The organism is Pseudomonas monteilii NBRC 103158 = DSM 14164, assembly GCF_000730605.1.
Classification (GTDB): domain Bacteria; phylum Pseudomonadota; class Gammaproteobacteria; order Pseudomonadales; family Pseudomonadaceae; genus Aquipseudomonas; species Aquipseudomonas monteilii.
Genome location: NZ_BBIS01000024.1, coordinates 1 through 101630 on the forward strand (window position 1 = coordinate 1; position 101630 = coordinate 101630).

Sequence of the window (101630 nt, forward strand, 5' to 3'; positions counted from 1 at the left end):
CCTAGGCGCTGGAGCACTCAAGGCATGCACTTCCATGCCCATCCGCCATCCCCAGACATGTAACTCATTACCTCAATGCCCCCGTAAAAACTCCACCATCCTCCGGTTCACCTCCTCAGCCGCCTCCATCTGCACCATATGCCCAGCCTCTGGCAGCACCAGCACTTCGGCCTCCAGGCCCTCTGCGTGGCTGGCCGGGATAATCGCGTCCTTGCCACCCCACACCACCAGTGCCGGATGCTGCCCCAGCACGCTGCGCAGGTCGTGGCGCTGCCTGTCACCGTCGGCAATGGCTAATGCCAGCTGGCGCAAGGCCTCATCGACACCTTCCAGGCGCTTGAACTTGAGCATGTCTTCCAGCATCTGCCGGGTGACCAGTGCCGGGTCGGCGAACAGCTGCACCATCTGCGGTTTGAGGGCGTTGCGGTTCGCGGCGGCAACAAAGCCTTGCAGGTACTGCCCATTGATTGCCTCACCCAGGCCGGCACTGGCGATCAGGCTCAGGCTGGCCACCCGCTGCGGCGCCAGGCGCGCCACGTTCAGGCTGACCGCGCCACCCATGGAGTGTCCGGCCAGGTGGGCCTTGGCGATGTCCAGGTGGTCGAGCAGGGCCAGCACGGTTTCGCTCAGTTCATCCAGGTCGCCCCGTTGCAGGGCCTTTGCCGACTCGCCGTGCCCCGGCAGGTCAAGGGCGATCACCCGGCGCTCGGCCGCCAGCGCCGGGTGGTTGAACAGCCAGTTGTTGAGGTCGCCGCCAAAGCCGTGTACCAGTACCAGCGGCGTACCGCCTTCGCCCAGTTCGAACCAGCGCAACAGGCGGCCGCCCACTTCAGCCTTCTGCGGGGTCGGCCCTTGTGCTTGGTCGGCGCCCCCTTCGGCGACGAACTCGGCCTGGAAGCGCTGTACCACTGCATCGATCTCGGATTCCTCGGCTTCGCCTTCCACCACCACCGCCAGCAGTGCGCCAACCGGCAGGGTTTCATCCGGTTTGGCCACCTGGCGGCGCAATACACCACTGAACGGGGCTTCGACGCTGCTGCTGATCTTGTCGGTCTCGACGTCCAGCACCTCGTCGCCCTTGTTGATTTCGTCGCCTTCCTGCTTGAGCCAGGCGTCCACCCGGCCCTCGGTCATCGAAAGGCCCCACTTGGGCATGGTCAGGGTATGGATCTGGCTCATGCGGCACTCCTTGCAGCTTCGATCACCTTGCGCACGGCAGCCTCGATCTTCGCCGCGTCAGGGATGTACAGGTCTTCCAGGGCATCGGAGAACGGCACCGGGGTGTGCGGTGCGGTGACCATTTCGATCGGGCCCTTGAGCGCGCCGAAGGCCTTCTGCGCCACCAGCGCGCTGATGTCGGTGGCCATGGAGCAACGCGGGTTGGCTTCGTCGATCACCACCAGTCGGCCGGTTTTTTCCACGCTTTCCAGAATGCTGTCTTCGTCCAGCGGGCTGGTGGTGCGCAGGTCCAGCACTTCGCAGTCGATGCCCTGGCGGGCCAGGTTGTTGGCAGCCTCCAGCGCCACATGCACCATGCGCCCGTAAGTGACCAGGGTCACATCGTCACCATCGCGCAGGAAGTTGGCCTCGCCGAACGGCACGGTGTACACCTCTTCCGGCACCTCGCCCTGCATGCTGTACAGCAGCTTGTGCTCGCAGAAGATCACCGGGTCGTTGTCGCGGATCGCCTGGATCAACAGGCCTTTGGCATCGTAAGGCGAGGACGGGCACACCACTTTCAGGCCTGGGATGTGCGTCCACAGCGAGGTGAGCATTTGCGAGTGCTGGGCCGCCGCACGCAGGCCGGCGCCATACATGGTGCGCATCACCAGCGGGGTGACTGCCTTGCCGCCGAACATGTAGCGGAACTTGGCGGCCTGGTTGAGGATCTGGTCCAGGCAGCAGCCGGCGAAGTCAACGAACATCAGCTCGCACACCGGGCGCAGGCCCTGGGTGGCAGCCCCGACGGCGGCCCCGACGTAGCCGATTTCCGACAGCGGCGCGTCCAGCACGCGGCCGGGAAACTGGTGGTACAGGCCTTTGGTCACGCCCAGCACGCCCCCCCACGCGTCATCCTCGCCGGGGGCACCGGCACCGCCGGCCACGTCTTCTCCAATGATGAACACGGTGTTGTCGCGGCGCATTTCCTGGGCCAGGGCTTCGTTGATGGCCTGCTGGTAGCTGATCTTTCTTGCCATGGTGGTTCTCCTGTTGTTCTTGTAATCCGCGGCTCAGGGGTAGGCGACGTAGACGTCGGTGAGCAGGTCGGCGGGCTGTGGCTTGGGATCGGACTTGGCGCGGCGCACGGCGTCCTCGATCAGGTCTTCGATGCGGGCGTCGATGGCGTCCAGTTGCTCGGCAGTGAGCAGGCCGGCACGGGTGGTCTTGTTGCGGAACTGCATCAGGCAATCGCGGGATTCGCGCAGGTTCTTCACTTCATCCGGGGCGCGGTAGGTTTGTGCATCGCCTTCGAAGTGGCCGTAGTAGCGGCTGAGCTTGACCTCGATCAGCGACGGGCCTTGCCCGGAGCGTGCGCGCTCGATGGCAGCGCCAGCGGCCTCGTACACCGCAAAGAAGTCGAAGCCGTCGATGGTGACACCCGGCATGCCGAAACCGGCGGCGCGGTCGGCAATATGGTCGCAGGCAACGGACCAATTGGAGGCGGTGGCTTCGGCGTAGCCGTTGTTCTCGGCCACGAAGATGCAGGGCAGGTTCATGATTGACGCCATGTTCATGGCCTCGAACACCGCACCTTCGTTGGAGGCGCCATCGCCGAAGAAGGCCACCGATACATCGTCGCGGCCTTTGATCTTGGCGGCCAGCGCTGCCCCGGCTACCAGCGGGGCGCCAGCGCCGACGATGCCGTTGGCGCCGAGCATGCCTTTCTCCAGGTCGGCAATGTGCATCGAGCCGCCCTTGCCGCCACATACGCCGGTCTTCTTGCCGTAGATCTCGGCCATCATGCCGTACACGTCCACGCCCTTGGCGATGCAGTGGCCATGACCACGGTGGGTTGACGCGATGCAGTCGCTGTCGCGCAAGTGGGCCATGACCCCGGCGGCCGAGGCCTCTTCGCCAGCGTACAGGTGGACGAAACCGGGGATCTCGCCCGTGGCGAATTCCACATGCAGGCGTTCTTCGAACGCACGGATGGTGCGCATCACTTCATAGGCATGCAGCAGTTGTTCGGTACTCAGTTGATTGGACATCTTGTTGTTCTCCAGGGTTGTCTCAACGCGGGGATGCAGAATGCAGCCGGTGGCCGCGCGGGACGGCCAGCAGGTGGTGGCGGGCGGCGTGCGCCAGTACGGCCTCGACATCCACGCTTAGCGGGCCTTGGTGGTCGAGGGTGATGGTGGGCGTGTCGTGCTCGGCGAATTCGATCTCGCGTTCGCCGTCCAGGGCCAGGGTGCCGCTGGTCAGGCTCAGGCGATGGGCAACGCCAGGAGTCAGCGGGCCGCTGGCGGTGATGCCGCAGGCTTGCAGCAGGCCGGGTGCCAGCGGCGCGAGCAATGTTTGTTCGGCGCCGGGATTCAGGCGTACCCAGGCACCGTGCAGCTCGTGGCGTGACACTGGGCACCACAGGCCGCACAGGGCCGACAGGCCGATGGCATGGGGTTCGGCAAAGCAGGCGAAGACTTCGCACAGGTCCTCGCTGCGGCTGAGCGCACGGGCGCCTATGAAGCGCTGTGGCGACACGGCCACTTCGACCAAGGCCCATTCGGCCAGCTGTTGCTCGGGCACTCTTACCAGCAGGCGCTTGTTACGGCGCAGGCCGATGCTGGCGGGCACCAGGCCGCTGGCGAACAGGCCACCGGCAAGGCCAGCGCTGGTGGCTTCGCGCAGTTCGGGGAACGCATTGTTGGTGCCGGTGGATAAGGTCAGCAGCGGCACGTCACCGGCCTCGGCAGCGACTGCCTTGTGGGTGCCATCGCCACCGAGCACGGCGATCATCGCCACGCCGCGCTCGACCATGTGCCGGGTGGCCTGGCGGGTGTCGGCAACGGTCTGGGTCAGCGGCAGGTCGAGTATTTCGAGGGCCGGCCAGTGCTGGTCACGGGCGCCCGGGCCCTGGCTGGCCTTGAGCACGGCAGCAGCGATGCCGGTCATGTCGCTGGGCAACAGCACCTGGCCGATACCGGTGGCACCGAAGGCCGCCAGCAGGCGCTGGATGGCCGAGGCCTTGTCGGTGCTGGAATAGAGCCCGGCGTTGGCGGTCAGGCGGCGCAGGTCGCGGCCAGAGGCAGGGTTGGCAATGATCCCGACAATCGGGGCGGGTTGCGGCATGGCGCACCTCGTATTTTTGTTTGCCAAGGCAGGAGCAAGCGCGGTGCCAGCTTTCTTTGATTTGGCCGAAATGGCCGCGCTAGAGGGCTTTGGTTGCGTTTTGGCATGCCCTTGCCACGGTGCTGGCGAGACGCCGGGTGCCAGCGCCAGGCAGGCATTGCCGAGACGCTGAGACGCGGCGTCTCAAGCCAGCCGGTAATCACACAGTGCTTGTCGGGGCATGCCCAGAGGCGCTTAATGGCCAGACAACGATAAAAACAGCAACGAGAACCGGAGGGCCTGAATGCTTGCCGCGAACTCCCGAGCCCATGTCGACTGCGTCAGCAGGGTGTTGAAGAATGCCGACCGCCTGCCACAGGCGCCGGTGCCACCGCTGATCCTCGACTCCTGGCGCCGTTCCATGGAGCTGTACCGCCTCGACCCTGGGTCCCAGCAGGGGCCGCGTATCCTTTCTCAAAGCCTGCTCAACGAGTGCCGCGAACGCGCCGAACTGTTCCTGCGCATCGCCAGCGATGCTGTGGCACGCCTGCACGAGCGGGTACGCGGTGCCGACTACTGCGTACTGCTGACCGATGCCCAGGGGCGCACCATCGATTACCGGGTCGAGTCGGCCATCCGCAACGACTGCCGCAAGGCCGGGCTGTACCTGGGCACCTGCTGGTCGGAAGGCGAGGAGGGTACCTGCGGCGTGGCGGCGGTGTTGACCGCCAAGGCCCCGGTCACCGTGCACAAGCGGGACCACTTCCGCGCTGCGTTCATCGGCCTGACCTGCACGGCGGCACCGGTATTCGACCCGCTGGGCGAGTTGTTGGGCGTGGTGGATGTGTCAGCCTTGAAGTCGCCAGATGACCGCCGTAGCCAGCATCTGATCCGCCAACTGGTGGAGCAGACCGCCCGCGAGATCGAAAACGCCTTTTTCATGCACAGTGCCCAAGGCCACTGGGTGATGCGCGCCCACGGCACGCCGGGTTATGTGGAAAGCCAGCCGGACTACCTGCTGGCTTGGGATGCCGATGGCCGCCTGCAGGCGATCAACAGTCTGGCGCGGCAACGGCTGGTGGAGCGCCTGGGGCGCTTGCCCGAGCATATTGGTGAGCTGTTCGACATTGACCAGCTACGCCGGGTGAGCGCGTCGTCGGCCCAGCGCCTACCGGGTCTGGGGGGGCTGTATGGTCGGGTCAGCGCCCCACGGCAACGCCAGCGCGCGCAGCCGTTGCGCCAGGCCCAGGACGCACGCATCGAACAGCACCTGCGCTTGGCCACGCGGGTCAAGGACTGCAATCTGGCGGTACTGGTGCAAGGGGAGACCGGGGCTGGCAAAGAAGTGTTCGCCCGCCAACTGCACCAGCAAAGCCAGCGCCGGGATGGCCCGTTCGTCACGCTGAACTGTGCGGCCATTCCGGAAAGCCTGATCGAGAGCGAGCTGTTTGGCTACGTGGCTGGAGCCTTTACCGGGGCCTCCAGCAAAGGCATGCAAGGGCTGTTGCAGCAGGCCGATGGCGGCACGCTGTTCCTCGATGAAATCGGCGACATGCCGCTGAACCTGCAAACGCGCCTGCTGCGGGTGCTGGCCGAGGGTGAAGTGGCGCCGTTGGGCGCCGCGCGGCGTGAGCGTGTGGACATCCAGGTGATCTGCGCCACTCATCGCGATCTGGCCGCGATGGTTGAGGACGGGCGCTTTCGTGAAGACCTGTACTTCCGCCTGGCCAATGCCCGCTTCGAGTTGCCGCCGCTGCGGGAACGTGAGGATCGGTTGGGGTTGATTCATCAGCTGCTGGCCGAGGAGGCCGGTGCGTGTGCTGTCGAGGTGGTGTTGGCCGATGATGCGCTGCAAGCATTGCTGGTTTACCGTTGGCCGGGGAACTTGCGTCAGCTGCGGCAGGTGTTGCGCTATGCCTGCGCGGTGAGTGAAGGCGGGCAGGTGCAATTGCAGGACTTGCCGCAAGAGGTGCGCGGTGAAGCGGTTGCTTCGCCTGAGAGCAGCGTGTCTTGCCCGGCCCGGCAGTTGTTGCTGGATGCTCTGATTCGCCATCGCTGGAAACCGGCCGATGCGGCGCGGGCGTTGGGGATATCGCGGGCGACGCTGTATCGGCGGGTGCATGAGCACCGCATCGAAATGCCGCGCATGAAGGGATAGGCCTTCAGGCCCTGGCAGGCAATAAAAAATGTCCGCAGTCAAGCGATTGTTGAAATCAGCCTGATGGCCGGAAGTCTATATGGGGTGCGGGTTTGGCTCTACTTCGGGCCGCCTTGCGGGGCTGTGGCGTTGTGGGCTGGGAGCCACATAGGAGCTTCGCGGTAGAAAGCCCGAGCGTGCTGCATCGGGGGCGGTTGCCTGCAGGCGGTAGCCGCGTTTGGTCTTCATAGCCCAATCGGTCGCCGTCCTCCAGAATGAAGAACGCGCAGCCTTGGGCTGCGCGTTTGAGGGATGGCCGCCAGCGGAAACCGGCATCATCAGCTTGGCTTCGGCGGCGCGGCCTTGCCCGCGCCTCCCTTCCTGAATCCCCGATCTCCGACCATGAAGGCTTCTAGCATGTGCGGAATTAGCACCGTGGCATCGACCGCCTCGCCGTAGGTCTGCGCGTGCAGCGTAGCGTAGCGGTCGAGGTCGGCTTTCAGGCTGGCCGGGCAAGCAAAAGTCAGCTTCGTGGATTCCGTTTTCGGCAGCGGCCCGAGCCGTAGCTTGCGCGTCGTCATCGCGAAGTCCCCCTGTTGAAGAAAAGTGGCTGGTACGGCCGCAGCACCAGATCGCGGTTGACGATGATGCGAACCGGCAAGCCGGGGCGCTCCGTCAAGGTGGGCTGGATGTTGAGGTTGCGCCGGGTCATCTCCTGACCGACCTGATTGATGCTGTCCTGGGCGCTATCGCGGCCGGCGATGATGACGCGATCACCGTCCTGCCGGTTCTCCGGCGCAGCCAGTTCGGCACCGATGCCCAGTAGCGTCGTCAGTGCCGCACCGGCAAAGACGCGATCCCAATGCCAATCCACATCATCTTCCAAGCCGGCGTAGCCGGCCGGATCGGTGCCGGCCAAGTTGTCGAGCTTGAGCGAAGACGTGTCGGGCAGGATGATCCGGTTCCACACCACTTGCACGCGGCTCTGCCCGTAGCTGACCTGGCTGTTGTATTTGCCCAGGATGCGTGACCCCTGCGGGATCAGCAGGAACTTGCCGGTAGCCGTGTCATAGACCGGCTCCGTCACTGTGGCGATCACATCGCCCGGCAAGTCCGACTTGATGCCCGTCACCAGCGCCCCGGCGACCACCGTTCCGGCCATGACCTGATACGGCGACGCCGGCAGCGTCAGGTTGCCGGAATCACGGGCTTCCGTGGTTCCGGCTTTCTGGAATGCCTCTTTCTGGTCTTGCCGGTTCTGCACGGCGGTCGGGTCGGCGGGCTGGGCCGCCGTCGACGCAGGCCCGGCCGCCAGCGGGTCGAAGGCCGCATTGGCGGTGAAGCCCGGCGCAGCGGCTACCTGTGTCTGCGCCACCGGCGCGGCCTTCTGCGAACCAGAGCGGAAGAACACCGCCGATGCCGCTGCTGCTTCGGCTTCCTTGCGCAACGCGTCGTTGGGGTCGTTGCCGGGGGCCGCGTAGGCGGCCGTCACCGGCTGCTGCGACTTCACAATGGCCGGGCCAAGATCGCCTGGCAGCGGCGGCCCCAACTCCGGCACGGATGCCGCCAAGGGGGGCGGCAGCTTCGAGTAGTCCGCCGGCAGCGCGTCCAACCCTTCGGACTTCGAGACGCGATCGACGTTGTAAAGCTCGGTCTGCTCGCCTGCACCGCGCCGCTGCGGTTGCAGCGACCACATCAGCGCGCCGAGCACAGCGACCGAGAGACCGCCGACGAGGATGGCCAGCGTGCGCCGGTTCAGGCGCGTGACCGGGCGCGGTTGGGCGCGCAGCGCAACTGCCTCGGGTGCCACCTTGCCCGCATGCGGCGTGGCGAGGTCGGGAGTGTCGTCCTGGCTCATGGTCAGTTCCTCCGCGCCAAGCCATCCGTGCGTTCGATACGCACCACGTCACCCTTGTCGCCGCCCAGGCGCAGTTCGGCCGCGCCGAACAGCCGATCCACGATGTAGTAAGGCGAGCGAAAACGGTAATTCACCAGTTGTCCGTCGCCCTGCGCGCCGATGACGAACAGCGGTGGCAGCTCGCCTTGGGCGATTCCCGGCGGGAACTGGATATAGACCTTCTCGCCATCGTCGAAGGCGCGCAGCGGCTTCCACGGCGGATTGCTGCCTGAGACGGAATATCGGAAGCGGATCTTCTCCAGCGACAGTCCGGTATCGACCGGTGCGGCGGCGCTAGCCGCCTGCGACTGGCGCTGCAAGGCCAACATCCGGTCTTTTGGGTAGTCCCAGGACACCGACGCCATCCATGCCTTTTCCGTCGAGGTCAGTTCCAGCAGGTATGTTCTGCGACTGGTGGTGATGACCAAATTCGTCTTGAGGCCTGAGCGGATGGGCTTGACCAGCACATTGATGCGCATCGCGTCGCCGCTGCCGCTGGACGTGTCACCGACGATCCAGCGCACGGTATCGCCGGCTGCGACCGTCACTAGTTCCTCGCCCGGCTGCAAGGAAACCACGGTCACGCGTCCCGGCGCGGCATAGACTTGGTAGAGCGCACCATCGGTGAAGGGCCACACCTGAATCGCATTGACGTAGCCCTCGCGCGTGGGCGCGATGCGCGCCTCGGCATTGGCACGGGAAACGCGCACCTTCTCATCGGCCGGCTCCGGCTTAGCCGGGGCCGCGTCCAACTCGTGCAGCGGCTTCAACTGCGCTGGCAGCGCCAGCGGCTCGGGCATGGCGACGACTTCCACTGGAGCAGGCGGCTCCGGCAGCGGCTGTGCCTGCACCGGCTCATCGAGCGAAATGGACGGAGGCGGCTTGCCCTGCGAAGCGCAGCCCGACAGGGCCACCACGGTCAGCGCGAAAGCGTATAAGCGGAAAGACAGGTTCATGGCTTGGCTCCTTCAGAAGAATCCAGTTCGCGGCTCCACGACAGGCCGTTGACGTAGATACCCAGCGGGTTCTTGCGCAGGCGCTGTTCGGTGCGCGGGGTTTGCAGGACGGTGGAAAGCACCGCGTTCCATCGCTCGGTCCCGGCGGGGGCACCGTTGATGAACCGTTGCTCCGTCCAACGGACGTTGAACGAGGCATCGCTGGCGCGTACCACGCTGGTGATCTGCACCGTCACCGACTCGCGGCCAACACGGGCGAAAGGATCGTTCTTGCTGGCGTAGTCGTTGAGCACCGCCGCGCCTTTGTCGGTGGTGTAGTCGTAGGCGTCCAGCCAGTTTTGCCGCACCACGATGGGATCGATAGACAGCGAGCGCACCAGCGTCACGAAGCGCGCCAGGTGGTGCGCGATCTGCGCATCGGCGGGCCGGTACGGCGTGGCGGCTTCGCCGACGGCGCGCACCTGCCCCGACTGATCGACCTCGATGACGTAAGGGGTGACGATGGACTGCGCCGAGCGCCACACCAGGCCACCGGCCATCAGCAGCGCAAGCGTGAGGCAGCCGAAGGCCATAAAACGCCAGTTCTTGGCCTGGACGCGGGCCGAGCCGATGCGCTCGTCCCACACCTGCGCGGCGGATTGGTACGGGGTGGCAGGCTGCGGCGTGTCGGCATAGCGCACCTGCGGGCGTTTGAATCGCATAGGGTTCTCCTTGGTGGTCAGGTATCGGGTCACGCATCGGGGCGCAGGCTTGGGCCTTGCCCTGAGCCGCCGCCGTCGCCACTGCGCAGCGTGTGGGCTGCGGTGGTTGCGGCATGGGTGATCTGCTGGCGGCGGTGCATCCGCTTTGCCCAGGCGGGTTGCTCTTGCTTCGGCGCGCTGGCTGCGCCTTCGCCTGCGGCGGCCTGGCCGGAACCGGCAGCGCCGACATCCGCACCGTTCCATCCTGCCCGGAAGGAGTCGGCCACCTTCTGACCGGCAGCGGAAGCGCCCGATGCAGCTCGGCGGCCTGCCGCTTGCGCGCCGGTCTTGGCGACATTGCCGAGGCCCGCAGCCGCGCCTTTAGCCCCGCCGCCCGCAGCGGCGGAACCGGCCTGGAATGCGGACTTGGCGCTGCTGGCCGCCGACGTGGCGGCGCGTGCGCCGCTCCCGGCCAGCTTTGCGGCGGCCGGGGCCATGCGTGCGCCCGCCATGACGGCACCGCCCACGCCGGTCGCGGCGGCACCGATGGCAACACCCGTGCCTACCGCGCCGACGGCAGCGCCCGCCATCGCACCCGCGCCGAGCTGCGGCGCACCGGACACAAGGCCCGTGGCGATGCCGGGGCCGAAGATGCCCAGCGCCAGCAAGGCAAGCGAAGCCAGCATCACGACAAGCGCATGGTCGATGGAAGGCTCGTCGGGATGAACCTGGAACTCCGCGAACAGGCCCGAGCCGATGCCGACGATTACCGCCAGCACCAAGACCTTGATGCCTGACGAAACCACATTGCCGAGCACCTTTTCCGCGAGGAACGAGGTTTTGTTCCAGAGCGCAAACGGGATCAAGACGAAGCCGGCAAGCGTGGTCAGCTTGAACTCGATCAACGTGATGAAAAGCTGAACCGCGAGCACGAAGAAACAGAGGATCACCACCAGCCAAGCGATGAACAGCACCACGATGGGGTCGAGGTTCACGAACACTTCGGGGAAGCCGGCCATGTCACCGATCTGGTCGAGGATCGGCGCAGCGGCGTCGATGCCGGTCTTGGCAAGCCGACCCGGCTGCAAGAAGTTCTCCATCGTTATGGCCGAGCCAGTGGCGGTGATGCCTAGCCCGGCGAACGAGCGGAACACGATGCTCGACAGCCAATTGAAGTTACCGATGATGTAGGCGAAGGCACCGACGTAAAGCACCTTGCGCAGCAGCTTGGCGATCACGTCCTCGCCCTGGCCGGTCGCATGGCTCATGGCCCAATACAGACCGGCAATGGTCATGTCGATGACAATGAGAGTGGCCGTCAGGAACGCGACTTCGCCTTGCAGCAGACCGAAACCGGAGTCGATGTAGCGCGAGAAGGTATCGAGGAATCTGTCGATGATCGTTACGTCGTTCATGGCGTGTCCTCCGCAGCGGCGAGCGACGCATCACCTTCCGGCGCGTCGTCGGTTGGCGTGTCGAAACTCGCCGGAATCGGCGGCAGTTCTGCCAGCGTCCGGTATTCGTCCGGCCCAGTCTGGCCGGTGAAGAAGCGCCGCCGGAAGGCTTCGGCAGCGGCGCGACAGGTGTCTTCGCCTGCGGTTTGCCGGTCGGCTGCGCATTGGGCGCGCAGCGCCTTGAGCCGCACGGGATCGGCGGCCAAGGTGGCGGTCAGGTCTTCAGCCGGCTGCTGGCCGCATGCGGTCAGCAGCACGGCCAGCAGGACAGGAACGCATCGCATGGCCGCCTCCCGTCAGTTGTTGTAGAAGTTGACGGACTGCGGTGTGTACGGCGTGCCGGTGCCCAGGAAGCGCCGCCGCACTTCGCGGGCGCGCTCGGTGGCCGCTGCCTGCCGCGCCAGCTCCAGCGAGGCCGCCCTGTCTTGTGTGATCTGGAGCTGCTGGGCCTGGATGGACTGCTTGGCCTGCAAGGCGAGAAGCTGGTTCGTTGCCTGCATCGCTTGCAGCGCACCCGTGGCCGATTGGCTTTGGCTCACGAGGTCGGCCAGCGCGCTTTCGTCTTGCGTCAGGTTCTGCGACACCTGCGCCTGCATCCGCATCGCGGTGTGCAGGCCGTCGAGCGTGTTCTTCCAGCGTTCGCGTGCGTCCTGTGCCATGCGGTCGCCGCTGATGGTGGCGGCGTACTGCTCCGGGTACAGGCGCGAGAACGTGGCATCCATGCTCTGCACGTCGTAGGCCAGCCCTTGCGCCTCGGCAATCAGGCGTTCAGTCGTGGCGAGCGTCGAGCGCAGCCGGTTGACGATGTTGAAGTCGAGATTCGCCAGGTTGCGCGCCTGGTTCATCAACATCTGCGCTTCGTTCTGGAGCTGGTTGATCTGGTTGTTGATCTGCTCCAGCGTGCGGATGGCAGTCAGCGTGTTCTGCACCAAGTTGACGGGATCAACGAAAGTGAGCGCCGCCGCTGGCTGAGCGAGCATCAGCGAGCCGGCCAGCGCGGCGGCGAGCGAAACGGAAAGTACACGGGTCTTCATGGCGAAATCTCCAGGGGTTGAGTAGCGAGGAAAGAAGCCGCCGACGGCGAGGACGGCAGCAGGTCGGCGGCCCAATCGAGGCCGCGATGGCGTAGCCACGCACCGGCGAAGCCGGGAGCGCCGGCCTGCGTCAGCACTCGGTCAATGTCGCGTTGGTCTTGCGGTGTGGATGCGCCCGAGAAGGCGAGCGCGGCTGGCCCCAGGTCGAGGTCGAACAGACGATTGCCCAGGCGCGATTGGTAGTAGTAGTCGCGCTTGGGCTGCGCGGTGGCGACGATTTCGATTTGCCGACTGTTGAGGCCAAAGCCCTCGTAGACCGTGCGAATCTGCGGCTCGGTCGCCTGCGGGTTGGGCAAGAAAATCCGGCTCGCGCAGCTTTCGATGATCGCGGGCGCGATGGTCGAATCCTTGATGTCGGCAAGCGACTGCGTGGCGAAGATCACCGACACGTTTTTCTTGCGCAGAGTTTTCAACCATTGCCGGATGCGTGCCGCGAAGGACGGTTCATCAAGGAATAGCCAGGCTTCATCGAGAATCAGCAGCGTGGGAGCACCGTCGAAACGTGCATCGAAGCGGGCGAACAAGTAGCGCAGCACCGCTTGCACGGCGGCGGGGCTGTGCATTAGCTCTTCCATCTCAAAGCCCTGCACGTCGCCGCTGCCGAGCCGGTCGCGGTCGGCATCCAGTAGCTTGCCGTGCGCGCCGCCCAGCACATACGGCGACAATGCCTGCCGCAGCGCGTTCGATTGCAGCAGCACCGAAAGCCCGGTCATCGTGCGCTGCTCCACCGGCGCACCAGCGAGGCTGCCGAGCGCCGACCAAATGGCGGCTTTCTCGTCGGGGCCGACGGTCACGCCTTCATGCAGCAGGCGGCCTTCGATCCACTCGGCGGCCCAGGTGCGATAGCCTTCGCTGTCGATACGGGCCAAGGGCTGAAAGGCAATGGCGCCGTCCGCGCCGAGGTCGTAGTGTTCGCCGCCCAGGCCCAGCACCGTCGCCCGCATGGATCGCCCCATGTCGAAGGCGAAGATGCGCGAGCCGCCATAGCGGCGGAACTGCAAGGCGAGCATCGCCAGCAGGACAGATTTTCCCATGCCCGTCGGCCCCGCGACCAGCGTATGCCCCACGTCGCCGATGTGCGTCACCAGCCGGAACGGCGTCGCGCCATCCGTGCGCGTGACGATCAGCGGCGGGCCGTCGAGATGGGCGTTTTTCTCCGGCCCAGCCCACACGGCGGACACCGGCATCATGTGCGCCAGATTCAGCGTCGAGACGATGGGCTGGCGCACGTTGGCATAGGCATTGCCTGGTATGGACGACAGCCACGCATCGACTGCATTTAAGGTTTCGGGGATGGTGACGAAGCCACGTCCTTGGATGACACGTTCCACCATGCGCAGCTTTTCGTCGGCTACGGCAGGGTCGTCATCGAACACCGTCACCGTGGCGGTGAGGTAGCCGAAGGCGACTTGATCGCTGCCAAGCTCTTGCAAGGCGGCATCCGCGTCGGCCGCCTTGTTGCTGGCATCCGTGTCCACCAGCGGCGATTCCTGCTGGAAGATGGTTTCGCGCAGTAGCGCAATGACATTCTTCCGTTTCGCAAACCACTGGCGACGCAGGCGGCCCAGCTCCTTTTCCGCCTCGGCTTTATCGAGGCAGAGAAACCGGGTACTCCAGCGATAGGCAAAGCCCAGGCGATTGAGGTCGTCCAGCAGGCCCGGCCAGGTCGAGGTCGGAAAGCCCCGCACCGACACCACGCGCAGATGCTGGTCACCCAGCATGGGCGCAAGGCCGCCGACTAGGGCGGAATCGGCCAGCAGTGCGTCGAGGTGGAAAGGCACCTCGGGCACGGCCAGCCGGTAGCGCCGCGTGGACACCGTGGCGTGAAGATAAGTCAGCGTCGCGGCATCGTCCAACCAGACGATTTCTGGCATCACGCCATCGAGCAGGTCGAAAACCCGATCCGTTTCTGCCAGGAAGGCGTCAAGCCGACCGCGCCAGTCCACACCATCGCCCGGCGCGTGCTCGTAGAGCAGCTTGGCTGCACGAGCGCGGGATTCCTCCGGCGGCAGATAGGCTAGCGTCAGGTGATAGCTGCTTTCGTAGTGGTTCCCCGATTCCTCAAAGGCAGCGCGGCGTTCTTCGTCCACCAGCCAGGACAGCGGTTCGGGAAAGTCGGAATGCGGATAGTCCGCGGCCGACTGGCGCTCGGCTTCCACGAACAGCGCCCAGCCCGAACCCAGCCGGCGCAACGCGTTGTTTAGCCGTGCCGTCGTGGCGATCAATTCGCCCTGCGTGGCGCTGTCCAGATCAGGCCCGCGAAAGCGCGCCGTGCGCTGAAACGAGCCATCCTTGTTCAGCACCACGCCCGGCGCGATCAGCCCAGCCCAGGGAAGCCAGTCGGCCAGCAAGGCGGGCCGCTGGCGGTATTCGGCAAGGTTAAGCATGGCGGCGTCTCCTACACGTCCAGCAGCGGCTTGTGCTTGATGTGCCGGGCGAAGACCTGCATGAACTGCGGATCGACCCTCGCGCCCCACACGGCCAGCGAGTGACCGACGATCCAGAGCACTACGCCAGGAATCCAGAGTTGCAGGCCCAGCCCGACGGCAGCGGCTAGCGTGCCGTTGGCAATCGCCACCGTGCGCGGTGCGCCGCCCATCAAGAGCGGCTCGGTCAGCGAGCGATGTAGCGGCACCTCGAAGCCGGCCGCGAAGCTATCCGGGCCACTCATACGACAGCCCCGCCGGAGAAGCTGAAGAACGACAGGAAGAACGAGGACGCGGCGAACGCGATGCTCAAACCGAACACGATCTGGATCAGCTTGCGAAAGCCGCCCGACGTGTCGCCGAAGGCGAGCGCGAGGCCCGTGGCGATGATGATGATGACCGCGACGATGCGTGCCACCGGCCCCTGAATCGACTCCAGAATGGATTGCAGCGGGCCTTCCCATGGCATCGAGGAGCCGGATGCCTTCGCCGTGCCCGCCGTCATCAGCATGACTGCGGCCAGCAGCAGGCCGTGGTGCGCGGGGCCGGCCAGCCGCCGCAGGCGTGCGATGGTTGAAACCGGATTTACGGAATTACGGAAAGCGTGAACGTGCATCTGCGTCATGGCAGTTCTCCAGGTAGGTCAAGGGACGAGGAAGGCGCAGCGGCATCGGCTGCGAGAGGAACCGGCATCAGCTCGGGAAACGGTGTTTCCAGCGCGTCCGCCAGGCGATAGCCGGTGCCGTCGAAACCGACGACACGGGCGATGCTTTCGACGCGGCGCTTGCGGCCACGCCCGGCGATGTGGATCACGACGTTGACCGCCTCGGCGATCAGCGCACGCGGTGGGTTCACCGCCACTTCAAGAATCAACTGTTCGAGGCGCAGCAGCGCGCCCAGCGCGGAACCGGCGTGGATGGTGGCGATGCCGCCGGGGTGGCCGGTGCCCCACACCTTAACCAAGTCCAGGGCTTCGCCGCCGCGTACCTCGCCGACGATCACGCGGTCGGGGCGCAGGCGCATCGTGGCCCGCACCAGCTCGGTCATAGACACGACGCCAGCGCGGGTGCGCAGCGGCACATGGTCGCGGGCTGCGCATTGCAGCTCGATGGTGTCTTCGAGCACAAGCACGCGGTCGCCCGTGGCGGCGATCTCCGCAAGCAAGGCATTGGCGAGTGTGGTTTTGCCGCTGCTCGTCGCCCCGGCGATCAGGATGTTCTGGCGCTCACGCACGGCGCGGCGCAGGAACTCGGCCTGGCCTGTGGTCAAGATGCCGTCGGCCACATAGCGATCCAGCCCGATGATGCTCACGGCGCGCTTGCGCAGCGCGAAGGCTGGGCCGGGCGCTGCGGGCGGCAAGATGCCCTCGAACCGCTCGCCGGTTTCGGGCAGCTCGGCGGTCAGCAGCGGCCGCCCGCGATGCACCTCTGCGCCGACGTGCGCAGCCACCAGCCGGATGATGCGTTCGCCATCGTCTTGGGACAGCTCCACGCCCAGCGGCATGCGGCCCGATGACAACCGATCCACCCATAGGGTGCGGTCGGGGTTGAGCATGATTTCCACCACGTCGGGGTCGGCCAGCGCAGCGGCGATGACTGGCCCCATTGCCGTGCGCAGCATCTGGATACGGCGATCCAGAGAGGTTGCGGCGGATGAGAGTTCGGGCGGGGTTTGCGGAATGGCGCTCATGAGGCACGCTCCTGCGCTTCAGCCAGTGCCTCCGCGTCATCCATTCGCGCCGGGTCTGGGTGCAGTTCTTCCACAACGTCGCGCACCAGGCTGCGGCCACGCAGCAGGTGGCGGCCGAGCCGCTCCACGAATTGCTCGAAACGCGCTTTGCCTTGGGCGCGAGCTGCGTCCTGATGGGCTTCGGGAATCGGGGTGCTGACGGTCAGGAAGTAGCGGATGAACAGCGCCAGTGTTTCGATCTGGATGTTCTGGTCGCGCTCCATGCGCTCGGCCTGCCGCGACAGGCGATCGAGCCGCTTGGCGATGGCCGCCTCGCGCTGGTCGCCAGCATCGGGCGATAGCCACGACGCGAGCGCCGCCGCGACAATGGACGACTTGGACACGCCTTTCTTGGCGGCCAGTTCTTCGAGACGCTTGGCGTGCTCGGGCTGAATGAACAGATTGAGGCGGTATTGGCTCATAAGTCGATTCCGTCGTTGGGGTCGAGGGAAGCCAGCCGGGCCGTGCGCTGCATGGCCGGGTCGAGCTGGCCGGGAAGCGGCAGCGGCAGGTCGTCGTCGTCATCGAGCAGAGTCAGGTCATGGCCGGCGAGCAGCGGTTCGGGGCTGTATTCGCTGACTTCGGATAGCTCCGGCTGTCGGCGTGGGCCGCCGTCATCGGCGGTGCCTGTGCCATCGCCGGACAGGCCCGCAGCCCGGACCGTTGACACGGCTGGGATCGATAGGCCGCTCCAGTCGTCGGGCCGGGCCGGTGGCGCGTCCGCGTATTGCCCGGCCGCGAGCACAGGCGGCGGTAAAACGCGGTTCTTGAAATTCGCGTCGGCGTAGTAGCGCAGCTTCTTGGCCTTGATCGGTGCCACGCTGGACACCATCACCACAGCTTCCTCAGTCGGAAGCTGCATCACTTCACCGGGCGTCAGTAGCGGGCGGGCCGTCTCCTGCCGCGACACCATGAGGTGCCCCAGCCACGGTGCCAATCTGTGCCCGGCATAGTTGCGCTGCGCGCGCAGTTCGGTAGCGGTGCCAAGCGTTTCGGAGATCCGTTTCGCAGTGCGTTCATCGTTGGTGGCGAACGTCACGCGGACATGGCAGTTATCCAGAATCGAATGGTTCTGGCCGTAGGCTTTGTCGATCTGGTTGAGCGATTGGGCGATAAGAAAACTGCGGATTCCGTAGCCCGCCATGAAGGCAAGCGCCGTCTCGAAGAAGTCCAGGCGGCCCAGCGCCGGGAACTCATCGAGCATCAGCAGCAGCTTGTGGCGGCGTTCGATGCCGTCGCTGCCGTCGAGCGATTCGGTGAGCCGTCGGCCGATCTGGTTGAGGATCAGGCGAATGAGCGGTTTCGTCCGCGAAATATCCGAAGGTGGCACTACCAGATAAAGCGACACCGGATGCTCGGACGCGATCAGGTCGGCGATACGCCAGTCGCAGCGCGAGGTGACTTCGGCCACCGTGGGGTCGCGGTAGAGGCCCAGGAACGACATGGCGGTGCTCAACACGCCGGAACGCTCGTTGTCCGACTTGTTGAGCACTTCGCGCGCCGCCGAAGCGACGACTGGATGCGGGCCACCACCTTCCACGTTCACGAGGTGCTGTGTGGTCATCATCCGGTGCAAGGTCAGCTCGAAGGGGCTGGCCGGATCGGAGAGGAAATTGGCGACGCCGCGCAGCGTCTTGTCCTCGCCCGCGTAGAGCACATGCAGGATGGCCCCGACCAGCAGCGCGTGCGAAGTCTTCTCCCAATGGTTGCGCTTCTCAAGCGCGCCTTCTGGATCGACCAGAATGTCGGCTATGTTCTGTACGTCACGCACTTCATGTGCGCCGCGCCGAACTTCTAGCAGCGGGTTGTAGGCCGCCGACTTCGCATCGGTCGGATTGAACAGCAGGCAGTGTGAGTAGCGTGAGCGCCAACCTGCGGTGATCTGCCAATTCTCGCCCTTGATGTCGTGGACTACGGCGGATGCAGGCCAAGAAAGCAGCGTCGGCACCACAAGGCCGACGCCTTTGCCTGAGCGCGTGGGCGCGAAAGTGAGGATGTGTTCCGGGCCTTCATGCCGAAGGTACTTGCCATCGTGCTGACCGAGGAACACGCCGATCGGCTGCGTAAGGCCGGCTTTGCGAATGTCCTCCGTACTTGCCCAGCGTGCCGAGCCATAGGTCGTGACTAGGCGTGATTGACGAGAGCGCCAGATCGACATGCAGACTGCGACCACCACCGCCAGCAAGCCACTGCCACCCGCTATGGCACCGCCCGTGTCGAAAACGCGTGGCGCGTAGGCATCGAAGAAGAACCACCACTCAAACAGCTTCCACGGGAGGTAGATCGGTGTGCCGAGGAAATCAAACCAGGGGGAGCCAAGGCGTACCTGATAGCCAAGGGCTGCTGCCGTCCATTGTGTGGCGCCCCACACACCCGCGATCACGATGCCGAATACCACGGCTATCTGACCGAACAGCACATTCGTACCTTGCATAGCCCCGCCTCCAATCTCTCCTACGCTGATTCCCTTGGGAAACGCGGCTTAGAAATGTGCCGCAGGCGTCAGGATCGGTGCTGGCTTAGTGCCGGTCAAAGACCGTTTGGGGCAGAAAGGTCGATAAGAAAGAATGAATTCGCGCTGTGTCTAGCCAGGGAGTGACTCCGTAAGCGCCGGCGAATATCAGCGTGCCGAACAGAAGATTCAGGCAGACTAGCGAATTGCTGAATTGCTGAATTGCTGAATTGCTGAATTGCTGAATTGCTGAATTTCAGAATTTGGGGGATTCTTTGGGCGGTGTGTATGGCGTTTTTCCGTCACCGTAGAACCGCTTACGTGTTGCCTCCGCTACCCGGTTGCAAAGCAGTTCGCCCAAAGTAGGCCGATCCGTCTTGCATTGCTGGCGCAACTTCTTGAGCTGTTCCGGGTCTGCCACCAGCTCTTCTACTGTCGGGGTTTTCTTTTCTGCACTAGTGGCTTTGTGCGGTTTATCAGATTGACCGCATGCGACTAGCATTGCAGCGACGAGCGTGATGGCGAGTCTCATGGCATCAATTCCTCCGGAAGATCGGGATTTCGGCTTTTTGTTGACCTGAGAAACTCTGGCAATTCGATGGCCTGTACTCGCTGAATGAAGCGCGCAAGCTCGTCAAACGGATCGCCTTCAAGTCTGAGTAGATAGGTCGTCAAAGGTGGTACGCGTGTCGAAAGCGGCCTCGCCACGACTCCTGGCTCTCGGGAGGCTGCAATGTGTGCAGCCCCTGTAAGTCCGAGTGCAAAACCGGCAGATACCAACGCCATCATCAGGTCGAAAGTGGTAACCCGCTCGGCAACTAGAGGCTGCATTTCAGCCCGGCTAAGTACTCGCTCAATGTGCTTGGCGTGGCCCTCGCACACTTGAGGATCAGATAGCACTAGCGGGTAGCGCAGCAGTTCATCCAATGGAATTCGCTTAAGAGCCAGCAACGGATGCCGAGCTGGCAGCGCCACCATAAGCGTGTCAGTCCACGCGGGAAGTGCGACGATTCCATCACCTACGTCGTCGGACTGTGCAAAGCCGACGTCATACAGGTCGTCGTGCAATCCTTTGATTTGTTGGGATAGTGGCACCTCAAAAAAGCGAATCTCAACCTCGGGCTCCTCCTCGCGACACAACGCCAATAGGGCTGGTAAGCACAGTAGTGTTGCGCCGTCTGACAAGGCGACGCGGAGTTGTCCATGAAAGCCATTTTTTGCTGCCTTCACGCAGTCCCGCGCCTGTTGCAAGGATGCGAACACCCGAGGTGCGTGCTCCATGAGCATCAACCCAGCTCGTGTCAAACGCGTGCTTCTCGTGTTCCGAATAAAGAGCTGTGCTCCTAACTCCTCTTCGAGTTCTTTGATCGTGCGAGACAGTGGGGACTGCTCAATATGCAGTTTCGCAGCGGCGCGAGCGAAGTGAAGTTCCTCGGCGAGCGCCATAAAACAACGTAGATGTCGAATTTCCATGCGTCCCCTACTAATCGTCGATCTATTCAGTATTTAAAACTCGCTGCCATGCTGCGTTCTTCCAACTCAAGGACTCAGGGTGAAGATTGCAGATTCACATGCTCTGGCGAACCAGAAAGCGCTTTAGCGAGAACACCCCATTGCACGGCTGCGTCGGCGCGAGCACGGACCAGAGCCGCTCGCTGGGACAAGGTGCCACGCTCCGCTTCTGCAACAACGGTCGCATCCACCTGTCCCGCCTCAAAGAGGCGTCGACTGCGGTCAAGGAGTCGATCAGCGACGACAAGACCATCGACCTGATGCTGCAGAGAAGTCCGCTGGGTCTGCCAGCCCAGATAAGCGTTCTCCACATCCTGAAGCGCAAGCAAAACCGTGCGTTCCAGGTCAGCCTGTGCGCCGCGACTGCGTGCTGAGCCCTCGTCGATTCCCGCTTGTATTGCTCCACCGTCAAAGATCGGAAGCGTCACACCCAAGCCCAGAGAGAAAATGTTCCCTGCCACACGTGTTCCGTTGTTCTCGAAGCGTTGGCGCCCACCACTCAAATCGAGCACAAGTTTGGGGAACCGCTCGCCTTCTGCTGCGTTCCATCGCGCCGTCGCCGCTGCAAGACGCGCCTGCGCGGCTCTGACGTCGGGGCGCTGCTGCAGCAATTCGCCTGGCACGCTTCTGGGAGTCCAATCGGGCATGGTGAGAGAGGCAAGCGCAGGACCGCTGCCAAGCGCCCCCGGAATCCGGCCAACGAGCACATCCAAGGCATGCGTTGCTTCGCCGCGTACGCGTCGCAACTGCTCTTGCTCCACCCGGAGGGCGATGACCTCGGAACGCGTGCGTTCAATGTCAAAGCCCGTAGCTTGACCTGCCTTGAACTTCTGCTCTGTCAGACGCTCAAGGCGCTCGGCGACTTGAAGTCGCTCTTTTGCCAGATCTTCCAGCTCTGCCGCCTGCCGCTGCTGCAGTGCAGCGGACACTGTCTCAAAGGCGATCTGCCAACGTGTCGCGAACCAGTTCTGTTCGACAGCAACTGCGTCCATCCGTGCGCCATCAGCGGCATGCGAGAGGCGGCCCGCTAGATCAACTTCCCATGAAGCCGACAGCGGAAGCCTGGCATCGCTGCTGATGGTCGGTGCCAAAGAAAAGTCGCGCGCGCGCGTTGCTTGGGGCGTGAGCGCCAAGCTAGGGAACATTGAAGCGCGTGTACGTCGGGTGATCGCCACAGCTTCATCAATCCGCGCTCTTGCAATAGCGAGATCGGTGTTGTGCTCCAGCGCGTTGCGCACCAGCGCGTCAATCAGCGGATCACCGTACGCCGTCCACCACTCGGCCGGGAGTGCTTGTGCTGGCACCTGCTGCACAGCCAGACCCGCTTCGTTCATGAATTTGGCCGGAACCTCAACGCGTGATGTCTCCACCCTGTGAGGCGAGTGGCTGCACGCGGCGAGAAGCGTGATCGATAGGAATGCAACAGCAGTAAGGCCGCGGCGGGCGTAGGGATCGGACATGTTGAGCCACTAGGTTGTGAATTGAGGAGGCCGTCTTGACGGGCATAGTTCATGGCGTGTACTATACCGTCCAGACGGTTCAAAAATCAAGCATCTTTGGAGTTTCACCATGGCAACTCGTATGAAATCAAGCCCAGAGGAGTCGCATTCGGCGGACAACGGCGCTGAAGCCCCCTCCATCTCTAAGAAAGCGCAACAAACACGGGAGCGCATCCTTCAAGCTGCGCGTGACGTAGTCATGGAGGGAGGTGCCGGGCACCTAACGCTTGACGCGGTCGTTGCACGGGCAGGAATGAGCAAAGGTGCGTTCCTGTACCACTTCGAGACCAAGCGCGATCTGCTCCTCACGATGATTGATGACCAGGTCTCGGCGTTTGATGGCGGGCAGGAAGAGCGAGAGCTGCCATTCGTCGGCGATCCAGACCCTTGGCTATCCAGCCAGGTCTCGGCTATGCCTGACGGCGGGATGCAAAAGATGAGCGCTGCATTGCTGGCGGCCGTGGCTGAAGACCCCACGCTGCTTGAGCCTGTGCGCGGCTGGTACCGCAGGCAGTACGAGAACGCGAGCAAATCTCCACGCGGCACCGATATCGCCGGAATCGTTCTATTTGCCTTGGACGGAGTCTTCCTCGCCGAAATGATGGGTTTTCCGACGTTTGCTGCCGAAGACCTTTCTCGACTCATGCACACCCTCCAGGCGCTCGCCCGCGGCGAACTGGAACTCACCCCTATTGATAAACGCTGATGAAAGGCCTTCCCGTGTCTTGCACTCCCTTTAAATCCCAGTCCTGGCAAATGCAGAAAGTCGGCCTCGCGTTTGTTCTGCTCGCATCGCTTGCCGGCTGTGGTAGTCAGAAGGAGCCTGCTTCCGATCCACCGCGAGCGGTCAAGCTGCTCACGGTGGGGGATGTAGGTTCTGTGGCCAATCGCATTGAATTGAGTGGTCTAGCTCGCTCCAGTGAGCGGAGTACCTTGGGGTTCGAGACTGGCGGGCGTATCAGCAAGCTTCATGTGGACGTGGGAGATCGCTTCTCTCGCGGACAGCTTCTGGCTGAGTTGGATGTTCAGCCCGAGCAACTCCGCCTAGAACAGGCTCGGGCGACACTCGCTGCTGCGGAAGCCGCATTGGCAGACAGAATCGTGCAGACAACGCAGCAAAGGGGGCTGCTTGAGGGCAACGTAATCTCCCCGGCTGCATTCGAGAGTGTGAAAGCACAGTTGGTTGCAGCTGAAGGCCAGGTGCGCAATGCAAAGGCCGCATTCGGCCTTGCCGAGCGTGCGCGAAGGGGGGCCGCCATTCATGCGCCATTCGACGGCGTCGTCGCGGAGAAACTCGCTCTGCCGTTCACAGATATTGCAGCCGGAGCGCCGGTGCTTCAAGTGGATGGACTACGCAGCGGCGTAGAAGTCCTTGCGACTGCATCGACGACCCAGGCGGCAAATATCAAAATTGGGCAGGTCGCCGAACTGCGCCTGAGCGAGTCAGCAAGTCCCGTTCGTGCTTCGGTACAACGCATCGGCTTGCGTGCTGAAAATGGCTCACTTTTACCTGTCGTGCTCGTTCCTCAAGATGCTACTCTTGCGCGCAGTCTTCGACCCGGGTCTGCCGTTCAAGTATTGCTGAAGGCACCGGAAGCGAAGGATGCCTCACCAGATCGTCTGATGCTTCCCTATTCGGCACTGGTGCTCAGTGAGAAAGCAGGACAAGCCGCAGTGTTTGTATATGACGTGACCGGAAAGAAGGTGCACCGCCGGGAAGTGCAATTCCAGAGCGAGCCAGGCGGCGACAACGTTCGCGTTGTGGGCGGCCTGAAGCGCGGCGAGATGGTAGTCGCGGCTGGCGCGAGTTGGCTGACGAACGAGCAACAAGTCACCCCACTCAAGGCCACGACCCAATTGGCCGGACGCTGACCCGCTACAGGAAGACTTCGCTATGAAGATCACAGAAATGGCGCTGCGCGCCAGCAGACTCACCTACCTTGCCGCGGTCATCATTCTTGTTGCCGGCATTGCCACGTTTCTCAATTTCCCTTCGCAGGAAGAGCCATCGGTCACGATTCGAGATGCGGTTGTTGCCGTTCTGAACCCTGGCATGCCAGCCGAACGTGTTGAGCAGTTGATCGCGCGTCCGATCGAGGAGCGTTTGCGGGAGCTGGCCGAGGTCAAGCGTGTAACCACAACCGTTCGCGCGGGCGGGGCCGTCATACAGGTCACGATCTGGGAGCGGTACACCGACCTAGCCCCCATATGGCAGCGCGTTCGCGCGAAGGTTGCCGATGCTCAGCCTCTGCTTCCACAGGGTACGTTGGGGCCATTTGTCAACGACGACTTCGGCCGTGTTGCCGTGGCCTCCATTGCGGTGACCGCGCCGGGCTACTCCATGGGCGAAATGCGTGTGTCGTTGAAAGAGATGCGCGATCGCCTATACGCGCTTCCCGGCGTTGATCGCATCAGCTTCTACGGCTTGCAGGAAGAGCGCGTCTATCTCGAATTTGATCGACCAAAACTAGCCCAGCTTGGATTGACCCCACAAGGGGTGATCGATCAACTCGTTAAACAAAACGTCGTGCTTTCAGGCGGGCAAATCGCCATCGGTGGCATCAACGCTTCGCTGGCTGTTAGTGGAGAGGTTCGCGACGCCGCCTCGCTGCGCGCGTTGCCGATCATGATGGCGCAAGCTCAGGGTGCGCGCGGTGCTTCGCCTGCTCCTTCAATCTCACTGGGAGAGCTTGCGCGCGTGCAGGTACAACCTGCAGATCCTCCCGAGTCTGCTGCAGTCTATAAGGGCCAGCCTGCCGTAGTGATGGCAGTGTCCATGACCTCGGGCCAGAACGTGGAGCAATTCGGCGTAGCCCTCAAATCCCGTGTGGCCGAGCTTGAGAAACTTCTGCCCGCAGGTTTCGAGCTCTCCTATGTGACATTCCAGGCAGACGTCGTCAAACGTGAAATGGGCAAGATGAACCAGGTGATGATCGAAACGATTGTCATCGTGCTCGGCGTCGTCGTCCTTTTCCTGGGATGGCGCACAGGATTCATCGTCGGGATGATCGTGCCGCTTACCATTCTGGGGGCACTGATCGTGATGCGCGCGCTGAACATCGAGCTGCAAAGTGTTTCGATGGCAGCCATCATCATCGCTTTGGGGCTCTTGGTAGACAACGGCATCGTGATTGCCGAAGACATTGAACGGCGCTTGGCAGCCGGTGAAGACCGCAAACAGGCTTGTCTCGAAGCGGGTCGTACCCTCGCACTGCCGCTGCTGACGTCCTCATTGGTTATCGTCATCGCCTTCTCCCCGTTCTTCTTCGGCCAGAGTGCGACGAGTGAGTATCTGCGCTCTCTCGTCATTGTCCTCGCGCTCACGTTACTCGGATCTTGGCTGTTGTGTCTGACCGTCACTCCACTGCTGTGCTACCACTTCACCAAAGTGCATCATCAACCGGCGAATGACGCGCAAACCTACAACACACGCTTCTATCGCGGCTATCGCAAGTTGCTTGAGTGGGTGCTTGACCACAAGGCGATCTACGTTGGTGTGATGACGGGTGCATTGGCCGTAGCTCTGTACGGATTCACGACACTGCCATACGACTTCTTGCCGAAGTCCGACCGAGTTCAATTCCAAATACCGGTGCAGCTCGCCCCTGGAACGGATTCACGGCTCACTCTTGCCAAAGTGAAGGAAGTGAGCGGCTGGCTCGGTGATCAAGAAATCAACCCCGAAATCACGGATCACATTGGCTACGTCGCTGACGGTGGGCCGCGCTTCATCCTTGGGCTCAATCCCCCATTGCCAGCATCGAACATCGCGTACTTTGTCGTGACGGTCAAGGCAGGCACCAACATTGACGTCGTGATTGCCCGAACTCGGGCTTACTTCGCGCAGCATCATGGAGATGTACGCGCAGAGCCTCAGCGGTTCTCGCTAGGCACTACCGAAGCCGGCACAGCCGTCTACCGGGTCAGTGGGCCGGATCATGAGGTGCTGATGAATGCGGCGGCGAAAATTGAGTCCGCGCTACGGGAGCTGCCAGGTACGGCCAACATCAAGAACAACTGGGATACCCGTGTCGGCCGTCTCGATGTTCGGGTCGATCAAGATCGTGCGCGACGTGCTGGCGTCACCACCGACGACATAGCTGCCTGGCTTGGCACCCGCTACATCGGCCAGTCGATCTCTGTGATCCGAGATGGCGATACCAGCGTGCCAATCGTGATGCGCGGGACGTCCAATGATCGGCGCAGCACTGCGGACGTTGGTTCGACGACCATCTATCCAGCGTCGGGTGGCCAGCCGGTTTCCCTGGCGCAAGTGGCCGATGTCACGCTCGCTAGCGAGCCGTCTGTGATCCAGCGCCGCAATCTCATTCGTACAGTCACAGTTCAGGGGCAGAACACCGCATACACCGCGCAAGAGATCGTGGATCACCTCGCACCTCGGATCGCCGCAATTGAACTACCTGCAGGCTATGCCATAGAGCTTGGTGGAGAAATTGAGGAATCGGCTGAATCGAATGCATCGCTCACGCACTACATGCCGTTCGCTCTTCTGGCGATGTTGCTGCTATTCATCTGGCAGTTCAACTCCTTCCGCAAGCTGATCGTGATTCTCGCAACGATTCCCTTCACGTTGATTGGGGTCGTGATTGCACTGAAGGCAACAGGCACTCCTTTCAGCTTCATGGCGACATTCGGGGTGCTTGCGCTGTTCGGAATCATCGTCAACAACGCCGTTCTTCTGCTCGAACAAATTGAACACGGCCTCTCGGAAGGTCTCGCCCGACATGAAGCCCTGGTGGGAGCTGCGATGCAGCGGCTGCGTCCAATCGTGATGACCAAGGTGACCTGTATCGCGGGTCTCGTGCCCCTGATGTTGTTTGCGGGGCCGCTGTGGAAGGGCATGGCCATCGGCATGATCGGTGGTCTCGCACTTGGCACGCTCGTGACGCTTGGCCTGATTCCGTTGCTCTACGAGGTGCTGTTCGGAATGAAGTGGCCGGGCAGCAAACGGAGTCACGAGGCGGTACAACAACCAGTGCAACCGGTCTGATCCCTCAGCGTAACTGTCCACACGCTTCCCCCGATCTCTCTCGTGGCCGGAGAGATCGGGGAGACAGATTCTCGCCATCAGAGAGTTTAAGAAGAAATCAGAAGCAGAGCGAATTGACCGCCTACTGCCTATTCTTTGATGCTTTGATGCTTTGATAATCAATTTTCACTGAATAGATTTGGAGAAATATATGAACCCGTTGTCATGGAATCCATGGTTGGTTCTACTGATTGCCGGCCTGTTCGAAATCGGTTGGCCACTAGGCCTCAAGATGGGTGCGGCCAATGCAGCGATGCGCTACGTGGGGCCGGCGATTGCAGTTGCCTGTATGGCAGCCAGCGGCTTTTTCCTATGGTTATCTCTTAAACAGATCCCCATAGGAACAGCTTATGCGGTCTGGACCGGCATCGGTTCGCTGGGCGCGTTTTTCGTGGGCGTGTATGTGTTCGGCGATACCGCCTCCTTGATACGTTGGGTTGGAATTGCGCTGGTTGTTGCTGGCATCGTCTGTCTGAAAATGGGATAAATGAAAATATATATGAAACGCCCTATTTCATTAATCCATTTTGTGCTGCTGGCAGGCCTCACGGCAACCTTATCTGGCTGTGCTTCAAACGGAATGACTCGATCAGGGTTTCTTGGTGATTACGATGTATTGGGAAAAACGAAGTACGAAAATGTTCTGCTCTTCAAGGCGCCAGGCTTTGAACCCAGTCGTTACCGGGAAATATTAGTCGAGGATGCTCAGGTAGTGACGGCAACTGGACGCATAGGTGGGCTTGAAGCTGAGCAAGTGCGAGAGCTTCTCGATCACGTCAACAGTGAACTGCGACATCTCCAAACTAAGTCCGAAGCTCCCGCATCGTCAGGCCGCATACGTGTGCGTGTGGCAATTACGACCATTGAGACGCCCAATAGAGCAGTCAACACCCTAACGACGTTGCTTGTTGGACCAGTGACAACTGGGGGAGCTAGTTTGGAGTTTGAGGCAGTAGATGAACAAACAGATCGTCGGGTGGCTGCTGCTAGCTGCTTCGAGCACGGCAACGCTCTCGCGGATTTCAAAGGCTCCTACACACTGCTCGGGCATGCAAAGTCTGCAATCACCACCTGCCTTGAACGGATCAATAGCGCTTGGAGAAGTGCTGGCTCGTGAATAGCTGCTATTCCATAACTTCGCGCGGATCGCGAGGAGCCTCATCAAGGGGATTCGTAGGGTGCCGTTCTTGTAACGTCTGCAGCATTCTGGAGTGGCTCTGCTTCGTCGCAAAATTGCCGGCGTTTCTCGTTCTTGTCTATTCGAAACGCTGCGTGGTGCTGCTTGCAGAGGTAAAGCGCCTGGAGGTGTGTAAATTCACACGATGGAGTTTGGCCGGTGTGCTGGCAACGGTAGTTCTGACAGGGTGTTCCACTTACCGTCCTTGGATCAACCCGACACTTTCCGACGCCGCCTTAATGTCTCTCGCCGAGAACGACCAACGCATCAGGCCGTCGGAGGTCAACCAACCGGTGGTTGTAGCGGTGACACTGTCAGGCGGGGGCGCTCGGGCGGCGGCCTTCGGCCTGGGCGTGCTGCGCGAACTCAAGGCCACACGCTTCGCGCTAGAGGGCCAGGAGACCACTCTGTTGGATCAGGTGTTCCTGGTCAGCGGAGTGTCGGGGGGCAGCATCCTTGCCGCGCACTTCGCGGCCTTCGGCGATGCCACGCTGACTCGTTTCGAGCCGGATTTTCTGCTTGTGCCTTTTGAGGGGCGACTCATACGTGAAGCTCTGTGGCCTGAGCGTCTTTATAGACTAACTTCACCTTGGTTTGGGCGCAGCCAGATCCTGGCTCAACGCTTGGACGAACTTTTTGAAGGCCGCACCTTTGGTGACGTGCGCCGACGACCGGGCGCGCCCGAACTGATGATCACGGCAACCGACCTCACGACCGGTGCCCCTTTCGATTTCACCACCGAGCAATTCCGGCTAATCTGTTCCGACCTCGATGCAACGCCGCTGTCTTTCGCGGTGGCGGCCTCGTCGGCAGTACCGCTGGTGCTGTCGCCCGTAACGGTGCGAAACAACGCCAATACCTGTCCGCCGCCTCTCCGATCTTTGCCTGTCAGAGGGCAAAATTACAGATCACGCATCCTGCAAAGCGGCATAGACAGCTACCTCAATGCGCACGATCGGCCCTATATCCACCTCGTGGACGGTGGTGTCTCCGACAACCTCGGCGTACGTCTGATGCTAGACCGGCTAGTAGCTTCGGGCTCAATGAGCGCCAATTTCTCGGAGGTCAAGCCCGGAAGCTTGCGCCGACTCGTGTTGGTGACGGTGAACTCCGAACGAGGACTGAGCGAGAGAGTGGACAGTAGCGACCGAGTTCCCAGCACGACGCAAGTACTTGAGTCGCTGATCTTCGGTGCCGGCGCTCGCGAGACCCAGGTGACGCTGGCCATGCTTAACGACGACCTGCAACACTGGCGTTCCGAGATTGTCCGCACCCGTGGCCAAGCGGACAGCCCCTTTGCGGCCGACGCAGAAATCTACGTAGTAAGCGTAAGTCTGAACGACGTGCCGGACGACAAGATCCGGCATTCGCTGCTGCGCGTGCCCACAGCCTTCACGATCGAGGCTACGGATGTCTTGGACCTGCAAACTGCGGGAGGCGAAGCACTGAGGCAATCCAAGGAGTTTATGGCATTGATTGAATCTCTAAGAAGAATCACAGCAGCCAAGCAGACTGCGCCTGGTACTCAGCTTCCCTTGATATCTAACTGATACCGATACTGGGCTTTCGTCCAAGTTCCCAAGAGGCACTTCCGCCGATAACCTTTGCGGCAAGCTGTTGTCCCAGTCGCGGCTCAATTACCGGCCGCCACGGCACAAGGCTGAACCCCATGCCGTCATCGAGCATCGCGTAGCGCCCGCTGGCGAGCATAATGGAACGCCGGTAGATACCGGCTACGCGCTGCCCGTCGGCCACCGGGCGATGCTCTAGGCCGGTTTCCGCCGCAATGTCTTTCGCGGCCTGCACTAGTTCCCGATTGCGTAGCGTGCCCAGCAGGTTGCGCGCGAGGATGACGCGCTGCCCGCGGCGCTGTGCCAGCCCCTGTTCTTCGAGGAAATCGGCTCGCTGCTGTATGGCCTGCTTGGTATCACCGCCAAAGCCCAAGTTGCCCAGCCCACGGCCACCGCCGATCAGTTGCTGGTCAAGCCAAGTCGCGCCGATGACGCGGGCCTGCCGTTCAATAGGAAGGTGTGATTTCAGCTCTACGGCTACATCGCCCAGCCGTTGCGCGTCGTATTGGCGGCCACGCTCGGCCAGGTCGTCCGGTACCTTCCATAGCCCTTCGGCCACGCGCTCCACGATGCAAGCCCGGCGCAGGGCTTCCAGCCGCCGGACATGAGCGGCGACGACTTCCTGCGGGTCGCGTCCGGGCGTAGCCCGGCCCTGCTCGATTACCAGGTGATGATCGGTGCGGTACAGGCCATCGCTCGCCAGCGAGGCGATGTTCTTGTCGGCCGTGCGCACCTCAGTCGAACCCTTCACCTCTACCACAGCGCCCGTGGGATAGTTCGCCAGTTCGTCGCGGGCGTTCAGTGCAACGTAGTGGGCCTTACCGTCCGTGCCGTCGATGATCAGATAGCCTCGGTCGTGCAACTCATCGGCAAGCCCCTTCGCGGCCACGCGGCCGATGAGGCTGCGACCATCGTCGCCCGGCTCGAACACCGCCAGCTCACGCGGCTGGCCGCTCATGGCCCGCTGCATCGTTCGGATGATGTCGCCACGCTCACCCAGGGCACGCAAGGTCTTCTCGGCATCGGCATGAATGGCCCAGGTGCCGGGCTGCACCTCGTCGGCTAGGCCCAGGCGCTGCAAGCGTTGCAGGCGGCCGATCAGCAGCAGGCGCTGGCGTTGCAACCTCGGCTCGTTGAGCCGTTCGACATGCACCCGGCCATCCTCGCCGGTCTCGCGCTGCAAGGTGCGATCCAGGCTCGTCCACCGCTCCTGTTCCACCTCGCGCCTCAAGGTCTGCTGAATCTCCAGTTCGGTGCGCGGCCCCAGCCACTCGGTCGCCAGCTCGGCGGCGCGATGGCGGAAGCCGTGGGCGATGTAGTCACCCGCGATGATGAGGTCTTTGCCGGTGTCGTCGCGCCCGCGCACGATCAGGTGGGTGTGCGGGTTGTCGGTGTTCCAGTGATCCACCGCCACCCAATCCAGCCGCGTGCCCAGGTCGGCTTCCATGCGGCTCACCAGATGCCGGGTGTAGGTGCGCAGGTCGTCCAGCTCGGCCCCGTCCTCGGGCGAGACGATGAAGCGGAAATGGTGCCGGTCGTCGGCGCAGCGTTCCTTGAAGGCGTCCAGATCGGCTTCGTCGGCCTGTGGCCCGTAGCCCCGGCCCGGTTCGCCATCGCGACCCGCGCCGTCGCGCTCGATGTAGCGCAGGTGCTTGGCGAGCGATTGCGGGCTGGCCCGCTGGTGATTGACCAGCAAGGTCTTGATGGTCACGCGCCGCGACATGGGCATTAGCTTCGCCCCGGCGAAGCGCGCCGCCGTGTGGCCACGTCCGAGCCGAGAGCCGGGCCGCTGGCCGGTGCCAGCCGCGCCAGGACGGCGTACTGCCGACTTGCCGCTGCTGGCTTTGCCGGCCTGCTTGAGCACCTTGGAAACGAAGCTCTGCCCCTGGCCCTTGCCCCGGTTCTTCGGGGCGCTGGGGCGCACGCGAAAGTCGTCGTCGCGGCTGTCGGTCATGGCTGCGCTCCCCGCAAGCTTGGGCGTGTCCTGTCGTGCGAAGCACGCGGACATGCCAGCATTGGCGCGACCCTCGCGCCAAACGCGGCACGGTGGCGAAGCCGCTCCGTGCCGCGTTCCCCCCATGTGCTGACTGGCTTTCGACGCGGCCAGGTGCCGCGTCCTTTTGTCTTGCCTTCCGCCTTTGCCCTTCGCTGTCGCTCCAGGCAACGGCGGCCCGGCGGCGCTGCTGCGTGAACAGACAGCGCGCCGGCGAAAGCGCCAATGGCCGCAGGCCGGGCGCGTTCGAGGCAAGACGCCTGAACGTTGGACGGCTGCGCCGGATGCTGCGCGACGTGCGGTGCGAATGCACCGGCACGACAGGCGCAGCGACACTGAAGCAGCCAGCAGAACGACATGCCCGATGGCACGTCAGAGCGCAGCGAATCGGCGGCCATCATGGGCGTATCTCCGGCCACACCGGATGCGCAACGCCGATCACGGCGGATGCGCTGACCGGGCCGAAATAGCGGCTGTCGAACGATGCTGGATTCGTCACGCTCAACAGGAGCAGTTCGCCCGGTTCAAGGCGGCGGCAAAGCTGCAAGGACGGCAGCGCCCGGCCCAGCCGGTCGGCGGGCAGTACGGCGGCCGAAGGCACGCCGTCGATGCGTACCTGACCGGCGACGATGCAGACGTGTTGCGGCGCGACCGCGCCCACACGTTTGAGCAGCGGAACGCGCGTCGGCAGGTAGCCGCGCTGCGCAGCGAGCGCGGCAGCCGTGGCCGGAAGCGGCACCAGCACGATGCTGTCCACGGACAACGGACGTGGCAGCGAGGCGGTGCGCGGGTCGAACGGGTCAATGCGATACCAGCCGACCGCCACGCTGTCGGACGGGTTGTAGGTCAGACGCGGCAGCGGCGACACGAAAGCCGCCCAGGCCAGCGCAGCGAAGCCGATGGCGGCCAGTGTCGCCAGCACGATGCGAGCGCGCAGGCGTGAGCGAGGACGCGGCGCCACGTCGGGCGCGTTGGGTGTGGTGGTCGGGGCGGTCATGGCAGCACCTTCCCGGCCAGCCAGGCGGTATGCCGCTCGGTGGTGTATTCGGGCAGCGCAAGGCGAGCCGCAAGACGGTTGCCCAGCGTGCGCCAGTACGCCGGCGACACGTCGATGGCAGCGATGCCCAGCGCCTCGATGCCGTCGATGCGCTCCAGCACGGCGCGCACGTTGGCATCGCCTTCGGTGTGTAGGAGCAAGCGCGCGCCCGGCTGAACACCGGGGATGCGCTGCGCCGCGTCCAGCGGTGTGCAAGCCTGCATCACCATGAGTTGCCAGCGGATCGTGCCGTAGTCGTTGGCCTGCCAGCGGATGCGGCAGAGCATCGCGCCCGGCAGGAACACCGCGCAGCGCCGCCAGCGGTCGAGCTGAAGCGTGCGCGCCGGTTCGCCGAAGCGCAGGTAGAGCTTGAAGCGATGTTCGAGGTAGGCCAGCGAAACGCGCGTCAGCGGCACATTGCCGGCCTGTCCGGCGAGTGCCGAAAGCGCAGGCAGCGGCGCAGCCGGTGCCGCGTTCGCGGCAGGCCAAGCGAATGCGTTCATGGTGTGTTCTCCGGCGGAAACTCCCGCTCCAGCAGGCCGCGCAGCAGGTCGGCCACGGTCACGCCTTGCGTGAAGGCCGACACCTTGATGCGCGCCCGCATGGCGGGCGTGATGTCGAGCGTGAGGCGGGCCGTGTAGAGGTCGCCTTTGCCCAGCGCGTCGGCATCGCCCTGACGAATCCACGCCTCGGCGTGCGGATTCGCGGGCGGACGTGCGCCGATGCCGACGCGCTTGCCCGTGCGTTTGCTGTTGGGTGGCTGCTGCGCTGTCATGTCGGCCACCGCAGCAGTTCGTCCACCAGGGCGGTGATTTCGCGGGCGGCGGCACTGTCGGGCGCTGTCTCGCGTGCGAGCCGGCCAGCGGCCACGCTGTCGGCGAAGACGATGCGCTGATGCACCTCCGAGCGCAGCGCGGGCAGCGGCTGTTCGGCGAGCGATTGCCGCGCCTCGCGCCCGATGATGGTGGTGCTGACGCGCCGGTTGATGACGAAGGCCGCGCGGAGCAGCGGCCGGAACACCTGCGCCTCGCGGATCAGCGAAACCATTTCCGAGCTGGCCCAGAGGTCGTAGGGGCTGGGCTGCACCGGGATCAGCACGCGCTCGGCCGCCAGCAGCGCGGAGCGCGCCAAGGCGGCGATGCGCGGCGGCCCGTCGATGATGACGTGATCGGCCCGCCTGGCGAGTTCTGGCGCTTCCTGATGCAGCGTTTCGCGTGCGAGGCCCACGGCGCTGAACAGCCGTGGCAAGCCTTGCTGGCTTCTGCGCTGCGTCCAGTCCAGGGATGAACCCTGCGGGTCGGCATCGAGCAGGACGACATGCTGGCCGCGCATCGCCAGTTCGCCCGCGATGTGCGTGGCGAGCGTGGTCTTGCCGACACCGCCTTTCTGGTTGAGCAGAGCGAGGATCATGGCGCGGCCCTCCCTGCTGGAAAGCCGGGCTTTACCTGCCGTGCAAAACGCTGTTCGCCGTGCCGTTTCTCGGTTGTCCACCGAAACGGCGCGCTTCTACTAAAAGTTATGTATTTCTTGTTAGGGAAGTTAGAGGGGCCGCAAACCCGCGCCGTTATTGGCTTTCCGGCGTTTTCGTACTCCTGATAGCACGATAGGCGTACTCCCGATAGCACGATACCCGGTACTCCTGATAGCACGAGGCCGTCCACACCTTTTCCACGAGTTATCCCCGTGCCGTGTGCAGCACGGGCCGGAAGGTCAGCAGTTCTTGTCCGTCGTCCGGCATTCGCTCGATGCCCAGGACGTAGCCGGGCAGCGACTGCCGCGCCACCAGGACGCGCAGGTCGTAAGCGAAGTCGGAGAAGCGCGCAGCGCTGCCCGACTTGCGGTGCAGGTGCCGGAAGTCGAATTGCCAGCCGCCCGGCTGCTTGCCGCCGTGCTTGCGCACCAGGCGGTACAGCCAGCGCTCGATCCCGCCCTTCAAGCGGAAATAGGCTGGGTCGATGGTCAGCACCAAGGCGGCATCGAGCACGCCCGCATAGAACCAGTCCGGCAGGATCAGTTCGATGCCCAGCGGCACGCCGCTGGCATCGGCCAGTTCCTTCCACTCGTTGATCCACGAGAAGCGATGCAATCGCCTTCCCGTGGTTTCGCGGATGGACGTGGCCACCGTGGTCGATTGCAGCCGGTCGAGCGCGGCTTTCAGGCGCAGGTAGTCGTTGAGAGACGTGCCGCGCCCGATGAAGCGCAGGATCTCGTAGGGAGTGGCGCGTATCCAGCGCGACGGGCGCAAGCCCGCGTCGCGCGCCTCCACGATCTGCGAGGCGGCCCAAATCAGCAGGTCGGCATCCCATATCGTTGCGATGCCGTGCTCCTGCGTACCCTCCACGCGGATGGTGATGCCGCCGGCGCGGAAGTCGATCGGCGCGGTACGCCGCGACTTCGCCAGCGAGAAGAACGGAAAGGCCATCAAGTCCTGGCTGTCGCGGGGTGCCATGTCGCCCGGCAGCGCGCGGAACAGGTCGAGCTGTTCGCGCTGCAAGGCTTGCCCTGGCGGGCTGGACATGGCGACGGCCACCCACGCGCCAGCGATCAGCGGCCATCACGGTAATCGCCCGCGTGGCGTTCGGCATATTCCGGGTCGGAAGTCGCCTCGTAGCTGCGCTGGTCGGCCCAGGCATCGAGGTCGGACACCGCGTACATGACGCGGCGGCCGAACTTGCGGAACTTCGGGCCGCCGCCGATCACGCGCTGTTTCTCCAGCGTGCGTGGCGACAGGCGCAGGTACTCGGCGGCTTCGTCGTTGGTCAGGTAGCGTTGGGGCTGCGCAGGCGCAGCGACAGCAGCGGCGGCAGGCCGCAAGGGAGCGGGTCGCATGGGATGTACCTCCATCAAGCCCGGCCACACCACGCGGCCGGTTAGAGGCACTTTCAAGAAAGCGAGGCTGCTTGCTAAGGGACGATCTACGGGGGACGCGAAACGTCCCCCCCTACTGCAACGGCGGCGGAAGCTGTGCCAGGCGGCGATAGCCGCCACGCATCAGCGCATCGCCACGACGTACCAGCCGCCGCACGCGGGCACGTAAGGCGCTGTCCTTGTGCCAGTCGGCGGCGACGGCATCGGCGCCGAACAGCCCTTCGGCCACTTCGCGCAATGACGCGCCCGCCAGGGTCGCGTCGAGCGTCTGCAAGGTGTGCAGTTCCAGCACCGCGGCCGTCGTGGGCCTGGAACGGGCCGCCGCCGCAGGCGTGGCAACCGTGGCCACGGCCAATGCGTCCAGCTCGGACGCGAGCGTGCGATAGCGCGCGCAGGGCGTGGCGCAGGCGCGGGTGGCGTAGAGGTAGGCCATGCCGTCTTCCAGGCCCGGCGCGAGCGCGAGCCGCAGGCAGCAGCCGGGCCAATGCGACACCAGCACCAGGCGCTTGCCGTCGTGGATCAGTTGCTTGCGGCCAGGGACGCGCCAGAACTCGAAGGCATGGGCTTCGGGTGGCGGGTCATCGTCCGGGTAAACCTGCACGACGGCATCGTGATCGGGAAACCAGGCCGGATGCGCGTCGCGCGCATCCAGGGCTGGGTCTTCCAGCAGGCGCAGGCCCCACGCCTGCGCCGTGTCCGGCCGGCGGCGGCGGCGCAGCCAGTCGCGGCGGTAGTCGGGATTTCGGCGCAGGTATTCCCACGCCAGCGCAGGGCCGTCAAGGTACAGAACGTAGAGATAGGCCGCTGTCGGATACCAGTGTTCGGCGCTGCGATCAGTCATGGCGAAACCTCCCTCTGTTTGGGATGCGTCGCCACGATTTCCGCGATGCGGGAACTATCGAAATGCCATCAGGTCGTCATCAAAATTGGTTAGGCTGTAACTGTCGGTGTCAAGACCATTTGGCTCTGCGTGTTGCGGAAATCGTCTGAATGCGACGGCTACGCCTTCAGGAAAATGACGCGCAGCACCGAACACCGTGCCGCAGCCCGCGCCCAAGATCAGGACTGTTTTCAACAGGATCGCACCACTTCGGTGCAAGAATGCGGATTCAGACCTGCACGGTCTTGATCAAGATTGAAATAGTCACGATGCGCCCCGGCTGGCTAGGCCGCGCTGGTTTTCATCAGTCCGTGATCGCGCCGTTCTCCTGCGCCAGCCGGACGTACTCCGATAACGGGCGCACCGCCTGGAAATACCGATCCCGCCGCACCGGCAGCTTGCGCGGCCCGACGATGCCCGCCAGGTCGGACAGCTTGACCATCCCGAGCTCAGGCATACCGATACCGAGGTCGATCAGGCCGTAGGCCGTGTCGCCATCCGCCGGGTCGAGCGACACCAGCAGCCAGGTCACATGCGCGTCCGGGGTGAACAAGCGCACCACGGGCAGCGGGTCGAGCCGCTGACCAGCGGCGAGCGCCGCGCCGTGGGCCAGCAGCCGGGCGCGTTCATCAGCGGTGACAAGCGGCAGGGTCATGGGCAGCTTCTCCACGAAACCGACGATGCGCGAATGCGCTTTGGTGCCGAAGCGCAGAACTGCCGAAACGCATCCGTGCATTCGTGTGGAAGCACCGATGTGCAAGCCATCGCATCCGTAGAAGAACAGAAGCGCCGAAGCGGAATTGTCGGAAGCCGGAAAGACACGGATGCGATTCCCCGGTTCTGTCGGAATCCGCATCTGCGGATTTCCGTAAAAGCACGAAAGCGGGCCTTTCAGCCATGAATGAACACTATAGATTGTAGCCCTATAGGGCGCAATGGGCTGTCATCTTGGTTTTTATGGGGAAACCAAGTTAGTGACAGCGAAACACTCATTGGCAACGGCAATACGGACAGTCAGGAAGGCGCGAGGCTTGAGCCAGGAAGCGTTCTCCGACGTGTCCAGCCGCACCTATATGAGTACGCTGGAGCGCGACTTGAAAAGTCCGACCCTGCACAAGCTGACCGAGCTGTGCGAGGTCATGGAAGTGCATCCGCTGACGCTGTTGACGCTGGCCTACGCCGGCGACGACACGCACAAGGCCGACGAACTGCTGGCGCGGGTGCGCCAGGAGTTCGAGGCCGTGCTGAAAGAGCGCGACGCGCCCTAGCGCGTCTGAATGCCCGCAAGCGGAGCGCGCAGCGCCGCCAGGCGCGAAGGCGTGAGGGATTGAAGCCGAATGGACATGACGCCATTGGCGGCATGGGGCGCAGCCCGAAAGCCCGGCGGCGCAATGCGCCGACACGCCATGCTGTTCCTACTGCCACGGGCTTCGAGCCATTCGACCATCACCAATGCAATGCTGGCCTTGGACATGCGGGACATGGGGCAACTGCCGAAACCCTGTGCGTGCGATGCTGCGATCAGCAGCACCGCGCCCCGCCGCAATGGGCGGGGCGCGGTGGGCGGCCGTCAGGCCGCCTTGGGCTTGCTGCGCGACCAGATGAGGTCGTGCGTGTCATTCTCGCCTTCGATCAGGCGGGCATAGACCGTCGCCGGGAATGAAGGATCGTCGATGGCCACCGACAGGTAATCCCGCCCGGCCTCGCTGGTTTTCTTCCACGCCGCGCCGAAGTCGTGGCCGGCCGCTTGCAGGCGGAAGTCCGGGGCGCTTTCGTTCTCGCCCTTGTCGTTGGGAACCAGCTTGACCTTGAAGTTGAGGGTCAGGGTGCGGAGCTGGCCGGTGAAGCCGTCTTTCTCTGCGGTGAAGGTGCCGATGTTAGCCATGATGATTTCTCCTTTCGGGTTGAACAAGGTCGCGCCAGTGCGTCCTTGTTGTGATCCGTCCGGCGGGGGATGGGCTGGCCGCACCGCGCAGCGGTCGCAACACCGTGGAGAACCTGGAAGCGAAAAGAATTTGTCCCGCGAGGAATGCGCGCAGCGCAGGGGGAATTGTTTTCGCTGGAAGGTTGCGGCCATGAAGCCCAGCCACCGCCAGGATTCACAACAACACAAGGACGTACTGGCCGCCCGCTCCCGAATGGAGGCATGGCCGACTCGGCATCCCCGCGCGACGGCTTCACCGGCCTGCGCCCTGACACGGGCAAGGACAATGCCCAGCGACAAGGTGAAAGCGTTCCTACCGCTGCTTGCGGCCCTTTGCGTGAGGCGTGGCGTGGAAGCTCCATTGCAAGGCCGGGCGGCGTGTCGGTGAACCGTCCTTCGTGACGTACAGGCGACGAACCGCCAGCGTCGAGGACGGCACGCTTTCGTGCAACCTGCGGCAGCAAGCCGGGGCGTAGCCCCACACGCCCGTCCATTGCGGTGGGGCGCGTTCGGAATGTCGTCGGCGCTGTGCGCCGACGCACTTATGGGCTTCGAGGGTTTCCCGCGCACAAGGTCACTTGTGCGCCGCCCCTTCGCCGTCCGCCCGAAGGCGGCGAAGGGGCGTTCTGGCTTTGGGCTTGGAAACCGGGCGCGGCCACCGCCGCGCCCGGATTTTTGACCATCGGCACCAGGGCGGAACGGCCTGGGGCCGATGCTGATGGAACAGCGAAGCGCCCCGGCCGAAACCGGGGCGCTCGGTGGTGGTGAAGGTCAGGCGGCGAGTGCGTGGGCCTGCTGCTCGTCGTCGTTGTCGATGGCTTCCGGCTCGTCGTTCGTCACCGCCTGCGGCGCATCCTGCGCCGTGGTGTCGTCGGTGCCTTCGGCCTTGAAGATGGCAGGCATCCAGCCGGTGCCATCGGCCAGCCGCTCGGCTTCGCTGGCAATGTCGGCCTTCTTCAACTTCGCCAGCCGGGTGACGTGCGCCGGGGCGTACTGCTCCACGGCTTCCAGAATCGCGGCCTTCGGCACATGCCGGAAATAACCCTCATTGGTGGGCTTCCACCATGCGGCCATGTCCAAGCCGACAGCCTGCGCCAGTTCCGCGCCCGGTTGCTGCGGCGTGGCGCGGGGTGTCACCACGTCCACCGTGACGGCCACGGATATCGCCAGCAGCCGCACCAGTTCATCTTGCGACTTCGCTAGCAGCACGGCGAACAGTTCGGCGCTGTCCTCCGGCAAGCCTTCGCCTGCTACCTGCTGCAACTCGCGCAGCGCCACGGCGGCGGGCGAATCCGGTATATCCGGGGCGATGCCTTCCAGCCGGTCTTGCGCTTTCAGGCTCACGCCCAGCGGCAAGTCGTGGCCGTAGTGGCTGCCCTGCAAGACGGTCTGCACCATGCCATGCACCAGCGCGGCCAGCGCCACTTGCGGATGCCGGGCGACTTCGATTTGCAGCGCGGCGGTGCGGTGGGCGCTCAACCGCTGCGCCAGCTTGTCGGACATGGCGGCGGTCTTGGGCTGCTCGTCGTCCTCGCCTTCGTCGTCGTTCCCGGCTTCGCTTTCGCTGCCGAAACCTTGGCGCAGGCGTTCCAGTGTGCGCAGCGCCTTGGCCTCGGCCTCGCGCATCAACCCGCGATGAATCACTGCCTGCCCGTTGCGGTCGATGGTGACGATGGCACCGGCTGCGGCCTTCACGGTCGTGCCGTAGTCCTGCAAGCCATCTTCCAGCGCCTGCAACTGCTCGCCCACGGCTTCGCCTTCTTCCTGCAAGGCATCGGCCTTTTCCTCGTCCTCGGTATCAAGCGCGTCATCCACGGCGGCGGCCAGTTCGTGCATCTTGGTTTGCAGCTTCTCGATGCGCTGCGCTTCGCGCTTGTTCGGTTCGCGGCGCTCCCTCGGCGCACGCTGGAAGGCGTGCAGGTCGGCATGGGTCACGGCGGGGGTGGCATCCACCCACGCCCAGCCTTCGTCCTTCACCTCGGCGGCGATACCTGCCAGCTTGTCTTGCGCCAGCCGTTCCAGCAGCGCGGCATCGGTCAGATACACGCCCGCGTCACCTTCCGCGAACAGGTCACGGCGCACACCACCGCCTGCGGCTCCGTAGGTATCCAGCCCCACGAAACGCACCAGCGGATGCCGGTATGCGTCAATCTCGCGCTCGGTGAGGCGGTCGCGCAATTGGGAAGGGTTGCGCTGCCACGTCGGCGCGTCGTAGAACGCGGTTTCCTGCGCGGCGTGGTCGTCGGTGATGGCAAGGGCCATCAACTGATCGAGCGTCACGGCTTCGGCGCGGTAGTCGGCCAGCAGCCGGGGCGAGACGTTCGCCAGCTTCAAGCGGCGCTGCACCACCAGCGGCGTGACGCTGAAATCGGCGGCTATGTCCTCGATGGGTCGGCCTTCGGCCACCAGCGCGGCGAATGCCTCGAACTGGTCGGCGGGGTGCATGGCTTCGCGCTGCACGTTCTCGGTGAGGCTGGCCGTGCGGGCGGTGCCATCGGCCACCAACAGGCAAGGCACTTCCCATTCCTTGCTGATGCGGCGCTTCTTCGCCAGCAGCTTCAACGCGGCCAGCCTGCGGCCACCGGCCACGACTTCGTAATGCTCGCCATCGGCGGCGGCAATGACGATGAGGTTTTGCAGCAGGCCGACACGCTGAATGCTCGCGGCGAGTTCGGGAATGGACATGCGCGGGGTCTTGCGCACGTTGCGGCCAGCAGGACGCGACACCAGCCGCGACAGCGGAACCAAAATCAGGTTCTTGGTCGGGTCGGCGGCTTCCAGCGGGATAGCGGCGGCGGTGTTGAGGGCGCGGGCTTCGGTTTGGGTAATGGCGTTCATGGTGATAACTCCTATCGGTTCAGGGATGCAGCAGCGAAGAAAGCGGCAAGGGCTGCTGCCTGCCCCTGCCGCGTGGGGAATCAGGCCTTCAACTGGCGCAGGCCATCGGCCAACATCCAGAGGGCGCGATTGAGGCGCACATCGGAATCAATGCCCTGCACGGGGCGGGTCTGCTGGCGGCGTCCGTTGGCGCTGCGGCCATGCAATCCGCCTTTGGTCAGGTTTTCTTGGGTGCGGTTGAACACGCTCCACAAGTCCGGGCGGCGGTCGTCGAACCGGCGCGGCATCAGGATTTGGCTTTCCGTGATGGGCGCGGGCTTGTTATCGGTGGGGTCGTACTTGAGGGCCAGCGCGGAACGGGCGAACACTTCGGCTTCGCCTTCGTCCAGCGTGATAGCGCGCATCAGGTCGCGGGATTCCTTCACGCGTTCGAAGCCGCTCAACACCTCGAAAGCGCCTTCGATGACAGAACCGGCCACGTCGCCCTTGTGCGGCACGCGCACATCGGCCACGGTATCGCCGCACACAAGGCCATTGCTGCAAACGAACCGGAACATTCCGGCCAGCATCTGATAGCTGCTGGTGCCGTCGTGCGAGTTCAGCAGCACGATTTCATTGGCTTCCGCGCCGTTGATCTGACTGGCATGGCGCAGGCGAATCATGTGTTTGGTGTAGTCGCGGCGGTCGTCGTGCCGCACGCGGGTTTGCGCTGCCATGAAGGGTTCAAACCCTTCCTTGCGCAGTTCCGCCAGCACGGCGGCGGTGGGAATGTAGGCGTACCGTTCGGAGCGGCTATCGTGCGGGGCCTCCGCGAAGATGGACGGGGCTACGCGGCGGATTTGGTCGTCGGACAGCGGGTAGTCACTGCGCAGCGTCGGGGAATGGGAAGCGAATCGAGATGCGAGTTGCATGGTTTTCTCCAATGAGTTGCTGTGGTTTCAAAGCTGACCGGATTCCAAGATTCGGAGCCCGTTGTGGCTTCGGTTGGTTCGGCGCAGAGACCTGGGCCGGTCCTGTTTGCCGCCGTCTTTCCTGAGTTCATCGCCCGCGAAAAACCGGGCCAGCGAGGGACTGGCCGTCAAGGGAGAAGCGCAGGGTTGGTGCGGCCCGCAGCGCAGCGAGGACTCGGCCCTGCGCGCCTTGACGGCCAGGCACCGCGGGCTACGGTCGCGGGAAAAAGCGATGAACTTGGGGAAAGACGAACAGCGGCCAATGGGCCAGGGGGTGCGCTGAAACCAACGCCGCGCGGCGAGCGCCCCTGCGTGCCAGCGGCACGCCTAGCTGGATGGCTGTTGGTCGATCAGGTGCAACCTGTTCGGTGCATGCGAGGGGCGCCAAGCAAGGCGCGGCGGGGATGGGCTGTCCAGCCGATCCCCTGGAGGGCAAGCGCCGCGCGCAGGCCAGGAGCGAAGAGACGGCCGGAGGCATCAGTGATCAAAGCCGCATGGCCGCGACTCGGCACGAGGCGCGGGGCAACGCCCGCGAGCCCGACGGCGGCACGCCGGGATGCTCTACTGTTCACAACAAAATGTAAGTGACGCAATAGTACTTATGAGCCACAATGTAGCTACATCTATTGTGAGCGCAACAATGGCAAGTAACGACGTCGTTCGTGCCCGGATTGACGGGCAGATTAAAGAAGCCGCAACTGTTGTTCTGGCTGAAATGGGGTTATCAATTTCGGATGCGATTCGGATGCTGCTGACCCGAATCGCGGCAGATAAGGCACTCCCCTTTGACATCAATCGTGTGTCGTCCGATTCTGATCGGAAGGCACCATAAGGTTGCGCTGAGGCAAGGCCCGCAAATCGTTTCTCTGAACAGTAGGGATCAAGAATAGTTCATGGCATCTATCAGACCTTCAGCATTCAATCAACGTGAGCGTTTGGACGGCGGCCCCTTCCTTGTCATTGAAGCAGCCGAACCGGAAGAGGAAGGCATTAACGTTTTCTTCACTGATATTCCCGCAGCGGAGCGCAAGCCGGATTCGCCAATAGCGAGACTGCTCAATGTGTGTCCAGACAGATTGACCATTTGGCCTCTTAATATTCGAGAAGATCGCGACGATTACCTGCAACCTAAATACGGCACCCTTGAACGCATCGTCGTCGCTCGGCCTGTTATCGAGCCCTACATACTGCCAGAGACTACTGACGATGTCGTTGGGCTTCTTGAGCAGTTGCCGGATGGGTTTGCCAAAGATTTTCGATTCGGTTTGGGGCTTCTGTGGGAATATCGGCAAATTTGCGAAACAGCCGCCAGCTTAGAAAACGTAAGCATACTCATTGTCCACAAAGGAAATGACGCGAAAATTGATTCGCCATTCTTTATTCTCGGAATAAGAAGATTTCATGAATTAAGAAAAGAATTAAATCGCATAGCCTCTCGCCACCAGAGAGACGCGCGCAAGGACAAGCAATTTCATGTCTACCAGACCTTATTACATGCTGCCGATTCAGCACAATTTCCCGCTCTAAAGAAGAGCGTAAGACCTGATGCACTAACGGAAATGACCGATGGTGGGCGGCAGCATGTGACGCTTTCCAAGCGTGATCGGCGCGCCGCTGTTCGCATGGTTCAAGACAATATAGAAGCACTGGCGGAATCTGAGCCGCGCTCGCTGCTGGCATTAAAGAATGATATTGAGCTCATCACACTGAATCAACTGATTGAGCGATACCAGGAAATGCTTGGAAAAGGACTGACGGAAAGCAAGTGGCAAAGCTTCTTTCTGGAAAATCCTTTCATACTTAGTCTTGCATTTGCCGTTCCAGCCATGCTGGTTCAGGGGCAAGCTTATGCAGGTGGCAAGCGACTTAACGGGTCCGGCGGAAAATTTTCAGATTTTCTATACGCATCCGCTTCCACGGGCAATCTTGGCCTCATTGAGATAAAAAAGCCGCAAACCGAACTGCTAGGAAAATCTCCCTATCGTGGAGATGATGTTTTTGGCCCATCGACAGAATTGGGTGGAGCGATTGCTCAAATTCTAGATCAGCGTTTCAAATTGCAGAGTGAACTACCCGTCATAAAAAATAACATGAACCGATACGACCTCCACAGCTATGCGGTTCGCTGCATAGTTGTCGCTGGCATGACGCCACAAGAGCATCAGCAAAGAAAGTCATTCGAGCTCGTTCGAAATGCGTTCGCAGAGATCGTGATCGTGACTTTCGATGAACTACTTGCAAGGCTAACCGAGATTAAAAATGCGCTCCAACCGATTCCTACCTTAGACACGGTGCCGTTCTAAAACCAACTGACAGTTGGCCATTCCGTAGTTGGGATCAATGGCTGCAGTGTTCAACCAATCCATCGGCCGATCGGCATGTGGATTTCAACAACAAGATTGAATCAAATGCATATATCCAAGCTCAGCCTGGTCAACTACCGGAACTTTCCCAACACGAAGCTGCTGTTCCAGAAGGGTATCAACACTGTCATCGGCGAAAATGGATCTGGCAAAACCAATCTCTTTCGCGCAATCAGATTGCTGCTTGATGACAACATGATTCGCTCTGCCTACCGGCTGGAGCATACCGACTTTCATCGCGGCCTAGGGCGCTGGCAGGGACATTGGATCATCATCAGTCTTGAGTTTGAGGAAATCTCTGCGGATGAATCAGTGCAGGCGCTCTTCCGACATGGGACGGGCGTAATTGAGGAAGAGGCGAACGGCAAGGCCACTTACAACCTGATCTTTCGTCCGAAGAAGGAAATCAGGCTGCGACTTTCTCAATTGAACGATGGTGATCAGGCAGGCCTCGACGCTATCCTGAACCCGGTCACCATCGACGACTATGAAACGATTTTCACAGGTCGGAGTGAAGCCGACTTCAACGACGAGGCCTTCTATAAGGATGTGGTCGGCGACTTCGCGAATGTTCGATTCAATGAAGAGGTTGAATTTCGTGTTATCGGCGCGAAGATTCCGAACGTGCTGTCCGTCTCCAAAGAAATTTCGTTCACTTTCGTCCAGGCGCTACGGGACGTCGTCTCCGAATTTCACAACAACCGGACAAATCCGCTCTTTTCGCTTCTGAAGGGCAAGAGCGGCGATATCGACCCCGTGGCGTTCCAGGCTATCACCGACGGGGTAAAGGCATTGAATGACTCCATCGAAGCGTTGCCAGACGTGCAGGTCGTCCGGACGGATATCAGAGACACCATCAAGGATGCGGCGGGTGAGGCGTATTCGCCGTCTTCTCTTTCTATCAAGTCGGATCTGCCAGACGAAGCTGACAAGTTGTTCCAGTCGCTCAAGCTGTTCGTTGGCGAATCGGGGGAGAGCCACGAAGGACCGATCCACGAGCTGAGCCTTGGTGGAGCAAACCTGATATTCCTCACGTTGAAACTGCTTGAATTCAAGTATCAAAAGGCTAAACAGTCGATCGCCAACTTTCTGCTTATCGAAGAGCCGGAAGCTCACATTCACACACATATCCAGAAAACACTGTTCGACAAGCTCAAATACGACGACACACAGATCATTTATTCGACCCATTCGACGCACATCTCTGAGGTCAGCAATGTTCAGAACGTGAACATCCTCGGCAGAGAAGGTGATCGTTGCGAGGCATACCAGCCTGCAATTGGCCTAAACCCAGAAGAGATCGGCAACATTCAACGCTACCTGGATGCTGTCCGTAGCAACTTGTTGTTTGCCAAGAGCGTCCTCTTAGTGGAGGGCGATGCAGAAGAAATTCTCGTTCCGATCCTGATCAAGAACGTGCTAGGCGTCAGCCTTGATGAACTCGGCATCAGTTTAATTAATATCCGCAGCACTGGATTTCAGAACGTCGCGGTTCTTTTCGATGATGCCCGAATCCGGAAGCGGTGCAGCATCGTCACCGACCTTGACAAGTCCATCATTGACACAACGCCGGCGGCGGGAGACTCCGAAGGGCTGCTCCGGCGCAAGGGCAAGTATCAGGCATCCCAGGAAAAAGGGGTCGCCAGGAAAGCGTTATTGGAAGACACCTTCAAAGATAACGGGTGGGTTTCTCCATTCTTTGCCCCCCATACCTTCGAGGTCGACTTCATTGCCGCCGGCAATGCGCGTAAGGTGGTCGGCATCCTTCCTGATGTCTACAAGGATGCACCAACCATCGCGACGGCCAAGGCGGAGCTCGAATCAGCGGACATCGCGTTGTTCGGTCAGCGCGCATTGACCATGGCGGACAACTACGGCAAGGGATGGTTTGCCATCTTGCTGGGAAAGAAGATCGATCCGCAGACCGCCATTCCGAAGTACATCTTGGACGCCATCGCTTTTGCGCATCCGGTGGTCACTAAGGAAGTCTGGTTTAACGTGCTGAGCTACCGCGTGAACTACATCGATGCAGAAGATATCTTCACTGCGTCTGCCGTATTCGACGACTTTAGGGCCAAGCTGCTGGCCTTCCGAAATGGAGACATCGACTTCGTCGGCATCCGAAACGAGATGCTTGCCACGTTCCCAGATGATCGCATCAACGATGTACTCGCGGTGTTCTGATCATGTTCATGTGGAACAAAGATGATCTGAATCCCGAGCAGGAAGCAGCCATTCTGAAGCCAGGGAGCGTCTTTCTCATCGCTTGCCCGGGCAGCGGGAAAACGCGCACGCTCACCTACAAAATCGCCTATGAGTTGTCCAGGCTGAAATCGAACAAGCAGTTTGTCGTTGCCATCACTTATACGCACCGTGCCGCCGACGAAATCCACGAGCGCATTGAGAGCCTTGGGGTGGATACATCCCGATTATGGATAGGAACGATACATTCGTTCTGTCTTGAATGGATATTGAAACCGTACGGCATCTATCACGAAGCGTTGGATCGAGGCTTCCGTGTGATCGATCAGCATGAGCGCGAGAAAATCCTGGAGGCATTGTGCAAGCCTTACCAGAAGCCAAAAATAACATTCTGGGATTGTGAGTTTTATTACACCGAAACTGGATATGTGCTCTCCTGCCCACAAGATTGGAAGCATTCGGGTCTTCACGTCATATTGGGCAAGTATTTTGAGATTCTGCACGAAAGTCGGCAGCTAGACTTTGAGCTCATTCTTTACTATGCGTACCAACTGATCGCACGTCATCCTGCGATCAGCACTCTTCTGGCACAGTTGTTCTCTTTCGTGCTGATCGACGAGTATCAGGACACCAAACGAATTCAGTATTCGATCATCACCGCCATTCTGAAAGCTGGTCAAGGTGCGACCAAGGCCTTTATTGTCGGAGATCCTAACCAGGCGATTTATCAATCGCTTGGCGGATATCCGATTGCCTTCGAGGATTTCAAGGCGATGGCCAATATCGATTTGGACGAACTCGAACTGTCGCGGAACTACCGTTCTTCTGAGCGCATCATTGAGTACTTCGGAAACTACAACGTTCACAACACACGCATCGAAGCCGCATCCGAGGACAAGGCGTACCCAAGCCTTATTTCATTCGACGACACAGTGAGCAAAAATGATCTGGACGCTGAGCTCATCCGGCTCATCCGTTTCAACATTGAGACTATGGGCATCTCACCTCACGAGGTGTGCATTCTCGCGCCACAGTGGACGCATCTTGCAAGCATGACACGTCGTTTGGTCGCCAGCATGCCGGAGTACTCATTCGATGGCCCCGGTATGGTTCCCTTTGCACGGGACACAGAGAATTTCTGGTACAGGCTTTCTAAGATTGCACTTACTCAGGCATCGCCGGGAATGTATGTGCGCAGACTGCGGTGGGCCGGGGAGATTCTGAATGACCTAGAGGCGGCCGGGGCTAGCGTGTCGAAGCTCACGCGGAGGTCCTTGTTGAGGGAGTGCAATGCAATTAAGATCGATGAAACAGATGGTCTTACCTACTTGAGCGCATTTTTCGAGCGTCTGTTTGCAAACTTAGCAATCGACTTTCGCCTTTTCACGCTGCTTCAAGAGCATCACGTTGCCTTCTTCGATAGTTCGCAAGCCCGGGTAAATCGATTGAAGAGTGAAGGTAGCGAATTTATAGGCGATATTGAGACATTCAGGAAGGTATTTCAGCATAGGACTGGAATCACCATCTCGACGATACACGGCGTCAAGGGAGCCGAGTTCGATGCAGTGATCGCTTATGCATTATTAGAAGATATGGTGCCGCATTTCAATGATCCGAACGGTCAAGAAAGCGCGATGAAATTGCTGTATGTCATTGGTTCGCGGGCAAGGAAGAACCTGCACCTTGTTTCGGAACGAGGTCGAGTTCGCCAGTATTCTGGCGAAGAGTATCAAGTAACTCGCAAGCTTGCCTCATGCAGTTTTGGATACGATCAAATTCCATAGAAATCACGAGTAGCGCAACCGCGCTCTCTATGGGATGCCCTACAGCTTTGTTTAGCGTTTGGCTGAATCATCTGCGCGCGGCTCGCTCTGCATGCCCTGCTGTCGCCAGCTCAACATGCAAGCGGAGCGCGCAGGCCCGGATCACAGTGTCGGGCCGTGGAGGGCTGGCGAATGCCAGTCCCGTCAGGGATGAGCGAATAGCGAACGTGGAGCAGCGCGATCCACAAAGTGGAGACGCTCAAGGTTCCGTCGCTTACTATTTGGACTACGGCGAGTTGAGTAAAAAATATGAAAAATATCTTTGAAGAAATCAATGAATTTTCTTCGGAAAAAATCGCGTTATTCAGCTTTGGGAAATTTTGCTACGTCTTTCTTAATAAAGACCCGATCTTTGTCAAGAAATTGCTTCCCCTCATCCAAACCTCTCTGGCAAATGAGAGCTTTCAGGCAGACGTAATGCGTGCTTATACGGAGGGCTGCATGAATGAAAAGGCGGCCATTCTGAAAGAATTTGAAGCCAAACGCGACCATCCAAACGCAGCCAAGTTTTATGGGCCACAGCTTGATCTAGTGGACAAGCGATTGGCTATAAAGACAATCCAGCATTTAATGGACTACTTAAATAATTATCTCAACGAGTATCCGGGATCGCTAGAAATTCTCAACAATTCCTACAAGCATATCCATGACGAAGATGGTGTTTCGTACATAAAAGAAAATTACGCAAATTATCGCATTGGCTGCATTTTTTATTCCAAGCACCAATCAATCATGGGGAGGGCTGAGATGCTGGAGCTAAAATATTCCAAGGTAGTTGAACGTGAGTACGAGAAAATTGGAATTGACATAAGAAAGGAAGATGCTCAGTTCTCTAAATATAGTCTTGTCAGCCTGAACGAGAATATTCAGATATTCAACGACAAGGATAGTCAGACAATACGCGATGAACGCATAGGGCGACACTTCTGGATAAAAGTTCCGAGGAAGCTGCTTACCTCTATCGAGGAACTCATTGAAAAAGGAATGCTGTCCGAAATAGCATTCAGGATTGATTACGTCTCCGATTATGTCCCTGCAATGGAGGAGATGGAGTTTGGCGCTCCGTTGCGATTGAAAATATCTTCCCTTCCTAGATTGTCAAAGTTCTACTCCACCGATAAATATGAGAACAATCTATGGATTCACCATGACGCAGAGAAGCTAAGTTTGACTTTTGAAGAATTGATGGAGGACTTTGAGGTGGCAGGCGACGACGTCGTAACGCAAGTCATCCATCTTGAATACAGTTCAAAAGGCGATGATTTTTTTATAACTCACTTGGATCACGAATTTATCGTATATACGTTGGATAGCTATCAAGAAAGATTGAGCAATGCCAACATCAAGGGGCATAGAAAAATAAAGACATTCAAAATAGATAACTCAATGATCCCGTTTGATATAAATATTAGCGGGGATCTTTTTCTGTTTCAGGTTCTCGATTCGTATTTAAAAAATGATGACTTGATTCGTGAATATTTTGAAAAAATTAACTGACTTTATAGTTTGAGATATTTAATTAAAACAGCGATCGGCATAGAACATGGCGCTGCTGCCCGCGATAATCATGTGATTGGGCGCTCGCGCCCACTAGCCCCAGCGCATCCTTGAGCCGCAGGCCAGTTCCTTATCGGCCTATGGCGATTCCACACTAGCATGGAGCCTCGATAGAGCAAGAGATCCGTTGCCACATGCTCGTGCTGTGGTTTGGGTGTACGGTTGGACAGATGCTGCTGTCAGGACTTCTCGCCAGGCTGCCGCTGCTCGATCTGCAACCGCGCCCGTTCGGTCGCCTGCTGCAACCGCTCCCCCAGCACCGCACGCGGCGGCAGGGTCGTCAGGTATTCGGCTACGTGGATGCCCGACTTGTCCAGCTCCAGCAACTCGATCTGCTCTGACTTCTTGCCGGTACAAAGAATGATGCCCAGCGGCGAGGCTTCCTCCGGTTCGCGTTCGTGCTTGTCGAGCCAACGCAAATAAAGCTCCATCTGCCCCTTGTATGCTGCCTTGAACTCGCCGATCTTCAACTCCACCGCCACCAGCCGCCGCAGCTTGCGGTTATAGAACAGCAGGTCCAGGTGGAAATCCTCGTCGTCGATCTGGATGCGTTTCTGCCGGGCTAGGAAAGAGAAGCCCGCGCCCAACTCCAGCAAAAAAGACTCCATTTCGCGGATGATCGCGGCTTCCAGGTCGCCTTCCTGCCAGGTATCGCGCAGGCCCAGGAAGTCGAGGATGTACGGGTCGCGCATGACCAGCGCCGGCGACATGCGCTGCGCATCGCGCATCGCCGCCAGCTCTTGCGTGATCGTCTCGTCCGGCTTCTTGGACAGCGCCGTGCGCTCGTATAGCATCGAGTCGATGCGCTCGCGTAGCGTCCGCACGCTCCAGCGTTCGGCGCTGGCCATTTGCACGTAGTAGTCCCGCTGGAGCGGGTCTTTTAGCGGCAGCAGCGCCACGAAATGCGACCAGCTCAATTGTCGTGACAGCGTCACGACAATTGGCTCGTCCGAGAAGGTGGCGGCGAACTGCACCATCCGGCGCAGGTTCTTGTCCGCGAAGCTACGTCCGTAGTCGCGGACAAGCTGCGCCGCCAGGGTCGGCAGGATTTCGTCGCCGTACCCGGCCCGCTGCCCGGCAAGCACTTCCGTATGGATGCGCTGGCCAATGCGCCAGAACAGCAATGTCAGCTCGGCATTGACCGCCGAGGCGACGCGCTGGCGCGACGCTTCGATCAGTGCCCGGATGTCGCCCAGCAGCGCGGGCGGCGCTGCTGGCGCTGAGACGGATGCCTTGCGCCGGGTCATGCGGCCACCTCCTTGGCTCCCTGCATCCCGGTGATCGTCTTACGCCGATTCGCCACCAGTTCGGCCGCCTCTCGCACCGGCTTATCCTCGGTGTGGACGTAGCGCATGAACATGACGACGGTCTTGTGCGCCGTTAGCGCCATGCCGACCTTGACCGGGATGCCCGAATTGGCAATGTCGGTCGCCGAACGGTGGCGGATGCCGTGCGTGCCCACGTGCGTAGCGCCAGCCGCCTTGAGCGCACGGCTCCAGCCACCGTAATACTCGCCCGTGGTTAGATGCTTGCCAGCGTGGCTAGGAGAAGGCAGCACATAGCGGCTACCCTCCTGCCGGGGTGCCGTCGAGAGTAGCCGATAGGCTTCCTCGCTCATGGGCTTAGACATGCCGCCTGTCTTGCTGTCAGGCCAGACGACGCGCCGGTTCTGCAAGTCAACCCAGTTCCATTCCAGCGCGATGATTTCCGAGCGGCGGCCGGCGAACTCGAACTGCAGGCGGATTCCCAAAGGGATGACGTAGTTCTCCAGCCCCTCCGACTCGATCTTGTCGAGCTGTCGGAACAGGTTGCCCATTTCTTCGTCGCTGATGAGGTGAGTCGATTTGCCGGCAGGGAACATCGGGACGTGACGGCAAGGGTTGGTACCGTCGGGCCGATAGCCCCATACCTCGGCCATGTTGAACATCTTGCGCAAGACGCTGAATACCTTGTTCGCCTCGGTCTGCTTGTACGAAAGCTTTTCCATCAGTCCGGCGATTTCAGGACGCTTCACGTCCTGAACTTTCTTGCGTCCCAGCAGCGGAATAATGTTGCGATTGATGACAGCCTGATAGCCGGCTTGGGTGCTGAGCTTGTTGCGCTTCTTGGAGTAGTCCTCCATGAACTTCGTGCATAGCTCCTTGACCGTAGGTGCCTGGCGCGCCTCCGCCTTCTCTGCGGCGGGATCTCCGCCTCGGCGGACTTGGGCCAGCCATTCCTGCGCCAGCGACCGCGCCTGTTCGACGGTCAGCTCCCCGTACAGTCCTAGCGAGGGCTTGCGGCGCTCGCCAGCGTTCGTCCGGTACTGGAGCATGAACACCTTGCGACCCGCCGGGGTAATCTTGCACAGGAAGCCGGGGACCAGCGTGTCCCGGAGTTCGACGGCCTCTGCCTGGGGTTGCGCCGCATCGACAGCGGACTTAGTGAGTTTGATCTTAGCCATGATGACTCCTTGGAAAGACCTGGATTCCAAGGGCCGGATAGGAGTCAGGCGGTCGGAAGTCAGGTCAGGTTTCGGAAAGCACCGGCATATGTTGAACTCGCTTAAGTCATTGATAAACCTGCTGTATCGGGCTGTAGCGTAGTCCAGCGAATTTCGGTGCTGGAGTCATGGTGAAATAAAAAACCCCGGCACAAGGCCGGGGTTTTTGGTGCATCACACTACTCGATCAATGCTCGTTGGCCAGCTTGTGTTCGAGGTAATGAATGTTGACGCCGCCTTTGCAGAAACCTTCATCACGCACCAGGTCGCGGTGCAGTGGGATGTTGGTCTTGATGCCGTCGACGACGATCTCGTCCAGTGCATTGCGCATGCGTGCCATGGCTTCGTCGCGGTCCTTGCCGTAGGTGATCAGCTTGCCGATCAGCGAGTCGTAGTTCGGCGGAACCGAATAACCGCTGTACAGGTGCGAATCGACGCGTACGCCGTTGCCGCCTGGTGCGTGGAAGTGCTTCACCTTGCCTGGGCTCGGGATGAACTTCTTCGGGTCTTCGGCGTTGATACGGCATTCCAGCGAGTGGCCACGAATCACCACGTCTTCCTGGCGGTACGACAGCTTGTTGCCAGCGGCGATGCTCAGCATCTCCTTGACGATGTCGATACCGGTCACCATCTCGGACACCGGGTGCTCAACCTGCACGCGGGTGTTCATCTCGATGAAGTAGAAGCGGCCGTTCTCGTACAGGAACTCGAACGTACCCGCACCACGGTAGCCGATCTCGATGCACGCATCGACGCAACGCTTGAACACTTCCTGGCGGGCTTTCTCGTCGATGCCCGGGGCTGGTGCTTCTTCCAGCACCTTCTGGTGACGGCGCTGCAGCGAGCAGTCACGGTCGCCCAGGTGAATGGCGTTGCCCTGGCCGTCGGACAGTACCTGGACTTCCACGTGGCGTGGGTTGGTCAGGAACTTCTCCAGGTAGACCATCGGGTTGCCGAAGGCTGCACCGGCTTCGGTACGGGTGAGCTTGGCCGAGGCAATCAGGTCCTCTTCCTTATGCACCACGCGCATGCCGCGACCACCACCGCCACCGGCGGCCTTGATGATCACCGGGTAACCGACGTCACGGGCAATCGCCAGGGCGACTTCTTCGTCTTCCGGCAGCGGGCCATCGGAGCCCGGTACGGTCGGTACGCCCGACTTGATCATCGCGTCCTTGGCCGAAACCTTGTCGCCCATCAGGCGAATGGTGTCGGCTTTCGGGCCGATGAAGGCGAAACCGGATTTTTCAACCTGCTCGGCGAAGTCGGCGTTTTCTGCCAGGAAGCCGTAGCCCGGGTGAATCGCGGTGGCGCCGGTGACTTCGGCGGCAGCGATGATTGCCGGGATATGCAGGTAGGAATCCTTGGACGATGCAGGACCGATGCAGACCGACTCGTCTGCCAGGCCCAGGTGCATCAGTTCACGGTCGGCGGTGGAGTGCACAGCGACGGTTTTGATGCCCAGCTCTTTGCAGGCACGCAGGATCCGCAGGGCAATTTCCCCGCGGTTGGCGATCAGGACTTTTTCGAGCTTCCCAGACATCGTTGGCTCTCCGCGATTCAAACGACGGTGAACAGCGGCTGGTCGAACTCAACCGGCTGGCCGTCTTCTACCAGGATGGCGTCGATGACACCGCCAACATCGGCTTCGATGTGGTTCATCATCTTCATGGCTTCGACGATGCACAGGGTGTCGCCTTTCTTCACGGTCTGGCCCACTTCAGCGAAGTTCGGCGAGGTCGGCGAAGGCTTGCGGTAGAAGGTACCTACCATTGGCGAGCGGATCACGGTGCCTTTCAGGGCCGGGGCGGCGGCGGCAGCTTCGGCGGCTGGAGCGGCAGCGGCAACCGGGGCGGCAACAGGCGCAGCAGCGGCTACTGGAGCCGGTGCGAAGTACTGTTGGGCAGCCGGGGTTTTGCTGTGACGGCTGATACGGACCGACTCTTCGCCTTCCTTGATCTCCAGTTCGTCGATGCCAGACTCTTCCAGCAGCTCGATCAGTTTCTTGACTTTACGGATATCCATTAATCATCAACTCCCAAAGGTTCGGTCAGGGGGCGAAATACAAAAAAACGTAACTGAACGTTTCTCTAGAACCCTGGCCCACTGAGGCCAGGGTTTTCATCATTTGGGCTGTGCGTTGGCAGCCAGTTGTTCCAGCGCGGACTCCAGGGCCAGGCGATAACCGCTGGCGCCCAGGCCGCAGATCACCCCTACGGCAACATCGGAAAAGTAGGAGTGGTGACGGAACGGTTCGCGTTTGTGCACGTTGGACAGGTGCACTTCGATGAATGGGATGCTCACCGCAAGCAATGCGTCACGTAATGCGACGCTTGTGTGGGTGAAAGCAGCCGGATTGATCAGGATGAAGTCCACACCCTCGTTGCGTGCGGCGTGAATACGATCGATCAGTTCGTACTCGGCATTGCTCTGCAGGTATTGCAAATGGTGGCCTGCGGCGCGGGCACGTTGCTCCAGGTCCTGGTTGATCTGGGCCAGGGTCACGGCGCCGTAGTGGCCTGGCTCGCGGGTACCGAGCAGGTTGAGGTTGGGGCCGTGGAGCACCAGTAGCGTTGCCATCTGCGGATTCCTTGGGTTTGTAGGGCAATTCGACACAGCGCGGCGAGTGTGCCGCAAAGCGACGGCAGGTGTCCAGTTCCCGGCAGTAGCCAGCACGATGTCCGAGATTCGCGCGAAGTATGTGACCAAATACTTAAATCTGGTCACCTATTTCAGGATTTTTCCCGGCACGGGGGAAGTTATAGACCGACTTTCCCGCGCACGCGTGTCAGAATTTGCGCAAATTCACCGGCGTTTATCTCGCCAATCACCTGATCGGCGGTCATTTCGCTGCCGTTCGCGGCAAAGAAGAGCAAGGCGGGGGGGCCGAACAGCTGATAGCGGTCGAGCAGTGTACGTTGCTCGGCATTGCTCTCGGTGATGTCGAAACGCACCAACTTGAAGCCGGTCAGCTGCGTTTGCACCTGTGGCGCGTTCAGCACTTCATGCTCGATCACTTTGCAGCTGATGCACCAGTCGGCGTACCAGTCCAGCAGCACGGGCTGGCCTGCCGCCTTGGCCTGGGCCAGCGCCGCGTCCAGTGCGGCGGGAGTGGTGATGGTTTGCCAGGCATCCGCCTTTGCCGCCGGGCTGTCGCCGCTGACCGCCAGTGTTGCAACCGGCAGCGGGCGCAGCGGGTCGCCTTGGCCACTCAGCGCGCCATACCAGCAAGCCAGGGCGTAGACCAGCAAGCCCAGGCCCAGCAGTTGGGCCAGGCGCTGGCGTGCGCTTTTTACAACGAACTCCAGGGCGCCGAGGAACAGCGCCACGCCAGCGGCGAGGAAACCGACCAGCAGCAAGGTAAGCGGGCCCGGCAGCACGCGGCTGAGCAAGCCGATGGCCAGCCCCAGCAGCAGGACACCGATGGCGTTTTTCACGGTATTCATCCAAGGGCCGCTTTTGGGCAGCCAGGCTGCGCCACCGGTGGCTACCAACAGCAATGGCGCGCCCATGCCGAGGCCCAGGGCAAACAGCTTGAGCGCGCCGCCCACGGCATCGCCGCTGGCGCTGATGTACAGCAGGGCACCGGCCAAGGGGGCGGATACGCACGGCGAAACCAGCAGGCTGGAAAGCACGCCGAGCACGGCCGCGCCGAGCAGCGAGCCACCCTTGGTGTGGTTGGCGACGTTGTTCAGACGGTTGCTCAGGGCCTGCGGCAGCTTGATTTCGAACAGGCCGAACATGGCCAGGGCGAACACCACGAAGAACAGCGCGAACGGCACCAGCACCCAGGCCGATTGCAGACGGGCCTGCAGGTTAAGGCCGGCACCGAACAGGCCCATCAGCGCGCCGAGTACGGCGAAGCTGGCCGCCATCGGCAGCACGTAGGCCAGCGATAGAGCGAGCCCGCGCAGGCCGCCGACCTGGCCACGCAGCACCACGCCAGACAGGATCGGCAGCATCGGCAACACGCACGGGGTGAAGGTCAGGCCGACGCCGGCAAGGAAGAACAGCAGCAGTGATTTCCAGTTCCAGGCGTGTTCGGCAGCGCCCGGCGTATTTGCGCCGCTTTCGCCATCGATGCTCAGGCGTTCGGTTTCCGGTGGGTAGCACAGGCCCTTGTCGGCGCAACCCTGGTAGCCCACCAGCAGGGTGAAGGCACGCGGGTCGGTGCGCGGCAGTTCGATGTCGACCACGCCGTGGTAAACCTCGACGTCGCCGAAGAACTCATCGTGCTTGGCTTCGCCTTTGGGGATGTTCGGCGTGCCCAGGGCAACGTCGGCCGGCTCGGTGCGGAACTGGAAGCGGTGGCGGTAAAGGTAGTAGCCCTCGGTGGCGACGAAGCGCAGCTTGAGGGTGTGCGCATCGGCCTGGATCAGGCTGAGCTTGAAGGCCTCGTGCACCGGCAGGAAGTCGGCATTATTGGACAGCGAAGCGGCCCCGAGGGTGGCGCTGGGGCGGTTGTCGAGCAGGCCCGTGGCGAAGGCAGGGCTGGCCAGCAGCAGGAACAGCAGGAAAAACAGGCGGCGCATGGCGGACTCGCGAGGTGGAACGTGCCGGCATGATAGCGGAGTTGGTGGAGGATGGGGCCAGCTGGGCTTGCCATGACATTTTTAGCGCCTGGGAGATCGAGCGCCGCCCGCGGGGCGCTCGATCTCCCAGGCACTGCACATGTCATGGCGAGCACCCGCCAGTTCACACCCTGAACGCCCGCACCGCCCGATTCAGCTCACCGCCCAGGCCCAACAACTGCTCGCCTTGCTCGCGCCCCTCACCAATGCGCTGCAGGTTGTCCTCACCCAACTCATGAATCCGTTCGCTGTGGTCACGAATCTCACTCACCGCGCCGCTCTGCTGCGCCGTGACATCGGCAATCCGCACGGCGGTATCCGAGATGGTGCGAATGGCACAGACAATCTCGTCCAGTGCGCCATCTGCCGCTTGGGCCTGGTTGGCTGTGGCCTCGGCATGCTCAAGCTGCGCACGCATCCCTGCTACCGAACTTCTCGCGGCTTGCTGCAGGCGGTCGATCAGTGCCTGAATCTCGCCGGTAGCCCCCGTGGTGCGTTGCGCCAGCGAGCGCACTTCATCGGCTACCACGGCGAAGCCACGGCCCATCTCACCCGCACGCGCCGCTTCGATGGCGGCGTTCAGCGCCAGCAGGTTGGTTTGCTCGGCAATCGAGCGGATCACCGTCAGCACCCCGCCGATGGTGGCCGACTCTTCCGCCAGTTGCTCGATCATGCGGGCGTTGCCTTGCACTTCATCAACCAGTTCACGCAAACCTGACAGGCTCTGGCCGATCACCGCCTGGCCTTGCTCCACCGCACGCCCGGCATCGCGGCTGGCGTCGGCGGCGGCGCTGGCATCACCTGCCACTTGCTGGATGGTCGCTTCCAGTTCGCTCAGTGCGTCGCGGATCTGCCCGGTATCGCCCGCCTGGCGTTCGGCGCCGTCGTGCAGGGCGGCGCTCATGCCGGCCAGCGCGTGGCTGCTGCCCGCCACTTGCTCGGCGTTGTGGCGGATGGTGCCTACCAGTTCCACCAGGTACTGGCGCAGGCGGTTGAGCGATTCCTGGATGTCGCGCAGTTCGCGGTTGGTCTTGCCCAGGGCGATACCTTGGGCGAAGTCGCCTTCGGCCCACCGTGACAAGGCGGGTGCCAGGCCGGTGAGGGTACGCGTCAGGCGGCGCTGCAGGGTGTCGATCAACAAGGCGATCAGCAGGATCAAGCCAATCATCAAACCCTGGATGATGCGCACCTCGGCGGCAATTTTCGCATGCTGGCCACGCACTTCGGGTTCCAATGCTGCAATGGCTAGCTGCACGGCCTCAAGGCGTTGATTAGTGCTGGCGGCCAGGGCGCCGCGGCGTTCGATCTGTTCGCGGGTACGCTGCAATTCAGCCGGGTAGCGGCTCAGCAGGCTTTGCAGTTCACGCTTTAGGCCAACCGCGATGTCTTCCTGCTGGGCATTGGCCTGGGTCTCAAGGCCCATCATCGCGGCGAAGTCGTCGGCACCGGACTCGGCGGCGCGGGTTACGCCAAGCAAGGGCAAGGCATCGATGGCTTGAGCCTGGGCGCGGATCAGTTGCAGCTCGCGCTCCACCTCGTCGGCAAGCTCCGGGCGGCCGCTATTGACCAGTTTGTCCCGGGCCAGCGAAAGGCGGCTCAGGTGCACAGTGGCATCGAGCAATGGCAACAGGTAGCGGTTGGCATCGGCGTTGCCGCTGTCGCGAGCGTAGCCGGCCAGTTGTTCGACGTTGGCTCCCAGCTCCCGCTCGGCCTGCAGCAGCAGGGCTTGTGGGTCACCGGCCAGCTTGCCAGCGGCCAGCAACTCATTGGCGGTGAAGGCCTGCAGGCTGTCCAGGCTTGGGCGTAATGTGTCGGCCAGCTCAACGGGCCATTCGGCCAGGGCGGCCTGCAGCTGCTGGTTGGCCTCCATGGCGGCGGCATGACGCAGGGCGTCGCCGCTGGCCAGGTACGCCTGGATGTTGCGTGCCGCCAGGTTCTGAAACTGCTGGGACAGGCCCAGGTAACGCTCCATCATCTGGTAGGGGCGCTCGAGGGCGCGCTGCGACCACCACAAGGTGGCGCCCAAGGCGAGGCACACGGTCACCAGCAACAGGGTGTTGAAATTGGTCAGCCACTTCAGGCGCATAGCCGCGAACTTCCTGCGCAGGGGAGTAGAGGTAGGCGCCTGAAGTTATTGCGATTTTGTGACCGGGTGATGACGACAAGGGGCTGGCGTCAGAAAAAAAGTGGCACAGTGCCTGTACTGGTGAAACTGGTCAGGGTTCTACACGCACTACACAGTTGCGCCCGGCATGCTTGGCCCGGTACAACGCCTCGTCCGCCGCACTGGCCATGGTCAGCGCATCGAGCCCGTCATCCAGCTGCACCACACCTGCACTGAACGTGCACTGCAAATCCCGGGGTTGTGCCGGGTAGAGAATTTCGGCAAAGCGCCGGCGGATTTCGTCCAGCACCCTGTGTGCTGCGTCCAGCGCGGTGTTGGGCATGACAATGGCGAACTCCTCGCCGCCGTAGCGGCCGATGAAGTCAGTCTTGCGCAAACGCTGCTTGAGAAACAGGGCCAGGCTCTTGATCACCCGGTCGCCCATGGGGTGGCCATGGCGGTCGTTGATCTTCTTGAAATGGTCGATGTCGAGCATGGCAAAGCTCAACGGTTGCTGTTCACGGCGGGCGCGGAAGCTGCAGTCTTCCAGCAGTTGCAGGATGTGGGTGTGGTTGTACAGCCCTGTCAGGCTGTCGCGCACCATTCGCGCCTTCAGGTGCCGGGCACGGGCGGCGCGGTTGCGCACGGTGGTGATCAGGTGGCGTGAGCGAAACGGTTTGGTCAGGAAGTCATCCCCGCCTTCGCTCATGGCGTCCAGCTGTTTGTCCAGGTCGTCTTCGGCAGACAGGTAGATGATCGGCACGCTCACGTAGCGGTCGCTGTGGCGAATCACCTTGGCCAGCTCCGGGCCGGTACAGGCTGGCATGTACAGGTCGAGAATGATGAGGTCGGGCTGGAAGTCGGCAAGCTCTGCCATGGTGCGGATCGGGTCGGTCAGGCTGCGGGTTACCATACCGGCGCTGGCCAGCACCCGCTCGGTATACAGGGCCTGGGTGCGCGAGTCGTCGATGATCAGCACGCGCAGCGGGTCGTGCGGGCTGGCGTTGGTCAGCAGTTCGACCTTCTCCAGCAGGCTGGAAGCCTCCAGGCTGCCGGTGAGAAAGTCCTGGCCACCCGCGCGCACGGCGGCCAGGCGGGTCGGGGTGTCGGCTTCGTGGTGGCTGAAGAACAGCAGCGGAACAGGTTGCGCCAGCGCCTGCTGCACCTGGACGGCCAGCAGCAAGCCTTGGCCAGCGCCGGTGAAGTCGACGTCCATGATGATGGCCGAGGGTGAGTACTCGCTGATCGAAGCGCAGAGCGCCGCAGCGCTTGGCAACGCTTGCACCACCAGGCCGAAGAATTCCAGTTGCTGGGCCAAACGCTGGGCACGCTCGTGGTCCTGCAGCAGGATGTACACCGGTTTACGCAGGGGCGGCAGCAGCACCTGGTCGAGCGGGTCATCCTTGCGCAGGCCGCTACGCGTCGCCTGTTGGGCGGGGCACTGCGGGCTCGGCTCGACTGCTTGGCTCATGTCCTGGCTACTTATAGGTTGGGGTGTGCAGGGGCAATGATGGCTGTATGCTAGCAGCTCTTACCGAATACGTGAGTGCCCTGCATCAACAAAGCGGCCAGAACGAATATTCAGTTGCTGACCGATTGGTCGCTTATGCGTACGGTGGTGTCTGCTTTATAGTGCTGTCACACGGGCTTGCCGTGGCACCCTGGCGCAGGCCTGTGGTCCAAGCCTCTGAACCGTCGTGACTGATTAAGGACAAAGCCATGCTGGACTGGAAAAATCGCGAGGCCAAAGCCGAGCCCCGCGAGCGTGTCGATGGCCGCGGCGCTGCTGCCCGTAGCTACCTTGGCGGCCTTTGGAGCCGTGCCCTGGGGACCCTTATCGGGTTGTACCTGCTGGTGTGTATCGGCCTGGGCTGGTACTGGAGCCAGGAGCCTGCGCTGTTCCCGGTGCAGCAGAATGCCCAAGCCGCTGCCGAGCGCACCGGCCAGCAGATGGTGGTGGGTTATACCACCCTCGAAACCCTCAAGTCCGTGGCCGGCACCTTGCTGAACAAGCCGGGCGGCTACATTTCCAACGACCGCTTCCCGCCCGGGCTGTGGATGGACAACATGCCGAGCTGGGAATACGGCGTGCTGGTCCAGGTCCGCGACCTGTCCCGCGCCCTGCGCAAGGACTTTGCCCGTTCGCAGTCGCAGTCCACCGAGGACGCCGACCTGGCCAAGGCCGAGCCGCGCTTCAACTTCGACAACAAGAGCTGGATCTTGCCATCGAGCGAGTCGGAGTTCGAAGAGGGCATCAAGTCGCTGACCCGCTACCAGACCCGTCTGGCTGCCGGCGACAAGGGCGCGATCTTCTACACCCGTGCCGACAACCTGAACAACTGGCTGGGTGACGTGGCTACCCGCCTAGGCTCGCTGTCGCAGCGCCTGTCGGCCAGCGTTGGCCGGGTGAAGCTGAACACCACGCTAAAGACCGAGTCGGTGGTTGCCGGCCAGGCGCCGCAGGTGGACGAAGAGCTGGTGGAAACCCCATGGCTGCAGATCGACAACGTGTTCTACGAAGCCCGTGGCCAGGCCTGGGCGCTGTCGCACCTGCTGCGCGCCATCGAGGTGGACTTTGCCGACGTGCTGGCGAAGAAGAACGCCACGGTCAGCGTGCGTCAGATCATTCGTGAGCTGGAAGCCTCGCAAGAGCCGCTGTGGAGCCCGATGGTGCTCAACGGCAGTGGTTTCGGCATGTGGGCCAACCACTCGCTGGTCATGGCCAACTACATTTCCCGGGCTAACGCTGCGGTCATCGACCTGCGTCAGCTGCTGTCGCAGGGTTGATAATGGCCATAAGCCCAAACGAGGCCGCCCACCGGGCGGCTTCCGACCGCGAACAGGTCACCTGGGTGGACGAAGCCGATCAGGTGCTTGGAGCGTTGCCCCGCGCCGAACTGCGCGAGCGGGGGTTGATCGGGCGTTGCACGTTCATTCTGCTGTTCAATAGCGCCGGTGAGTTGTGCGTGCACCGGCGGACCTTGAGCAAAGCGCTGTACCCGGGGTACTGGGATGTGGCGGCGGGCGGCATGGTGACAGCCGGTGAGGGTTATGCCGAATCGGCGGCGCGTGAGCTGGCCGAGGAGCTGGGGATTGAAGGGGTGGAGCTGCGGTTTCACGAGCGGTTCTATTTTGACCAGCCCGACAACCGGTTGTGGTGTGCGGTGTATTCGGCGGTATCGGATGCGCCGTTGCGCTTGCAGCCGGAAGAGGTGATCGAGGCGCGGTTCATTGGGCTTGAGCAGGCTGAGCAAGAGCGTCTGACCAAGCCCTATTGCCCCGACTCGTTGGCGGCTTTGCAGCGCTATAAAGCCAGCCTGGGATGACGCAGGGGATCGCAAAGCGGTCCCAGTGTCGAATGGCGTCGCAAAACATTCGCAAAATGCCGCAATCCAGTACTTAGCAATCGCCTTTTTTATCGTTACACTGCGCGCCCTTTTCGGGCTGTCGCAGGATCTTGCGGCAGTAGCGCCGCCCCTGCCAGAGTGGGGCTTCGCGGTCGGCCTCTACCCCAAGGCACGACCAGTTTTTGTCCTCAGCACAGAGGAACAAAAGTGGCCAAGAAAGCTTCTTCCTTTTCCGCCCTTGGCGGTCTCGTGTACTCCACCGATGCCGGTCGACACTGCCCCGACTGTGGCCAGCCGGTGGACGCCTGCATCTGCAAGCAGCAAATCATCCCCGAAGGCGACGGCATTGCCCGTGTGCGCCGTGAGAGCAAAGGCCGTGGGGGCAAGACCGTGACCACCGTCACCGGCGTGCCGCTGCCGCTCGACCAGCTCAAGGAGCTGGCGACCACGCTCAAGCGCCGCTGTGGTACCGGCGGCGCCCTGAAGGATGGGGTGATCGAGATTCAGGGCGATCATGTCGAGCTGTTGATCGGCGAGCTGACCAAACAGGGTTTCAAGGCGAAAAAGTCCGGCGGCTGAGGCCATCGCGCGATTTTTTGCCCAGCGCTTTCTAAACTCGTTCCCGTGGTCAAGGTCTATGCCTGAGCACGGATGAATCGTCATTTTCAGCTTTTACACTCGCTCCGCTGCCTGCGGGGCAGTGTCTTCGACTTATCTATAGGGGACTTGAATGTCCGTACGACGCACACGCAAAGACGATGGTAGCCAATGGACCGTGGCCGACAGCCGCAGTGTTTATGGCATCCGCCATTGGGGCGCTGGTTATTTCGCCATCAATGAAGCCGGGCGCGTCGAAGTGCGCCCCAACGGCCCCAAGAGCGCGCCGATCGACCTGTTCGAACAGGTCGACGAACTGCGTCAGAGCGGCCTGTCGCTGCCCCTGTTGGTACGCTTCCCCGACATTCTGCAGGACCGCGTTCGCCAGCTGACCGGCGCGTTCGACGCCAACATCGCGCGCCTGGAATACCAGAGCAAGTACACCGCGCTGTACCCGATCAAGGTCAACCAGCAAGAAGCGGTGGTGGAAAATATCATCGCCACGCAGAACGTTTCGATTGGCCTGGAAGCCGGCTCCAAGCCCGAGCTGCTGGCCGTGCTGGCACTGGCGCCAAAGGGCGGCACCATCGTCTGCAACGGCTACAAGGACCGCGAGTTCATCCGCCTGGCGCTGATGGGCCAGAAGCTGGGCCACAACGTGTTCATCGTCATCGAGAAAGAGTCGGAAGTGGCTCTGGTGATCGAAGAAGCCGCCGAGCTCAAGGTGAAACCCCAGGTCGGCCTGCGCGTGCGCCTGTCGTCGCTGGCTTCGAGCAAGTGGGCCGACACCGGTGGTGAAAAGTCCAAGTTCGGTTTGTCTGCCGCTCAGTTGCTCTCCGTGGTGCAGCGCTTCCGCGATGCTGGCCTGGACCAGGGCATCCGCCTGCTGCACTTCCACATGGGCTCGCAGATCGCCAACCTGGCCGACTACCAGCACGGCTTCAAGGAAGCCATCCGTTACTACGGCGAGCTGCGTGCGCTGGGCCTGCCGGTGGACCACATCGACGTTGGCGGTGGCCTGGGCGTGGACTACGACGGTACCCACTCGCGCAATGCCAGTTCCATCAACTACGACATGGATGACTATGCCGGCGTGGTAGTGGGCATGCTCAAGGAGTTCTGCGACGCGCAGGGCCTGCCGCATCCGCACATCTTCTCCGAGAGTGGCCGTTCGTTGACCGCGCACCACGCCATGTTGGTGATTCAGGTCACCGACGTCGAGAAACACAACGACGACGTGCCGACCATCGAGAACAAGGAAGCTCTGCCTGAGACCGTGCAGTGGCTGGTCGACCTGCTGGGCCCGACCGACATCGAGATGGTGACCGAGACTTACTGGCGCGCCACCCACTACATGGGTGACGTGGCGGCGCAGTATGCCGATGGCAAGATCACCCTGGGCGAGAAAGCCCTGGCCGAGCAGTGCTACTTTGCCGTGTGCCGCCGCCTGCACAACTCGCTCAAGGCCCGCCAGCGCTCGCACCGCCAGGTACTGGACGAGCTGAACGACAAGCTCGCCGACAAGTACATCTGCAACTTCTCGGTGTTCCAGAGCCTGCCGGACACCTGGGCCATCGGCCAGGTGCTGCCGATCATCCCGCTGCACCGCCTGGACGAAGAGCCGATGCGCCGTGCGGTGCTGCAGGACCTGACCTGCGACTCCGACGGCAAGATCAACCAGTACGTCGACGAGCAGAGCATCGAGACCAGCATGCCGGTGCATGCGGTGAAAGAGGGCGAGGACTACTTGCTGGGCGTGTTCCTGGTGGGTGCCTACCAGGAAATCCTGGGGGACATGCACAACCTGTTCGGTGATACCGACTCGGTGAACATCTACCAGAATGCCGATGGCAGCGTGTACCACGCCGGTATTGAAACCCACGACACCATCGAAGACATGCTGCGCTATGTGCACTTGTCGCCGGAGGAGTTGATGACCCACTACCGCGACAAGGTGGCCAGTGCCAAGATCACTGCGCGGGAGCGGACCCAGTTCCTGGATGCGTTGCGTCTTGGGTTGACCCGGTCTTCCTATCTGTCCTCCTGAGAATCAAAGGGGCCGTTATGCGGCCCCTTTTAGCTTTTTACTTTTGTCGAGCCGTTGCGGTGAGCTCGACTGTAACAGGCAAGACTGCGCCATTTTCTCTGAGGGCTGTGGTACTCGAATAGCTGTAGACCTGTTCCTCTGTGCGAGCCGATATTCTCAAACCCTCAACGTATTTCACTGCTCCTGATTGTCGAGTGACGAGGAAGGGCGTAAGCGTCCGAAGGCTCTGCAATGCCTGATCATCTGGCTGTTTTTTTTCAGCTACAAAGTACAGGTAGGTCATCGGCACCGTTGCACCGCCAGCATCGCTGAGCACTTCATAAACGGCACTGTGTTTGCTAATTGGCGTTGCCGATACGATCTTGGTCAGTGCTGGAGTTGAACCTGCGGAGAAAATCCATAGGGCTTGCCCAAGGGTGAGTACAAACAACCCTCCTATCAGCCACCTAGTAGCCGTGTGACTTGGCATATTCGATACCTTTCCTGATCCATTCCTGGTCTCCAGGATCATCACCGTAAGGAGACTCACCCCACCATGATCCAAAGGATGAGTCACTGGTGCCCGCTCGGTTTTGTGCCCATCCGGCACCCCGCAATAGGAACGCTTCGGAAAGACCCGCAGCAGTTCCAGTTGCTCCATAGTTGAAGTTGCCTAAGGCCTCGTACTCTCTTCCCTGTTGCTTGTAGTCCCATTCACCTCGATTTCTAACCTTTGAATAGAACCATGACACTAGGAAAGCATTGCCCCCATTCTTGAAGTAGTTACGCTCTCGGCTTGCAGCATGCATGTTGCTTGCTTAGAACAGATACACCTGATGGCGCGGGTGGAGGGTACATGATGGCTCCTTGCTCGTAGGCATTTAAGATAAGCCCCTCCTTGGGTGCTGCATTTATCGGCCTGAGGCTTGGAAACAGTCAACCAAACATCTTTTTCATATTGTGTTTCCTTGCCCGCCGATCCACTGATCTTTTAACTTCCACCCCACCCACCCCAGCGTCACCGCCCGCAACCCCATGAACCCGAGAAACGCCAACCACAACCCATGGTTGCCGAATCCGCTCATGCCTACCGCCACCGGCAGTGCAATCGCGACTGACACCAACATTGCATTGCGCATCTCCCGCGCCCGGGTCGCACCGATGAACAAACCGTCCAGCAAATAACTCCACACCGCAATCAACGGCAGCAATGCCAGGTACGGCAGGTAGGGATAAGCCGCCGCCCGCACGCTCTCGATATCGGTCTGTAAGTCAATAAACAGGTGCCCACCCAGCAAGAACAGTGCGGCAAATCCCAGGCTGGTAATCAGCGACCAGCCACACGCGACCACCAGCGAGCGGCGCAGGGTATCCCGGTCGCGGGCGCCGATGGCGTGGCCGCACAGGGCTTCGACCGCATGCGCCAGGCCGTCGAGCGCGTAGGCGGTCAACAGCAGGCCGTTAAGCAGCAGGGCGTTGGCAGCCACGGTGGCCTCGCCCAGGCGTGCGCCCTGTACGGTAATCAGCAGAAACACCAGTTGCAGCGCCAGGCTGCGCAGGAAGATGTCGCGGTTGACCGACAGCAGCGGTCGCCAGGCCTGCCAGCGTTTGAGCGCTGCCCACACGATCTGCCCTGGGTAAGCCCGCAGCGCCGGACGGGTCAGGGACAGGCCGAGCAGGGCAGCACTCCATTCTGCAATCACCGAGGCCCGCGCCGAACCCAGCACCCCCCAGTCCAGCCCCAGGACGAACCACAGGTTCAGGATGATGTTCAGCAGGTTGGTGGTCAGCAGGATGGCCAGCGGTGCCCGGGCGTTCTGGGTGCCCAGGAACCAGCCGACCAGCGCGTAGCTGGCCAGTGCTGCGGGCAGGCCAAGCAGGCGGGTATGAAAGAAGTCTTCAGTGGATTGCTGAAGGGCGGCGCTGGGTTGCATCGCCTGCAGTGCCAGCTGGCTGAACGGCAGGGCCAGCAGGCCAATCAGCAGGGCGAAGCCGACCGCCAGCAGCAACCCTTGCACCAGCACCTGGCGCAACGCCGCGCCATCACCACGGCCGGCAGCCTGAGCGGCGAAACCGGTAGAGCCCATGCGCAGGAAACCCATCAGGCCGACCATGAAGGTGAACAGCGTGGCGCCCACGGCCACGGCGCCCAGCTGGTGGGCGTGGGGGAGGTGGCCGATGACCGCGCTGTCGACCAGGGCTACCAGCGGCACGGAGATGTTGGACAGGATCATCGGCGCGGCCAATGCCCAGACCTTGCGGTGGGTGGGGCGGTGGCGCCAGTCAGTGAAGAGTTGGGACATTTGCATTCCATGAGACTTGGGGCCGCTATGCGGCCCCCTTATCGAATGCCGCAGTGTAACGACCAGGCAACCATTTAGCGCGACCATGGTCTCACCTCGCGCGCAACGCCGGGTGTTGCACCCGACCTTGCGCTATAGTTGCTGCCCTCACATACACGCTGCCAAAGAGTTCCTACTCCATGTTCAACAAAGGATTGTTGCTGGCCTGCGCGCTGGCCTTGCTCAGTGCCTGTGACTCTTCCACGCCAGACAAACCTGCGCCGGCGCAGAAGCCTGTTGCTACAGCGCCCGCCGAAGCCGCTGCCCCCAAACGCGAAGACCCCGCCGTGCTCGCCAAGCGCTACGAGGGCCGCGAAATCACGGTGCTGGACGTATCCGAAGTGCAGCTCGATGGTGCGGCCACGCTGTCGATCAGCTTCTCCGCACCGCTGGATGCCAAGCAGGACTTTGCCACCAAGGTACACCTGGTCGATACCGTCAAAGGCAAGCTCGACGGCGCCTGGGAACTCTCTGACAACCAGATGGAACTGCGCCTGCGCCACCTGGAACCACAGCGCAAGCTGGTGCTGACCGTGGACAAGGGCCTGCTCGCGGTCAACGGCAAGCAACTGGACAGCGAGTCGGTCACCCAGCTGGAAACCCGCGACATGCAGCCGACCATCGGCTTTGCCAGCCGTGGATCGCTGCTGCCCACACGCCTGGCCGAAGGGCTGCCGGTGATTGCCCTCAACGTCGACAAGGTCGATGTCGAGTTCTTCCGGGTGAAGCCGGAAATGCTCTCGACCTTCCTGGCCAGCTGGGGGCGCAACAGCAGCCTGTACTACTACCAGTCCAAGGAAACCCTGGACATGGCCGAGCTGGTCTACAGCGGCCGCTTCGACCTCAACCCTGCCCGTAACACCCGCGAAACCGTGCTACTGCCCATCGCCGGCATCAAGCCACTGCAGGATCCGGGTGTGTACCTGGCAGTGATGCGCGCCTCGGGCACCTACGACTACTCGCAGCCGGCGACCCTGTTCACCCTCAGTGACATCGGCGTGTCGGCACACCGTTACCGCGACCGCCTGGACGTGTTCGCGCAGGCGCTGGAAGGCGGCAAGGCGTTGAGCGGCGTCAACCTCGAAATCCATGACGAGAAGGGCAAGCTGCTGGCCCAGGCCAGTACCGATGGCAAAGGCCACGCCCAACTGCCGATCACCCCGAAGGCCGATACCCTGATCGCCACCCAAGGTGTGCACACCACCCTGCTGCGCCTGAACACCGCCGCGCTGGACCTGGCCGAATTCGACATCACCGGCCCCCAGGCCAACCCGCTGCAGTTTTTCATCTTCGGCCCGCGTGACCTGTATCGCCCAGGCGAAACCGTGCTGCTCAACGGCCTGCTGCGCGACCAGGACGGCAAACCCGTCAAAGCCCAACCCGTCAGCGTGGAAGTGCGCCGCCCGGATGAGCAGGTCAGCCGCAAGTTCGTCTGGGAAGCCGACAGCAATGGCTTGTACCAATACCAGCTGCAACTGGCCACCGAAGCCCCGACCGGGCGCTGGCAGTTGCTGCTCGACCTGGGCGGCGGGCGCAAGCAGGTGTATGAGTTCCTCGTCGAAGACTTCCTGCCTGAGCGACTGGCGCTGGAGCTGAAGGGGAGCAGCACGCCACTGTCGCCGGATGAGGATGCGCGCATCCAGGTCAATGGCCGTTACCTCTATGGCGCCCCGGCTGCTGGTAATCGCCTGAGTGGCCAGGCCTATGTGCGCCCGCTGCGCGAGGCGGTGCCCGCTCTGCCGGGCTACCAGTTTGGCTCGGTCACCGAAACCGAGCTGAACCAGGATCTGGAACTGGACGAAGTCACCCTCGACCAGGCGGGCAAGGCGGTGGTCGATATCGAAAGCCGCTGGGCCGAAGCCCGCTCGCCGCTGCAACTGACCGTGCAAGCCAGCTTGCAGGAGTCGGGTGGCCGTCCGATCACCCGGCGCCTGGAGCAGCCGATCTGGCCAGCCGAGCGCTTGCCGGGCCTGCGTGGCCTGTTCGATGGCGAGGAAACCGACAGTGACGGGCCAGTGGAATTCGAGTTCCTGGTGGCCGACCGCGATGGCAACAAGCTGGCGGCCGATGACCTCAAGGTGCGGTTGATTCGTGAGCGCCGCGACTACTACTGGAACTACTCGCAGAGCGACGGCTGGAGCTACGCCTACAACGAAAAATTCCTCACCCAGAGCGAAGAGACGGTCAGCGTCAAGGCCGGCTCCACTGCCAAGCTGAGCTTCCAGGTTGAATGGGGCCCTTACCGCGTCGAGGTGGAAGACCCGCAAACTGGCTTGGTTTCCAGCGAACGCTTCTGGGCCGGCTACCGTGCCCAGGACAACGCTGAAGGCGGTGCCGTACGCCCCGACCAGGTCAAGCTGGCGCTGGACAAACCGTCCTACGCCGACGGTGCCACGGCCAAGGTCACCGTCACCCCGCCTGCCGCAGGTAGCGGCTACCTGATGATCGAGTCCAGCGATGGCCCGCTGTGGTGGCAGGAAATCGACGTGCCCGCCGAAGGCAAGACCTTCGATGTGCAACTGGACAAAGCCTGGGCCCGCCACGACCTGTATATCAGCGCGCTGGTGATCCGCCCGGGTGAGCGCAAGGCCAACGCCACGCCCAAGCGTTCGGTGGGTGTGCTGCACCTGCCGCTGGACCGCGCTGAGCGCAAGTTGGCGGTGAGTCTGCAGGCACCAGACAAGATGCGCCCGAAACAACCGCTGACCGTGAAGGTGAAGGCCGCCAATGCGGATGGCAGCGTGCCCAGGCAAGTGCATGTGCTGGTGTCGGCGGTTGACGTGGGCATCCTCAACATCACCGATTTTAAAACTCCCGACCCGTTCGCCAGCCTGTTCGGTCGCAAGGCCTACGGTGCCGACCAACTGGATATCTACGGCCAGCTGATCGAAGCCGGGCAGGGCCGCCTGGCCAGCCTGGCGTTCGGTGGTGACGCGGCCATGGCCAAAGGGGGCAAGCGCCCTAATACCACGGTGACCATCGTCGCCCAGCAGAGCTTGCCGGTGACTCTGGATGACAAGGGTGAGGGCGAAGCTACGGTCGATATCCCGGACTTCAACGGCGAGCTGCGGCTGATGGCCCAGGCCTGGACCGAAGAACACTTCGGCATGGCCGAAGGCAAGACCGTGGTGGCCGCGCCACTGATTGCCGAGCTTTCGGCCCCGCGCTTCCTGGCCGGAGGCGACCGCACCAGTCTGGCGCTGGATTTGGCCAACCTGTCGGGCCGCGCTCAACAACTGAATGTTGAAATCACCACCGAGGGGCAGCTTAGCCTCGTGGCCAGTGCCGTACAGAACGTAGCCCTGACTGAAGGCCAGCGTTCGACACTGATGATCCCGGTGCAGGCCCAGGGCGGCCTGGGGCAAGGCAAGGTGCATGTGCGGATCACAGGCCTGCAACTACCAAACGAGCCGACCACCGCGTTCGAACGGGAGTGGACGTTGGGCGTGCGCCCGGCCTACCCGGCGATGCTCAAACACTACCGCGTGGCTTTGAAAGACCAACCCTGGACCCTGCCTGAGGCGGACCTGGCGGCCTTCGAGCCTGCCGGCCTGGAAGCGAGCCTGGCCTTGTCGAGCCGGCCGCCGCTGAACCTGGCCGAGCAGATTCGCGCCCTGGAAGCCTACCCCTACGGTTGCCTTGAGCAGACCACCAGCGGCCTTTACCCGTCGTTGTACGCCGATGCCGACAGCCTCAAGCGCCTGGGCATCAAGGGCGAGCCGGCGGACGTGCGCAAGCGCAAGATCGAGATGGGCATCGAGCACCTGTTGGGCATGCAGCGCTACAACGGCAGCTTTGGCCTGTGGAGTTCGGACAGCGAAGAAGAGTACTGGCTGACTGCCTATGTCACCGACTTCCTGCTGCGTGCCCGTGACCAGGGTTACGGCGTGCCGGCCGAGGCGTTGAAGAAGGCCAGCGAGCGCCTGCTGCGCTACCTGCAAGAGCGCAACCTGATCGAAGTGGACTACAGCGAAAACGCCGACCACACCCGCTTCGCCGTGCAGGCCTATGCAGCGCTGGTGCTGTCGCGCAGTCAGCAGGCGCCGTTGGGTGCCTTGCGTGGCCTGTTCGAGCGCCGTGCCGATGCGCGTTCCGGCTTGCCGCTGGTACAACTGGCAGTGGCACTGGACAAGATGGGCGACAAGCCGCGAGCCGAGCAGGCTTTGCAGGCGGGCCTGGGCATCAGCCGTGGCAAAGGCTGGATGGCGGACTACGGCAGCGCACTGCGTGATCAGGCGTTGATCCTGGCCTTGTTGCAGGAGAGCAACCTTGCCAGCAGTCAGGTCGACCAGCGGCTGTTCGCCTTGTCGGACGAACTGGCGGCCAACCGCTGGTTGTCGACCCAGGAGCGCAATGCACTGTTCCTTGCCGGCCGTGGCCTGTTGGGCAAGCCGGAAGGCAAGTGGCAGGCACGCCTGGACAGCGCTGGCGAGGTGCGCGAGTTCAACAATGCCGAAGCCGGCATGAAGCTGGAAGGCCCGCTGCTGGCTTCGCCGCTGAGCGTGCAGAACGAAGGCAGCGAGACGCTGTACCAGCAACTCACCCTGTCTGGTTACCCCCGTCAGGCGCCTGCGGCCGGCGGCAATGGTATGCAGATTCGCCGTGAGTACCTGGGCATGAATGGCCAGCCATTGGACCTGCATAACCTGCGCAGCGGCGACCTGGTGCTGGTGCACCTTGCGCTCAAGGCCGAAGACCGCGTGCCGGATGCCTTGGTGGTGGACTTGCTGCCCGCAGGCCTGGAGCTGGAAAACCAGAACCTGGCGCAGAGTGCCGCCAGCCTGGACAACGCCAGCACCGCGGTGAAGGAATGGCGCGAGTCGATGCAGAACGCCAGCGTGGTGCACCAGGAGTACCGTGATGACCGTTATGTTGCCGCGCTCAAGCTCGACGGCTACGGCACCACCCACCTGTTGTACCTGGCGCGGGCGGTGACCCCGGGCACCTACCGTGTGCCGCCGCCGCAGGTTGAGTCGATGTACCGGCCGAACCTGCAGGCCGTGGGGGATGGGCAAGGGGAGATGACCGTAAAAGCCCGGTAAGAATCTGCCCTGCGCATCCACTGGGTCGCGCAGGGCAGCTCTACCATCAGTGAATCACCCAGCTCATCACCCACAGCCCCAGCACCAGCCAGATGATCCCGAGGATGATCGAGGCGCGCATGAACGCGCGGATGGCCGAGTACAGCAGCATCAGGCCGACGATCAGGGCCAGGATGCTGAGCAGCGAGGTGTCCATGCCCAGTGTGCGCGCCAGGCCGTCGATGAAATTGCCGCCAGCATTGGCCAGCAGGTTGAACAGCCCGCTCAATGCGTCGACGATGAAGCGGATCAACGACCCCAGTGCCTGGCCCAGCCACTCGAAAAAACCTTCTACATGCATAGTTGTTTCCTGATGAACGATTCGGCGAGGTTGCCGTTCCCAAGCCTTTGGCCATCACCTGGCCAGGTCGGTTCCCGATGCCAAGCTTAGCGCGGCCATGCACGCGTGCGGGCAAGTGGTTGCGTGCCACGGTAATCGGCTTGCTAGTGCTGTGTGGCCTGGTGTGGCTGGCTGACCGGATCTGGCCGCTGCCCATGCCGGGCGACGACCTGGCCCGGGTGGTGGTGGCCGAAGACGGCGCGCCGTTGTGGCGCTTTGCCGATGCCGAGGGTGTCTGGCGCTACCCGGTCAGCCCTGACGAAGTTTCGCCGTTGTACCTGCAGGCCTTGCTGACTTACGAGGACCGCTGGTTCTACCGCCATCCCGGGGTCAACCCGCTGGCCCTGGCCCGAGCCGCCTGGCTGAACCTGCGCGGCGGACGCGTGGTGTCGGGCGGCAGCACGCTGTCGATGCAGGTGGCACGGCTGCTTGACCCGCATGAACGTACTCTGGCCGGTAAACTGCGCCAACTGTGGCGTACGGCGCAGCTGGAGTGGCATCTGTCCAAGCGCGAAATCCTGCAGATCTACCTTGACCGCGCACCCTTTGGCGGCACCTTGCAGGGGGTTGCCGCAGCCAGCTGGGCGTACCTGGGCAAATCACCCCTGCACCTGACCCCGGCCGAAGCAGCGCTGCTGGCGGTACTGCCACAGGCGCCCAGCCGGCTACGGCCGGACCGCCATCCTGCGCGTGCCCAGCGTGCCCGCGACAAGGTGCTGCAGCGCCTGGCCGAATACCAGGTATGGCCTGCGCAGCAAATCCGCGAGGCAGCCGAGGAGCCGCTGGTGCTGGCGCCACGTCAGGAGCCCGCCTTGGCGCCCTTGCTCGCCAGACGGCTGAACAGCGCCGACAGCCCACCGCTGATCCGCACCACCCTCGATGCGGCACTGCAGCGGCGCCTGGAAGACCTGCTGTTGGGCTGGCGTGCGCGCCTGCCGGAGCGTACCTCGGCAGCCATCCTGGTAGTCGAGGCGCAGACCATGGCGGTGCGTGCCTACCTGGGCTCGATTGATCTGGCCGATGAGCGCCGCTTCGGGCATGTCGACATGGTGCGTTCGCTACGTTCACCCGGTTCTACGCTCAAGCCGTTCCTGTACGGCATGGCGCTGGATGATGGCCTGATACATTCCGAATCGCTACTGCAGGACGTGCCACGCCGCTATGGCGACTACCGGCCCGGTAACTTCTCCATGGGCTTCAGCGGGCCGGTGTCGGCCAGTTCGGCGCTGGCCCTGTCACTCAACTTGCCGGCGGTGCAATTGCTGGAGGCCTACGGCCCGAAACGCTTTGCCGCGCAACTGCGCATGGCGGGTATGCCGCTGATACTACCGCCGCTGGCCGAGCCCAACCTGTCGTTGATCCTCGGTGGCGCCGGTAGCCGTCTGGAAGACGTGGTGGGTGGTTATGCAGCCTTCGCGCGCGGTGGCAACAGCGCGAGGGTGCGCTTGCAACCTCAGGACCCGCTGGTAGAGCGGCGCTTGCTGTCACCGGGGGCGGCGTGGATCATCCGGCGCATTCTCAGTGGCCAGGCGCGCCCCGACCGCGACCCGCACGCCGAGCTGGTGCAGCGCCCGCAACTGGCCTGGAAAACAGGCACCAGTTATGGCTTTCGCGATGCCTGGTCGATTGGCGTGGGCCCGCGCTACCTGATCGGCGTGTGGATCGGCCGCCCGGACGGCACACCCGTACCCGGCCAGTTCGGCCTGGCCTCGGCGGCGCCACTGATGCTGCAGGTGCATGACCTGCTGAGCAACCGCGACAGCCAGCGCGGCATCAGCGTGCCGGCGGAGCGAGTACCGGCGAATATCGGGGTGGCGGCGATCTGTTGGCCGCTGGGCCAGCCGATGAGCAAGCAGGACCCCAACTGCCGGCGTCAGCGTTTTGCCTGGACCCTGGACGGCACCACGCCGCCAACCCTGCAAGCTGCCGATCAGCCGCTGGGCCTGGGCCTGCGTGAACGCGTGTGGGTCAACGAGCAGGGGCTGCGTGTGGATGGTAGCTGCCCAAGCGCCAAGGCCCGTGACATCGCGTTGTGGCCGGCCCCGCTGGAGCCCTGGCTACCCCGTGTCGAGCGGCGCGCGGCGCGCCTGCCGGCCATCGACCCGGCCTGCCCGCCGCAGGTGACGGCCAGCGCACCGCCGCTGTCGATCGTCGGCGTGCGCCCCGGAGACAACCTGCGCCGCCCGGCCACCAGCAGCGAGCCGTTGCAACTCTATGTATCGGCCTTGGGCGGCGGCGGGCGGCGCTGGTGGTTCCTCAATGGCCAGCCCTTGGGCGAAACCCGGGGGCAGGACAGCCTGCTGGTTCGCTTGCCGCAGGCCGGACAGGCCGAGCTCAGCGCGCTGGATGAAAGCGGCGAGACGGCGCGGGTGGCGTTCCAGGTCAGCGAGTAGGCGTTCGACGGCATTCGGGCCAGCACCTACGCTTGCAGATAACGGGTGTGACCGGCTGGCGCCCCGTAACCAAGGGAACATGGAGCGCCCTATGCGTCCTCTGGCCGTGCCCCTGCTGTTGTTGCCTTGGGCGCTTGCTGCCCACGCAGAGCCATTGCCGGGTTTTCTCGACAGCCATGAATACGAACGGCGCCTGCCTGCTGCCAACCTGCCGATAGAGGCCTACCGCCCCATCAGCCCCAACCTGAGGTTGGCCGGGCCGGTTGGCGAAAGACTTGACTGGGCACCTGCGGACACGCCCGTCGTTGTGCATAAAGTGCGTTTCGAGGGGGGCACGGTGTTCCCCTTGAGTGATCTGCGCGAGCACTACCAGCCGCTGGTCGGGCGCCAGACCACGTTGGGCGAGTTGCAGCAGTACACCCAGCAGCTAACCCAGCGCTATCGGCAGGAGGGTTACCTGCTTTCCTATGCCTACCTGCCACCGCAGGATGTGGCCGAGGGCCGGGTGAATGTGGTGCTGGTCGAGGGTTACATTCGCGATTACCACGTCGACGGTGATATCGGCCCGGCCAGCGACTATCTCCGGCAGCTATTGGCACGCCTTGAGGCTGAGCGCCCGCTGACCCGCGAAACGCTAGAGCGCTACCTGGGGCTGGCAGGGCGCTTGCCCGGCGTGTCGATAGAGGCTGAGCTGGCGATGGCAAGAACCGGTGACGGTGCGGCCCTTTTGACCGTGCATGCGCGGCACAAACCGTTCAGCGCCGCTGTTACGTTGGCAGACTCCAGTCGCGATGATGCACAGGCGCTGCTGACGGCCACCAGCAATGCCCAGACCCGCTTTGCCGAACAGTTCCAGGCCAGCCTGCTACTGCCCCCAGGCGATGACCAGGTGCATTACCAACGGCTGGATTACAGCCAGCACCTGGACGAGGCCGGCAGCCAACTGTTGTTGTCTGCTTCGCGCTACCGCAGTGAGCCGGGCACGCGAATCCGCCTGGACGATGGCCGCGACATCACCCGTGAGCGTGACAGCCAACGCTATGCGATAGGCCTGCGCCAACCCGTGATTGTCAGGCCGAATGAATGGCTGGCCGTGCAGGGGCACGTGTATGCGGTCAGCGAACATGTCGAAGAGCGGCAGTCTTCGTCACGGGACTACGACACTTCTGTGCGTGCGCTGTCATTCGAGGGCGACTGGCGCAAAGTGGAAGGTAGTCGCCTGCGCATGGTCAGTGCCGGGGTCTACCAAGGCCTGGATTACCTGGGCGCCCGCAGCGATGCCGACTACGACATGGACTTTTTGCGGTTCAGGTTGTCGGCCCTGCAAAGTGACCCGCTGTCAGCGAGTTGGCAGGGTGTAGTGTCTGGCGCGTTGTACTGGAGTGATGACCGGCTACCCGATAGCGAACGGGTGGGGTTTGGTGGGCAGAGCTTCGGGCGTGGCTATCCCCGTGATCAGGCCGACGGAGACAAGGGGTGGGGTGTGGCTTACGAGGTGAGCTACAGCATGCGGGGTAGTAGGTTGGCGCTGGTTAAGCCCTATTTGGCAGTGGATGCGGCGCAGACCTGGCATAACCGGGGATCGGTGGAGGATGCCCACCTGGCTTCGGCGGCACTGGGTGTACGGTTGGGGGATGGGCGGCTTTTCAATGTTGCGTTGGAGGTGGCAAAACCGCTGGCGGATGTGGCGTTGGACAGTCTGGACCGTGCCCCCCGCTTGACCTTGAGTATTGGCCTTCAACTGTAGGGGCTGCAGAGCAGCCCTGGTGATTCTGAGTCAATCACTCAATGGGTAGTGAACCGCTGGTGAACCGGTGACGAACTGGGCGTTAGCGCGAGTGCCAACTGGGTGCGGTTGTGCATGTGGGTCAGGCGCAGTACCTGCGACACATACAACTTCACCGTGTTTTCGGTAATGCCCAGCTCACAGGCAATCTGGTAGTTGGTCTTGCCCTTGCTCACCAGCCGTGCCACTTCAAGTTGGCGCGGCGATAGCTTCTCGAACGCTGCCGGTAGCTCGCTCTCACTGTCTTCCACATCGCTGGCGCGTCGGTGGGTGCCTTGGCCGCGGGCCTTTTCCAGGTCCTGGTACAATTCGTCCACCGAGTCGGCCAGATTCTGCAACCGCTGGTTCAACCCGCCCAAGGCGCGGAAGTTGCGCTGGCGCTCCAGTAGGGCCTCTTCCTGGCGGCGCACGCCCTCGAGCAGTTCATCGAGGTCCGTGGGCTTCTGGTAGTAATCGGCAAAGCCTTCACGCAGGGCGCGGATCACATCCTGTTTTTCCGCGCGCCCAGTCAGCATGATGGCTTCGAACATGCGCTGCCCGGTGATTTGCTTGAGCGCGCGAACCAGTTCGATACCATCACGGTCGGGCATGTGCAGGTCGCAGATGATCAGGCCAATGGCCTCGTCAGCCAGGTAGCGCTCGAGGGCTTCGTCGGTGGAATGGGCCGGCAGGCAGTGGTAACCCCGGCTTTCAAGAAACTCACATAGCTGTTCGACGATGACTGGCTGGTCATCGACCACCAAAATCTTCACATCACTGAAAGGTCTGGACACGATCAACTCCCTGTTCGTATGCGGCCCTGCTCCCGGGCCAGACGCTCTGGCAGCTTAAAAATAGCCCTACGTTGCGATTTTGTACAAGGCATGTACAAGGTATCGGACCATAGGTTGGCTCATTGGATCCATACCGCCGTTAGAAGAAAACCTGCTAGCACATAGGGTACGAAGGCCTGTTTGTCGCCCATTTCTTCAGTCAGGGTTTGCAACCGCTTCTTTACTTTGGGGTTGAGCAGGGTCCACAGACGCCGGCGGGTAAGCAGCCACACCAGCACACTGACGCCGGCGCCGATGAAGGTGCCGAGCACGTATTGCGGGCTGGTGGCGAGGGCCAGCGCGCCCATCAGCTTGACGTCGTCGGCACCGAAGCGGCCGAGCATGTACCCCGGCAAGGTCAGCAGCATGACGATGGCCAGCGCCCAGCCGGCATCGGCGGCCTCGGCGCCGATCCAGCTGCGACCGGTGGCGAACAGCCAGACCAGAGCGCCCGTTGCCACGCCCAGGGTCAGCAGGTTGGAGATCTGGCGTTGACGCACATCCTGTTCGGAGCACAAGGCAAGCCACAGCAGGAGAACAATGCTTTGCATTGGCAGGTCGCCTTTCCCAAAAGTTGAACACTTCTACCCGGTCAGTCAGGTTTCCTTAAGTGAAGATAGACGGGAACCTGCGAGGGAGTGGGCGGGAACGGGAAAAAGGCGTGGTCGAAATGGATTTTGTCGTTCTTGACACCGTTTAAGTGGGGGAGCGACCTTGGGGCGCGAAAAGGTGCTCCCACTATTAAGGGCTGAGGCTTATTTCTTGCTACCCGGCGGGTAGTTGGCCAATACCTTGTTCACAGTATTGCGGATGGCGCTGTTGCGTTCTTCCGGGCTTGGCGGGTAGTTGTTCATGATTTGCTCGGCACTGCCGCGCCACACCAGCTTGCCGTCACGCCCGTCGAACATATCCACCTGAATGGTCGCGACCTTGTAGTCGACACTGCGGGTTTCGTTGTACATCGGGCCACCCCAGTAACCGCCCCAATAGCCACCCCAGCCACCGCCATAGTTGGTGGTGATCTGCTGCTGGCGCTGCTCGACGATCAGGTAGGTGCGGACCGTCAGGTCAGGCCGTGCGCCACCCTGGACCGGGCGCAGCCCACGTTGGTCGAGCTGGTCGGCTACCGCCTGGCGGATGCGCTGCTCGGTAAGGTCGCTCTTGATGCGGGGGTCGTCCGGGCGGTACTGCAGGCCCGGTTCCTGCCACGCCCAGCTGCGGTAAGCGGCAAAGTCACGGCTGGCATCGAAATCCTGCTGGACGTTGTTGCTGGAGCAGGCTGCAAGCAGTAACACGAATGACAGTAGAACGAGACGGCGCAACATGATGGTTCTCCGTTAGCGATTAACTGGGAGGATAGCCGCTGAGCGCTTTGTGCACAGAGTCGCGCAGGGCGCTTTCGCGTTCACGCGGCGAGTCCTTGTCGCTGCCGCTTTCGGCGCTGGCACTCCATACCGGCTGACCGCTGCGGGCGTCGTACAGGTCGATGCGCACTACCATCACGTCCACTTCGTAGGTGCGTACGATGGGCACGCTGGCATAACCCCCGTAGCCATGGCGATAGCCACCATAGCCCACGCCACCGTAGGGGTAGGGGCCGTAGTACGGGTCGTAGGTGTCGTAGTCACGCACCTGGCGCAAGCGTTTTTCCAGGCGCATGTCGGCGCTCACCAGCAGGTCGCCGGTGGCACCTCGGGCGGGGCGCAGGCCATGCTGGTCGAGTGCCCCGCTGACAGCATCGGCCAGTTGCGCCGGGTCGGCATTGGCCGAGCCACTGGGCAGTTCGCCGTTGCGCCAGCTCCAACTGCGGTAGTGCCCATAATCGCGGGCGGGTGCCGGGTAGGCACTGGCGTCGAAGGTGGTGGCCGCCTGGGCGGGGGCCGGAGGCAGCGGGCGGCTGCTGGCCACATACGGGTTGCTGCCCTGGCAGCCAGCCAGGGCGAATGGCAGCAGGGCCAGGCACAACAGACGGTACGGCATGAACTCCTCCGGCAGGGTGGGTTAGCGGGGGCGGCACACCCAGTGCAGGTAGCGGCCAAGCCCGGCGAAGGCGGGGTGGCGGCGGTGGGCCAGTTCCATTTCCAGCAGGTCGAGCAGCTCGGCCTTGCCCTGGAACTCCTTGGGCATGTAGTCGTGGAACACCCGCACACCGCTTTCGCTTTCAACTTGCCACATAGGATCAAGTTGCGCCTTGAGCGCGCGTGGATCAAGCGGTTTCTGTGGGGTCAGGCTCTGCTTTTCACCTTCCAGCCGGTTGCTGCGCAACTTGCGGAAATGGCCCTTGAGCAGGTTGCGATAGACCAGGGCGTCGCGGTTGTAGAAGGCCAGTGACAGCCACCCGGAAGGCGCCGTGAGCTGGTGCAGTACGGGCAGGATGCTCTCAGGCTCTGCCAGCCATTCGAGTACGGCATGGCATAGCACCAGGTCGTAAGGTTCGGTGAGCTGGCCGAGCAGGTCTTGCCAGGGGGCCTGGATGAACGTGGCAGTCTGGCCAGCCTCGGCAAAGCGCGCGCGGGCGCCATCGAGCATCGGCGCGGCAGGCTCGGCCAAGGTCAGGTGATGACCACGCTGGGCCAGCCACAAGGCCATGTGGCCCAGCCCGGCACCGATATCGAGAATGCGCAGCGGCCGATCGGGCAGTGCCTCGGCCAGGTCGGCTTGCAGCACGGCCAGGCGGATCGCACCCTTGGCACCGCCGTAGATCTTCTCGGCAAAGCGAGTGGCCAGCTCATCGAAGTGACGGTCATTCATCGGGCGAAGCGCCTTTCGCTGTCGGCCAGCTTGGCCCGCACCACCTGGTCCATGTCCAAGCCCAGCTCGCTGCACAGCAGCAACAGATAGAGCACCACATCACCGACCTCCTGGCCGGCGTGGGCCAGTTTGTCGGCAGGCAGCTGGCGCGATTCGTCTTCGCTCAGCCACTGGAAAATTTCTACCAGCTCGGCCATTTCGACGCTGGCGGCCATGGCCAGGTTCTTCGGGCTGTGGAAACCGCGCCAGTCGTTGTTGTCGCGGATCTGGTGCAGGCGTTGGGTGAGTTCTTGCAGATTCATCGGGGTCTCCTAATGCTGCATAGCTTCTGCCCAGGCCCGATGCAAAGCAAGTGGCCTACACCCGACCCCACCGCCCGATCATATGCAATACCTCCCCATGCCCCTCCAGCCGTAGCTGACCTGCAGTGCCTGCCTCACTGGCACTGAGCACCACCTCCGACGGCAACCGTACCGGTTTGCGGAAGTCCACTTCAAAGGCATACCCACTGTGCGGCAGGTGCCCACGCAATGCCGCCAGGGCCATGGCCATGCTCCACATGCCATGGGCAATGGCTGTAGGAAAGCCGAACAACCGGGCACTGACAGCACTGAGGTGGATAGGGTTGTAGTCCCCGCAGACCTTGGCATACCGCCGGCCGATGTCACTGTCGGCGTACCAGCGGCTGGCCTCGGGTAATGCATCTGGCTTAGCTTCGGGTGGTTCACTCGCCTCGCCTTCCAGCTTCAACCCACGTACCAGCATGCGGCTGGTTTCGCGCCAGAGCAGGCCAATGCCGTCTTCGGCCTCGGTGACCAGGTCGAAGGTGCCGCCCTTTGCATGCGGTTGCAGGTTGTGCGCATACACCGCAACGCGCAGCCCTTCGATACCGCCAAGCGGGCGCAGCACTTCGATGCGGTTGTACAGATGCACCAGGCCGAGCAGTGGGAAGGGGAAGTCTGGAGCGGTCATCAACTGCAACTGCAGGTTGAACGCCATGACATGTGGATACGTCGCCGGCAGGCGGCCATCGTCGGGAAAGTGGCAGAGCTTCCGGTAGGCGCCCAGGTTGCCCTGCTGAACCGGGATGAAGCAGCGTAGGCCATCGTCCGGCAGGTGGTCGCCGCTGATGGTGCGTTTGCTGGCTGCGCGCAGGTACAGGCTGGCGCGCGAAGCCGGGCTGTGCAGGTCATGCCAGTGTCGGCTCATGCTCAGGCCCCCATCAATGCCTGGCCGCACACCCGCAGCACCTGGCCGTTGACTGCCCCGGAGCCCGGTTGACTGAGCCAGGCAATGGCTTCGGCGACGTCCTGCGGACGCCCGCCCTGGCCCAACGAGCTCAGGCGCCGGCCGGCCTCACGCAGGCCCATGGGCATGGCTGCGGTCATGTGGGTTTCGATAAAGCCGGGCGCCACGGCATTGATGCTGCCGCCACGTTCGGCGAGCCGGGGCGCCCAGGCCTGGGCCAGACCGATCAGCCCGGCCTTGCTGGCGGCGTAGTTAGCCTGCCCACGGTTGCCGGCAATGCCGCTGACCGAGGCCAGCAGGGTGATACGTGCGTTTTCCCCCAGCGCGCCACTGTCATACAGCGCCTGGGTCAGTACCTGTGGGGCCTTGAGGTTGACGGCCAGCACCGCGTCCCAGTAGTCCGGGGTCATGTTGGCCAGGGTCTTGTCACGCGTGATGCCGGCGTTGTGCACCACGATGTCGATGCCGTCGGGCAAGGCCGCCAGCAGTTGCGTTGCCGCGTCGCTGGCGCAGATATCCAGCGCCAGCGCCTTGCCACCCAGGCGTGCAGCGAGGGCGTCGAGGTCCTGGCTGGCCTGTGGTACATCCAGCAGCAGCACATCAGCGCCATCCCGTGCCAGGGTTTCGGCAATGGCAGCGCCGATGCCGCGCGCTGCGCCAGTGACCAGGGCACGACGGCCGGCCAGTGGGCGGGTCCAGTCCTCAACCTGGCTGATACAGGCTTCCAGGCGCAGCACCTGGCCAGAGATGAAAGCACTCTTGGGCGAGAGGAAAAAGCGCAGGGCGCCCTCCAGCTGGTCATCGGCTCCGGGGGCGACATACAGCAGCTGGGCAGTCGCGCCGTTGCGCAGCTCCTTGGCCAGCGAACGGCTGAAGCCTTCCAGTGCCCGTTGGGCAACGCTGGCCAACAGATTGTCGAGGCTTTCCGGTGCGCGCCCCAGCACCACGATATGCGCGCAAGGCGCCAGGCTACGCAGCAGGGGCTGGAAAAATTCGCGCAACTGCTTCAAGGCATCGCTGTCGGACAGATGACGGGCATCGAATACCACGGCCTGGATTTTCGGCCCCAGGCCGGCCACCCAGGCTTCAGCCAGCAGGTCGTCGGCATTGAAGCTGTAAACCTCGTCAGTCAGGCATGGGGCGATGGCTTCAACCTGTTTCGCCATTGGCCCGCCGCCCAGCACCAGCGCCCCTTCCACCGGGCGTAGGCGGCCGGCCTGCCAGCGCTCCAGCGGGGCTGGGCGTGGCAGGCCAAGGGCATCCACGAGGCGGCGGCCGAGGTTGGAGTTGGCAAAGCCGAGGTAGCGATCGCTCATGAGTGGGTCTCCGCAAAGGCAAGCTTGAAAGTGTGGACCAACTTCGTGGCAAGGTCGTTCGCCCACGGTAAAAACACCTAGGCTGTACGGATCAAATTGTTTCAGGAGGAAAAAGCGCATGCGTTCACTTCGCCGGGTCGCGATCCTGGGCGGCAACCGAATTCCCTTCGCCCGCTCCAACGGCGCTTACGCCACGGCCAGCAACCAGGCGATGCTCACTGTTGCCCTTGAAGGATTGATCGAACGCTATCGCCTGCATGGGCTGCGGCTGGGGGAGGTAGTGGCTGGCGCGGTGCTCAAGCACTCGCGCGACATGAACCTCACCCGCGAATGTGTGCTGGGTTCGCGCCTTTCACCGCAGACCCCGGCCTATGACCTCCAGCAAGCCTGCGGTACCGGGCTCGAAGCGGCGTTGCTGGTGGCCAACAAGATCGCCCTGGGGCAGATCGACAGTGGTATTGCCGGCGGCGTGGATACCACCTCCGACGCACCGATTGCCGTCAACGAAAGCCTGCGCCACATCCTCCTGCAAGCCAACCGTGGCAAAAGCCTGAGCGAGCGGCTCAAGCCCTTTCTCAAGCTCAGGCCTCACCACCTGAAACCCGAACTACCACGCAATGGCGAACCACGCACCGGGCTGTCGATGGGCGAGCATTGCGAGCGTATGGCCCAGGCCTGGCGCATTGGCCGTGCCGAACAGGACGCGTTGGCGCTGCTCAGCCACCAGAAACTGGCTGCCGCGTATGCCGAGGGTTGGCAGGATGATTTGCTGACGCCGTTTCTTACGTTGACCCGCGACAATAACCTGCGCCCCGACCTGACCCTTGAGCGGTTGGCCAAGCTGCAACCCGCCTTTGACCGCAGCGGGCAGGGCACGCTGACGGCCGGTAACGCCACACCGCTGACGGACGGCGCCTCTATGGTGTTGCTGGGCAGCGAGGAATGGGCCGCGCAGCAGGGGCTGGAGGTGCTGGCTTATCTGGTCGATGGCGAAACCGCTGCGGTGGACTTTGTGACCGGTCGCGAAGGGCTCTTGATGGCGCCGGTGTATGCCGTGCCACGCTTGCTGGCGCGCAATGGCCTGACCTTGCAAGACTTTGACTACTACGAAATCCACGAAGCCTTCGCTGCCCAGGTGCTGTGTACGCTCAAGGCCTGGGAAGATGCCGATTATTGCCGTGAACGGTTGGGGCTGGAGGCGCCGCTTGGGGCGATTGACCGCAGCAAGCTCAATGTAAAAGGCAGCTCGCTGGCAGCGGGGCACCCGTTTGCGGCGACCGGAGGGCGCATATTGGCCAACCTGGCCAAGCTGTTGGCCACGGCAGGGAAGGGGCGAGGGTTGATATCGATTTGTGCGGCAGGTGGGCAGGGGGTGACGGTGATTGTCGAGCGCACCTGACGTGCGTCTGCGTCAGCTGTTAGGCTTGTCCCATCAGAACTACAAGAAGCCGCCATGCCGACCATCGGACATCCCCGCGCCATCCCGGCGCTTGACCACCTGCCCAGGCCTCTCTACGCCCGTGCCGAAAGCCTCGGCGCCGGCTCCTGGACCACCCGCCACCAGCACGACTGGGTGCAGTTTTCCTACGCCATCAGCGGTGTACTTGGCGTGTACACCCGCGACGGCAGTTACTTCGCGCCGCCCCAGTGGGGGGTGTGGATTCCTGCTGATGCCGAGCACGAAGTGGTGACCTCGATGCAGGCCGAAATGCGCAGCCTGTATGTACGGCGTGATGCCTGCCCGTGGGCACCAGAGCAATGCCGGGTGCTGGAAGTAACCCCGTTGGCACGCGAGCTGATCAAGCAGTTTTGCCTGTTCCCGGCGGATTACCCCGAAGATGACAGCGCCGAAGCACGCCTGGTGGCGGTGCTGCTCGACCAGTTGCGCACGTTGCCCGAGGTCGGTTTTTCGCTGCCGTTGCCAAGGCACCCTGGGTTGCTGGGGCTGTGCAACGGTTTGATTGCTGCACCGGACCAGCCGCAGACATTGCAGCAATGGGCGCGGGAGCTGGGTTGCTCGGAGAAGACGCTGATGCGGCTGTTCCAGCGGGAGACTGGGTTGAGCTTTCGAAACTGGCGGCAGCGCATGCGGCTGTTGTCGTCGCTGGCGTTGCTGGAGGCGGGGGAGAATGTGACCGAGGCGGCGCTGGGATGTGGGTATGACTCGACTTCGGCTTACATTGCGGCGTTCAAGCAGTTGTTCGGGGCGACGCCTGGGGAGTTGAAGCTTTAGTCCTCGGTTGCCTGTACCTGCCTCTTCGCGGCGTTAGTCGCGAAGAGGCAGGTACAGGCAACGCATCAGGTGCGGAACCTGCGCACAAGCGCATCCAGCTCATTGGACAGCCCTGCCAGGCTCTCCGAGTCCACCCGCGCCGCCTGGGCCAGTTCGGCGACCAGCTGGGCATCACCGTGAATCTGGCTGATGTGACGGTTGATGTCCTCGGCCACCTGATGCTGTTCCTCGGCGGCTGTGGCGATCTGCGTATTCATGTCGCGGATCACATCCACCGATTCCCGGATTTGCCCGAAGCTGTCGCGTGCCAGGCCAATGCGGCTCACCGATTGCTGCGATACCTCCAGGCTGGCATGCATCTGCGCGGCCACTTCGGCAGTGCGGTTGGCCAGGTTGCCCAGCAGGCCATCGATTTCGGCAGTGGAGTCGGCAGTGCGTTTGGCCAGGGCCCGTACTTCATCGGCCACCACGGCAAAGCCACGGCCTTGCTCACCCGCGCGGGCGGCTTCGATGGCGGCGTTGAGGGCCAGCAGGTTGGTCTGCTCGGCGATCGAGCGGATGGTGCCGAGGATCGACTGGATGGCATTGCTGTCCCGCTCCAGCTGCTGGATCGACTGGGCCGACTGCTCGATTTCCTGGCTCAGGCGGTCAACGCTGTGTACCGCTGCATCGATCTGCTGCTGGCCTTCGCGGGCCTGCTGCTGACCGCTGTCGGCCGACTGCGCTGCCTGGCTGCAGGAGCGCGCCACTTCGTTGGCGGTGGCGACCATTTCGTGGAACGCGGTGGAAACCATGTCCACGGCTTCGCGCTGGCGGCCTGCGGCCTCGGCCATGTCGCTGGAGACGCGGGTCGAGCTGCTGGAGGTGCTGAGGATTTTGCCGGCGGCAGCGCCAATGTGCTGGATCAGGCTGCGGATGGCGCCCAGGAACTGGTTGAACCAGCTGGCCAGTTGCGCGGTTTCGTCGCGGCCGCGGATTTCCAGGTTACGGGTCAGGTCACCTTCACCTTGGGCAATGTCTTCCAGGCCGTTGGTAACGCTGTTGATCGGGCGCACGATCAGTTTGGCGAACGCTGCACCCACCACGGCGAACAACGCCGCCAACACCACGGCGACGACCCCGATCAGCCAGGTTAGCCGGGTGGTGGTCTGCATCACTTCGCTGTGTTCGATCAGGCCGATGAAGGTCCAGCCCAGTTGCTCGTCGGGGTAGACGTTGGCCATGTAGCGCACGCCATTGAGCTCGACTTCGACCAGGCCTTTGCCCGCCTTGGCCAACTCGGCATAACCACCGCCAAAGCTCGCCAGTTGCTTGAAGTTGTGCCCGGCGTCGCGTGGGTCGACCATTACGTTACCGTTGCTTTCCACCAGCATCAGGTAGCCGCTTTCGCCCAGCTTGATCTGCTTGATGATCTCGGTAAGGCCCTTGAGCGACACGTCGATGTTGACCACGCCACCGGGGTTGCCCAGCTGGTTGGCCACGGCGCGCACGGTGCTGACCAGTACCGCATCGTCTGCAGCCCAGTAGTAGGCGCCGGTACGTACGGTTTTGCCCGGGTTGGCCATGGCCAGTTGGTACCAGGGGCGAGTCCGTGGGTCGTAATTGACGAACTTCTGCCCTGCCGGCCAGCCTGTGTAGCCACCGTCGTTCACCCCGTAGGACAAGTAGGCATACGCAGGGTGTGAGTTGGCCAGGCGGGTCATGAAGTCAAGGAGCTTGCTGGCCTGCTCGCCCAGTTCGTAGGACGGCGAGGCACTCATGTACTTGTTCAGCTCGCTGCCCGTGGCGGCGACCATTGGCTGCGAAGCCATGTACTCGACGTTCTGGTTGATGCCCTGGAAGAAGATGTTCATCGCGTTGCTGACCTGGCGGATTTCCCGGCTGCTGCTGTCGAGGAATCCGTCGCGGGCTTCGCCACGCAGGTTGAGGACCACCAAGGTGGCCACGAGGACGATGGGCAAGCCGGCGATGACCGCGAATGCCCAGGTCAGTTTCTGTTTGATGCTCATCGACGCTCCCGGAATTTTTATTGTCGACACACGAGGCAGGTAGCCAGTGCATCGGCAGCATCCGGGTTTTATGTAGCCAGAACGCCCGTATTTATTGGATAAAGTCGTAGTTGGTGACTATTCGGTCGCGTTTGGACGCTTTTGGCATACCAAACGCGTGTGACCGTTCAGTGGCAGCAGCTGCCGGCGGCGCCGTTGGCGAGGTCTTTGAGGATCGGGCAGTCCGGGCGGTCGTCCCCTTGGCAGTGCGAAACCAGCTCGCCAAGGGTGTCGCGCAGGCTCACCAGTTCCTCGATGCGCCGGTTCAGCTCGTCGATGTGCTGCATGGCCAGCGCTTTCACATCGGCGCTGGCACGCTGGCGGTCCTGCCACAAGGTCAGCAGCTTGCCGACCTCCTCCAGGGAAAACCCCAGGTCGCGGGAGCGCTTGATGAAGGCCAGGCTGTGCAAGTCTTCCGCCTGGTACAGGCGGTAGCCGCTGTCGCTGCGTGTGGCCGGTTTGAGCAGGCCGATGGATTCGTAGTAACGGATCATCTTGGTGCTAAGCCCGCTGCGGCGGGCGGCCTGGCCGATATTCATGGCGCCTCCTGGGTGGTGGTGGTGGTGGTGGTGGTGGTGGTGGTGGGTTTCCACGTTTTGAGCCACAGTGCGTTGCTGACCACGCTCACGCTGGACAGGGCCATGGCGGCGCCGGCCAGTACCGGGTTGAGGTAACCCAGCGCGGCCAGCGGGATGCCGATCAGGTTGTAGATGAATGCCCAGAACAGGTTCTGGCGAATCTTCGCATAGGTCTTGCGGCTGATCTCCAGGGCCGCAGGCACCAGGCGAGGGTCGCCGCGCATCAGGGTGATGCCAGCGGCCTGCATGGCCACGTCGGTACCGCCACCCATGGCAATGCCGATGTCGGCGGCGGCCAGTGCCGGGGCATCGTTGATGCCATCACCCACCATGGCGACCACGCCGTCCTGTTTGAGCGTGGCCACGGTCGCAGCCTTGTCGGCTGGCAATACTTCGGCATGCACATCGTCGATGCCCAGGGCGTCTGCAACCACTTTGGCGCTGCCGCGGTTGTCGCCGGTCAGCAGGTGGCTGCTGATGTGTTGGGCATGCAGGGTGTCGATGGCTTGCGCGGCGCCGGGCTTGAGGCTGTCACCAAAGGCGAACAGCCCCAGCACGCGGGGTTGCGCGCCACGTTCGAGCAGCCACGACAAGGTACGCCCCTCGGCTTCCCAGGCCTGGGCCTTCGCAGCCAGGTCGCCGGGCTGCAGCCCGCTTTCGTCCAGCAGGCGGCGGTTACCCAGGGCCAGCTCACGGCCTTCCACACTTCCTGCGATACCGCGCCCGGTCAGCGACTGACTGTCGGTAACCACCGGCACGTCCAGCCCCTGTTCGGCACAGGCATCCAGCACTGCTTTGGCCAGTGGGTGTTCGCTGCCACGTTGCAGGGCGCCGGCCAGGCGGTGGAGGTCGGCACTGCTGCCAGCCTGTGCCTGGCTGTGAACCACCCGAGGACTGCCGGAGGTGAGGGTGCCGGTTTTGTCGAAGACCACGCGGTTGACCGCATGGGCACGCTCCAGGGCTTCGGCGTCCTTGATCAGGATACCGTGGCGGGCAGCGACCCCGGTGCCGGCCATGATTGCCGCAGGGGTGGCCAGGCCGAGGGCGCAGGGGCAGGCGATGACCAGCACGGCGACGGCGTTGATCAGCGCGGTTTCCAGCGGTGCGCCGGCCAGCCACCAGCCGACCAGCGTGATCAGGGCCAGCACCAGCACGGCGGGGACGAACACCTGGCTGACCCGATCGACCAGCTTCTGGATCGGCGCCTTGGCGGCCTGGGCGTCTTCGACCAGGCGGATGATACGTGCCAGCACGGTTTCGGTCCCCAGCGCCTGGGTGCGCACCAGCAACCGGCCTTCGCCATTGATGGCACCGCCCGTGACGCTGTCGCCCGGCTGCTTGGGTACTGGCAGGCTCTCTCCGCTGATCAGGGCTTCGTCGGCATGGCTGCTGCCGTCCTCGACTACACCATCGACCGGGAAGCGCTCGCCGGGCTTGACCAGTACCAGGTCGCCCAGGCGCAACTGGGCAATGGGCACGTCTTCTTCCTGACCCTCGACGACACGCACGGCACGTTCCGGACGCAGTGCCTCAAGGGCGCGGATGGCGCTGGCGGTCTGGCGCTTGGCACGGCTTTCCAGGTACTTGCCCAGCAATACCAGGGCAATGACCACGGCCGAGGCTTCGAAGTACAAGTGCGGGGCCATGCCGGCGGGTGCTTGCGCCCACTGGTAAAGGCTCAGGCCATAGCCGGCGCTGGTGCCCAGGGCCACCAGCAGGTCCATGTTGCCGGCACCGGCGCGCACGGCCTTCCAGGCGGCTTTGTAGAAGCGTGCGCCGAGAATGAATTGCACCGGCGTGGCCAGCAGGAACTGTACCCATGCTGGCAGCATCCAGTGCAGGCCGAAGGGCTGCACCAGCATTGGCAGTACCAGCGGCAGGGCCAACAGCAAGGCTGCGCCGACCGCCAGACGCTCATTGCGCAGGCGGCGCTGGGCAGCGCTTTGGTCGTCCTTGGCCGATTGCGGCAGGCTGGCGCTGTAGCCGGCATTGTGCACGGCGTCGATCAGCTGGTTGTCATCGAGGGCTGCGAGCACTTCGAGGTGAGCGCGTTCGCTGGCGAGGTTGACGCTGACGTGCTCGACCCCAGGCAGCTTGCCAAGGGCACGCTCAACGCGGCCGGCGCAACTGGCGCAGGTCATGCCGCCAATCTGCAGTTCGACAGTGCGGGTGGGCACGTCGTAGCCGGCTTCGCGCACGGCGTCGACCAGGGCGGGCAGGCTGTTGGCCGGGGCCTGGACCCGAGCCTGTTCGGTGGCGAGGTTGACGCTGACCTGTTCAGCGCCGGTGACCTTGCGCAGGGCGCGCTCGACCCTGCCGGCACAGCTGGCGCAGGTCATGCCGGAGATCGGCAGTTCGTAAGTGGTGGATGCGGGCATGGCTCTCCTCCTTGGACAGGCCTCCAGCATCAACCTTGCCATGCAGGTAAGGTCAATAGCCCAGGCCGGCTCGCTTCAACTCCAGGCCATATTGCCCCATGGCGATGCGGTATTTGTTGATCTGGCCCGCCTGCAAATTCAAACGTGTGCTGCGCTGGTTCTCGATGCCCGGCGCGCAGCCTTGCACCTGCCCTGGCAGCAGGCGCAGACGTACGTCCACCGGACCGGGTGGAAGGTTGAACGAGGTGGACTGTTCCTGGAACACGCGCCCGGAGAGCTGGTCGTTGAGGTAAACGCCAATTTCGCAACCGGTGGCCACTTCCAGGCGTTCCCGGGAGATGATCAGTACGCTGTAGTCCGAGTTGCCCTCGGCGCTAGCCGGTGGCACCGCAGCCAGTGCGCTCAATAGCCCGACAACGCCCAATGCTGCCCTGAACATGAATAATCTCCTGCTTGCCTGATCGTCAAAGGCGCAGCTTGGCCGACACGGGCGTAGATTTCCACCCCGGGTGTTGACCTTGCCCCGATGGCAAGCTTGAGACTCGTTGAAAACCTGAAGGAGAGACCCCCATGCAAGTGTTCAATGTACAAGGCATGACCTGTGGCCATTGTGTGAAAGCGGTGACCCGGGCGGTGCAGGAGCAGGATGCTGCGGCCAAAATCGAGGTCGACCTGGCGGCCAGACAGGTGCGGGTGCAGAGTGAGCTGGCACCAGAGCAGATTCTTACCGCCATTCGGGACGAGGGCTATCAGGCCGAGGTGGCGTGATACGTCAGGGTTGCCTGGCGGCCCATGTGTTGCAAATGTTTTCATCCTGAAGGGGTCCACAGCAGGTAGAATCAGCCACTTGCTTAGCCTGCTATGGATTCCTGATGAACCTGCGAATGGTGCTCATCCTGGGCGCACTCAGTGCGTTCGGGCCCTTGGCGATCGACTTTTACCTGCCCGCCTTCCCGGCCATGGCGCAGGCGTTCGCCACCGACGAAAAACACGTCCAGGCCACCTTGGCCGCTTACTTCCTTGGCCTGTCTATCGGCCAGCTGGCTTACGGGCCGGTTGCCGACCGCTTTGGGCGTCGCAAACCGCTGATGTTCGGCGTGACCCTGTTCACCCTGGCGTCACTGGCCTGTGCCTATGCCCCCAACCTCGACACCCTGGTGGTTGCGCGCTTTGTCCAGGCGCTGGGCGGTTGTGCAGGCATGGTGCTGTCGCGGGCCATCGTCAGCGACAAGTGCGACCCGGTGGCCTCGGCCAAGGTGTTCTCGCAACTGATGCTGGTCATGGGCCTGGCGCCAATCCTGGCACCGATGCTGGGCGGGGTGTTGGTGAACCTGGCGGGCTGGCAGTCGATCTTCCTGGCGTTGAGCCTATTCAGCGCCGGTTGCCTGCTGGCAGTCAGCCTGGGCCTGCCGGAAAGCCTGCCTGCGCATATACCGCGACAGCCGCTGTCTGGCGCATTGCGCCAGTATTTGCGTCTGCTCGCTGACCGGGTGTTCCTTGGCCATGCCTTGACGGGTGGTATCGCCATTGCCGGCATGTTTGCCTACATTGCCGGTTCGCCATTCGTGTTCATCAAGCTCTATGGCGTACCGGCCGAACATTACGGCTGGCTATTCGGCACCAATGCTGCCGGCTTCATACTCGTGGCGCAGGTGAATGCCCGATTGCTGGCCAAGCGCGGGCCTGCTTTCCTGCTGGCGCGCGCCGTGTGGCTGTACCTGGTTGCGGGCCTGGTGCTGTTGGGCGTGGCGGCTTTGCGACCCGCGCAGCTGTGGCCGCTGCTGGTGCCGTTGTTCATCTGCATTGCCAGCCTGGGCTGCATCATCCCCAATGCATCGGCGTGTGCCATGAGCGGGCAGGGCGCGCGGGCCGGCAGTGCTTCGGCATTGATGGGGTGCGTGCAGTTCAGCGTTGCTGCGGGTGCCGCTGCGCTGGTCGGGCTACTGCACGATGGCAGCGCGGTACCTATGGCGCTGGTGATCAGCTTGTGCGGGGCATTGGCGGTCAGTGTCGCGCTGCTGACCCGGCGCTTGCAGGCCAAGGCTCCCGCATGAGCGGGTGAGGTGCCTGAAGGCGGGTTTCCAGCGTGGCGACGAAGGCCCGCGCCTCGGCCTCGCTGCGGAAACTGACCACGTGTTGATCGAGCTGGACCTGCCAAGGACAGGCGGGGTTTCGGCTCGATGCACTGACGATAATTTTCATCGCGGCATACCTCCAGAATGGGAAGAGCCGCTCAAGTGTAGCGCTGGCCCTCCTGCCTGCCATGTGTTGCGTCAATGTCCTGACTGACGGTCGAAGGGCGCAATGCCTGCAAACCTGCGAAACCTTCGCTAGCTCGCGCGCTATTTGTGGAAGGTCGCTGTGGGCCGTATCTGAAATTGCTGCAAGTCTTTTTCTATCCAGATATTTCGGGGCCTCTGTCTGTGGGTATCGGCGCTTTGGCTGACCGGCTTGCGGGTCGCTTTCTGGCGCCGCTTCACTGGTTGCCATGGGTAGGCATACCCAGTGGTTTTTCGTCGCCGATGTGTCTGCGCAAGGCCGTCTGAATGCGATTTTCTGCGGCTTATACTGCGAGCCAGGCCAGCGCCAGCGAGAGGTGCTTCCCTGCCAGGGTTGGCCATCGCATCCACTCAGTGAACTTGCAGGGAGTTACAGGGACATGAACGCAGCCAGCAGCATCAGCCAGATTGCCAGCTTGATGGCCGACCCCAAACGCAGTGCCATGTTGTGGGCATTGATCGACGGTACGCCACGGCTAGCCAATGAGCTTGCGATAATGACCGGCCTGACGTCCTCGTCGGCTTGCGCGCACCTTTCGTTGCTGTCATCGGCCGGTTTGCTCCGGCATGAAGCCAGGGGGCGAAAACGCTACTTCCGCCTGGCAACCCCACAGGTCGGGGCGGCGGTCGAGGCCTTGGCCAGCGTACAGCTGGAAAGCACCAGGGGAGAGCAGGCCAAGGCACCGGTATCACCGCTGCCCATGTCGATGCGCCGGGCACGCCGTTGTGGCGATCACCTGGGCGGGGAGTTGGCCAGTGAGCTGTATCACCGCCTGGTGGTGGCCGGCTGGCTGGAAGGCAGCGGAAGGCAGTTGATGGTCAGTGACGAGGGGAGGGCGCAGTTGGCCTCGGTCGGGGTGTACATCGATGCCCTGGCACCCCACGAGCAACGCGGTTGCGTGATTTGCCGCTGCACCGAGTGGAATGACCAGGCCCCGCATCTGGGCGGCGTGCTGGGCCAGGCTTTGTTCAGGCTATTCCTGCAATCTGGCTGGATGCGTGAGGCCGAAGACACGCGGGCGTTGCATATCTCTGCGCTGGGTATCCAGCAGATCAATCGCATCGCCCGCGTGGAGACATTGCAGGTCGGTTGAACGCAACGTCGTCGTTCAATCAGACCAGCCGGGCATCCAGGCTGTTCTGTGCCAGGCGACGGGCCTGGTCTTCGGTCATGCCCAGGTGGGTGTGCAGGGCGTGGAAGTTTTCCGTGACGTAGCCGCCGAAGTAGGCCGGGTCGTCCGAGTTGACCGTCACTTTCACGCCACGCTCGAGCATGTCGAGGATGTTGTGCTGGCTCATGTGGTCGAACACGCACAGTTTGGTGTTGGACAGCGGGCACACCGTGAGCGGGATCTGCTCATCGATGATGCGCTGCATCAGGCGCTCGTCCTCGATGGCGCGCACGCCATGGTCGATACGCTTGATTTGCAGCAGGTCCAGCGCTTCCCAGATGTACTCGGGCGGGCCTTCTTCGCCGGCATGGGCGACGGCAACGAAGCCTTCGCTGCGGGCGCGGTCGAACACACGCTGGAACTTGCTCGGCGGGTGGCCCATTTCCGAGCTGTCCAGGCCAACGGCGATGAATGCATCGCGGAACGGCAGGGCCTGGTCGAGGGTTTTTTGCGCTTCATCTTCGCTCAGGTGGCGCAGGAAGCTGAGGATCAGGCCACTGCTGATGCCCAGTTGCTGACGGCCGTCCTTCAGTGCCTGGTTGATACCGTTTAGCACCACTTCAAAGGGGATGCCACGGTCGGTGTGGGTTTGCGGGTCGAAGAACGGTTCGGTGTGTATCACGTTCTGCGCCTTGCAGCGTTGCAGGTAGGCCCAGGTCAGGTCGTAGAAGTCCTGCTCGGTACGCAGCACATCGGCGCCCTGGTAATACAGGTCGAGGAACTCCTGCAGGTTGTTGAAGGCGTAGGCGCCCCGCAAGGTCTCTACATCGGCCCAGGGCAAGGCGATCTTGTTGCGCTCGGCCAGGGCGAACAGCAACTCGGGCTCCAGCGAGCCTTCCAGGTGCAAGTGCAGCTCGGCCTTGGGCAGGGCGTTCAACCAGTCATACATATAGGGGGGTCTCAATCAGGTACGGTTGCCGCCATTCTACAGGGGCTGGCCGGGCATTGCGCCCGGCCAGGCTGCGACCCGGTGAATCACCAGACCAAGGGTTCGCCCTTGTAGTTGATGAAACGCAGGCCACCCTTGCCGCTTTGCGCCTTGATCTGGTCGAGCATGCCGCGGGTGCTGGTGAGTACGTCGATCTCGGCGTTTTCGCCACCCATGTCGGTTTTTACCCAGCCTGGGTGCATGGCCAGCACGCACAGGTCGGGGCGCTGCTGCTCGACGACAAAGCTGTTGATCATCGAGTTCAACGCCGCCTTGCTGGCCTTGTACAGGCAAATTTCACCGCCGTCGGGGATGGTCACGCTGCCCAGGATCGAGCTCATGAAGGCCAGTACGCCGCTGCCCTCGCGTACCTGGCCGACGAGGCGCCGGGCCACGCGGATCGGTGCGACGGCGTTGGTCATGAACAGGTCGCCGACGTCTTTGTTTTGTACGGTCTCCAGGTCTTGTGGCAGGGGGCCCATGACACCGGCGTTGACGAATACCAGGTCGAACACCTGGCCCTGCAGGCGTTGCTTCAGGCCGTCGAGCTGGGCGGTGTCGTTCATCTCCAACTGCTCGATGAGCACGCCGGGCACGTCCGCCAGGGCGCCGGGCTGCTGTGGGTTGCGGACAGTAGCAGTGATGTTCCAGCCATCTTCGTGCAGGCGTTGCACCAGGCCCAGGCCAAGCCCGCGCGAGGCGCCGATGATGAGGGCAGTTCTTGAATTAGCCATAGGAACATTCCTTTATCGGTGTAGGAAAAAGGAATTGAGCATACGTTACGGAAGGCGTGTGCGCTCACCGGATAAACGGCTAAAAATTGATCAAGGTTGCCAGAGCGCTTGTAGCCGGGCGCTTCGCCTGTTGGCGCACGGGTTATCCACAGGCTGTTCCACAGTTATTGTGTGCAAGCTCTGGTGGGGTGGGTAGGCTTGTCGAGCCCTCCACTGGGGATAACTTTCACGCTTTCAGCGGTTTGCGGCTGTCATCAAGCAGTGATCAAAATATGATCAAAGCTATGCGGGCCTTGAATTTATTGGGCTGCAACCGAGTGCCCCAAGCTTATCCACAGGCCGGCCCACAGTTGCTGTGGGCAATGTTCAGCGGGCTTCGAGCAGGATGCGCCCGCGGCTCAAGTCGGCCAGTTGCTGCTGCAGGGGGGCCAGGTGGGCGTCACCCAGCGCAATTAGCAGGTCCACGCCGTTGGCGGTGAATTGCTCATCCAGGACGAGGCCATCAACCTCTGCCAGACGCAGTTTCACCAGTGCCAGTTCGCTGAAACTGCAGCTGCAAGTGAATTCGCTGCGCTGCACCAGCAGCCGTTTAGGCGCCTGCTGCAGGCATTTGTTGGCGCCACCGCCATAGGCCCTGGCCAGGCCGCCGGTACCCAGTTGTATACCGCCATACCAGCGGATCACCAGCACCACGACCTGGTCGCAGTCTTGTGCTTCGATGGCTGCCAAAATCGGCCGCCCGGCAGTGCCGCCGGGTTCACCGTCATCGCTGCTGCGGTATTGGGCGCCAAGCTTCCAGGCCCAGCAGTTGTGGGTGGCAGCCAGGTCGCTGTGGCGTTCGATGAAACTCATCGCATCCGCAGCACTGCTGATCGGCCCGGCCAGGGTGATGAAGCGGCTTTTGCGGATTTCCTCGCGGTACTCGCAGAGGTCGAGCAGGGTAGAAGGCATAAATGACGTTCAGGCAGCCGGCTTGATGCCGCAGCCCTTCAGAATGATGTGGATAAGGTTGTTGCTCGCGTCTTCCATGTCCTGCTTGGTCAGGCGGCTGCGGCCGGTAACCTGGCAGATCTGGGTGGCGAAGTCGGCGTAGTGCTGGGTGCTGCCCCACAGCAGGAAGATCAAGTGCACCGGGTCGACCGGGTCCATCTTGCCGGCTGCGATCCAGGCCTGGAACACAGCGGCTCGGCCGCGGAACCACTCACGGTAGTCGGCACTGAAATATTCGGTCAGGCAGGTGCCGCCGCTGATCACTTCCATGGCGAAAATCCGCGAAGCTTGCGGGTTGCGCCTGGAAAACTCCATCTTGGTACGGATGTACTGGCTCAGGGCCTCGCCGGGGTCGTCATCGACGCTCAAGGCGTTGAAGGTGCTGTCCCACAACTCGATGATGTTGCTGAGCACGGCAATGTACAGGCCCAGCTTGTTGTTGAAGTAGTAATGCAGGTTGGCCTTGGGCAAGCCCGCCTTGAGGGCGATGGTGTTCATGCTGGTGCCCTTGAAACCATGGCGGGCGAACTCGTCTTCGGCGGCCTGGATAATGGCCTGTTCGTTCTTCTGGCGGATGCGGCCCGCGGGCTTGCCCGAGGCAGAGAGGCGATGCGCAGGGACTTCTAGGGTCATGGACGATTCCGTACGGGTCAGGGGCTGCGGCTGTCGGACAAGATTACCTGCCTGTGCCGAAGTGACAAGCGTTTGCGGCAGAGACTGGCATCAACGTGTCGCAGCCAGGCTGTCGAGAAAGCTTTCCAGCACCAGGTTCGGCCGCCGGCCCTTGCGCGTTACCCAGCTCAGGCTCAGGTCATAGAAGCGCTGTTGAGGCTTGAGGGCACGCAAGCGGCCCTGCTGCACCCAGAAGGTGGCGTAATGATCGGGCAGGTAGCCGATGTAGCGCCCGGTGAGGATAAGGAACGCCATCCCTTCGCGGTCCGAAGCACTGGCCGTGCAGTTCAGCGCCTGGTAGTGCGCCTGGATGTCGGCCGGCAGGCGGAATGTCGGGGTAATGGCTTCCTGGCTGTTCAGGCGTTCGTCGTCGATCTGCTGGTCATCGGCATAGAACAGCGGGTGGCCAACGGCGCAGTAAAGCAGCGAACGTTCGCTGTACAACGGTTGGTACTCAAGGCCCGACAGCGGGCTGGTCTGGGGGACTACGCCCACATGCAGGCTGCCGTCGAGCACACCGTGTTCAACCTGGCTGGGGGCAATCATGCGGATCTGGATGCGCACATCGGGGCCTCGGTCCTTGAGTTCGGCCAGGGCGTGGGTGATGCGCATGTGCGGCAGGGTGACCAAGTTGTCGGTCAGGCCAATGTTCAGCTCGCCACGCAAATGCTGGTGCAGGCCATTGACCTCGGTGCGAAAGCTTTCCAGCGCGCTGAGCAGTTGCAGGGCCGAATGGTAGACCTCACGGCCCTCCTCGGTCAGCGAAAAACCTGCGCGGCCACGTTGGCACAGGCGCAGACCAAGGCGTTGCTCCAGGTCGTTCATCTGCTGGCTGATGGCCGAGCGGCCAATGCCCAGCACGTTTTCGGCGGCCGAGAAGCCGCCGCACTCGACTACGCTGCGGTAGATCTTCAGCAAGCGGATGTCGAAGTCGCTGACCTGGGCGAGTGGATCGGGGCGTCGGCTCATTAGTTTAGTCTTGGCCTGTCTGAAGATTAGAAATGTAGGCTTTTTCAGACTTTATCCGCGTGCCAACTTAGCTGCAACAACATCCATCGTTGCCTAATCGTCTTCCGAGGAACCGCCGATGAACATGCCCGAAACCGCTCCCGCCGGTATCGCCAGCCAGCTCAAGCTGGATGCCCACTGGATGCCCTACACCGCCAACCGTAACTTCCAGCGCGACCCACGGCTGATCGTGGCGGCCGAAGGCAACTACCTGGTCGATGACCAAGGGCGCAAGATTTTCGATGCCTTGTCTGGCCTGTGGACCTGCGGTGCCGGGCACACCCGCAAGGAAATCACCGAGGCAGTGGCCCGCCAGATTGGCACCCTCGATTACTCACCGGCCTTCCAGTTCGGCCACCCGCTGTCGTTCCAGCTCGCCGAGAAGATCACCGCGCTGACCCCGGGAGACCTGAATCACGTCTTCTATACCAACTCTGGTTCCGAGTGCGCCGACACCGCCCTGAAAATGGTGCGTGCCTACTGGCGCCTGAAAGGCCAGGCCACCAAGACCAAGATCATCGGCCGTGCCCGTGGCTACCACGGCGTGAACATTGCCGGTACCAGCCTGGGTGGCGTCAACGGCAACCGCAAGCTGTTCGGTCAGCTGCTGGATGTCGACCACCTGCCTCACACCGTGCTGCCAGTGAACGCCTTCTCCAAGGGCATGCCGGAAGAGGGTGGTATTGCCCTGGCTGACGAAATGCTCAAGCTGATCGAGCTGCACGATGCTTCCAACATCGCCGCGGTGATCGTCGAGCCGCTGGCCGGTTCGGCCGGCGTACTGCCGCCGCCGAAGGGTTACCTGAAGCGCCTGCGTGAAATCTGCACCCAGCACAACATCCTGCTGATCTTCGACGAAGTGATCACCGGCTTCGGCCGCATGGGGGCGATGACCGGCGCTGAAGCCTTCGGCGTGACCCCGGACCTGATGTGCATCGCCAAGCAGGTCACCAACGGCGCCATTCCGATGGGTGCGGTGATTGCCAGCAGCGAGATCTACCAGACCTTCATGAACCAGCCGACCCCGGAGTACGCCGTGGAATTCCCGCACGGCTACACCTATTCGGCCCACCCGGTAGCCTGTGCCGCCGGTATCGCCGCGCTGGACCTGCTGCAGAAGGAAAGCCTGGTGCAGTCCGCCGCCGAGCTGTCGCCGCACTTCGAGAAGCTGCTGCACGGCGTGAAGGGCACCAAGAACATCGTCGATATCCGTAACTACGGCCTGGCCGGCGCCATCCAGATCGCCGCTCGCGACGGTGATGCCATCGTCCGCCCGTACGAAGCGGCGATGAAACTGTGGAAGGCGGGCTTCTACGTGCGCTTCGGTGGCGACACCCTGCAGTTCGGCCCAACCTTCAACACCACGCCGCAGGAACTGGACCGCCTGTTCGACGCAGTCGGCGAAACCCTGAACCTGATCGACTGATCTATCCGATTTTGATGCCCGGCGCGTGAACGCATCACGCGCCTGCTTCTACCTTCTTTATCTGGAGTTTTGCATGAGCATTGTTCAGCACCTGATCCACGGCGAGCTGGTTACCAAGGGTGAGCGCACCGCCGATGTCTTCAACCCGTCCACCGGCCAGGCTGTACGCAAGGTCGAGCTGGCCAGCCGCGCGACCGTGCAGGAAGCGATCGACTCCGCCAAGGCAGCCTTCCCGGCCTGGCGCAACACCCCGCCGGCCAAACGCGCCCAGGTGATGTTCCGCTTCAAGCAACTGCTGGAGCAGAACGAAGCCAAAATCTCGCAGATGATCAGCGAAGAGCACGGCAAGACCCTGGAAGACGCAGCCGGTGAGCTGAAGCGCGGCATCGAGAACGTCGAGTTCGCCTGCGCGGCGCCAGAGGTGCTGAAAGGCGAGTACAGCCGCAACGTCGGCCCGAACATCGACGCCTGGTCTGACTTCCAGCCACTGGGCGTGGTCGCGGGTATTACCCCGTTCAACTTCCCGGCCATGGTGCCGCTGTGGATGTACCCGCTGGCCATCGCCTGCGGTAACGCGTTCATCCTCAAACCTTCCGAGCGTGACCCGAGCTCCACGCTGTTCATTGCCCAACTGCTGCTGGAAGCCGGCCTGCCAAAGGGCATCCTGAACGTGGTGCACGGTGACAAGGAAGCAGTGGATGCGCTGATCGAAGCGCCAGAAGTGAAAGCACTGAGCTTTGTGGGTTCGACCCCGATCGCCGAATACATCTATGCAGAAGGTACCAAGCGCGGCAAGCGTGTACAGGCCCTGGGTGGTGCCAAGAACCACGCGGTGCTGATGCCGGATGCCGACCTGGACAACGCCGTCAGCGCACTGATGGGCGCGGCCTACGGTTCGTGCGGCGAGCGTTGCATGGCCATTTCGGTGGCTGTGTGCGTGGGCGACCAAGTGGCTGATGCGCTGATTGCCAAGCTGGAACCACAGATCAAGGCGCTGAAGATTGGTGCAGGCACCTCGTGCGGTCTGGACATGGGCCCTCTGGTGACTGCGGCTGCACGTGACAAGGTAGTGGGTTACATCGATGACGGTGTTGCTGCCGGCGCCAAGCTGGTGGTGGACGGGCGCGGCTTCCGTGTGGCCGGTAATGAAGATGGTTACTTCGTGGGCGGCACCCTGTTCGACAAGGTGACCCCAGAGATGCGCATCTATAAAGAAGAGATCTTCGGCCCGGTGCTGTGCGTGGTGCGCGTGAACAGCCTGGAGCAGGCCATGCAGCTGATCAACGATCATGAGTATGGCAACGGTACCTGCATCTTCACCCGTGACGGTGAAGCGGCGCGCCTGTTCTGCGACGAGATCGAAGTGGGCATGGTGGGGGTGAACGTACCGCTGCCGGTGCCGGTGGCTTACCACAGCTTTGGTGGCTGGAAGCGTTCGCTGTTCGGTGACCTGCATGCCTATGGCCCGGACGGTGTTCGCTTCTATACCCGTCGCAAGGCAATTACCCAGCGTTGGCCGCAGCGTGCCAGCCATGAGGCATCGCAATTCGCATTCCCTAGCCTTTAAGGCAGGTAACTGAAGCGGGGAGGCCGGCAGGCCTCCCCGCTTTGTTTTTCAGCAATATTAAGGTTTCTTGAAATTAAGGGTTGACGGG

General features: G+C 62.4%; 90 protein-coding genes and 1 pseudogene. 27 read left to right on the top strand and 64 right to left on the bottom strand.

Going from position 1 to position 101630, the window contains the following annotated elements; translation table 11 throughout:
• Window positions 1-72: 72 nt before the first annotated feature.
• Genes PM2_RS13665 through PM2_RS13680 form a run of 4 tightly spaced genes read right to left on the bottom strand, consistent with a single transcriptional unit; the run spans window position 73 to window position 4287 of the window.
• Complete coding sequence (locus PM2_RS13665) at window positions 73-1179, bottom strand: acetoin dehydrogenase dihydrolipoyllysine-residue acetyltransferase subunit (protein ID WP_028699132.1); 1107 nt, start codon at window positions 1177-1179, stop codon at window positions 73-75.
• On the bottom strand, window positions 1176-2198 hold the full coding sequence (locus PM2_RS13670) for an alpha-ketoacid dehydrogenase subunit beta (protein WP_013970705.1): 1023 nt from the start codon (window positions 2196-2198) through the stop codon (window positions 1176-1178). Before PM2_RS13670 ends, PM2_RS13665 begins: the two co-directional genes overlap by 4 nt.
• 33 nt (window positions 2199-2231) lie before the next feature.
• Window positions 2232-3209 (bottom strand): thiamine pyrophosphate-dependent dehydrogenase E1 component subunit alpha, encoded by a 978-nt coding sequence (locus tag PM2_RS13675; RefSeq protein WP_016715388.1) that lies wholly within the window; start codon window positions 3207-3209, stop codon window positions 2232-2234.
• Window positions 3210-3231: 22 nt separating this feature from the next.
• On the bottom strand, window positions 3232-4287 hold the full coding sequence (locus PM2_RS13680) for an ATP-NAD kinase family protein (protein ID WP_028699133.1): 1056 nt from the start codon (window positions 4285-4287) through the stop codon (window positions 3232-3234).
• A gap of 283 nt (window positions 4288-4570) precedes the next feature.
• Here PM2_RS13680 and PM2_RS13685 point away from each other — a divergent pair, with 283 nt between their 5' ends.
• Window positions 4571-6424, top strand: a complete 1854-nt coding sequence (locus PM2_RS13685) for a sigma-54-dependent Fis family transcriptional regulator (protein ID WP_028699134.1) — start codon at window positions 4571-4573, stop codon at window positions 6422-6424.
• Window positions 6425-6741: 317 nt separating this feature from the next.
• Here PM2_RS13685 and PM2_RS13690 read toward each other — a convergent pair whose 3' ends face one another.
• The 16 genes from PM2_RS13690 to PM2_RS13760 form a co-directional block, all read right to left on the bottom strand.
• Window positions 6742-6984, bottom strand: coding sequence for a DUF2274 domain-containing protein (locus PM2_RS13690; protein ID WP_004883121.1), 243 nt, complete (start codon window positions 6982-6984; stop codon window positions 6742-6744).
• Window positions 6981-8261, bottom strand: a complete 1281-nt coding sequence (locus tag PM2_RS13695) for a TraB/TrbI/VirB10 family type IV secretion system protein (RefSeq protein WP_004883119.1) — start codon at window positions 8259-8261, stop codon at window positions 6981-6983. Before PM2_RS13695 ends, PM2_RS13690 begins: the two co-directional genes overlap by 4 nt.
• Window positions 8262-8263: 2 nt before the next feature.
• Entirely contained in the window at window positions 8264-9256 is a 993-nt protein-coding gene (trbG, locus tag PM2_RS13700) for a P-type conjugative transfer protein TrbG (RefSeq protein WP_004883112.1), read from the bottom strand.
• A complete protein-coding gene (gene trbF / locus PM2_RS13705) occupies window positions 9253-9957 on the bottom strand; it encodes a conjugal transfer protein TrbF (protein WP_004883108.1) in 705 nt (234 codons plus the stop codon). The genes trbG and trbF overlap by 4 nt, the downstream gene beginning before the upstream one ends.
• 29 nt (window positions 9958-9986) lie before the next feature.
• Complete coding sequence (trbL, locus tag PM2_RS13710; protein ID WP_004883106.1) at window positions 9987-11351, bottom strand: P-type conjugative transfer protein TrbL; 1365 nt, start codon at window positions 11349-11351, stop codon at window positions 9987-9989.
• A complete protein-coding gene (locus tag PM2_RS13715) occupies window positions 11348-11674 on the bottom strand; it encodes a hypothetical protein (RefSeq protein ID WP_004883103.1) in 327 nt (108 codons plus the stop codon). Before PM2_RS13715 ends, trbL begins: the two co-directional genes overlap by 4 nt.
• Window positions 11675-11686: 12 nt before the next feature.
• A complete protein-coding gene (trbJ, locus tag PM2_RS13720; RefSeq protein ID WP_004883101.1) occupies window positions 11687-12424 on the bottom strand; it encodes a P-type conjugative transfer protein TrbJ in 738 nt (245 codons plus the stop codon).
• Window positions 12421-14871, bottom strand: coding sequence for a conjugal transfer protein TrbE (gene trbE / locus PM2_RS13725; RefSeq protein ID WP_004883099.1), 2451 nt, complete (start codon window positions 14869-14871; stop codon window positions 12421-12423). Before trbE ends, trbJ begins: the two co-directional genes overlap by 4 nt.
• A gap of 11 nt (window positions 14872-14882) precedes the next feature.
• A complete protein-coding gene (locus PM2_RS13730) occupies window positions 14883-15155 on the bottom strand; it encodes a VirB3 family type IV secretion system protein (RefSeq protein ID WP_004883097.1) in 273 nt (90 codons plus the stop codon).
• A complete protein-coding gene (locus tag PM2_RS13735; RefSeq protein ID WP_004883090.1) occupies window positions 15152-15535 on the bottom strand; it encodes a TrbC/VirB2 family type IV secretion system protein in 384 nt (127 codons plus the stop codon). The genes PM2_RS13730 and PM2_RS13735 overlap by 4 nt, the downstream gene beginning before the upstream one ends.
• Window positions 15532-16599 carry a P-type conjugative transfer ATPase TrbB gene (gene trbB / locus PM2_RS13740; protein ID WP_004883088.1) on the bottom strand — a complete coding sequence of 356 codons (1068 nt, stop codon included), beginning with the start codon at window positions 16597-16599 and terminating at the stop codon, window positions 15532-15534. Before trbB ends, PM2_RS13735 begins: the two co-directional genes overlap by 4 nt.
• Complete coding sequence (locus PM2_RS13745; RefSeq protein ID WP_004883086.1) at window positions 16596-17060, bottom strand: ribbon-helix-helix protein, CopG family; 465 nt, start codon at window positions 17058-17060, stop codon at window positions 16596-16598. Before PM2_RS13745 ends, trbB begins: the two co-directional genes overlap by 4 nt.
• Window positions 17057-19072 carry a conjugal transfer protein TraG gene (locus PM2_RS13750; protein WP_004883083.1) on the bottom strand — a complete coding sequence of 672 codons (2016 nt, stop codon included), beginning with the start codon at window positions 19070-19072 and terminating at the stop codon, window positions 17057-17059. The genes PM2_RS13745 and PM2_RS13750 overlap by 4 nt, the downstream gene beginning before the upstream one ends.
• A gap of 274 nt (window positions 19073-19346) precedes the next feature.
• Window positions 19347-19622, bottom strand: coding sequence for an EexN family lipoprotein (locus PM2_RS30030; protein ID WP_004883082.1), 276 nt, complete (start codon window positions 19620-19622; stop codon window positions 19347-19349).
• Complete coding sequence (locus tag PM2_RS13755; RefSeq protein ID WP_004883081.1) at window positions 19619-20563, bottom strand: LysR family transcriptional regulator; 945 nt, start codon at window positions 20561-20563, stop codon at window positions 19619-19621. The genes PM2_RS30030 and PM2_RS13755 overlap by 4 nt, the downstream gene beginning before the upstream one ends.
• Window positions 20564-20637: 74 nt before the next feature.
• On the bottom strand, window positions 20638-22062 hold the full coding sequence (locus tag PM2_RS13760; RefSeq protein WP_028699135.1) for an efflux transporter outer membrane subunit: 1425 nt from the start codon (window positions 22060-22062) through the stop codon (window positions 20638-20640).
• 109 nt (window positions 22063-22171) lie between these two features.
• On the opposite strand from PM2_RS13760, the gene PM2_RS13765 reads away from it, so the two are divergent.
• The 6 genes from PM2_RS13765 to PM2_RS13785 all read left to right on the top strand — a co-directional run bounded on the left by PM2_RS13765 (window position 22172) and on the right by PM2_RS13785 (window position 29878).
• On the top strand, window positions 22172-22807 hold the full coding sequence (locus tag PM2_RS13765) for a TetR/AcrR family transcriptional regulator (RefSeq protein ID WP_028699136.1): 636 nt from the start codon (window positions 22172-22174) through the stop codon (window positions 22805-22807).
• Complete coding sequence (locus tag PM2_RS13770; RefSeq protein ID WP_023123862.1) at window positions 22807-23973, top strand: efflux RND transporter periplasmic adaptor subunit; 1167 nt, start codon at window positions 22807-22809, stop codon at window positions 23971-23973. Before PM2_RS13765 ends, PM2_RS13770 begins: the two co-directional genes overlap by 1 nt.
• Window positions 23974-23995: 22 nt before the next feature.
• Window positions 23996-27112 carry an efflux RND transporter permease subunit gene (locus PM2_RS13775; RefSeq protein ID WP_004883075.1) on the top strand — a complete coding sequence of 1039 codons (3117 nt, stop codon included), beginning with the start codon at window positions 23996-23998 and terminating at the stop codon, window positions 27110-27112.
• 190 nt (window positions 27113-27302) lie between these two features.
• Window positions 27303-27638, top strand: a complete 336-nt coding sequence (locus PM2_RS13780; protein ID WP_004883073.1) for a DMT family transporter — start codon at window positions 27303-27305, stop codon at window positions 27636-27638.
• Window positions 27639-27650: 12 nt separating this feature from the next.
• Complete coding sequence (locus PM2_RS30035; RefSeq protein WP_004883071.1) at window positions 27651-28268, top strand: DUF3313 family protein; 618 nt, start codon at window positions 27651-27653, stop codon at window positions 28266-28268.
• 155 nt (window positions 28269-28423) lie between these two features.
• Window positions 28424-29878, top strand: a complete 1455-nt coding sequence (locus PM2_RS13785; protein WP_196636953.1) for a patatin-like phospholipase family protein — start codon at window positions 28424-28426, stop codon at window positions 29876-29878.
• On the opposite strand, the gene PM2_RS13790 is transcribed toward PM2_RS13785, so the two are convergent.
• From PM2_RS13790 to PM2_RS13830, 9 genes are all read right to left on the bottom strand, one after another.
• Complete coding sequence (locus PM2_RS13790; RefSeq protein WP_004883068.1) at window positions 29871-31853, bottom strand: relaxase/mobilization nuclease domain-containing protein; 1983 nt, start codon at window positions 31851-31853, stop codon at window positions 29871-29873. The two genes, PM2_RS13785 and PM2_RS13790, sit on opposite strands and share 8 nt — an antisense overlap.
• 436 nt (window positions 31854-32289) lie before the next feature.
• On the bottom strand, window positions 32290-32889 hold the full coding sequence (locus PM2_RS13795) for a S26 family signal peptidase (RefSeq protein ID WP_004883067.1): 600 nt from the start codon (window positions 32887-32889) through the stop codon (window positions 32290-32292).
• Window positions 32886-33431 (bottom strand): DUF2840 domain-containing protein, encoded by a 546-nt coding sequence (locus PM2_RS13800; protein WP_004883064.1) that lies wholly within the window; start codon window positions 33429-33431, stop codon window positions 32886-32888. Before PM2_RS13800 ends, PM2_RS13795 begins: the two co-directional genes overlap by 4 nt.
• On the bottom strand, window positions 33428-33703 hold the full coding sequence (locus tag PM2_RS13805; protein WP_004883063.1) for a hypothetical protein: 276 nt from the start codon (window positions 33701-33703) through the stop codon (window positions 33428-33430). Before PM2_RS13805 ends, PM2_RS13800 begins: the two co-directional genes overlap by 4 nt.
• Complete coding sequence (parA, locus tag PM2_RS13810) at window positions 33700-34338, bottom strand: ParA family partition ATPase (protein ID WP_004883061.1); 639 nt, start codon at window positions 34336-34338, stop codon at window positions 33700-33702. The genes PM2_RS13805 and parA overlap by 4 nt, the downstream gene beginning before the upstream one ends.
• Window positions 34339-34603: 265 nt before the next feature.
• The gene (locus PM2_RS13815) at window positions 34604-35446 is read right to left on the bottom strand and encodes a replication initiator protein A (RefSeq protein ID WP_004883059.1); all 843 of its coding nucleotides are present in this window, start codon (window positions 35444-35446) and stop codon (window positions 34604-34606) included.
• A gap of 26 nt (window positions 35447-35472) precedes the next feature.
• Window positions 35473-35742, bottom strand: coding sequence for a helix-turn-helix transcriptional regulator (locus tag PM2_RS13820; protein WP_425313408.1), 270 nt, complete (start codon window positions 35740-35742; stop codon window positions 35473-35475).
• 127 nt (window positions 35743-35869) lie between these two features.
• Window positions 35870-36637: a DUF2285 domain-containing protein gene (locus PM2_RS13825; protein ID WP_028699138.1), complete on the bottom strand. Its 768-nt coding sequence runs from the start codon at window positions 36635-36637 to the stop codon at window positions 35870-35872.
• Window positions 36638-36980: 343 nt separating this feature from the next.
• A complete protein-coding gene (locus PM2_RS13830; RefSeq protein WP_028699139.1) occupies window positions 36981-37331 on the bottom strand; it encodes a DUF2958 domain-containing protein in 351 nt (116 codons plus the stop codon).
• A 319-nt stretch (window positions 37332-37650) separates the two neighbouring features.
• On the opposite strand from PM2_RS13830, the gene PM2_RS13835 reads away from it, so the two are divergent.
• Window positions 37651-37944, top strand: coding sequence for a helix-turn-helix domain-containing protein (locus PM2_RS13835; protein WP_064717570.1), 294 nt, complete (start codon window positions 37651-37653; stop codon window positions 37942-37944).
• Here PM2_RS13835 and PM2_RS13840 read toward each other — a convergent pair.
• The 4 genes from PM2_RS13840 to PM2_RS13855 form a co-directional block, all read right to left on the bottom strand.
• Window positions 37941-38159 (bottom strand): hypothetical protein, encoded by a 219-nt coding sequence (locus PM2_RS13840; RefSeq protein ID WP_103790875.1) that lies wholly within the window; start codon window positions 38157-38159, stop codon window positions 37941-37943. The two genes, PM2_RS13835 and PM2_RS13840, sit on opposite strands and share 4 nt — an antisense overlap.
• Window positions 38160-38246: 87 nt before the next feature.
• Window positions 38247-38561 carry a DUF736 domain-containing protein gene (locus PM2_RS13845; protein ID WP_004883051.1) on the bottom strand — a complete coding sequence of 105 codons (315 nt, stop codon included), beginning with the start codon at window positions 38559-38561 and terminating at the stop codon, window positions 38247-38249.
• 810 nt (window positions 38562-39371) lie between these two features.
• Window positions 39372-41438, bottom strand: a complete 2067-nt coding sequence (locus tag PM2_RS13850) for a ParB/RepB/Spo0J family partition protein (protein WP_004883050.1) — start codon at window positions 41436-41438, stop codon at window positions 39372-39374.
• A gap of 80 nt (window positions 41439-41518) precedes the next feature.
• Window positions 41519-42349, bottom strand: a complete 831-nt coding sequence (locus tag PM2_RS13855; RefSeq protein WP_004883049.1) for a DUF932 domain-containing protein — start codon at window positions 42347-42349, stop codon at window positions 41519-41521.
• Window positions 42350-42989: 640 nt separating this feature from the next.
• Here PM2_RS13855 and PM2_RS30055 point away from each other — a divergent pair.
• The 5 genes from PM2_RS30055 (at window position 42990) to PM2_RS13880 (ending at window position 50273) form a co-directional block, all read left to right on the top strand.
• Window positions 42990-43220, top strand: coding sequence for a type II toxin-antitoxin system RelB/DinJ family antitoxin (locus PM2_RS30055; RefSeq protein ID WP_050554911.1), 231 nt, complete (start codon window positions 42990-42992; stop codon window positions 43218-43220).
• 61 nt (window positions 43221-43281) lie between these two features.
• Window positions 43282-44691, top strand: coding sequence for a Shedu immune nuclease family protein (locus PM2_RS13865; RefSeq protein ID WP_004883043.1), 1410 nt, complete (start codon window positions 43282-43284; stop codon window positions 44689-44691).
• A gap of 105 nt (window positions 44692-44796) precedes the next feature.
• Entirely contained in the window at window positions 44797-46935 is a 2139-nt protein-coding gene (locus PM2_RS13870; protein ID WP_004883041.1) for an AAA family ATPase, read from the top strand.
• 2 nt (window positions 46936-46937) lie between these two features.
• Window positions 46938-48737, top strand: coding sequence for a UvrD-helicase domain-containing protein (locus PM2_RS13875; RefSeq protein ID WP_004883039.1), 1800 nt, complete (start codon window positions 46938-46940; stop codon window positions 48735-48737).
• Between the two features lie 288 nt (window positions 48738-49025).
• Window positions 49026-50273 carry a hypothetical protein gene (locus PM2_RS13880; protein WP_004883036.1) on the top strand — a complete coding sequence of 416 codons (1248 nt, stop codon included), beginning with the start codon at window positions 49026-49028 and terminating at the stop codon, window positions 50271-50273.
• A 239-nt stretch (window positions 50274-50512) separates the two neighbouring features.
• Here PM2_RS13880 and PM2_RS13885 read toward each other — a convergent pair whose 3' ends face one another.
• From PM2_RS13885 to PM2_RS13920, 8 genes are all read right to left on the bottom strand, one after another.
• On the bottom strand, window positions 50513-51580 hold the full coding sequence (locus PM2_RS13885; RefSeq protein WP_004883035.1) for a PDDEXK nuclease domain-containing protein: 1068 nt from the start codon (window positions 51578-51580) through the stop codon (window positions 50513-50515).
• Complete coding sequence (locus PM2_RS13890) at window positions 51577-52776, bottom strand: tyrosine-type recombinase/integrase (protein ID WP_004883034.1); 1200 nt, start codon at window positions 52774-52776, stop codon at window positions 51577-51579. Before PM2_RS13890 ends, PM2_RS13885 begins: the two co-directional genes overlap by 4 nt.
• Before the next feature lie 226 nt (window positions 52777-53002).
• Window positions 53003-54358, bottom strand: a complete 1356-nt coding sequence (accC, locus tag PM2_RS13895; protein WP_016715394.1) for an acetyl-CoA carboxylase biotin carboxylase subunit — start codon at window positions 54356-54358, stop codon at window positions 53003-53005.
• A 17-nt stretch (window positions 54359-54375) separates the two neighbouring features.
• Entirely contained in the window at window positions 54376-54840 is a 465-nt protein-coding gene (gene accB, locus PM2_RS13900) for an acetyl-CoA carboxylase biotin carboxyl carrier protein (RefSeq protein ID WP_016715395.1), read from the bottom strand.
• Between the two features lie 99 nt (window positions 54841-54939).
• Complete coding sequence (aroQ, locus tag PM2_RS13905; RefSeq protein ID WP_003255330.1) at window positions 54940-55395, bottom strand: type II 3-dehydroquinate dehydratase; 456 nt, start codon at window positions 55393-55395, stop codon at window positions 54940-54942.
• Window positions 55396-55574: 179 nt separating this feature from the next.
• Window positions 55575-57347: a protein-disulfide reductase DsbD gene (locus PM2_RS13910; RefSeq protein WP_028699143.1), complete on the bottom strand. Its 1773-nt coding sequence runs from the start codon at window positions 57345-57347 to the stop codon at window positions 55575-55577.
• Window positions 57348-57510: 163 nt separating this feature from the next.
• Window positions 57511-59472: a methyl-accepting chemotaxis protein gene (locus PM2_RS13915; RefSeq protein WP_028699144.1), complete on the bottom strand. Its 1962-nt coding sequence runs from the start codon at window positions 59470-59472 to the stop codon at window positions 57511-57513.
• 130 nt (window positions 59473-59602) lie between these two features.
• Window positions 59603-60961 (bottom strand): GGDEF domain-containing protein, encoded by a 1359-nt coding sequence (locus PM2_RS13920; RefSeq protein ID WP_016715398.1) that lies wholly within the window; start codon window positions 60959-60961, stop codon window positions 59603-59605.
• A gap of 248 nt (window positions 60962-61209) precedes the next feature.
• Here PM2_RS13920 and PM2_RS13925 point away from each other — a divergent pair, with 248 nt between their 5' ends.
• The 4 genes from PM2_RS13925 to speA all read left to right on the top strand — a co-directional run bounded on the left by PM2_RS13925 (window position 61210) and on the right by speA (window position 65481).
• The gene (locus PM2_RS13925; RefSeq protein WP_016715399.1) at window positions 61210-62277 is read left to right on the top strand and encodes a DUF2333 family protein; all 1068 of its coding nucleotides are present in this window, start codon (window positions 61210-61212) and stop codon (window positions 62275-62277) included.
• Window positions 62278-62279: 2 nt separating this feature from the next.
• Window positions 62280-62816 (top strand): NUDIX hydrolase, encoded by a 537-nt coding sequence (locus PM2_RS13930; RefSeq protein WP_016715400.1) that lies wholly within the window; start codon window positions 62280-62282, stop codon window positions 62814-62816.
• 228 nt (window positions 62817-63044) lie between these two features.
• Window positions 63045-63416: a translation initiation factor Sui1 gene (locus PM2_RS13935; RefSeq protein WP_025754639.1), complete on the top strand. Its 372-nt coding sequence runs from the start codon at window positions 63045-63047 to the stop codon at window positions 63414-63416.
• Window positions 63417-63567: 151 nt separating this feature from the next.
• Window positions 63568-65481 carry an arginine decarboxylase gene (speA, locus tag PM2_RS13940; RefSeq protein WP_016715402.1) on the top strand — a complete coding sequence of 638 codons (1914 nt, stop codon included), beginning with the start codon at window positions 63568-63570 and terminating at the stop codon, window positions 65479-65481.
• 37 nt (window positions 65482-65518) lie between these two features.
• Here speA and PM2_RS30060 read toward each other — a convergent pair whose 3' ends face one another.
• From PM2_RS30060 to PM2_RS13945, 3 genes are all read right to left on the bottom strand, one after another.
• Window positions 65519-65911 carry a hypothetical protein gene (locus tag PM2_RS30060; RefSeq protein WP_230852939.1) on the bottom strand — a complete coding sequence of 131 codons (393 nt, stop codon included), beginning with the start codon at window positions 65909-65911 and terminating at the stop codon, window positions 65519-65521.
• Between the two features lie 16 nt (window positions 65912-65927).
• The gene (locus PM2_RS30065) at window positions 65928-66269 is read right to left on the bottom strand and encodes a polymorphic toxin type 44 domain-containing protein (RefSeq protein ID WP_085985044.1); all 342 of its coding nucleotides are present in this window, start codon (window positions 66267-66269) and stop codon (window positions 65928-65930) included.
• A 144-nt stretch (window positions 66270-66413) separates the two neighbouring features.
• A complete protein-coding gene (locus PM2_RS13945; RefSeq protein ID WP_016715403.1) occupies window positions 66414-67763 on the bottom strand; it encodes an MATE family efflux transporter in 1350 nt (449 codons plus the stop codon).
• Between the two features lie 179 nt (window positions 67764-67942).
• Between PM2_RS13945 and PM2_RS13950 the strand changes: the two genes are divergently transcribed.
• Window positions 67943-72844, top strand: coding sequence for an alpha-2-macroglobulin family protein (locus tag PM2_RS13950; protein ID WP_016715404.1), 4902 nt, complete (start codon window positions 67943-67945; stop codon window positions 72842-72844).
• 46 nt (window positions 72845-72890) lie between these two features.
• Here the strand turns inward: PM2_RS13950 and PM2_RS13955 are convergent, their stop codons facing one another.
• Complete coding sequence (locus PM2_RS13955) at window positions 72891-73184, bottom strand: hypothetical protein (RefSeq protein WP_016715405.1); 294 nt, start codon at window positions 73182-73184, stop codon at window positions 72891-72893.
• 77 nt (window positions 73185-73261) lie between these two features.
• Here PM2_RS13955 and pbpC point away from each other — a divergent pair, with 77 nt between their 5' ends.
• Together pbpC and PM2_RS13965 are read left to right on the top strand one after the other, a co-directional pair.
• Window positions 73262-75616 (top strand): peptidoglycan glycosyltransferase PbpC, encoded by a 2355-nt coding sequence (pbpC, locus tag PM2_RS13960; RefSeq protein ID WP_028699145.1) that lies wholly within the window; start codon window positions 73262-73264, stop codon window positions 75614-75616.
• A 91-nt stretch (window positions 75617-75707) separates the two neighbouring features.
• Window positions 75708-77363 (top strand): ShlB/FhaC/HecB family hemolysin secretion/activation protein, encoded by a 1656-nt coding sequence (locus PM2_RS13965; protein WP_028699146.1) that lies wholly within the window; start codon window positions 75708-75710, stop codon window positions 77361-77363.
• Between the two features lie 38 nt (window positions 77364-77401).
• Here PM2_RS13965 and PM2_RS13970 read toward each other — a convergent pair whose 3' ends face one another.
• The 8 genes from PM2_RS13970 to PM2_RS14005 form a co-directional block, all read right to left on the bottom strand.
• Window positions 77402-78175 (bottom strand): response regulator transcription factor, encoded by a 774-nt coding sequence (locus PM2_RS13970; RefSeq protein ID WP_016715408.1) that lies wholly within the window; start codon window positions 78173-78175, stop codon window positions 77402-77404.
• Window positions 78176-78294: 119 nt separating this feature from the next.
• A complete protein-coding gene (locus PM2_RS13975; RefSeq protein WP_016715409.1) occupies window positions 78295-78765 on the bottom strand; it encodes an A24 family peptidase in 471 nt (156 codons plus the stop codon).
• A 204-nt stretch (window positions 78766-78969) separates the two neighbouring features.
• Complete coding sequence (locus PM2_RS13980; protein WP_016715410.1) at window positions 78970-79539, bottom strand: DUF4136 domain-containing protein; 570 nt, start codon at window positions 79537-79539, stop codon at window positions 78970-78972.
• Window positions 79540-79558: 19 nt separating this feature from the next.
• Window positions 79559-80194, bottom strand: coding sequence for a DUF4136 domain-containing protein (locus PM2_RS13985; protein WP_027609858.1), 636 nt, complete (start codon window positions 80192-80194; stop codon window positions 79559-79561).
• Between the two features lie 21 nt (window positions 80195-80215).
• The gene (locus PM2_RS13990; RefSeq protein ID WP_016715412.1) at window positions 80216-80965 is read right to left on the bottom strand and encodes a methyltransferase; all 750 of its coding nucleotides are present in this window, start codon (window positions 80963-80965) and stop codon (window positions 80216-80218) included.
• Window positions 80962-81267 carry a MazG-like family protein gene (locus PM2_RS13995; protein WP_009685784.1) on the bottom strand — a complete coding sequence of 102 codons (306 nt, stop codon included), beginning with the start codon at window positions 81265-81267 and terminating at the stop codon, window positions 80962-80964. Before PM2_RS13995 ends, PM2_RS13990 begins: the two co-directional genes overlap by 4 nt.
• A gap of 55 nt (window positions 81268-81322) precedes the next feature.
• Complete coding sequence (locus PM2_RS14000; RefSeq protein ID WP_028699147.1) at window positions 81323-82174, bottom strand: MaoC family dehydratase; 852 nt, start codon at window positions 82172-82174, stop codon at window positions 81323-81325.
• A 2-nt stretch (window positions 82175-82176) separates the two neighbouring features.
• Window positions 82177-83529 (bottom strand): 3-oxoacyl-ACP reductase, encoded by a 1353-nt coding sequence (locus PM2_RS14005; RefSeq protein ID WP_028699148.1) that lies wholly within the window; start codon window positions 83527-83529, stop codon window positions 82177-82179.
• Between the two features lie 118 nt (window positions 83530-83647).
• Here PM2_RS14005 and PM2_RS14010 point away from each other — a divergent pair, with 118 nt between their 5' ends.
• Together PM2_RS14010 and PM2_RS14015 are read left to right on the top strand one after the other, a co-directional pair.
• A complete protein-coding gene (locus PM2_RS14010) occupies window positions 83648-84928 on the top strand; it encodes an acetyl-CoA C-acetyltransferase (protein ID WP_016715415.1) in 1281 nt (426 codons plus the stop codon).
• Window positions 84929-84982: 54 nt separating this feature from the next.
• Window positions 84983-85762 carry an AraC family transcriptional regulator gene (locus PM2_RS14015; RefSeq protein WP_028699149.1) on the top strand — a complete coding sequence of 260 codons (780 nt, stop codon included), beginning with the start codon at window positions 84983-84985 and terminating at the stop codon, window positions 85760-85762.
• Between the two features lie 65 nt (window positions 85763-85827).
• Here PM2_RS14015 and PM2_RS32070 read toward each other — a convergent pair whose 3' ends face one another.
• The 5 genes and pseudogenes from PM2_RS32070 to PM2_RS14035 form a co-directional block, all read right to left on the bottom strand.
• Window positions 85828-86595, bottom strand: a complete 768-nt coding sequence (locus PM2_RS32070) for a methyl-accepting chemotaxis protein (RefSeq protein ID WP_371058977.1) — start codon at window positions 86593-86595, stop codon at window positions 85828-85830.
• A gap of 90 nt (window positions 86596-86685) precedes the next feature.
• Window positions 86686-87771 (bottom strand): annotated as a pseudogene (locus PM2_RS32075) (HAMP domain-containing protein); the annotation flags it as partial.
• A gap of 167 nt (window positions 87772-87938) precedes the next feature.
• Window positions 87939-88349, bottom strand: a complete 411-nt coding sequence (gene cueR, locus PM2_RS14025) for a Cu(I)-responsive transcriptional regulator (protein ID WP_016497881.1) — start codon at window positions 88347-88349, stop codon at window positions 87939-87941.
• Entirely contained in the window at window positions 88346-90766 is a 2421-nt protein-coding gene (locus tag PM2_RS14030) for a heavy metal translocating P-type ATPase (protein ID WP_028699151.1), read from the bottom strand. Before PM2_RS14030 ends, cueR begins: the two co-directional genes overlap by 4 nt.
• 52 nt (window positions 90767-90818) lie before the next feature.
• Complete coding sequence (locus tag PM2_RS14035) at window positions 90819-91205, bottom strand: hypothetical protein (RefSeq protein ID WP_028699152.1); 387 nt, start codon at window positions 91203-91205, stop codon at window positions 90819-90821.
• Window positions 91206-91336: 131 nt separating this feature from the next.
• Between PM2_RS14035 and PM2_RS14040 the strand changes: the two genes are divergently transcribed.
• Both PM2_RS14040 and PM2_RS14045 read left to right on the top strand, forming a co-directional pair.
• Window positions 91337-91534, top strand: coding sequence for a heavy-metal-associated domain-containing protein (locus PM2_RS14040; protein ID WP_016715420.1), 198 nt, complete (start codon window positions 91337-91339; stop codon window positions 91532-91534).
• Between the two features lie 104 nt (window positions 91535-91638).
• Complete coding sequence (locus PM2_RS14045) at window positions 91639-92820, top strand: multidrug effflux MFS transporter (protein WP_016715421.1); 1182 nt, start codon at window positions 91639-91641, stop codon at window positions 92818-92820.
• Here PM2_RS14045 and PM2_RS31550 read toward each other — a convergent pair.
• Window positions 92771-92968 (bottom strand): hypothetical protein, encoded by a 198-nt coding sequence (locus PM2_RS31550; RefSeq protein WP_080578136.1) that lies wholly within the window; start codon window positions 92966-92968, stop codon window positions 92771-92773. The genes PM2_RS14045 and PM2_RS31550 overlap by 50 nt on opposite strands.
• 457 nt (window positions 92969-93425) lie before the next feature.
• On the opposite strand from PM2_RS31550, the gene PM2_RS14050 reads away from it, so the two are divergent.
• On the top strand, window positions 93426-94139 hold the full coding sequence (locus PM2_RS14050) for an ArsR/SmtB family transcription factor (protein ID WP_016715422.1): 714 nt from the start codon (window positions 93426-93428) through the stop codon (window positions 94137-94139).
• Window positions 94140-94158: 19 nt separating this feature from the next.
• Here PM2_RS14050 and PM2_RS14055 read toward each other — a convergent pair whose 3' ends face one another.
• The 5 genes from PM2_RS14055 to PM2_RS14075 form a co-directional block, all read right to left on the bottom strand.
• Window positions 94159-95106, bottom strand: coding sequence for an adenosine deaminase (locus tag PM2_RS14055; protein WP_016715423.1), 948 nt, complete (start codon window positions 95104-95106; stop codon window positions 94159-94161).
• Between the two features lie 86 nt (window positions 95107-95192).
• Window positions 95193-95879 (bottom strand): SDR family oxidoreductase, encoded by a 687-nt coding sequence (locus tag PM2_RS14060; RefSeq protein WP_016715424.1) that lies wholly within the window; start codon window positions 95877-95879, stop codon window positions 95193-95195.
• A 366-nt stretch (window positions 95880-96245) separates the two neighbouring features.
• Window positions 96246-96830, bottom strand: coding sequence for an IMPACT family protein (locus PM2_RS14065; RefSeq protein WP_016484768.1), 585 nt, complete (start codon window positions 96828-96830; stop codon window positions 96246-96248).
• A 9-nt stretch (window positions 96831-96839) separates the two neighbouring features.
• Window positions 96840-97502, bottom strand: a complete 663-nt coding sequence (locus tag PM2_RS14070) for a TetR/AcrR family transcriptional regulator (RefSeq protein WP_016715425.1) — start codon at window positions 97500-97502, stop codon at window positions 96840-96842.
• 90 nt (window positions 97503-97592) lie between these two features.
• Window positions 97593-98510 carry a LysR family transcriptional regulator gene (locus PM2_RS14075; protein WP_016715426.1) on the bottom strand — a complete coding sequence of 306 codons (918 nt, stop codon included), beginning with the start codon at window positions 98508-98510 and terminating at the stop codon, window positions 97593-97595.
• 118 nt (window positions 98511-98628) lie between these two features.
• Here PM2_RS14075 and aptA point away from each other — a divergent pair, with 118 nt between their 5' ends.
• Window positions 98629-99975 carry an omega-aminotransferase AptA gene (gene aptA, locus PM2_RS14080; RefSeq protein ID WP_016715427.1) on the top strand — a complete coding sequence of 449 codons (1347 nt, stop codon included), beginning with the start codon at window positions 98629-98631 and terminating at the stop codon, window positions 99973-99975.
• Between the two features lie 73 nt (window positions 99976-100048).
• On the top strand, window positions 100049-101542 hold the full coding sequence (locus PM2_RS14085; RefSeq protein ID WP_014861053.1) for a CoA-acylating methylmalonate-semialdehyde dehydrogenase: 1494 nt from the start codon (window positions 100049-100051) through the stop codon (window positions 101540-101542).
• Window positions 101543-101630 lie beyond the last annotated feature (88 nt).

Bases quoted from the DNA above. Each gene is read 5' to 3' on its own strand.
- PM2_RS13665 (WP_028699132.1), bottom strand. From the start codon at position 1,179: ATGAGCCAGATCCATACCCTGACCATGCCCAAGTGGGGCCTTTCGATG.
- PM2_RS13670 (WP_013970705.1), bottom strand. From the start codon at position 2,198: ATGGCAAGAAAGATCAGCTACCAGCAGGCCATCAACGAAGCCCTGGCC.
- PM2_RS13675 (WP_016715388.1), bottom strand. From the start codon at position 3,209: ATGTCCAATCAACTGAGTACCGAACAACTGCTGCATGCCTATGAAGTG.
- PM2_RS13680 (WP_028699133.1), bottom strand. From the start codon at position 4,287: ATGCCGCAACCCGCCCCGATTGTCGGGATCATTGCCAACCCTGCCTCT.
- PM2_RS13685 (WP_028699134.1), top strand. From the start codon at position 4,571: ATGCTTGCCGCGAACTCCCGAGCCCATGTCGACTGCGTCAGCAGGGTG.
- PM2_RS13690 (WP_004883121.1), bottom strand. From the start codon at position 6,984: ATGACGACGCGCAAGCTACGGCTCGGGCCGCTGCCGAAAACGGAATCC.
- PM2_RS13695 (WP_004883119.1), bottom strand. From the start codon at position 8,261: ATGAGCCAGGACGACACTCCCGACCTCGCCACGCCGCATGCGGGCAAG.
- trbG (WP_004883112.1), bottom strand. From the start codon at position 9,256: ATGAACCTGTCTTTCCGCTTATACGCTTTCGCGCTGACCGTGGTGGCC.
- trbF (WP_004883108.1), bottom strand. From the start codon at position 9,957: ATGCGATTCAAACGCCCGCAGGTGCGCTATGCCGACACGCCGCAGCCT.
- trbL (WP_004883106.1), bottom strand. From the start codon at position 11,351: ATGAACGACGTAACGATCATCGACAGATTCCTCGATACCTTCTCGCGC.
- PM2_RS13715 (WP_004883103.1), bottom strand. From the start codon at position 11,674: ATGCGATGCGTTCCTGTCCTGCTGGCCGTGCTGCTGACCGCATGCGGC.
- trbJ (WP_004883101.1), bottom strand. From the start codon at position 12,424: ATGAAGACCCGTGTACTTTCCGTTTCGCTCGCCGCCGCGCTGGCCGGC.
- trbE (WP_004883099.1), bottom strand. From the start codon at position 14,871: ATGCTTAACCTTGCCGAATACCGCCAGCGGCCCGCCTTGCTGGCCGAC.
- PM2_RS13730 (WP_004883097.1), bottom strand. From the start codon at position 15,155: ATGAGTGGCCCGGATAGCTTCGCGGCCGGCTTCGAGGTGCCGCTACAT.
- PM2_RS13735 (WP_004883090.1), bottom strand. From the start codon at position 15,535: ATGACGCAGATGCACGTTCACGCTTTCCGTAATTCCGTAAATCCGGTT.
- trbB (WP_004883088.1), bottom strand. From the start codon at position 16,599: ATGAGCGCCATTCCGCAAACCCCGCCCGAACTCTCATCCGCCGCAACC.
- PM2_RS13745 (WP_004883086.1), bottom strand. From the start codon at position 17,060: ATGAGCCAATACCGCCTCAATCTGTTCATTCAGCCCGAGCACGCCAAG.
- PM2_RS13750 (WP_004883083.1), bottom strand. From the start codon at position 19,072: ATGCAAGGTACGAATGTGCTGTTCGGTCAGATAGCCGTGGTATTCGGC.
- PM2_RS30030 (WP_004883082.1), bottom strand. From the start codon at position 19,622: ATGAGACTCGCCATCACGCTCGTCGCTGCAATGCTAGTCGCATGCGGT.
- PM2_RS13755 (WP_004883081.1), bottom strand. From the start codon at position 20,563: ATGGAAATTCGACATCTACGTTGTTTTATGGCGCTCGCCGAGGAACTT.
- PM2_RS13760 (WP_028699135.1), bottom strand. From the start codon at position 22,062: ATGTCCGATCCCTACGCCCGCCGCGGCCTTACTGCTGTTGCATTCCTA.
- PM2_RS13765 (WP_028699136.1), top strand. From the start codon at position 22,172: ATGGCAACTCGTATGAAATCAAGCCCAGAGGAGTCGCATTCGGCGGAC.
- PM2_RS13770 (WP_023123862.1), top strand. From the start codon at position 22,807: ATGAAAGGCCTTCCCGTGTCTTGCACTCCCTTTAAATCCCAGTCCTGG.
- PM2_RS13775 (WP_004883075.1), top strand. From the start codon at position 23,996: ATGAAGATCACAGAAATGGCGCTGCGCGCCAGCAGACTCACCTACCTT.
- PM2_RS13780 (WP_004883073.1), top strand. From the start codon at position 27,303: ATGAACCCGTTGTCATGGAATCCATGGTTGGTTCTACTGATTGCCGGC.
- PM2_RS30035 (WP_004883071.1), top strand. From the start codon at position 27,651: ATGAAACGCCCTATTTCATTAATCCATTTTGTGCTGCTGGCAGGCCTC.
- PM2_RS13790 (WP_004883068.1), bottom strand. From the start codon at position 31,853: ATGACCGACAGCCGCGACGACGACTTTCGCGTGCGCCCCAGCGCCCCG.
- PM2_RS13795 (WP_004883067.1), bottom strand. From the start codon at position 32,889: ATGACCGCCCCGACCACCACACCCAACGCGCCCGACGTGGCGCCGCGT.
- PM2_RS13800 (WP_004883064.1), bottom strand. From the start codon at position 33,431: ATGAACGCATTCGCTTGGCCTGCCGCGAACGCGGCACCGGCTGCGCCG.
- PM2_RS13805 (WP_004883063.1), bottom strand. From the start codon at position 33,703: ATGACAGCGCAGCAGCCACCCAACAGCAAACGCACGGGCAAGCGCGTC.
- parA (WP_004883061.1), bottom strand. From the start codon at position 34,338: ATGATCCTCGCTCTGCTCAACCAGAAAGGCGGTGTCGGCAAGACCACG.
- PM2_RS13815 (WP_004883059.1), bottom strand. From the start codon at position 35,446: ATGTCCAGCCCGCCAGGGCAAGCCTTGCAGCGCGAACAGCTCGACCTG.
- PM2_RS13825 (WP_028699138.1), bottom strand. From the start codon at position 36,637: ATGACTGATCGCAGCGCCGAACACTGGTATCCGACAGCGGCCTATCTC.
- PM2_RS13830 (WP_028699139.1), bottom strand. From the start codon at position 37,331: ATGACCCTGCCGCTTGTCACCGCTGATGAACGCGCCCGGCTGCTGGCC.
- PM2_RS13840 (WP_103790875.1), bottom strand. From the start codon at position 38,159: ATGTCCCGCATGTCCAAGGCCAGCATTGCATTGGTGATGGTCGAATGG.
- PM2_RS13845 (WP_004883051.1), bottom strand. From the start codon at position 38,561: ATGGCTAACATCGGCACCTTCACCGCAGAGAAAGACGGCTTCACCGGC.
- PM2_RS13850 (WP_004883050.1), bottom strand. From the start codon at position 41,438: ATGAACGCCATTACCCAAACCGAAGCCCGCGCCCTCAACACCGCCGCC.
- PM2_RS13855 (WP_004883049.1), bottom strand. From the start codon at position 42,349: ATGCAACTCGCATCTCGATTCGCTTCCCATTCCCCGACGCTGCGCAGT.
- PM2_RS30055 (WP_050554911.1), top strand. From the start codon at position 42,990: ATGAGCCACAATGTAGCTACATCTATTGTGAGCGCAACAATGGCAAGT.
- PM2_RS13865 (WP_004883043.1), top strand. From the start codon at position 43,282: ATGGCATCTATCAGACCTTCAGCATTCAATCAACGTGAGCGTTTGGAC.
- PM2_RS13870 (WP_004883041.1), top strand. From the start codon at position 44,797: ATGCATATATCCAAGCTCAGCCTGGTCAACTACCGGAACTTTCCCAAC.
- PM2_RS13875 (WP_004883039.1), top strand. From the start codon at position 46,938: ATGTTCATGTGGAACAAAGATGATCTGAATCCCGAGCAGGAAGCAGCC.
- PM2_RS13880 (WP_004883036.1), top strand. From the start codon at position 49,026: ATGAAAAATATCTTTGAAGAAATCAATGAATTTTCTTCGGAAAAAATC.
- PM2_RS13885 (WP_004883035.1), bottom strand. From the start codon at position 51,580: ATGACCCGGCGCAAGGCATCCGTCTCAGCGCCAGCAGCGCCGCCCGCG.
- PM2_RS13890 (WP_004883034.1), bottom strand. From the start codon at position 52,776: ATGGCTAAGATCAAACTCACTAAGTCCGCTGTCGATGCGGCGCAACCC.
- accC (WP_016715394.1), bottom strand. From the start codon at position 54,358: ATGTCTGGGAAGCTCGAAAAAGTCCTGATCGCCAACCGCGGGGAAATT.
- accB (WP_016715395.1), bottom strand. From the start codon at position 54,840: ATGGATATCCGTAAAGTCAAGAAACTGATCGAGCTGCTGGAAGAGTCT.
- aroQ (WP_003255330.1), bottom strand. From the start codon at position 55,395: ATGGCAACGCTACTGGTGCTCCACGGCCCCAACCTCAACCTGCTCGGT.
- PM2_RS13910 (WP_028699143.1), bottom strand. From the start codon at position 57,347: ATGCGCCGCCTGTTTTTCCTGCTGTTCCTGCTGCTGGCCAGCCCTGCC.
- PM2_RS13915 (WP_028699144.1), bottom strand. From the start codon at position 59,472: ATGCGCCTGAAGTGGCTGACCAATTTCAACACCCTGTTGCTGGTGACC.
- PM2_RS13920 (WP_016715398.1), bottom strand. From the start codon at position 60,961: ATGAGCCAAGCAGTCGAGCCGAGCCCGCAGTGCCCCGCCCAACAGGCG.
- PM2_RS13925 (WP_016715399.1), top strand. From the start codon at position 61,210: ATGCTGGACTGGAAAAATCGCGAGGCCAAAGCCGAGCCCCGCGAGCGT.
- PM2_RS13930 (WP_016715400.1), top strand. From the start codon at position 62,280: ATGGCCATAAGCCCAAACGAGGCCGCCCACCGGGCGGCTTCCGACCGC.
- speA (WP_016715402.1), top strand. From the start codon at position 63,568: ATGTCCGTACGACGCACACGCAAAGACGATGGTAGCCAATGGACCGTG.
- PM2_RS30065 (WP_085985044.1), bottom strand. From the start codon at position 66,269: ATGCATGCTGCAAGCCGAGAGCGTAACTACTTCAAGAATGGGGGCAAT.
- PM2_RS13945 (WP_016715403.1), bottom strand. From the start codon at position 67,763: ATGTCCCAACTCTTCACTGACTGGCGCCACCGCCCCACCCACCGCAAG.
- PM2_RS13950 (WP_016715404.1), top strand. From the start codon at position 67,943: ATGTTCAACAAAGGATTGTTGCTGGCCTGCGCGCTGGCCTTGCTCAGT.
- PM2_RS13955 (WP_016715405.1), bottom strand. From the start codon at position 73,184: ATGCATGTAGAAGGTTTTTTCGAGTGGCTGGGCCAGGCACTGGGGTCG.
- pbpC (WP_028699145.1), top strand. From the start codon at position 73,262: ATGCCAAGCTTAGCGCGGCCATGCACGCGTGCGGGCAAGTGGTTGCGT.
- PM2_RS13965 (WP_028699146.1), top strand. From the start codon at position 75,708: ATGCGTCCTCTGGCCGTGCCCCTGCTGTTGTTGCCTTGGGCGCTTGCT.
- PM2_RS13975 (WP_016715409.1), bottom strand. From the start codon at position 78,765: ATGCAAAGCATTGTTCTCCTGCTGTGGCTTGCCTTGTGCTCCGAACAG.
- PM2_RS13980 (WP_016715410.1), bottom strand. From the start codon at position 79,539: ATGTTGCGCCGTCTCGTTCTACTGTCATTCGTGTTACTGCTTGCAGCC.
- PM2_RS13985 (WP_027609858.1), bottom strand. From the start codon at position 80,194: ATGCCGTACCGTCTGTTGTGCCTGGCCCTGCTGCCATTCGCCCTGGCT.
- PM2_RS13990 (WP_016715412.1), bottom strand. From the start codon at position 80,965: ATGAATGACCGTCACTTCGATGAGCTGGCCACTCGCTTTGCCGAGAAG.
- PM2_RS13995 (WP_009685784.1), bottom strand. From the start codon at position 81,267: ATGAATCTGCAAGAACTCACCCAACGCCTGCACCAGATCCGCGACAAC.
- PM2_RS14000 (WP_028699147.1), bottom strand. From the start codon at position 82,174: ATGAGCCGACACTGGCATGACCTGCACAGCCCGGCTTCGCGCGCCAGC.
- PM2_RS14005 (WP_028699148.1), bottom strand. From the start codon at position 83,529: ATGAGCGATCGCTACCTCGGCTTTGCCAACTCCAACCTCGGCCGCCGC.
- PM2_RS14010 (WP_016715415.1), top strand. From the start codon at position 83,648: ATGCGTTCACTTCGCCGGGTCGCGATCCTGGGCGGCAACCGAATTCCC.
- PM2_RS14015 (WP_028699149.1), top strand. From the start codon at position 84,983: ATGCCGACCATCGGACATCCCCGCGCCATCCCGGCGCTTGACCACCTG.
- PM2_RS32070 (WP_371058977.1), bottom strand. From the start codon at position 86,595: ATGGCCGAGGCCGCAGGCCGCCAGCGCGAAGCCGTGGACATGGTTTCC.
- cueR (WP_016497881.1), bottom strand. From the start codon at position 88,349: ATGAATATCGGCCAGGCCGCCCGCCGCAGCGGGCTTAGCACCAAGATG.
- PM2_RS14030 (WP_028699151.1), bottom strand. From the start codon at position 90,766: ATGCCCGCATCCACCACTTACGAACTGCCGATCTCCGGCATGACCTGC.
- PM2_RS14035 (WP_028699152.1), bottom strand. From the start codon at position 91,205: ATGTTCAGGGCAGCATTGGGCGTTGTCGGGCTATTGAGCGCACTGGCT.
- PM2_RS14040 (WP_016715420.1), top strand. From the start codon at position 91,337: ATGCAAGTGTTCAATGTACAAGGCATGACCTGTGGCCATTGTGTGAAA.
- PM2_RS14045 (WP_016715421.1), top strand. From the start codon at position 91,639: ATGAACCTGCGAATGGTGCTCATCCTGGGCGCACTCAGTGCGTTCGGG.
- PM2_RS31550 (WP_080578136.1), bottom strand. From the start codon at position 92,968: ATGAAAATTATCGTCAGTGCATCGAGCCGAAACCCCGCCTGTCCTTGG.
- PM2_RS14050 (WP_016715422.1), top strand. From the start codon at position 93,426: ATGAACGCAGCCAGCAGCATCAGCCAGATTGCCAGCTTGATGGCCGAC.
- PM2_RS14055 (WP_016715423.1), bottom strand. From the start codon at position 95,106: ATGTATGACTGGTTGAACGCCCTGCCCAAGGCCGAGCTGCACTTGCAC.
- PM2_RS14060 (WP_016715424.1), bottom strand. From the start codon at position 95,879: ATGGCTAATTCAAGAACTGCCCTCATCATCGGCGCCTCGCGCGGGCTT.
- PM2_RS14065 (WP_016484768.1), bottom strand. From the start codon at position 96,830: ATGCCTTCTACCCTGCTCGACCTCTGCGAGTACCGCGAGGAAATCCGC.
- PM2_RS14070 (WP_016715425.1), bottom strand. From the start codon at position 97,502: ATGACCCTAGAAGTCCCTGCGCATCGCCTCTCTGCCTCGGGCAAGCCC.
- PM2_RS14075 (WP_016715426.1), bottom strand. From the start codon at position 98,510: ATGAGCCGACGCCCCGATCCACTCGCCCAGGTCAGCGACTTCGACATC.
- aptA (WP_016715427.1), top strand. From the start codon at position 98,629: ATGAACATGCCCGAAACCGCTCCCGCCGGTATCGCCAGCCAGCTCAAG.
- PM2_RS14085 (WP_014861053.1), top strand. From the start codon at position 100,049: ATGAGCATTGTTCAGCACCTGATCCACGGCGAGCTGGTTACCAAGGGT.